Below are 110,461 nucleotides of genomic sequence, written 5' to 3' on the forward strand. Positions count from 1 at the left end.
GATGCCGTCGACAGCATCCGTTCCGAGGCAATGGATGGGCGGATCATTCTCGGCGGAGCAAGCGCGGGCGCCTGCCTGGCCGCCGCGGCCACTCTCCGGCTCATCCGCGAGAACAGGCCCGGTCCGGCCGCTTTGGTCTTGGCCTATGGCACCTTCCATGCCGCCCTGCCTTCCATCCCGGATGAGCTCCGAGCCAGGATCCGCGGACGACACGCGATCGCCCAGTTCAGACCTCAAACGGTCGAGCGCATGAACCGCAACTACACGGGAAGGCGAGAAGCAATGGCCGACGCCACCGCATTCCCTGGTGGTCACGACCTCAGTGGGTTCCCACGGAGCCTTCTCGTGGACGCCGACCGCGATTCGCTCCGCGCTTCCGGCGGCGCCTTCGCCGCCGAGCTCGACCGCTTCAACGTCCCGGTCGACTACGAGATCGTCGCAGAGGCGCCGCACGGCTTTCTCAACCGACCGGAATCCGGCTACTTCGCCACCGGAATGGCAACGATCAGCGGCTGGCTCACCCGCACAGCGCATCTTATTCAGCAACCTGTGACACAGACGACCAGAGGAGCAGTCCAATGAGCGACCACTACAGCATCGAGGAACGCGCGTCGGCGCTCGGCGGCCAGGACTTCACCGGCTCCACCGCCGCGGCAGGTCTTCCCGCAATCGTTTTGAGCGACGGGCCGCACGGTGTGCGCAGGCAGGGCCGGACCGGTGACAACCTCGGCGTCTACGACAGCGAACCGGCGACATGTTTCCCGACCGGATCGGCGATCGCCTCCAGCTGGAACCCGCAGCTCGTCCGTGAAATCGGCGTCGCGCTCGGGCGCGAGGCCCGGGCGCGCGACGTACAGGTGCTTCTGGGCCCCGCGGTCAACCTCAAGCGTTCACCTCTCGGCGGCCGCAACTTCGAGTATTTCTCCGAGGATCCGCTGCTCGCCGGCGTACTGGGCGCAGAGTGGGTGAAAGGCGTCCAGAGCCAAGGCGTCGCAGCCTCTGTGAAGCACTTCGCCGTCAACAATCAAGAGACCGACCGCATGCGCGTCAGCGCCGAAGTGGACGAGCGCACTCTCCGGGAACTCTACTTGGCGGTCTTCGAACGGATCGTGACGGAAGCGACCCCGTGGACGGTGATGAGCTCGTACAACGCCATCAATGGTGTTTACTCCTCCGAGAACCGCTGGTTGCTGACCGACCTGCTGCGCGATGAGTGGGGCTTCGACGGCCTCGTGGTCTCCGACTGGGGCGCGATCAAGGACCGGGTAGTCGCACTCGCCGCCGGGCTCGATCTGGAGATGCCCTCGAGCAACGGCGCGGGAACCAGGGACATCGTCACCGCCGTGAGGGAAGGCCGACTCAGCGAGGACGTCATCGATGTCAGCATCGAGAGGCTCCGGCAGCTGATCGAGCGGACCGCCGAGCGAGGTGCGTCCTTCGATATCGAGACTCATCACCAGCTCGCGCGGCGGGCTGCAGCCGAGTCCGTCGTTCTCCTCCGAAATGAGAACAGCACGCTTCCGCTGAAGCCGGGGACCAAGCTTGCCGTCCTGGGTGCGCTGGCTGTCGAATCGCAGTTCCAGGGCGGTGGGTCCTCCCATGTGAATCCGACACGGGTCGACATCCCGCTTGAGGAACTGCGGACTGTGTTCGGCGACGTCGCATTCGCCACCGGTTACACCTCCGCCGGCACCGACGAGGAACAGCTGCAGGAGGCACGAGACATTGCCCGCGACGCGGACGTCGCGATCGTCTTCGCAGGGCTCTGGGAGAGCGAGCAGTCGGAGGGGTTCGACCGAGTAGATCTGCAACTGCCGGCAGGACAGGTGGAACTCATCCAGGCCGTCGCCGCCGTCGCACCTCGGACCGTCGTGGTGCTCGCCAACGGCGGAGTGGTCAGCCTCGAACCGTGGCACGACTCCGTCGACGCCATCGTCGAGGGCTGGACGCTCGGACAGGCGATCGGCGGGGCGATCACGGACGTGGTCACGGGCGTCACCAACCCGTCGGGGCGCCTTGCGGAGACCATCCCGGTGGCGCTCGCTGACGCGCCGTCGTACTTCAACTTCCCAGGCGAGCAGGAAGTCGTGCGGTATGGCGAGGGTGTCTTCGTCGGCTACCGGGCGCACGTAACCTCCGGGCAGGGCGCGCGCTATCCGTTCGGCCACGGCCTGTCATACACCACATTCGACGTCAGCGATCTGAGCGTCGAAGCGTCCGGGGCCGATGGTGCCGTGGTCCACGTCACAGTCACGAACACCGGCTCCGTCGCCGGTGCCGACGTCGTGCAGGTGTACGTCGCACCGCCCGCATCGCGCGTCCGGCGACCCGTTCGTGAGCTGGGTGCGTTCGCCAAGGTGACTCTGGAGCCCGGAGAGTCGACGAGAATCGACCTCGAACTGGATCGGACGACGTTCCGATTCTGGGACGCCGGAGGCCACCGCTGGTGGGTGGAACCCGGCAGCTACGGGGTCGAGATCGGCCGCTCCGCGACGGACATCGTCGCGCGCGTCGAGGTCGAGCTGGAAGGCGACACGGAAGCACCTCCGGAGCTGACTCGCACCTCGACGGTGAAGGAGTTCTTCGCCCACCCGGTTGTCGGGCCCGCGCTCATGGAGGGGATGCTCGCCAACGCCACCCCCGAGCAGCGCGAGGCGGCCGAAGCGGGAGCGGACATGCTGCGGATGGTCGATTCCATGCCGATGGACCAGTTCGCACGGTTCCCCGGCGTCGGTCTGCCCGACGAGACCCTCGACATGCTGATCGCTCTGAGCCGACAGCCCGCTGAGGTCTAGTCGGCGTGCGGGGAAGTCACGAATCGGAGGCGCGGTTTCCGAGGCTCACGAGGACCCGCGTCCTCCTCACCGGGGCAACCGGCAACTGGGGGCGCGCCGCGCTCCGCGAGTTCCGTGAGCGTGGTGACCGGATGCGCGTCGTCGCGTTCGCGCTGGACACCGAGCTGGACCGGGCCATCCTCGACGAGTTCGCCGACATGGAGAACCTCGAAGTCTTCTGGGGCGATCTGCTGAACCTCGCAGACGTGCAGCGCGCCATCCGCGATGTCGACCTGATCCTCCACGTCGGCGCCGTCGTCTCACCGCTCGCCGACCAGCATCCCGAACTCGCGCAGCGCGTGAACATCGGCAGCATGCAGAACATCATCCGCGCGATGGCGGCTCTGCCCGACCCGGGGTCGGTCGGGGTCGTGGGCATCGGCTCGGTGGCCGAGACCGGCGACCGCACGCCGCCGACCCACTGGGGCCGGGTCGGCGACCCGATCCGTGTGTCGCAGTTCGACGAGTACGGGCAGACGAAGGTCGTCGCCGAGAAGCTGCTGATCGAGTCAGGGCTGCCCAAGTGGGCATGGTTGCGCCAGACCGGCATCTTCCACCCGGGGATGCTCGCCCTCCGTGACCCGATCATGACCCACTCCACCCTGGGCGGCGTCATGGAGTGGACGACCGCCGAGGACTCGGCACGACTGCTCGTTGGCATCGCCGAACGCGACCTGCCCGAGGAGTTCTGGGGCGGCATCTACAACATCGGCGGCGGGGAGGAGTGGCGGCTGACGAACTGGCGACTGCAGACCGCGATCAGCGGTGCCCTCGGCGTCGCCGACGTGCGTGGCTGGTACAACCGCAACTGGTTCGCCACCCGCAACTTCCACGGCCACTGGTACACCGACAGCGACTGGCTCAATGATCTCGTTCCGTTCCGGCGGGACACGTTCAATCAGGCTCTTGAGCGAGCTGTCGCGACGCTCCCGGACTCCGTGCGGTCGGCCGGTCGCGTGCCAGGGTGGATGGTGAAGAACCTCGTCATGCGCCCGCTCACCCGAAAGCCCCGCGGGACGATGCACGCGATCGCCCACCACGATGAGGCCGCCATCCGAGCGCACTTCGGTTCGCTCGAGGAGTGGCGGGCGATCGGCGTGGATGACGTTTGTTGTGCCGGAGCCTTCACGCACTCCGTCGTACCTCGACCACGGGTTCGATGAGGACACGGCGGCCAGCGACTGGGATCGCGACGACTACGTGCGCGCGCACAGTTCCGCGGCGGCGAACTCGTGTCGCCTTCCGTGCAGCAGGGACAGCCGCGCGAGCCCTGATCTGGAGCTGCGCCTTCGGGCACATCTTCGCCGCCAGCCCGTTCCTCATCCTCGCCGGCGGCCACTGGTGCCCGGACTGCACGCGCGACAGCGCCGGTTACGAGCGCCAGGCTGAGCGCAACCCGTTCTTCGCCCAGCTCTACTCCGCCTCAACGCGATCCGCTCGGTTCGCGCAGCCGTCCTAATGAACCTCGCGGGAGCCGTCGTCCTCCGCATCCGGCCCCATCCGCTGACCTTCTAGGGAGCCCTTCATGTCGATCGAATCATCGAGTCCGGGAAACGCTCGAACGCCATCCGAAACTGGGCCCGGCCTGGTTGAGCGCGATAGCGCGCGAGAACGCACTGGGAGCGCCGGGTCGTGGGCTGGTGGCTACCTCGCCGTCGAAGGTAAGCCTTTCCCGGTCATCGGAGCAGAGGTGCATAACTCGAGGTCGAGCAGCATCCCCGCCATTGAGGCCTCGTTCACGACGGTGCAGGAACTCGGCGCTAACACCGTCCTCGCACCGGTGGCGTGGGACCTGCTCGAGCCGTCTGAGGGCACGTTCGACTTCACGCTTCTCGACCGGATGATCGGCGCGGCGCGCGAGCGGGGCCTTCGACTCATCCCGCTTTGGTTTGGATCGTGGAAGAACGCTGTCTCGACCTATGTGCCCGCGTGGGTCAAGACCGACGTGGCGCGGTTCCCGAGAAGTGAGCTGTCAGACGGGTCGAGGGTCGAGCAGGTCACGCCGTTCGGGATGGCAGCGCGCGACGCCGACGCGCGCGCGTTCGCGGCGTTGCTGCGCCATATCCGCGAGGTGGACGCCGATAGGACCGTGATCGCCGTCCAGGTGGAGAACGAGATCGGCCTGTTGGGCGACTGCCGGGATCGCAGCGCGGGCGCGGAGCGCGCATTCGCAGCGCCGGTCCCCGCTACGGTCATCGAGGCGATCGCCGGGGACGAGAGCGCCCCAATCCATGCCGAATGGCTAGGCGCGGGCGCTCGCCGAGAGGGTACCTGGGCGGAGCTCTTCCCCCCTGGCGACCGCGTGGACGAGGCCTTCATGGCCGCAGCCTTCGCTACATATACCGAGGTCGTCGCCGCCGCCGGGGCGGCAGAATACGACGTCCCCCTGTTCGTGAACGCCTGGCTCGACGCCGACAGCGTGCTCGATGGCACGGTGGCGCTGGCGGGCGGGAAGCGACCCGGACAGTACCCGAGCGGCGGGCCAGTCATGCCTGTCGCCGCGATCTGGGAGGCCTTGGCACCGTCCTTGCACTTCCTCGCCGTCGACGCGTACGTGAAGGATGCCGAGCCCGTCTTCGCCGCGTACCGCTCCCGCCGAGACCGCCTGTTCGTGCCGGAACTGCGGGCCGATGCTGAGGGCATGGCCCAGATGTTCGCCGCCGTCGGTGGGCACCGCGCCGTGGGGGTATCGTTCTTCGGCGTTGACGCCTGGCGAAGACGGCCGGCCTGAGTCACGCAGCCGCCCGGCGGGTCCTGGTCGAGGCCGGGGTGCTGGAAGCGCGGGGCAAGCAGGAGGCCAAACAGCGGTTCCTTCAGCTCGTCGGTGAGGGCTGGTCCTCGGCTCGCGCCGCGCGCGAGGTGGGGATCCACCCGCGTACCGCGCAGGACTGGCATCGGGGCGTCCGTAAGTCCAACGGGACGCGGGCCTACCCCGACGGGACGGTCGTGGACTCGAGTTCGGGGACCCGATACAAGACCTCCATGATCAAAGAGGCCGAAGCTGCTGCGATCAGCAGCCGGTACCTGTCACTGCAGGACCGGCTGGCGATCGCCGACGGGTTGATCAACAAGCAGTCCGTCACCGAGATCGCCGCGCGGCTGGGCAAGCACAAGTCGACGGTCTCCCGCGAGGTCAGCGGCCGCTCGGTCGAGGGCGTCTACCTGCCGTATCAAGCCCACCAGGCCGCCGCCGCCAGACGAACCTGGCCGAAGCCGTCCAAGCTGGTAGAACACACCGCGTTACGGGAGCAGGTCGAACACGGTCTGGAACGGAAGTTGTCTCCCGAGCAGATCTCCCGCAGGCTCGTCAAGGACTTCCCCGACGACGAGAGCATGCGCGTGAGTCACGAGACGATCTACCAAGCGCTCTACTTCCAGGCCCGCGGCGGGCTCAAACGCGAGGTCCAGAGCGCGCTGCGAACCGGCCGGACCCGCCGCAAGCCCCACCGGCAGCCCGGCCAGCGGCAGCACCGATTCGTGCAGGAGATGGTGATGATCTCCGACCGGCCCGCCGAGGTCGAGGACCGGGCCGTGCCCGGCGCCCGGGGAGATCCAGTCAGCCGAAACTTGCGGGAATTTCACCTTCTCGCAAGTTGCCAAGATTCGTCGCGACGCAACAGATCTTAATTATTGAATTTGAATTTCTAGAAAATCGAAAATGCTAGAGTCTGAGCGTGACGACTGAGATGGGCGGACGTAATGTGCGGGGCTCGCATCCGAAGCGGAGAGGATGACCGCGTGAAGTCCGGTCTCCCTAGAAGCCGCGCACGCCAAGTGGAACCGGGCATGCCGTTGGCGTGGCGCAGCGCCACGAGCGCTGACGACGGAGGCGGTGATAGCGCATGATGTGCCGATGATGAGGATCGAGACACCGTGGGGTCCCTGGGAGGCCGCGCCGCTTGGCGAGGTAGTCACGCTGATGCGCGGGCTGGCGACGCCGTGGTGGGTGGCCGGCGGCTACGCCATCGAGCTGGCCGTGGGTCATGCGTACCGCGAGCACGGGGACGTCGATATCGCGCTGCTGCGCCGGGACCAACTCGCGGTGCGGCGGCTGCTGGACGGCTGGGACGTACACGCCGCGGTCGTGCCCCAGACGCTGCGGCCATGGGCGCTTGGCGAGGTGTTGCCCGAACAGGCGCACGACATCTGGGTACGCGAGCATCCGGACGGCCCCTGGCGGTTCCAGCTCATGCTGGACGAGGCCGACGACGAGGAATGGATCTTCCGGCGTGATCCTCGGATCCGCCGCCCGCCGGCCGGGTTGACCGTCGAGCAGGATGGTTTCCGGAGGATCGTCCCGGAGGTGCAATTGCTCTACAAGTCCAAGGGACTGCGGCCGAAGGACGAGGCCGACTTCGAGGCGGTCCTGCCGCTGTTGGGCGAGGGGGAGCGGCGCTGGCTGGCGGAGGCGCTGGAGATCGAGCACACCACGCATCCCTGGCGCGAGCGCCTTGCGTCAGACGCACCAGACGCGCCCGATGGGCCCGATGGGCCTGATGACGTGCGGCGTCGTGAAATCGCGTGATTCTGCGCGTAAGGCCGCAGCCGACGTCTCGTTCCGCGAAATCCGCCACTTCACATGAGAAGGCAAGACCAGTGACCATCCCGGATACACAGGGCGAGCGGCAGGGCAGCGCTCGACAGATCAGCACAGAAGCCACAGTGGTTACGCCGTGTTTGCACTGTGGTGCCCCGATCGAGCAGCGGCGGGGGAGGGGGCGGCCCAAGGCGTACTGCCCTGAGGGCGACTGCCAGGCCGCCGCCAAGCGTGAGCGGGAGATGCGGCGCGCGACCCCCGGGCTGGAGGGGGCGCTGGCGCGGGCCGAGCAACTGTACGACCGGATGGAGAACGGGCTGGCCGCCGCCATCGAGCCACTGGCCAGGGCGCTGGCCCAGGAACTGAGTCCGGCCGGGGTCGAGGCGAAGCTGAGCGCCGTACAGGCTGAGGCGCACACGCGGGTCGCCATCGCGCGTACCGAGCGGGAGCAGGCATTCGAGCAGGTACGGCTGTCGCGAGAGGCCGCCGAGCACGCGCGCAGGGAGGCCGGCGTGATGCGGCTGCGCGTGGAGGAGGCCGAGGCCGAGCGGGATACGGCGCAGGCTGACGGTGAGCGGGCTCGCGAGCAGGCACTGGCCGCGCTGCGGGAGGCGGCCAGCACCGAGCGGCAGGCTCTGCAGTCGGCCGAGGAGGCCGGGCGCCGGGCCGATCTGGCCGAGCGGCAGGCCGATGAGGCGGTACGGCGGGCGGAGCTGACCGAGCGGGCCAGGGATCAGGCGCTCCAGGAGCTGGCGGAGCGGGTCGAGGCCGCCGATGGGCGGGCCGCTGAAGCGCAAGCGCAGGCCGTACGGGCTGAGACAGCGGCAGAGGCTCGGGTGGTACGCGCCGAGAAGGAGGCGCAGGCGCAGGTCGTACAGGTGCGGAAAGAAGCCGAAGCCCGCGCCGTACGGGCGGAAAAGGACGGGCAGGCGCGAGCCGAACAGGCCCGGAAGGAGGCGGCGGCGGCGCGGGCGGAGAGTGATCGCGCACGTGAGGAGGCGGCGGAAGCCAGGCGGGCCAGGCAGCTGGCCGAGCGGGACTTGGCCGCGGCCGAGGCCAGGGCGGAGGCGGCCGGACAGGAGCGGGAACGGGCCGTCGCCCGAGCGGAGAGCGCCGAACGTGCCGCGGCCGAGGCGCAACGAGACCGCGCCGTCGCCCTGAACGACGCGGCGAAGGCTCGGGAACTGGCCGCCGCGGAGATCGCCCAGGCGCGCGAGACGGCGCAGGGTGCGGTGGAGGAGCGGGATCGGTTGCGAGGGGAGCTACGGCTGGAGCGGGCTCGGCTGGAGGACGCCCGTGTTCAGCTGGAGGCGGCTCGGGCGGAGGCCACCCAGCTGCGGGAGCGGGCGGTCGCGGCGGAGCTGCGCGCGGGCTGAGGTCTGGCCGGCGCCCCGGGGCTGCGCCATCCGATCAGGCACGGGCCCTTCTCCACTGCCGGAACTCGACCTGATCGCCGAGAACGGCGCCGGCCCGAACGCGATCCTACGGCGTGCCGGGAAGCCGGACCGTGACCAAGAGACCGCCGTTGGGGCTGGGGGCGAGGTCGAGGGTCCCGTCGTGGGCGCGGACGATGGTGTGCACGATGGCCAGGCCGAGGCCGACGCCGGCGTGCTCGTCGGTGCGTACGCGTTCTGTTCCGCGCTGGAACGGTTCGATGAGGGTCGGTATGAGTTCCGGTGGGAGCGGGCGACCCGTGTTCTCGACCCGCAGCACGCTCGTGTCGCCGTGCGCCTCGGTGTGGACTGTCACGGCGCCGTCGGCGGGGAGGTTGTGGACGATGGCGTTCTGGACAAGGTTCGTCACCATCCGCGACAGGAGCTCGGCGGAGCCGCTGGTCTGGGCGGCCTCGCCGGTGACATCCAGCGTGATCCGGCGCTGTTCGGCGAGGGGGAGCAGCGTTTCGGCGGCTTCTTCGGCGATGAGGGAGAGGTCGACGCTCACGCGGGTGAAATTTCCGCGGCCGCCGCGGCTGAGCAGCAGGAGGGCCTCGGTGAGGTCGATCGCCCGCGTGTTGGCGGCGTGCAGGCGTTCGATGAGTTCGTTCCGGTCCTGAGTGGGGTCCTTGCGGGCGACGTCGAGCATCGTCCGCGAGATCGCCAGCGGGGTACGCAGTTCGTGGGAGGCGTTCGCGGCGAACCTCTGCTGCTCGGCGACGTGAGACTCGAGTTGTTCGAGCATCGAGTCGAACGCGTCGGAGTGTTCACGGAATTCGTCCTGGCGGCCCTTCATGCGAATCCGGTGGGACAGCGACCCGTTCGCGGCCATCCGTACCGCATCGGTGATCTGTGTGAGTGGTGCGAGCATGCGGCCGGCGAGAATCCACCCTCCCACGAGCCCGAACACCAGCAGGAACACCAGCGCTTGGGCCGCCCGCGGAGCGAAGGCCCGCAGGAGGTCGTCGCGGGTGGGATTTCGAAGGAGTGGTATGTGGGATCCGAGTGGGTTGGGGGCGAGACTTCCACGTGGTGGGTCGGGTACGTAGCGCAGGAGGAACACCCACACAGTGGCGAGCAGCAGGATACCCGCGAGCATGAGGAATCCGGCGTAGCTGAGGGTGAGTTTGAGGCGGACACTCAAGCCAGGCGCCCTATTCACGGCCTCCTCCCTCGCGTGCGGTGTCGGGTGCTGTGTCGATGCGGTAGCCGGCCCCGGCAACCGTCGCGATGATCCCGGGTTCGCCGAGCCGTTTGCGCAGTGCCGACACAGTGATGCGCACGGCGTTGGTGAACGGGTCGGCGTTCTCGTCCCATGCCCGCGCCAAGAGTTCTTCGGCGCTGACGACACCCCCTTCGGCGGCGACGAGAACCTCGAGTACGGCGAACTGCTTCCGGGTGAGCGCGACGTAGCGGCCGTCGCGGTAGACCTCGCGGCGGAACGGATCCACACGCAGACCCGCGATCTCCCGCACGGGTGGCCTGCTGTGGGCGCGCCTGCGGTCGAGCGCCCTGATACGGAGCACCAGCTCTTGGAGCTCGAAGGGCTTCGTGAGGTAGTCGTCGGCGCCGAGTTCGAACCCTGAGGCCTTGTCGTCGATCCGGTCGGCGGCGGTGAGCATGAGGATGGGCATGCCGCTGCCGGAGGCGACGATGCGGGTGGCGATCTCGTCGCCGGAGGGGCCCGGGATGTCGCGGTCAAGGACCGCGATGTCGTAGGCGTTGATGCCCAGCATTTCCAGCGCGGTGTCGCCGTCGCCGGCGATGTCGGCGGCGATCGCCTCCAGTCGCAGACCGTCACGGACGGCTTCTGCCAGATGGGGTTCGTCCTCGACGATCAGTACGCGCATGCCTGAAGACTATGACCACACTGGGCTCAGCCTGCCGGTGCCGGCACGGGGCGAGACTGGTCCGACGGCACCTCCGCCGTGGTGCGCCACCAGGGGCGCGCCGCCAGCGCGGCCAGGGCGGCGCCGGCGGCGTTGACCAGTACGTCATCCACCGAGGACACCCGGTCCAGCCGCAGAACGTACTGTGCGGTTTCGACCAGGACCGAGCAGCTCGCCCCGAGCGCCAGGATTCGTGGCACGGACGCCAGCGCCGCGAAACGCATCGGAGCGAAGAACCCCAGCGCCGCGAAGATCAGCAGGTTGGCGCCGATCCCGAAAAATCCCATCGTGAGCAGGTCTCGCAGCGGGACCAGGCTCACCCGGCCGGGGACGATGCCGGCCCCCGGACCCGGCATCATGGTCATCCATACGAACGGCACCGTCCCGTAGACCAGGCCCACCTCGGCCAGCGACATCCGCCACGCCGAGGGGAGGCCGGCGGCACACCGGCGGCGCGCCAGAGCCCACACCACCAGCGCGGCCAACGGCAGCGCGACCAGCGTCATGAGCACCACACCGTTCTCGGTGTCGAAGCAGCCGTGCCACCGCCCGGCCATGCACCGCGGAGCGGACATCATGAGCGGCCGCCGCACCACGAACGCGGCGCACGCCAGGCCGAGGATCGCCAGACTCAGGAGCACGATCCTGCGCCTACGGCGGGACTGTGCTGACAGGGAGTTCATGCGTTCATCGAAGCCGGAGGGCCGTTGCGGTGGCGTATGCGGTTTTCCATACATCCGCGATACACGCCTGGCCGGCTCGATCCAGCTGGGGCGCCCTGTCGATGTCGACCCCCGCATCTTCGATCGCGCGCAGCTGCCGGGCGGAGATGCGCGTCTCGATGGTGACCGGCGGCGATGACGCCGCCGCGCGGCAGGGTGACAGGCGTCGGCGGCTACGGTGCGGGATGAGAGCGGGCGACGGCCAGGGTGGGCGCGGTGACGTACTCGGCGAGCGCCGTGGCCGGCGCGGCCGGATGACGGACGGTGAAGGGCCAGGGCAGGCCAACGTGCCGGCCGAGGCCAAGGAACTGAAGGCCGAGTTGGCCGGGATGCTGCCGTTCGCGCCGATCGCCTCGCTGCTGATCGAGCTGGATGTGCGCACGCATTTCCTGGACTGCTTCACTCACGCCGGAGGCCGCAAGCAGGCCCGCTCGGCCGATCTCAAGCGCAACATCCTCAGCGTCTTGATCGCCAACGCGACGAATTTGGGGTTGGCCAGGATGGCGGAGGCCTGCGGCATCCCGTACGACGTGCTGCGCTGGACGCAGGAGTGGTACGTGCGGGAGGAGACACTGCGCGAGGCCAACACCTGCATCGTCAACCACCACCACGGGCTGGATCTGTCGAAGGTGTTCGGCGGCGGCACCATGTCCAGCTCAGATGGCCAGCGCTTCCCAGTGCGCGGCAAGAGCACGACCGCCCGGGACATGACCATCCACGGCGGCCAGGTGCTGTCTTCCTACACGCACGTGTCCGACCAGCACTCCACGTTCGGCACGAAAATCATCGTGCCGAACGCCCGCGAGGCGCACTTTGTGCTGGACGACTTCCTGGGCAACGCCACCGACCTACCGCTGTTCGAACACGCGACCGATACCCACGGCGTCACCTTAATCAACTTTGCCCTGTTCGACCTGGTGGGCAAGCTGCTCTCCCCGCGCATCCGCGACCTCGGCAAGATCACCCTGATCCGGGACGAGACGCCCACGGACACGGTCAAGCGCTACCCGCACGCTGGCCCCCTGCTGAGCGCCCGCTGGAACGAAGACCTCATCACCGAGTGCTGGCCCGACCTGCTGCGCATGGCCGGGTCGCTGAAATACGGCCAGGCCCACCGCCTCGCTGGTGGTGGGCAAATGGTCGGCCGCCTCCCGGCAGAACACCCTGGCCGCGGCGTTGAAGGAATGGGGCATGCTGCGCCGTACGCTGCACGCGGCGAAGTATCTGTCTGACCCGGCCTACCGCCGCAAGATCGCCCGCCAGCTGAACAAGGGCGAGAGCCTGCACGCGCTGCGGCGGGACCTGCACTACGCCCAGCAGGGCGCCATCACCAAGCCAGCCTTGGCCGATCAGACGGACCAGGCGTGGTGTTTGACCGTTTTGACCAACTCTGTCATCGCGTGGACAACCGAGTACTACTCCCTGGCCGTACGGCAGCTTCGGGCGGCTGGCCGGGACATTCCCGACGAACTGCTGGCCCACATCTCCCCGGCACACAGCGAGAACGTCAACTTCTTCGGCGTGATCACCGTGGACGTGGAGGCGGAGCTGGCCAAGCTGGACGGTGGCGGCTGGCGGCCGTTGCGGCTGACGGCGGACGCGAGTCTGATGTGATCGCTCAGGGGCTGATGTAGGTCATCAGGGTCAGGAGCTGGAGCACGCCGCAGGCGAAGGCCATGTTCTCGTCGTGCAACGCCACGGTGCGGCCGGTTCGGGCGAGGCCTGGTATGAGGGCGGCGATATCTGCCGAGCGCACCTGATGCAGGTCGACCTCGATGTCGAGCGAGCGCGGAACCGATATGGGTGGCGAAGACGGCCACTGACCGGGCCGCGGGCGCGCGGGCAACTTCTTGACCCTGTGGACCGTTAGGGCAAAGCAGACGTGCGGTAGGTCACCCGATATACGGGATGTGATGTCGGGAGGAAGACGATGGTGGCACCTCCGCCGGGGTCGGTGTTCTACATCGCCAGCCGGATCCAGCCGAACACTTCTGTGCAGCCCTATATGCTCGCGATCGAGGGGGACGCCACGGCGCCCGGAGCGCCCATCATCCTCTACCCGCAGGAGACAAGCCAGAGCCAACTGTGGACGATGACCGCCGACGGGCACATCATCAGCCAATTGAACGCGTGCGCGATCACGTGGGACGAGACCCAGAGCCTGCTCGTGACCCAGCAGGAGGGCGACCCCTCTTACCCGTGTCAGCTCTGGACCATCACCGACGACGGATACATCGAGAACCAGTCAGTGAACGGCGAGGTGCTCTCCGCGCCCGATCGCTACGGGTGGGGGAGAGGGACACTCGCTCTGGCCTCGCCCTCAGGCGCCGATCCGTGGGGGCAGCAGCACTGGACGCTCCTGGCATCGACGGCTCCGCCGGTCACGATCATGAAGCCCAGGTGGGTCTATTTCCAGAGCGCGCTCCAGGACGCCGACGGCAACACCTGCGTGCTCAACGTTAAGGGGGGCTCGACCACTCCCGGCGCCCAGGTGATCGTATGGCCGCTGGGCACCGGCGTCGGGAACAATGAGCTGTGGCAGGTTACGCAGGACGGGCGCATTCTGAGCCGGCAGGGCGGCGGTCTCATCCTGGCGCTGGGCTCGCCCTTCGACGGCGGCGGCAACTACACGGACGTGGACGCGTACCCGGACGGTATGACGGGATACTGGGACCTTTACACGCCGAACGAGATCCGCAACGCCTCATCCGCGAACTGCCTGGTCCCCTCCGGCATGACCGGGGGCCCGGGAGTCCTGACCGACGGAGACCCCGTCCTGGCGGCGCCGGGCACCTCCAGCGCGGCCTACACGTGGTACGCCGTCCCTTCCGCGCCTTTGGACGCGGTCCTGACGCAGCCCCTGGTACCGTTCCTGGAATTCACCGGCGAGGAGGCCCAGGCGTACACCGCTATCTGCCAAGGGCTCGGCGTCACCTCGCTGCGCGCTGAGTACTGCAACCTCGACCGCACCCTTTCCGACTACGGCTACCAGATCGCGACATGGACGCAGCCGCCCGAAGGCATCTCGCAGGATTCCTGGGACGCGGTTCGGCACCAGCTCACCACCGAGATCCAGTACGCCGACGCCACCCGCGACCTGTTCGCCAACTACCAGGAATTCCAGCTCGCCCTGTTCACCAACAACGACCAGCTCACCCAGGAGCTCATCTCCGACGCGGGGATCAGCGAGGGGACGAACGAGCCGATCGTCGGCGGAGTTATCCTTGCGGTCTTCGAGGGCCTGCTCTACACCGGGCTGAGCGCCGCCGGGGATGGGTTCGCGGTCGCGGCGAACCTGATGGAGATGGGCGTCAGCGTCGCCCTGGCCGCCTCGTCCGACGGTTCCGGCAGCATCTCGCCCGACCCGTTCCAGGTGACAGTCTCCGAACTCTGGAACGAGCTGAACAAGAACTACACCGCCGTGCTGAGCTCCATGGGCGACATGGAGCTCGCGATCCTGCAGGACTGGGGAAAGATGCAGAGCGTCTTCCAGTTGACGGAGAAGCCGAGCGGGGGCGACTCGCTGTACTGGGGCCCGACCACGACAGCGGACGCGGTCAAGGCCGCGACCCCGGGTTACAAAGCCTCCGTCATGCAGATGCTGCTGCCGTCGAAGTACCAGATCTACACGTCGTCGAACGGTTACCACCCGAGCGACATCCCCGGCTACGCACAGTGGTACGACTCGCAAGGGGTCCTGTACTGGATCGCGGCCATCGGCAATCCGCAGGAGTATCCGGGCTCCCAGGCCATGCAGCAGGACGTCTGGGACAACGGCGTGCGGCAGTCGGACTTCTTCCTGTCGGCCGCGGGCTGGGCCTTTCCCATGACCACGGACCAGGTGGACTGGTTCGGCTCCTACGGCTACAGCCGGTTCACCTTCACTAATCAGACGCCCGACGACGTGCAGGTGCAGGGGAATTGCGTGAGCGTCCAAAGACCCCCGTATACCTTCACCGTCGGCCCATACCAGAGCAGCTGGGTGGACATGGCCCCCGGCGTCTACCGGGTCACGGCCGGCGACCTGGAGAACACGCTCCTGCGCGGGGACTTCCAGCTGTCCGTGCAATGCACCAGCGTTTACTACCCCCCGAAGATCTGGATCAGCGAACAGTCCTCGACGTCCGGCTGCGCTCTCACGCCAGCGCTCTGCAACCAAGGGCTCGGCTGGTACCAGGGAGTGCACGCCGGGGCGTACGCTGGCGGGTCGGCCCAGATCGGCCTGGTCAAGACCTGATCCCGCGCGGGGGTACGGCTATCGCCATGCTGCTCGGCCGCACCGACATCGACCTCCGAGGTTGCCTGGCCGCCGCCGTGAGGATACCCCAGGGGTTGATACCTAGGAACAGCCGCTGGCGGCGAGGATGATCTTGGGTGAGATGTGGAAAGGATCTTCGCCGCGGCGAGGCAGGTTACTCAGCGTGTTGCTTGGTCGCGGCGCCGACGGGCAGCGCGGATCTCAGCAGCTGCGTCGTCTCGGTGGAGGCGTGGCCCAGGCGGCGGCGAACGGCCTCGATGGACACCCCGGCGTTGATGAGCTCGGTGGCGTGGGCATGCCGGAGTTGGTGGATGTCGATCTCGACACGTGCGATGGTGCAGTAGGTCTGCCAGCGGTGGTGGGCGGCGTCGTAGGACAGCGGCCCGGCGGCGCCGTTGATGGAGGCGCGGAACAGCGGTCCGGCGGCGTAGCCGGCGCGGGTCAGGTAGAGCTTGAGCAGGCTGACGTAGCCGCGGTCGTCGAGCAGCACAGTACGCACGCTGCCGCCCTTGCCGCAGATGCGCACGTGTTCGTCGTCCAGGCGCAGGTCGAGGTCCTCGACATGCAGGCCGCACACCTCCGAGGCGCGGGCTCCGCACACGTAAGCGGTCTCGAACAGCACCCGATCGCGCAGCCGGTCCAGCGGCAGATCCTTACGCGGCCGCCGCGAGCAGATCACGGCCAGGACCTTGGCGACATCGGCAGCCGCCGCCGGGCGCGGCAGATTTTTTGGCACCTTGACGGTGTCGATCCGGTCCATCGGGTTGGCGGCCAGGAGGTCGTGGCGGACCGCCCACTTGCAAAAGGAAGCGATGGCGGCGCGCTTACGCTTTCGGCTGGCCGGCGCCAGATCGGCGAGCTCGGCCAGGTAGGCGCGGATCGGCGTCGCGGTCAGCTCGCCGATCTCCTCGCCGTGGTGGGCGGCGAAGGCGATCAGGTCGCCGCGGTAGGCGCGCCGGGTGTGGGCGGAGGCGCCGGCGTTGGCCAGGTCGGTAAGGAAGTCGTTCAGGTGTGCCGCGAGCGGGTGGGCGCGGCCGAGCTGCTCGACGATGACCGGATCCACCGGGGTCGCCCTCCCTGATCCGCCAGGTTGCCAGATAACCGGGAAACGAAGCGTGCGCGCTGGACGACGACCGCCCAGCTCGCGCTACGCCCGTGATCACTATCTTGCCAGATAACAACAGTTATCTGAGAACCCGTCGCGCCCTGGCCCCTCACGCCGCCCACCGCCTGGGCGATTGCTCCGCCGGCGCAATCGGCTCCCACCCCTGGATACGCGCAGAGGACCTCCCCTGGCTGGGTGATGTCATCGCGTCTGCGGCCAGCTTCGTATGAACTGACGCAGCCGTGTGATGTCGCGCTGTTCGGTGTCGACGGAGCGCTGCCATGCCTGGCGAGCAGCGGGGTCGAACTGGGCGTGCACCATGAGGTGTTCCTTTCCTACGTGCCGGCCCGCACCACGGCGGGCACAGTGGACTCGAACGGTCGGGTGACCAGACCGCCGGACGGCGGCCTGGAGAAGAGGGGCAGGGCGGCTCAGGCCGCGAGGGCGGCGGATGAGCCCGTGCCGGGGTCGAGTTGGTCGACCGCGCCGGTGGCAATGTCGTAGACCCAGCCACGCAGCGTGAGCGTCTTCGCCGCCAGGCCCCGGCCGACGCAAGGATGCGTCGCCAGGTTCGCGAGCTGGGCGATCACGTTGCTCCGTACCAGAACGCTCACCTTGTCCTCCCCGGCCCCGGGCTCGGCACTGGCTGCGCGCGCCGCACGGGCCAGGGAGGCGTCCGCGTGTCGCAGCCAGTGGGCGACGGCCGGCAGGGCGGTGAGGTCGTGGTCGTCGGCCAAAGCGGTCATCGCGCCGCAGGCGGAATGACCGCAGACGACGATGTCGGGACACGCCCAGGACGGCGACGGCGTACTCGATGCTGGCCGCCACTCCGTCGGCGCCGGGGTGGTAGGCGGGGACGAGGTTGCCGGCGGTTCGGATCACGAAAAGGTCCCCGGCTCGCTCCCTGTGATCAGCTCGGGGACGACGCGAGCGTCCGAGCAGCCGATGAACAGCGTGTGCGGCGTGTGGTTCGTGGCCAAGTGGGCGAACAGGTCTACCTTGGCCGGGAGAACATCCCGCTGAAAACGCGCAACGCCCGCGGCGAGGTCTCGCATGGGCCACTCCCTTCGGTGGTGCGTCCTCAGAAGCCGAGATCGCTGAGGCCGGGGTGGTCGTCGGGACGGCGGCCCAGCGGCCAGAAGTACTTGCGCTCGGATTCGGCGATGGGGAGGGTGTTGATGGAGGCGTGGCGGGTGTGCATCAGGCCGTGCTCGTCGTATTCCCAGTTCTCGTTACCGTAGGAGCGGTACCAGTTCCCGGCGTCGTCGCGGTGCTCGTAGGCGAAGCGCACGGCGATGCGGTTGCCGTCGTAGGCCCACAGCTCCTTGATCAGCCGGTAGTCGAGCTCGGTGTTCCACTTGCGGGTCAGCAACGCGACGATCTCGTCTCGGCCCGTGGCGAACTCCGAGCGGTTGCGCCAGCGGGAGTCCACCGTGTAGCCCAGCGACACCTTCTGTGGGTCGCGGGTGTTCCACGCGTCCTCGGCCAATCGGGCCTTTTGGATGGCGGTCTCCCGGGTGAACGGCGGCACCGGCGGGCGGGTCATGTCAGCCATGTCGACTCAACTCCTTCGAACTCTGGGGACTCACCGCAGGTACGGTGAGCCCTGGAAACATCGGAGAACGTTCGTTCTCTCGACTACCTGCTAGAGTAGAGAACGTTGGTTCTCCGCGCAAGGGGGCACAGATGGTGGATCGGGAAGCGGCACGGGAACGGGTGCTCGACGCAGCCCAGGAGCTGTTCTACAGCCGGGGCATCCAGGCGGTCGGGATGGATGCGGTACGAAACGCCTCCGGGGTGTCTCTCAAGCGCCTCTACCAGCTGTTCCCCTCCAAGGAAGCGCTCGTGCTGGAATTCCTGCAGCAGCGGGATTCACGGTGGCAGCGGGCTCTCGCCAACTACGTCGAGGCGCAGCCGACGCCCGAGGAGCGGATCGCCGCGGTGTTCGACTGGCTGCACAAGTGGTTCTGTGAGCCGGATTACCGCGGATGCGCCTTCATCAACTCCTTCGGCGAGCTGGGCGCGGTCTCGCCCGAGATCGCCGAGCAGGCCCAGCACCACAAGAGGGCCTTCCACGACTACCTCGCCCGGCTCGTGACGGCATCTGGGCGGCCCGCCAAACTGGCCGATCAGCTCGCGCTCCTCGCCGAAGGAGCGATCACCACCGCAGCAATCTTCGGCACACCCGAAATCGCACACCAGGCACGAGACGCTGCGTGCCTCCTGATACACGCGCATCCCGGCCCTGATCTCCCAGAACTGCGGCGATGACAAGTAGCTGAGGGTGGCGCTCAAGCCGCCCGGGTTGGCGGCAGTGGCGATAGGGGAGCCCGGCAAGGGGTTTGTTTCATAGGTGACTACCTATGAAACGACCCGGCCCGCGGACTCGGCTGCTGTCAGCGCTTGGCGGCGATGCGGTCGATTGCCGAGGCGAGCGGTGCAAAGACCTGATCGATCAGCGCATCCAGGCTCTGGGCCCCGTCGCCATCCGCCCAGCTGCGCAGCGCGGTCTGGAACGCGGTGAGCGTGAGCCCGGCGGCAAGGGACGGATACAGGCCGGCTTCGGCGTCCGTTCTGGCGCGTTGGGCGAGGATGCCGGCCATCTCCTGCTGCCAGTGGGACTGCCGCTCCAAGAGCCGGGCCAGCAGGGCCGGAGTGCCGAGGATCAGCTGGGCGATGCGCAGCGCCTTGGCGGGATCGTCCCCGCCGATGTGGGTGAACACCCTCAGGGCCTGGCGCAGTGCAGCAGCGGGCGGCTCGCTGGCGGGGCGGGCACGCAGCTCCGCGCACAGCTGAGTACCGGCTTCGGCGAGCTTGTGGACCACTACGTCTTCCTTGGACTGGAAGTAGCGCGAGAACGTACGCCGCGACATGCCCACCGCCGCGACGATCTGGTCGACGGTCGTCTCCTCGAACCCCTGCGAGGCCAGTAGCGCGAAGGCGGCCTCGGCCAGCTCGTCGCGCACCAGTCGGCGCTTGCGCGTCGTATGAATGTGAGCGCTCAAGCATGGACTGCCGAGAGCATTCCGGATCAGACGGGCCGGACCTTCGTGGTCACCGGCGCCAACAGCGGCCTCGGCCTGGCCACCACCCGGCAGCTCGCCCGGCGCGGCGCTCACGTGGTGATGGCCGTGCGCAACCTGGACCGGGGCCGGGCAGCCGCCGCAGGGATCACGGCCGCCCAGCCGGATGCCGACCTTGAGGTGCGCTGCCTGGACCTGGCCGACCTGGACTCGGTCGCGGCCTTCGCCTCCGCCGCCCACGCCGACGGCCTCCGTATCGACGTCCTGGTCAACAACGCCGGGGTGATGGCACCGCCCCGCAGTCTCAGCCCGCAGGGTCATGAGTCGCAGTTCGCCGCCAATCACCTGGGCCACTTCGCCCTGACCGGACTGCTGCTGGACCTGCTCCAGCGCGGCCGGGATCCCTGCGTGGTCACCGTCACCTCCATCGTGCACCACGGCGGATTCATCCACTTCGACGACCTGTCCGGCGCGAAGAAGTACGCGCGCGTGGAGTTCTACGACCAGTCGAAGTTCGCCAACGTCCTGTTCGGTCTCGAACTCGACCGGCGCCTGCGCTCGGCCGGCAGCCGTGTCACCAGCGTGCTCGCGCATCCCGGCGTCTCGGCCACCGGCCTGCAGACCAGCGGCCCGACCGGTTGGATGAAGCTGGCCGGCGCCCTGGTCCACCGGTTCTTCGCCCAGGACGTCGAACAGGGTGTGCTACCCCAGCTGTATGCGGCGACCGCGGCCGGCGTCGAGGGCGGGCAGCTGTACGGCCCCGACGGCTGGCGGGAATTGCGCGGCCGCCCCACCGTCGTGCGCCCCGACCCCAACGCCGAGGACCCGACCACCGCGGGCCGGTTGTGGGAAGTGTCCGAAGACCTGACCGGCGTCTCCTACGCCTTCCCCGCCTCGGCATGAGCGGCACCCGGCGCCGACCGGTCAGGAGCCCGGAGCCTCGGCGGCGCGCTCGCGATTGGCCCGGATCTCGTCGTGGTGGTCGGCGGCCCAGCCGATCAGCGAGGTGACGATCTGGTGTAGGTCGCGGCCGAGCGGGGCGAGGGTGTACTCGACGCGCGGGGGGACCTCGGCGTAGGCGGTGCGGATGATCAGGCCGTCCTGCTGGAGCTGGCGAAGGGTGAGGCTGAGCATGCGCTGGGAGATGCCGGGGACCTGGCGTTGCAGGTCGGTGTAGCGCAGCGGTCCGGACTCCAGGACCGCGATGATCAGCAGGCTCCACTTGTCGCCGACGCGGTCGAGGGTCTGGCGGATGAAGTCCATGTGCTCGGCAGGGATGGCCGCGCACGGTCCGACCGCCGCTGCTGCCGTCACCTCTGCTCCGTCGGCTGTCTCCATGACGCACATTCCTCTCCGGCACGCACACCGGTGTGCCTTTTGTATCGCTTTCCATGCTGGTCCATCATGGCGTTACGCACAAGTTGTAAGAAATGGAGGTGCGTGATGAAGGTGGCTATTTGGGCCGAGGTGACCTGCCCCTGGTGCGGCCTGGGGAACCACCGGGTGGCCAAGGCCATCGAGCGGTTTGAGCACGCGGACGAGGTGGAACTGGTCCACCACTCGTTCCCGCTCAGCAGCGGCTTCCCCGAGGGGGACACCTTCTCCGTCCGCGAGGCCCTGCTCCGCCGGCACGGTATGGGCGGCAGCCAGGCCGAGACCTCGACCCGGCGGATCGAGAGGCTCGCCGAGAGCGAGGGGCTGACCCCGTACCAGGTGCTGGACAACCAGGTCGGCAACACCGATCTGGCGCACGAGTTCCTCGCCCATGCCAGCGCCCAGGGCAAGAACCGCGAGGCCTGGGACGCGATCTTTACCACCTACTTCGGCAGGGCCGAACCGGTCTTCTCCCTGGACGACCTCCTGGGGCTCTCCGACGAGCTCGGCCTGGACCGCGAGCAGACCCGCCAGGCCCTCACCGAGCGCCGCTACCGCCGGCAGGTCCGCGACGACGCGGCCCGCGCCCAGCGCTTGGGGGCGACCGGCGCGCCGTTCATCGTCGTCGACGACCGCTACGGCGTGCCCGGCGCCCAGGACAGCGACAGCCTCCTTGAGCTGCTGCGCAAGGTGTGGGACGACAGCCACCCCCTCACCCTCGCCGACCACGCCGGCGATGCCCCAGTCTGCGGACCGGACGGCTGTGCCGTCCCCGAGCGCGCCTGATCCCGGCTGCCCTCAGGCAGCCGCGGACATCCGCCGTCCGCGACGGCTCAGCACCACGACACCCACCATCCGACGCTGGAAAGGCTCAGAACCCTCATGTCGCACGACGAGGCGCGCCGCCTGGGCTCTGCCCTGACCGGTCGGCTGGCTGCCTGATCCACCCCTGAACTGCGCGAAAGGCATTTGATCACCATGAGTGACCTCCTCGTCTTCGGCGGCAGCGGCCGCACCGGCGCTCACGTGCTGGCGTACGCGGCTCAGCGCGGCCACCGCGTCCGCGCCCTCGTCCGCAACCCCGACAAGGTGCAGGCACCGGCCGGCGTCGAGCTGATCCAGGGCAGCCCCGCGAACATCGACGACATCCGCCGGGCTGCCGAAGGCACCGAGGCGGTGATCAGCGTGCTGAACAACGGCCGCGCCTCCGACAACCCTTGGGCCAAGCCGGTCAGCCCGCCGATGTTCATGACCGCCGCCGCCCGCCACACTCTCACCGTCATGGCCGAGCAGGGCATCCGCCGCATCGTTCTGACGTCCACGCAGGGCGCGGGCGACGACTGGGCCCGGCTCAACCCGCTGGTCAAGGCATTCATCAAGCTGTCGAACATCAAGGCAGGCTTCGCGGACCACACCGGCGTCGACCAGGTCATCCGCGCCTCGTCCGGCATCGACTGGACCCTGGCCCGCGCCGTAACCCTGACCGACAAGCCCGCCGGTGGCCCGGTGCGGGCCGCCGAGGCGGGCACCGAAAAGCCCGGCGCACGGATCAACCGCGCCGACCTCGCCCAGTTCCTCGTCCAGACGATCGAGGACGACACATGGACCCGCAAAGTGCCCCTGGTCTGGAACACCCGCGGCTGACCTGTCCCGCCAGGCCGCGGGTGGTCCCCTCATCAGCAGGAACCCTCCGCCTCACGTCCAGGCCACTGCTCACCGCCGCCCCGCGCTGGCCCAGCTGCGCACCGAACACCCGGGCCTGTCCTGCCACACTCTCGGCGGCCACTTCCGCGACTCCGAGCCGTTCTGGACCGCCGCCGGCCAGGGCGTGCCCGGCCGCTACACCCAGCGCGAGATCTGTCCTCACCTCACCGGGTGAACCACACCATCAGGACCAGCCGCGCCCGAAACGCCGGGCCGCCACGACAATTCCACGACAGCCAGGCCCGCCCGACGCCGGCCGTTGAAACGGACCCCTGTTTTTCGAGAAAAACGTCCCGTGACCGAGGACCACGGCTCCACCGAGCGCTTCACCGTCTCCATCGCCGTCCTGGTCCTGCTGCTGCAGCAAAGCCGCCGGCAGCAGGCCGGCCTGGTACTGGCGCAGGTGCCGGCCCCGCTGGAACGCATCCTGTCGATCACCAGCCTGCGCACCACATTCCAGATAGCACCGTCACTCGAACAGGCCATCCAGACCGTGACCGTGACACGGGCCGTGACACCCGCCTCGGGGCCCTCGCCCAAGCCGCTGGAAGCAGGCGGCTGACCACCCCGTTCCTGGCCGTCACGACCAGGATTGCTCCGGCCGCAACGGCAGGGGCTCACTCGCGCGGGAGAACCCCGCTGAACGCCGGATTCCGTTCCAAGTAGCCAGCCACCCGGACCCACCGCCTCGGCACCCAGCCAACTGGCGTCGTGGCCTGCTTCCTCACCGCGATGAGCTTGCGGTAGGCCGCCGCCGTGTTCGGGATGACCTCGGCGACGGCGAGGCGGGTAGAGGCACTGCCGCAGTGTCACTCCGCCCTCGTAAGCGGTGCTGGCCAGACGGGCCTGCTCGACGACCTCAACCCACTTGATACGGCCCGGGTACATGTACCGGCTATTCCCGAAACGAGGCTTTCCCTTGCCGGGCCATCAGAGGGACCCGCGCATCAGTGCAGGTCAGCGATATCCGACCAAAATTTCCCCAGGACTACAGACACCCCGTGCTGGCCCAGCGGCGACGACGCGGCATCCGAGGAGTTCAGCGCTCTGGCTCCGCAGGCCGTCACCGTGCCGGTCAAACGCGGTCTCGGCCGGCACGCGGCCGACGGCGTGCACCCCGACGAAGCGCACGATCTCCTGCAGCGCGGTGCTGGCCAGGGGATGCGGTTGCGCGCCACCAGAGCGCCGACCTCGGCGCCGCAGCCGCTCGTTGGGCGCGTTGCCCGTCAAGGACAGCATGTACATGCCAGTCAGCTTCTGGTGCGGGAACCCGGAGGCAGAGCTGGGGCCATCGGGGCGAGGCCCAGGTCGGCGAGCAGCGCCGCGCCGCGCTCGGCATGCCGGCCGCCGGCGAGCACCATGGTCCGTGCGGACTGGTAGCGGCAGCCGGCCGTGTCAAACGCGTCCGCTGTGGCCAGCAACGCCTTTTGATCGCCGTTGAGCAGGGCTTCGGCTCGCTCCACGATGGCGGCGGAGACTGGGTTGCCGGCCACAATGGTCCGGGCCTCGGCCGCACGGTCGCGAGCGTCGGGGGTTCCGGCCAGCACGGCGGCCTCGGCACGCAGCGCGACATACCAGTGGTGCCAGATCCAGGTGACCCACTTCCACACCTGCCTGGGCTCGGGGGCCAGCCGCTCCAGCGCCTCCGCCGCCTGACCGCGGTGCAGCAGAAGTATCGCGTCGAAGACCGCCCCGTAGCCGTAAGCACGCTCCGGTGGGGTGTCGAGCCGATCCAGGATCTCCTGCCATTCGCGCCGGGCGTCCTGATCACCGCGGAGGCCGTGGATCATCGCCACCCCGGCCACCGCCGGGCGAAGGAGCGACCAGGCGGAGCTGCCTGCCCGCCGCCACGAGTCGAGGAACCGGACGCCGCCGGTGAGCACCTCGTCAACGTTGCCCGCCAGCGCGTCGACCATCAGCAGCCGGCAGGTGGCGCGGTCACCGGCCTCCGCCAGCGATGGGTGGTCGGCCAGTTGGCGCGCCCATCGGCGGGCGCCTGGCACCTCCCCGGTGCCGAGATCAGCCTCGGCGACGATGCCGAGCGCGTCGATCAGCTCGTGGGTACCGGCCGGCGTGATCGGCAGGGAGGACAGGATCGTGATCCGGCGCCGGGCCGTAGTCGCGGTGGCGAACGTGTCGCCGGCCCAGCTCTGAGCGCCGGTGAGCGCGTCGAGCGCGGCCGACTCGGCGAGTGGGTCGCCGGTCCGGCGGGCGAGCTCGACCGCGCGTTCGGCGCGCGCGATCGTCTCCGGTACGGCATTGCCGGGCGGCCCTTGGGCGGCGCCGAACGCGTCGGCGACCACCGCGGCCTCGGCCAATGCGACCGCGGCCCGCGCGGCCGGATCGTCGCCGGCCGACTCTCGCGCCTCGGCGATCAGCGCGAGCGCCTCCTCCCGGGGCGGGAGCCGCAAGAACGTGGGCGAGAACCGGAATGCGATGGTGGCGGCGCTCGCCAGGTCCGCGGCGGCGCCGGCGGTGTCACCGCCGGCGCGGGCGGCGTCCGCGGCCGCGCGGCGCAGACGGTACATGTCATCACCGATCGTCCGGCAGCCTGCCACGGCTGAGGCCTGCCGCAGCAACGACGCGGTGGCGGTGGGGTCGGTCGCGAGCGCGGCCGCCTGCTCATAGTGCCGCTGGGACTCTCCGACGAGGTTGCGGGTGAAGGTCAGTTCCGCCAGGTGCCGGGCGAGCTGGTACGCGTCCGCGCGCTGCTCCGGCAGGTCGGCCGCCCACGCCAGGGCCGCGCGGAGGTCGTCGGCCACCAGGTCGAACCGGGCCCGCCAGTCCGCTCGTACCGTCTCCAGCCCGGCGGCTCTGGTCAGGCACCAGCGAAGGTGCCGCGATCGAGCGTCGACCAGCTCGCCGGCCTCGGCGAGCCGTTCCATGCCGTACTGGCGGATGGTCTCCAGCGCGCGGTACTCGGTCCCGCCGGGGGACGCCGTCACCGTCAGCAGGCTCTGTTCGGTCAGCCGGGCCAGCCCGTCGGCGACGAGGCCCTCCTCGGACCCGGTCACCTCGGCCGCGGCGGCCGCGGTGAACGGCGCCACGAACACCGACACCCGGCGCAGCAGCGCCCGGTCGGCCGGCTCCAGCAGGGCATGGCTCCAGTCGAGCGCGGCGCGTACCGAACGGTGCCGTTCGTCGGCGCGGGAGCCACCGGTGAGCATCCGGAGCGGGTGGGACAGAGCGGCGGCGATACCGTCCAGCCCGAGCGCGGGATACCGGGCGGCGGCCAGTTCGATCGCCAGCGCCATGCCGTCCAGCCGCTCGCAGATCGAGACGACCTGGTCGAGCGGCGGCGGGTCGAGCGGCCGGCCGGCCGCCGCCGCCCGTTCCATGAACAGCGCGACCGCGTCCGACCCGCCATCGACGGTCAGCGACAGCGGCGGAACCGGATACACCCGTTCGAACGGCACCATCAGCCGCGTCCGGCTGGTCGCCAGCACCGTCAAGCGCGGGCAGGCCACCAGCAGCCGCTCCAGGAACAGCGCGACCCCGTCCGCCACATGCTCGCAGTTGTCCAGGACCAGCAGCGCATGGCGGTCGGCCAGCGCGGCGACCACGGACGCGCTCATGTCGCGGCCGGGCGGCTCACCGAGGCCGAGCGCCCCGGCGACCGCGGTCGCGATCATGCCCGGATCGGTGACCGGGACCAGGTCGACGAACCACACCCCGTCGCCGTAATCGCCGGCCGCCTGCGTGGCCACCGCCAGCGCGAGCCGGGTCTTGCCCACTCCGCCGGGGCCGAGCGCGGTCACCTGGCGGTGTGTCCTGATCTGCTCGCTCAGCACGGCCCGCTCACTCACCCGGCCGATGAACGAGGTCAGCGGGTCCGGCAGCACCGGTGCCGGTTGAGCCGGGCCCGTGCCGGCCGGCTGGGGGGCGCGCTGGGCGAGCGCCCGCCGATCCGGCACCTCCAGCTTGCGCAGCAGCGAGGAGACATGGCTCTCCACCGTACGTACCGAGATGCACAGCCGTGCCGCGATCTCGGCGTTGCTGAGATGGGCTCCGACCAGTTCCAGCACCTCGGCTTCCCGAGGCGAGGTCTCCACTTCTGTCGCCACTGTGCAAGTTTGCCGCATCCCTTCCGTGCTCCCTTCCGTGATGGCCGCCGTACGCGATCCGTGCCGTCGATCCGTGTGCGGTTCCGTGGTCACCACGGATGTGGACCGGCCAGGCCGGAGGAGAGGCTGTGCACACGCACACAGCGGGTCGATATGACCCACGACTACAGGAGCGACCATGACCGGCTCTTCCACGCAAGGCATCAAGACCGTGCTGCACCCCGTGTCCGACCTGGCGAAGGCCAAGGCGGTGTACGCGGCCCTGCTCGGTATCGCGCCACAGAGCGACTCCTCCTACTACGTCGGCTTCGAGGCCGAGGGCCAGCACATCGGGCTGGTGCCGGGCGGTGGACCCCAGGGCATGACCTCGCCGGTGGCCTACTGGCACGTGCCGGACCTCGAGGCGAAGCTGGCCCAGGTGACCGCCGCGGGGGCCGTCGTGAGGGAGCCCCTGCACGACGTCGGCGGCGGCCGTCTGGTGGCCACCGTCACCGACCTCGACGGCAACGTCCTCGGACTGCTTGAGGACCGATGAACGCCGACGTCGACATTGAGCAGCAGCCCAAGGGGCGCGGAATGAGGTTCACGCTCAACGGCGCACTCTGGTCACTTCGAGCGCTGTTCGGCTTCTTCTTCGCCGGCAGCGGTTTCGGCAAAGTGCTGCTGTACGACGGAGCTCTGTACGCGGCGGCGCCCCTGAGGCCCATCGCACCCGCGATCCTCACCACCTCACGCGCACTCAGGTCGTTCGCGGTCCTGGGCGCAGTGGTCCTGCTGACATTCGTTCCGACGTGGTACACGATGACCAACGTCCAATTCTGATCCCTCCGTTGTGTCGTCCTTGCCGGGTACGCGAACGCGCCGCTGTATCGCGGGCGTATCAAAAATCGCATACGCCACCGCAACAGTGATTCGTCTTCAGTGGACGTCGACCACAGCGCATCACTGTCAGCGCCAGGTTCGTCGACCGGGAAGGATTGTGATCATGGACTGCGATTCGGTAGGTGGCATCGACCGGCGGCGGCTTGTCAAATGGGGCGGGCTCGCCGCCGCCGGCTTGGTGGCGGCCGGCGCGCCGTTGGTAGGCGCCCAGCCCAGCCACGCCGACCCGTCCGGGGACGATCGGATCCCACCGGATACCCGGCCCGGCGGGGCCTACGACCGGTACGTGGCGAAGCTGGCCGCCGAGGGCAAGTTCTCCGGCGTGGTGCTGCTGGCGTACCAGGGCCGGACGGTGCTGTCGCGCAGCTACGGCATGGCCGACAAGGAGAAGGGGATTCGCAATCACGAGGACGTGGCGTTCAACCTCTCTTCGGGGAGCCAGCCTTTCTTATCGGTGGCCGTCTTGCAGTTGGTGCAGCAGGGCAGGGTGGCTCTGTCGGACCCGGTGGGCGAACACCTGACGGGCTTTCCCAAGGAGATCGCCGAGAAGGTGACCATCCACCACCTGCTCACCAGCACCTCCGGGCTGGACGCCCCGATGCCGGACTGGCAACGCGTCTTCCACAGCCGGGAGGAGGTGCACGAGTACAAGGAGCAGTGGGCCCGGCAGGCGACGCTGGTGGGGGTCCCCGGCGCGGGGTCCAACGGCCACCTTCCCGGCGGCGGCGTCGGCCTGGCCATGGCGGCGCTGATCGTGGAGGCGGTGTCCGGCATGACGTTCTGGGATTACGTGCATCAGCATGTCTTCGGGCGCTCCGGCATGAGCGGCTCGGCGTTCTACACCAGGGAGCAGTGGCTCACCGACAAGCACATCGCGCACCCGTACATGCTGCAAGCCGACGGCAGCCTGGTGGACGCCGTCCGCAACCTGGACAAGGGCAGCCTGGACCCGAACACACAAGGCAGGAATCCGGGCCGCGCCTTCATCGGTTACGCCTCGGGCGACGGCTTCGCCACCGCGCCGGACCTGGTCCGGTTCGCCGAAGCGCTGCGCGACGGCACAGTGCTGGAGCGGCCCTACGCCGACTTGTTCGCCGGGGCCAAGCTCCCCGGCCCGGAGCCCACCTCGTACGGGGCGTACACGATGCCGATCAGCATCATCAACGGCCAGTGGGTGATCGGGCGCGGCGGCGGGGCCGGTGGCATCGGCGCCAACTGGAGCATCTACCGGGACACCGGCTGGGTCGGCGTCATCCTCACCAACTGCGATGGCGTGCCGCTGCTGGACATCTGCCTGCGGGAGGCTGCGGCCGTCACCGGCGCGCCGGTCAACCCACCAGGCGGCGGCTGACGCGCGGCCACGGCCGGGCCGACACGCGAAGGACCGCATCGCGCCATCGTGCCGGTCGATCCGCCGTCGCCGTCGGGTCGCGCGGGAGGTCGATGGTGATGTCGAGGCCGCCGCCGCTGCGGGCGGTGACCGCGATGCGTCCCTGGTGGGCGAGGGTGATCGCGCGGACGATCGTCAGTCCCAGCCCCAGGCCGTGGGTGCGGACGCGGGTGCCTTGCCCGTGCACGAACGGTTCCAGCAGCGTCTCGGCCTCTTCGGGCGGGATCTGCCGGCCGGAGCCGGGGCCGCACCGTTATGCCGGCGGCCGCCGCTCGCGCTTGGACGGCGTCGAGGGCGGCGGCCGCGATGGCGGTCAGGTCGGCCGGTTGCCGCGCCGCCAGGCCGGCTTGGCTGCGGGCCAGCAGCAGCAGCCCGTTCAGGACGCGTCGCATGTGCTCGACGGCGTCGCGTACGTCGCCGGCCATCGCGAGCAGCTCGGCGCGGCTGGGGTGTCCGTCGAGGGTGACATCGATCGCGGCGCGGGCGGTGGTCAGCGGGGTACGCAGCTCGTGGGCGGCGTTGGCGGTGAACAGCCGCTGGCTGTCCAGGATCCGGTCGCGCTCGGCGATGCCGCGCTGGATGCGGTCCAGCATGTCGTTGACCGTGCCCGCCAGCGCCGACAGCTCGTCGGCCGGGGTGGTGACCGGGACCCGCTCGGTGAGGTCCTTGACCTCCGGTGGGTCGGAGCCGGTCGGGTCCAGGTAGGTGAAGAGCGCGCGGCGCCGCATCAGCAGGTAGGTCAGCCCGGTCAGCGCGGCGCCGGCGGTCAGTACGAGGGCGGTCTGCAGCAGCGCGAGCCTGGCCCGCGCGGTCTGCAAGGGCAGCGGAACTCCGAGCTGACCACCTATGCGGGCGCCCAGCCTGAGCTTCACGCCGGCGGCGGGGCGAGTTTGGCGGCCACGGCGTCCAGGACCCACTCCAGGCCGGTCGCGAAGGACGTCTCGGCGTCCACCTCCGTGCCGTCGCGCACGGCCTTGGCCAGCGTCGGGAAGCGGCCCGTGGCCAGCATCCTGCGCACATGCGGGCCGGAGGCGCGCTGCCAGTCGCGCTTGGACAGGCCCGTGGCGCGCTCGGCCCGCACGTCCGCGATCTCGCGCCTGATCGCGCCGGTGAAGTAGGCGCTGACGGTCTCCACAGCGCGCCTGACGGTGTCGACGTCGGCGAGGCCGTCGAGGGCGGCCAGCGTGGCCTCCGTCACGGCGAGGGCGTTCGGGCCCAGGGCCGGACGGCCGCCGAGCAGGTCGGCCAGCCATTCGTGACGGCGGGTTGCCTGCCTGGTGCGGTGGGCTCGGACGCGCAGCGCCTCCCGCCAGTCAGCGGGCTGCTCCTCGGGGAGGATCTCGGCGTGCACCTCGTCCACCATGAGGTCGAACAGCTCCTCCTTGGTGGAGATGTATCCGTACAGCCGCATCGGGCCGGCATCCAGCCGGGCGGCGACCTTACGCAACGACACCGCCTCCAGCCCGCCCTCGTCGGCCAGCGCGATGGCGGCGGCGACGATTCGCTCCCGGTCGAGCGGCACGGGTCGTGTCGGCGGCTCCGGCCGGTCCCACACAGTCATGGGTACATCGTACTGTTGCGATACGCTGTATCCATCAAATACAGTGTATCGACATGAGCCATCGTATCGCCGTGATTGGGGGAGGCCCCGCCGGCCTTACCTTCGCCCGCGTCCTGCACCGCCACGATCACCCCGCCACCGTCTTCGAACGCGATCCCGCCCCCGACGCCCGTCCTCCGGGCGGCACGCTGGACCTGCACGAAGGGCTGGGCCAGCGTGCACTGGACAAGGCGGGGCTGCTGGGGGAGTACCAGGCGCTGTCCCGTCCCGAGGGGCAGGCCATGCGCATCCTGGACACGGACGGGACCGTCCTGCGCGACTGGCGACCCGGTCCGGATGAGCGGGCCAATCCCGAGATCGACCGCGGGCAACTCCGTGACCTGCTGCTCGGCCCCATGGAGGTTCAGTGGGGGCGGGGCGTGACGGAGGTGGTGCCGGGGACCCGGGATGGCGTGCTGGTCCATTTCGCGGACGGGCGACAGGAGAGGTTCGACCTCGTGGTCGGCGCGGACGGCGCCTGGTCCCGGGTCCGCCCGGCGCTCTCGCCGGTGACGCCGCACTACACCGGCGTCAGCTCGGTCGAGACCTCCCTGGACGACGTCGACACCCGCCACCCCGACCTCGCCCGGTTGATCGGCGACGGTTCGGTGGCCGTGTACGGCGTGAACCGCTCCCTCGTCGCCCAGCGCAACAGCGGCGGCCACGTCAAGGTCTACACCAAGTTCCGCGCGCCGCTGGACTGGCACGCGGGCCTGGACCCGGCCGACGTCGAGGCCATGCGATCGAGCCTGCTGACTCTGTTCGACGGCTGGGCCGCTCCCGTCCTCGACCTCCTCCGCCACGGCACCGCTTTCGTCCACCGCCCCTTCTACGTCCTGCCCGTCTCCCACACCTGGGACCACGTCCCCGGGGTGACACTGCTGGGCGACGCCGCCCACCTGATGCCCCCCTTGGGGGTCGGCGCGAACCTCGCGATGCTGGAAGGCGCCGAACTCGCCGAGTCCATCGCCGCCGCCCCCGGCGACCTGGACGAGGTCGTCCGCGCCTTCGAGGAACAGATGTGGGCACGGGCCGGCAAGTGGGCGAAGATCACGACGGCCGGTCTGGAACGCCTCGTGAGCCCGGACCCCGCCGAAGCCCTCGCCCTCTTCGACCAAGTCCAGCCATCCTGACGGAGGATGCCTGTCAGCCGGGGCGGCGCAGGGTGCGGCGTACGGCCAGACCGCCGAGGGCCGCCGACGCGAGCGTCAGGATCGCCGCCTCGGTCCACTGGAAGCGCCAGAACCTGGACGACGGATGGTAGTAGACCGCGTACCGGTAACCCTTGCCGAACAGGCACGCCTGCCACGCCCTGGCGTTCTTGTCGCTCTGCCCCACATCCACCCGCCGCGGGCAGCCGCTGCCGACCGGCTCGGCGACCTCTCTCCCGGACGGCTCCACCCAGGCGGCGCTCACCAGCCGGGCGTCGGGATCGTCCAGCAGCACCGTGCCGGACAACTCGGTACGCGCCGGCTCGGCGTAGAAGTCGCTCAGTTTGAACAGCGTGACCATCGTGACCACCACCACGGCCACGACCAGTGCCATCGCGGGCAGCGTACGCCGGAACAGGGTGCCGGCGGCGGTGCCGAGCGCGAAGGCGTACAGCCACCACGCCGCCGGCTCCACCCCGACCATGTTGAACACGCCGATGTTGCCGAACGTGGAGTCGACCCCCGCCCTGAACACCGGCCGCCACAGGCTGACCATGAGCGACAGCAGCAGCCCACCCGCCACCACCGCCCCGCCCAGGATCGACAGCTTGACCGCCAGCCACCGCCACACGGGCACGGACTGGGTCCAGGCCAGGCGGTGGGTGCCGCGCTCGTACTCACGGCCCAGCAGCGGCGCGCCCCAGAACGCCCCGATCAGTGCCGGCGCCACCAGCGGCATCCAGCCGAACACCGAGTAGGCCGCGTCGTAACGCTGCCCGAGGGCCACCGCCAGGTCTCCGCACGCCACAGCGGGCCCCGGGCAGCCGGGCGGGGCGTGCTCGGCCACGTACCGGCTCGCCTCCAGCGCCGAGCCCAGCAGCAGTATTCCCAGCAGCGCCAGGAAGCCCGCCGTCACGAGGAGCTGTGCCCGGTGCTGGCGCCACGTCACCCAGATCACGCGCCCACCCCCGTCAGGCCCGGTAGCGCCGCCGACTCGGGGCTGCGCAGGTAGCCCATGACGAGCTCTTCCAGCCCCGGGCGCCGCGCCTGCCAGCGCGGATCGAGCGGGGGCGCGCCCCTGATCAACATGCTGACCTGCCTGCCGGTACGGCTCGCGCCCACCACCCGCGTCCCCGCCGCCGACGCCTCCTCCGGCCCGGTGAGCACGAGATGCCCGTCGAGCAGGTCCTCGATGTCACCGCTGACCTGCAGCCGGCCTCCGTTCAGCACGATCAGCCAGTCGCACGTCTCCTCCAGGTCGGAGACGACGTGCGAGGACAGCAGTACGGTCAGCTCCCGCTCGGCCACCTCCGCCATGATCGAGCGCATCACCTCGTGGCGGGCCAAGGGGTCGAGATTGGCCAGCGGTTCGTCCAGCACCAGCAGGTCAGGTCGGCAGGCCAGCGCCAGCGTGACCGCCACCTGCGCCTGCTGCCCGCCCGACAGGCCGCTCACCTTCCGCTCCAGCGGGATGCCCAGCCCGGCGAGCCGGTCGGCAGCGGCGGCGGCGTCCCAGCGGGTGTTCATGCGGCGGCCGAAGGTGAGCATCTCGGCGACGGTGAAGTTGTCGTACAGCGGCTTGTCCTGCGCCACGAACGCCGCCTCGCCGGCCACGCGGACGCTTCCCCGCGCGGGTCGCAGCAGGCCGACGGCCGCGTGCATGAGCGTGGTCTTGCCCGCGCCGTTGGGCCCGACGAGCGCCGCCACACGTCCCGTGGGCACGGACAGCGAACAGTCGCGCAACGCCCACGTACGGCGATAGCGGACTCCCAGGCCGGTGGCCTCCAGTCCGGGACTCATGCCACGCCCTCCTTGGCGACGTCGGCCAGGACCACATTGAACAGCGCCCGCAGGTCTTCCTGATCAAGCCCGGCCCCGCGGGCCTCGCGCACCCACGCCTCCAGGCCGCGCCGCAGCCGCGTGTGCTCGGCGAGCGTCGCACCCGCGATGCCCTGCCGGACGAACGTCCCCATCCCCGGGCGTCCCTCGACCAGCCCTTCGCGCTCCAGTTCCCGGTACGCCTTGAGCACGGTGTTGGGGTTGATGGCCAAGGTCTCGACCACCTCGCGAGCGGTCGGCAACTGGTCGCCGGGCCGCAGCGTACCGAGCCGGAGCGCCTGTTTGACCTGGTGAACGAGCTGCAGGTACGTCGAAACCCCCGAGCCGCGGTCCAGGTTGAACTCGATCAACCGAAAGCACCCTTTCACTATTCGAATAGTGAAAGGGTGTTGGATTCGACCGTCTGTTGTCAACCTGGGGGCGATATCTTCCGATGGTGCTGCCCACATGCAGCTAGGGGGGTCGATCGATGAGAGCGGGCTATCCGAAGGGGCGACGGCGGCGTGCTGAGATCGTCGAGGCCGCGTTCGCCAAGTTCGCCTCGGTCGGGTACCGCAACGCGAGCATGGTGCGGATCGCCGCGGACTGCGGGGTGTCACGGATGGGCCTGGCGCATCACTTTCCGACGAAGGAAGCGCTCCTGGCCGCTGTGCTGGAAGAACGGGATCGAGTCAACGGCGAGTTGTGCTTCGCCGGATTCGACGCGACGGCGGATGGCCTGAACTATTTCTCCCGGCTCGCGCGATTGGTGGACTACAACGCGACAGTCCCAGAGCTTGTGAGCCTGTACGCTGTGCTGCCGGTCGAGGCCGCTGATCCGGCGCATCCGGCGCACGCGTACTTCGTCGACCGATATACGCACATCCGCCGGGATATTCGCGATGCGCTCGAGGGACTCCACTCCCGAGGACTCGTGCGGCCGGGGACGAGCATCGCGGGCGCCGAATCGGATCTCATCGCGTTGATCGACGGCCTGCAGGTGCAGTGGCTCCTCGACCCGGCCAGCGTGGACATGGGTGCCCGCTTCCGGCGGCGGCTCAGCGAGATGCTCCTGGTCGAAGTGCCCTGATGACCGGCTGCGCGGCGGCTCAAGCCGTCACCGTCTTGGGCCGGCCGAACCTCCACAGCAGGCCGGCGGCGGCCACGACCGAGATCACTTCACCGATCGGCAGGCTGATCCAGATTCCGGTGGGCCCGCGCGTCCCGAGCGCCAGGACGAGCGGCGCCTTGATGATCACGAGCGTGCCGATCGAGATCAGGTACGACGGCGTGGCTCGGCCGAGGGACTGGAAGTAGGCGGAGATCAGCGGCGGGACGCCGGCGAAGACGAATCCGATCGCGATGACGCGCAGCGCGTCGACCGTGACGGACGTGGTGTGTGGATCACTGATGAACAGCCCTACGAGCGGCCGCGCGAGCAGGGCGATGAGCGTCGCGGTCGTCGCCCCGTAGCTGACGGTGGCGCGCATGGCCAGCGTGAGAGTCCGGTTGACGCGGCCGGTCAGCCGGCGGCCGGCGTTGTAGCCGACGATCGGCTGGATCCCTTGGGTGATGCCGATCTGCGGCGTGAACACGAAGGTCTGCAGCCGCGCGCACACCGCGTAGGCGGCCAGAGCGACCGCGCCGCTCGCGGCGAGAGTCGTGTTGATCAGGGCTGCCAGCAACGTGGCACCGAAGCCGGCGAGGAAGGAGGGGGCGCCCACCGCGAGCACGGCCCCGATCGTCGCCGGGTGCGGGCGCAGGTCGGCCGGCCGGATCCGGTACGGCCGAGCGCGCTGGAGGAAGAAGAACCAGAGCACCATGCCGGCCGACACGGCCTGGCCACCGACCGTGCCGAGAGCCGCGCCGGCGACACCCAGGCCGCAGACGAAGATCAGCAGCGGATCGAGGGCGATCTGCACCAGCACGGTTCGTCACGAAGCCGAATGCAATACACCACGTTGAACCAGCCGTGTGTGATCTCCTCGGCGAAGTCGTCGCCGTCGGGCACCCGGGCGGTCCCATAGGCCCGCTCGATCATCGCCCGAAGCATCTTCAGCGGCTGCCGGTTCTTCGTGATGCTCTGCATCGGGACTCCCATCCGGCCGCCCTTGCCGTGCCGCGGCTCGATTGCCCGCCGAGGGATGCTACAAGAAACCGGCAGGGGTGACGGGATTAGCCTGTACGTCCTGCACGGGCACAGCCGGTCGAGAACTCGCGATGGCTTCGGCGGACGTGCCAGGCCTCAGGATTGAGCGCAGGTCGCGGGGCAGAATTTGACCTCGGGGTAGCGCGATGACGGCTTGTCCAGGAGGGGCTGCCGCTTGGACTTCAGGTGCTGGTCGAGGAAGGCCGCCACGTATGTGCGGGTGAGCTCGGCGGCGCGCGCCGCAGGCGGAACGCCGTAGGCGGGCTTGACGCCGAGGGCGCCCGCCAGCAGCGAGGCGTCGGTGAAGGTCGAGTGTTCCGCGCCGGTCACCACGAGCCAGCGCTTCCACCCGGTCAGCAGCTTCCAGTCGCGGTCCCAGGAGGTGTCGCGGCCACCGGGGACGTGCTGCGCCGAGCCCAGGAACATGAACGGCCGGGTGAACCCGCTCTTGGGGATCCGGGCGTAGGTGGTGCCGTCCATGTCGATTCCGGCCCGCACGCGGGGGTCCTTGAGCATGGCGGCCATGGCGCCGGCCCCGCCGATCGACTGGCCGACCATGGCGATTCTGGAGCGGTCGATCACGCTGGAGCCGTCCCATTTCGCGGGCAACTGGTCGAGTACGAAGGAGACGTCGGCCGCCCGGCCCGCGACCACTCCCGTGCCGAAGCCCGGGTCGGTGTCGCTGTCACAGGCGAGGCATTCGGCGACCCGCCCGTCGGCCAGGGTCGTGGCGTAGCTTTCGTAGGTGTGGTCGATGCCGGCCACGACGTACCCTCGGCTGGCCAGGTCCTCGGCCAGCGACGTGAGCGTGCTCATCGGGTTGGTGAAACCGGGGGACAGCACCACCAGCGGCAGCTTTTCCCCTGCGAGTTTCGCGTCTTTGATGGCGTTCGTGCGGGTCTTGCTCAGCGTGTCGTCCGGGACGCCCCCGACCCCATAGCGCCTTATGGCGAGCTCCGATTCCTTCGGTGTCATGTACGGCGCACGCTTCCCGTCCCGCTGCTTGGCCGGATACCACAGGGTGACCTTGAGCTCCCTGGCGTCGACGTCGAGGTTCCACGGATCGGGGCGGGAGGTGTCCTTCAGATACAGGGCGGTGGTGCCGACCGGGTGGGCGCCGGTGGGGGCGGGCAGGGTGGCGGGGCCGGTCGGTGTGGCCGAGGGGGCGGCGGAACGGGGTGGGACGGGTGCCGTGCAGGCGGACGTGGCCAGGACGGTCAGTGCCGCGGCGACTGCCAAAAGGTGTCTCATCGCGAGGTCCGTTCAGGTGTGCAGCAAGGTCAGGGCCTTGGCCAGGGCGGGGTCACGCCCGGCGGCCGCGTCCTCGGGGCTCAGGGGCACGTAGTGATCGGGCGGTACGCCGATCCGGTCGATCACCTCGCGATCAGGCCCCAGGTGGTGCCTGGCGGGGAAGCCCAGCAGGGTGTTGTTGCCGAGCAGGTGTGACTGCGCCGGGCCGGAGATGACTCCGGCGGTTCTGGTGCCGACCAGCCGGCCAAGGCGATGGTCCTTGACCGCGGAGCTGAAATGCTCACACGCCGAGGCGCAGCCGCGGTCGGTGAGCACCACCAGCGGCAGGTTGACCAGCTCGACGGTGTCGTCGGTCCGCGAGGTCTCGCACTTGCCGTCCACGGTGCACTGGTAGGCGGTGACCTTGCCGTGGCCGAACGCGCTCACCAGCCGGGTCGCCTCGGTGGGGCTGCCGCCGCCGTTGCCGCGCACGTCCAGTACGACGCCGGTGAGGGTGCGGCCGGTGCGCAGCCTGGAGATCGCTTTGAGTACCCGGTCCGCGGAGTCGGGGGCGAACCCGCGCAGCCGTACGTAGGCGATGCTGTCGTCCAGCAGTTTGGACTGCACCACTTGCAGGGCGGCCAGGTCCCGTTGGTAGAGGCCGGGCTTGAGCGTCATGCTCCAGCGGCGGCCGGTGCTCTGGCGCAGGAGCCGCAGCCGGACCGGGCGCGCTTCGGGGTATTGCGGGTAGAGGGCGGCGATCGCGGGGCTGGGCTTGCCGTCGATGAAGGGCGCCGATCCGTTGATCGATTCGATGATGTCGCCAGGGCGCAGTCCGGCGGCCTGCGCCGCGCCGCCCTGCACGGTGGTGACGAACAGCGGGGGCAGGGCGACGCCGGGGTTGCCGTCCACCTGCGGGCCTTCGATGTTCGCGAAAAGGCCCAGGCCGTAGCCGTCGCCGTCGTAGTAGTCGGGCGGCCGCTTGACGCCGTGTGTCCAGCGGGCGTGGTTGTCGCCGAGGGCGGCCACGATGGCCTCGAGGGTGACGATCGCCAGCTTGTCGCGGAGGTCGGGGACCCGGTCGGTGACCTTGCGGTAGGCGGTCTCGAAGGCGGTCCAGTCGGCTTTGCGGTCGCCGGTCAGCGCGGGCATGGTGGCCTCGGGCAGGTCGCGGCCGTTGCGGTTGAGCTCTTGGGTCAGTGCGACGAATCCGGCGGCCAGCAGCGCGCGGGCGTCGAGGGTGGGGCCGCTGTAGTAATTGCCGAGGATGCAGAAGTAGGCCTGCTCGATGATGTCGACCGTGGTGGCCGTCTCCGCCCCGGGGGGTCCCTGGGGCGCCGCGCAGACCGTACTGGCCGCCGTGCTCGCCTGGCTGCGCGGTGGCGCCGGCGCCGTGCAGGCCGCCGCCAGCAGGAGGGCGAGCCCGGCGGTCGCGATCTTGACGGCGGTCATGACAGGCGCCTGCGGATCCACCAGAAGGAGAGCCAGGTGAGGCCGAGGGTGAGCAGAGCGTAGATCCCGGTCTCGATCCACTGGAAGGGCCAGAAGCGGTCGAGGGGCTGGTAGGTCGCCTGCTGCCGGTAGCCGAGCCGGTTGATCTCCGTCGGGCAGGCGCCCATTGTCGACGACGACGGTGCGCAGGGTCCCGACGTCGTCGAGATCTTGACGATGCCTATTCCGGGCTCTGGGCCGGCAGTCGGACGTCCGGAGGGATCGACGAGACCGCTGGACAGGACCCAGGCGCCCGCGTGGCCGGGAATAGCCGCATTCAGGCGAAGCTCCACTTGTCCGCCTTGATCCCGGTTTATTCCGATGCCGTCCACGTTCGTCTCGCTGAGCTCGAAGGTCCCCGTGACCGGGGGCATCAGGTGGGGCCGAACCAGCAGCGGCATAGCGAGCTGGATCGCGGCGAAGACGGCCAGCGTCAGGGCCATCGCGGGCAGTGTGCGGCGCACCAGCATGCCCACGGTCACGCCCAGGACGAAGGCGAACGCGGCGTACCCCATCGGGGCGATGCCGCGCGCGCCGAACACCAGGGGAGCCATCAAAGCCAGGTCGCCCGGGGCCGACTTGTCCAGGGGATCGGACCACCAGGTCACCGCGAGGCCGCACAGGCCGGCGGCGGCCATGGCGACCAGGCCGGTCAACGCGAGCTTGACCGCCAGCCAGCGGCCGCGAGTGACAGTCTGGTTCCACACCAGCAGGTGCGTGCCGGTCTCCAGCTCGCGGGTGATCAACGGTGCTCCCCAGAAGAGCCCGACGACAGCGGGCAGGAGCAGCACGACGAGGCTGACGGCCATGAAGGGCATGTCGTGCGCGCCGAAGAACCGGTCGTAGAAGCGGCCGCAGGTGTCGTCCTGAATGCAAGCGGCGATACCGGTGGAGTAGTCGGAGGCCAGGTCCGGGCCGGTCAGAGCCAGGGCGGTGGCGAGGATGACGAGCAGCGCGGCCAACATCGCGGCCGAGCCGCGCAGCTGGCGCCAGGTCAGCCAGATCATCGCTGCACCTCCAGGGCGACGTGCCGGTTCTCGGCGGTGCGCTTCTCCATGTAGGCCAGGACGAGGTCCTCAAGGCTGAGCTGGCTGACCGTCCAGGCGGGGTCGTGGATCGGGGCGTCGGTACGGATGATGAACGTGCTCTGCCGGTCGGTGTGGCGCGCGGAGATGACTTGCTGGTCGGCGGGGAGCCGGTCGGGATCGCGGCGTGGGCCGACGAGCCGGTGATGGGTGGCCAGCAGCTCGTCGACCTCCCCGGCGACCTGGACGCGGGAGTCGACGAGCACGATCAGGAAGTCGCAGACCCGTTCCAGGTCGGAGACCAGGTGGGAGGAGAGCAGCACGCTGAACTTGTGCTCGACCGTGGCCTCCATCAGGCTCTGCAGGAACTCGCGGCGGGCCAGCGGGTCGAGCGAGGCGACCGGCTCGTCCAGGATCAGCAGTTCAGGTCGCTTGGCCAGGCCCAGGGTGAGGGCGAGCTGAGCGCGCTGCCCGCCGGACAGCTTGCCGGCCCGATGGCCGGGATCGAGACCGAGTCGCGCGATACGCTCCCGCGCCATGGTGGCGTCCCAGCGAGGGTTGAGCCGTGTCCCTAACCGCAGGTGATCGGCGACGGTCAGTGCCGCGTAGACAGGGGTGTCCTGGGCGACGAAGCCGACTCTGGCCAGCTGCGCGGGCGTGGCCGCGGGCCGGCCGCCGAGCACGGTGATGCCGCCCGCCGTCGGCTCCAGCTGGCCGCCGGCCAGCTTCAGCAGCGTGGTCTTACCGGCCCCGTTGGGCCCCACCAGTCCGACGACGTGGCCCGCCGGGATGTCGATGGTGCACTCGCGCAGCGCCCAGCGCTTGCCGTATCTCTTGCCCAGTCCCTGAGCCTGCAGGACAGCGTTCACGCTATGTCCTCCTGAGCGGTGGTCCGAAAGGTGGTCATGAAGAGGGCCTCGATGCTTTCCTCGTCGAGGCCGGCCCGGCGGGCCTTGGCCAGCCAGCGCCGCAGTTCCATCCGCAGCGGGCCGTGCGCGGCCAGGGAGGTGTCGGTGAGCGTCGCCGTCACGAACGTCCCCACCCCTGGCCGGGCGGCCACCAGGCCCTCGTGCTCGAGCTCCCGGTAGGCCTTCAGGACGGTGTTGGCGTTGATCGCCAGGTGCGCCACCACCTCCTTGACGGTCGGTAGTTGGTCGCCCTCGCGCAACAGTCCGAGCCGTAGCGCATGCCGTACCTGCTGGACCAACTGCAGGTACGGCGAAACACCCGACCTGCCGTCCAGATGGAACTCGATCACTGGCTTCTCCATTTATCTAGCCTGCTAGTACTTTAGACTCCTACATGTTAAAGGATCATAAGGATCGCCGTCTCGGTACGCGGTGTGAGAACGGCCGATGTCGTACCACTTCGCGATGACATCCCCCGGACCGGTCCGACCGGGGTCAGCGGAGTTGGCGGAAGAAGCCGCGGATGTCGTCGATCAGCAGGTCGGGGGCGTCGTGTGCGGCGAAGTGGCTGCCGGTGTCGTAGACGTTCCAGGACACGATGTTCTTGTGGTCGCGTTCGGCGAAGGGGCGGATCGACTGGAAGTCCCAGGCGAAGTTGGCCAGCCCGAGCGGCACGGTGGTGGGTTCGGCCGGCTTGTCCACCGCGTGGAAGTCCTCGTAGTAGAGGCGTGCCGATGACGCGGCGGTGTTGGTGAGCCAGTAGATCATCGTGTTGGTCAGCACGTAGTCCGGGTCGAGGTTGGGGCCGAGCAACTGCGCGTTCCAGCCCAGTTGCCCGACCGGCGAGTCGGCCAGCGCGTGTGCCAGGGTCTGCGGCGCGGTGGACTGCAGCTTGTCGTAGGCGCCGCCGTTCTCCAGCCACCACCGCAGGAACTGGACCTTCTTCTGGTCCTCCTCCGACAGGTCGGCCAGCTCGGCCGGGTCGCCGGAGGGGAAGGAGAAGACCTGGGTGACGTGCACGCCGATGACGTGCTCGGGGTCGTTCCGGCCCACTTCGGGGGAGATGAGCGAGCCGCCGTCGTTGCCGTGCGCGCCGTAGCGCTCGTAGCCGAGCCGGCGCATCAGCTCGGCCCACGCCTTCGCGATCCGGTACCGGTTCCAGCCCCGCTCGGTGGTGGGGCCGGAGAAGCCGAAACCGGGCACCGAGGGGATCACCAGGTGGAAGGCGTCGGCCGGGTCGCCGCCGTGGGCTCGGGGGTCGCTTAGCGGGCCGATGACATCGAGGTACTCCACGATGGTGGTCGGCCAGCCGTGCGTGAGCAGCAATGGCGTGGCGTCCGGCTCGGGTGAGCGGACGTGCAGGAAGTGCACGTTCTGCCCGTCGATGGTGGTGGTGAACTGCGGGTACGCGTTGAGCTTCGCCTCCCACGCGCGCCAGTCGTAGCCGTCGCGCCAGCGCTGGACAAGGCCTCGCAGGTACTGCAGTGAGACGCCGTAGTCGCTGCCGGCGTCGGGCAGCTCGTCGGCCCAGCGGACCCTGGCCAGGCGCTCGGTCAGATCGTCCAGGTCGGCCTGCGGGATGTCGATGCGGAAATCGCGGATCTCGTTCATGTCATCGACTCTGCCGGGCCATTAGGAAGACATCGCTCCTAATTGTCGGGGATCCTTGAGGAATGTTGGAAACCTCGGCCCGCCTCCTGCGGCTGCTCTCCCTCCTGCAAACCCCACGCGACTGGACCGGAACCGAACTCGCCGAACGCCTCGGGGTGAGCGGGCGGACCGTGCGGACCGACGTGGAGCGCCTGCGCGGCCTCGGCTATCCAGTGCTGGCCACGCGCGGCGCCACCGGCGGCTACCGGCTCGGCGCCGGCGCCGCGCTGCCGCCGCTGCTGCTCGACGACGAGGAAGCGGTCGCCGTCACGGTCGGCCTGCGGACCGCGACGAGTGGCGCCATCGCGGGGATCGAGGAGGCGTCCTTGCGGGCGCTGGCCAAGCTGGAGCAGGTGCTGCCGTCACGGCTGCGGCGCCGGGTCAACACCCTGCAGACCTACACCGTGCCGGTGCCCCGGGACGACCCCGGTCCCAGCGTCGACCCGTCGATCCTGACCACGTTGAGCGCGGTCTGCCGCGATCGGGAACGGCTCCGGTTCGACTACCACGACCATGCCGGTGCGGCCACTGAGCGCACTGTCGAGCCGTACCGGCTGGTCAACTGGGGACGCCGCTGGTACCTGCTGGCCTGGGACGTCGAACGGGACGACTGGCGCACCTTCCGCGTCGACCGGATCCGGCCCCGCACCCCGACCGGCCCCCGCTTCACCCCGCGCGACCTGCCCGACGACGACATCGCCGCATACGTATCACGCCGGGTGTCCGCCGCCGCCTGGCGTTACCGGGCGCAGGTCACCGTGCACGCGCCGGCCGAGGTCATCGCCGATCGGATCAGCCCGGCGGTCGGAACAGTGGAACGCGTCGACGAACGCACCTGCGTCCTGCACACCGGCGCCGACACGATCGAGACCCTCGGCGTCTACCTGGGCCTGCTCGACGCGGACTTCGACGTCACCGGGCCACCGGAACTCCGCACGCACCTGCGCCGTCTCGCCGACCGGTACGCACGAGCGACTGGCTGACAGCTTTGCCGTGTCCGCTCAACCTCCGGGAAACTTCGTCTCCTCGGCCGCGCCCGTCCAGTAGACGGCCAAGGCCCGGGCCTCGGCCTCGTCCTCGGGTCCGCCAAAGGTCGCATAGTGATCGCCGAGCTCGGCGTAAGCAGCTGCCGCCAACTCCGGGAACCGGGCACCGGCCGTTTCCGCGATGCACCGCACGTCCTCGGGCAAATGCATGGCCATCGTCATCCGCATCAGGCGCTCACCGATGGCGGCGGCGACCTCCTGCGGGTAGGCGTTCTCGCTTTCGAGCACGTACCGCCACATCGTCGACCCGAGTTCGGCCGTCACACGCAATTCCAGCAGGGCGGCCACCATGTCGTCGTGACCCTCGCGGGCATGGACGAACACCAGGTCGGCGGCGATCAGCGCCATGCGGGTGCGGTCGAGGTCGCCGCCGGCCCACGTCGCGTCCGCGGTCTCGAAGTCGCCGTCGAGCAGGGCCACGGCGAAGTCGATCACCTCGTCTCCGCCGTCGTACGCCCGCCTTAATTCGTTCAGCGCCCCGGGGCGGTCGCCCTCACGCATGAGCCGATGCGCGCGCTCGGCCGGGGACACCATTCCCGCGCGCTTTCGGGCCTCGCCCATGAACTCCGGCGTTCCGAACTTCTGCCCGATCAGGTACGCGGCCCGCGCGTCCGCGTACCGGCCCTCCCCGGAGAGCCGGACGCAGAGCTCCAAGGCGGCCCTCGCCTCGTGGGCGATCTGGTCGTCGAAGCGCAGGGCGTCGAGATCGGTGTCGAGATCGTCAAGGGCCAGCAGCGCCCGTACCCTGGCCTCGGGGTCGTCGACGGTGGTCGCGCGCCGGAACGCGTGCGCCGCCCCTTCCCTGTCGCCCTGGTCCTTGAGGATCAGGCCGAGACGTACCAACTGACCGCCCGCCACCGTCCGGCCCCATGACGCGAAGCCGGTGCCCATTCCCTGCCCCTCGCGGAGCGGCTCCAGCCAGCGCTTGTCGGTGACAACTACGTCGTAGTCGGCTTGGATGAGCAGGTCCTCGTGTTCCCATCGTTCGTGCCACCGGTGGAGGCGCCGATCGAGTTCCGTGTAGTGGGTTTCGTACAGGCTGGCGAGCTCATCGCCAGGAGGGAGGTTCCGGGCACTGACTCTCTCCACGCTCTCAATGAAGCGGCCTGCGTTCGCTTCGACCCAGTCCAGGTCGAGGGTGTCTTCAAGCGCGACGCGGCCGTTGAGCGGGCCGCGCCGTCGTCCCGCCTCCCCGTCAGCGGCCTGCCACAACACGCCGAAGAAGAAGATCCGCCCCTGAGGAAGAAGATCGCTGTGAGACTGGGACGGATCGTAGTCGGCCAGGAACACGCGGAGCCGCACGCGGCACTCGTCGAGCTTCAGGACGCGGACGCCGTGGGTGTAGATGATCATTCGGCCCTCAATCGTCGATCATGAGCACGGTCGGCGGTCATGAACTATAGGGCGGACAGCGACCATTCCCACCACGCGGTCGCGCCTGCTTCGCCCAGGTGAGCCGGCGCCGGGCTCCTAGGGTGCGGTGCGGTAGAACTCGGCCGCGGTGACGGTGGCGGGGATGCCGAGTTCGGCGGCGACCGCGGTGATCGCGGTGGCGCCGACGTCGAGGTCGACTTGGCCGTCAGGGTTGAAATACGGTGCGATGAACGTCTCGTAGTGGGCCCGGACTTCGTCCGCGGTGTGTCGGCCGATGAACGTCCGCATGTGCCGCAGCGTGATGTCGGGTTCGGTGCGGATCGTCTCCAGGGCGCGCCGGTGGGCTCGTACGACCGCCTGGACCGCGGGGTCGTCAGGCTGGACGTAGGTGGGATCGACGGCCACGCCCACGGTGGGGATCTGGAAGTGGTCGCCGATCCAGGCCAGCACCTGCCAGCCGTTCTCGGCGGCTACCGCCTCCGGCGCCATGGTGGTGCCGACCAAGGCGGCGTCGATCGTTCCGTCACGCAGCCGGCGCAGGTCCATGCCGTAGTCGCCGGGCGGGCGGACAATGGTCTGGATGTCGCGGTCCGGGTCGAGGCCGGCCTGGCGCAGGACGATCCGGGCGAAGCAGCCAGGTGCGGTGTGGGGGGCGTGTATCGCCAGCCGCCGGCCGGCCAGGTCGGCCAGACAGGTCAGGCCGGAGCGGGCGAGGAACCAGAACAGCGGGCGGTGGGTGTTGACGTTGAGTGCGACCCAGGGGATGCCATCGGCCAGCCGGGTCAGCAGTGCCCGGCCGAGCCCGATGGTGGCGCCGTGGCGCACCCGCTCGTTGTCCCAGGCGCAGCCGTCACGCAGCGCGACGTGGACGCCCTCGTCGGCATAGTAGTCCTGCTGGTCGGCGATGTAGGCGGCCAGTTCCTCGTGCAGACCCCGCCCGACGAAGGTGAGATCGATCGTGTCCATGGACGTCTTTCCTTGATCGTGTCACCGCGCGTGCCGTGACGGTGTACCGGATGCCGGCCGGACCGAGGGGGTCACTACATGGACATCCCGCCGTCGACCGCGGCCGTCGTGCCGGTCATGAAGCCGTTGTCCTCGCCGGCGTAGAAGGCGACCACTTGGGCGACGTCGCTTGTCTGTGCCAGGCGGCCCAGGGGAGTGGCGGCCAATTGCTGCCTCTTCTGCTCCTCGTCGAGCGCCTTGGCCGCGATGCGGGTGTCCTCCACCGGGCCGGGCTCGACGACGTTGACCGTAATGCCCCGCGGGCCCAGCTCCTGGGCGAGGTAGCGGGCGAACTGCACCAGCGCGGCCTTGGCCGTGCCCAGTGCGATCATGTTCTTCCGGGGCCGGTGGCTGAGGCCGGTACCGATGTAGACGATGCGTCCCCAGCCCTGTTCGGTCATGGAGGGCAGGACGGCTTTGGTGATCACGTACGCCGCGCGCATCTCGTCGTCGAGCTTGCCGCCCAGCTCTTCCCACGTCATGTCCTGGAACGGCTTGATCGCGTACGGGGTGAGAGCGTTGTGCACGAGCACGTCGATGCCGCCCCATGCCGCCCGTACCCGCTCGGTCAGGCTCTCGACCGCCGCCGCCTCGCGTACGTCGGCCTGCACGGCCATGGCCTGGCCGCCCGCGGCCTCGATGCCGGCCACGATCTCCTCGGCTGCCGCGCCGCTGCGAAGGTAGTTGACCACCACGCGCATCCCTCGCTCGGCCAGAAGGCGCGCGGTGGCCGCGCCGATTCCGCTGCTGGACCCTGTCACCAATGCCACCCTGCTGGTCACCCCAGTCACGGGCCCACCTCCTGCTCAATCGCGGGCGTCGGCATGACCGCCCGGAGTCGTACATCGTCGATGGCGGGGGTCTGTCAAAAGGGGATCGCTCCGAAGAGGTGGATGCGCGCGAGCTATCCGCGGTCGCCTAACGACTCGACTTCGCGGTGCTCCCCCATGAGCTCCGCATACCCGGTCACATGGGGTTCTATCGCTTCGGTCGGTTGCCGGTCATGGCGTCATCCGACCCGCTGCAGGGCGCGCTCGCGGCGTGCCGTCATGGTTGAGCCGGACTCGCCGCGTGCCATCCGGCGCAGCACCACCGGCGCCAGGAGCAGGCCGAGCACCGCCCAGGCACCGAGTACGCCGACGGTCTCCAGGTGTCGCCAGGATTGGCCGATCTCGATGGCCGCCGCCGAGTCCGGCAGCAGGGCTGACCGCATGCCCAGGCCCATCCAGTAGATGGGGAAGGTCTGGGCGATCCATTGCAGCCATTCGGGCAGCGCGGTGATCGGGTAGAAGATGCCGGAGATGCCGATCACGGCCAGGAACGGTAGCTGGATGAGCCCTTGGGCGCGTGCGCTGGTGAACACCGAGCCCAGGACCGCGCCGAGCGGCAGGGTCGCGACCAGGCCGAGCACCAGCGTCCAGGCCAGGGTGGGCCAGGAACCGAGGCCGATCCGCAGGCCCTCGACGAGGAGCATGGCGGGCACCAGGAAGATGACCAGATCGGCTAAGAGACCGCCGGCGACCGAGATCACCTTGCCGATGAGATAGGCGGGCATCCCGTGCGGGGTCGCCTTGGCACGCAGCAGAGTGCCGTCCTCGCGGTCGGCGGTGAGCTGCTGGCTCATGCTGAGCATGCCGGTCGCGGCGTTCATGCCCAGGATGCTCGGCAGCGCCAGCACTCCTAGCAGGAGCCCGCTGGATCCGAAGGGCAGGTCCCGGATGAAGAACATGGTGGCCACCATCAGTCCGGGCCAGAGGAAGTGGGAGAACAGATCGGCGCCATTGGTGAACGACTGCCGCAGCTCGATGCGGCCACGGGTCCAGCCGGTGCGCAGTACGGTCGTGGCCGGGCTCATCGGGTGGCCTCCTGGGGAGATTCGGCCTGGCGGACCAGGGAGAGGTAGGTCTGTTCCAGCGAGGCACGGTGGACTTCGAGCTCGTGGATGTCGTCGCCGTATCGGGCGAACAGCTCGCGGGCGAGCTTGGTCGAGTCGGTGCTCCGCTCCGTGAAACGCTGCCCGCCGCGCAGCCAGCGCACCTCGTCCTCACCGGTGATCCGCTGGGCGAGTTCGCCGGCCGTGCCGTCGGCGATGATCCGCCCGCCGTTGAGTACGAGGATGCGGTCGGCCAGCTTCTCGGCCTCGTCCAGATCGTGGGTGGTGAGCAGGACTGTGGTCTCGCCGGTGCCGACGACGCGTCGTACCAGATCGTGGAACTCGCGTCTGGCCTGCGGGTCGAACGAGGCGGTGGGCTCGTCGAGGAACAGCAGCTCCGGACGGCCCACCAGGCCGATCGCCACGTCCAGCCTGCGCCGTTGTCCGCCGGACAGCGTCCTGAGCTTCTTGCCGGCGTGCTCGGTCAGGCCGACCGCCTCGATCAGCTCGTCGGGGTGCCAGGGCCGCTGTATCCGCGGGGTGGTGTACGGGGCGTAGTAGGTGCCGAGGTGGGTTAGGAACTCGCGTACGCGCCATTTGCCGTGATCGCGCCAGGACTGCAGCACAACCCCGAGCCGGGCCCGCCACCGCTCGTCGCCGTCCGCGGGGTCGGTGCCGAGCACCTTGACCTGGCCCTGTGAGCGGGTGCGGAAGCCCTCCAGGATCTCGATCGTGGTGGTCTTGCCGGCGCCGTTCGGGCCCAGCAGGGCCAGCACCTCGCCGTGGCGGGCGTGGAAGGTGACGTCGTGCAGGACGTCGACCGAGCCGTAGCGCATGCGCAGCCCGCCGACGTCGAGCACGACCTTGTCGCTCGTCGTCATGAGATGACCTTTCTTCGTGCATTGAGCGCCTCGGCCTCGCCGCACATGCCGGTGTGAGGCGTTGCGAGGGCATGCCTGATCACGGCCTGAGCCGAGCGGCCCGCTTCGCTGCGCGGGCGGCCGCGGCCCAGGCCGGGGCATAGGGAAAGGGAATGAGAATCAGGTGGCGTCAAGGAACGCCTGGCCGCAACCGTTCAGTTGGCGAAGCGGTGGGCCGGTCTACCAGCTGTTTCCGGCTCTACCAGCTGTTTCCGGCGAGCGCCTCCCGAGCGCGCGCCATCAGATCCACCCGGTCCAGACCGGCCAGGGCGAGCGCGCGGGGGACCGTGCCGATCCCGGTGTCCAGGACGCCGAGCAGCAGATGCGCCGGCCGCAGGTCCTTCTTGCCGGTGGCGGCGGTGAAGCCGCGTTCGATCGCGAGCCGCGCCGAAGCGCCGAGCTTCGGCGGCTCGGGGGCGGCGGCGGGCTTGGGGAGGTCGAAGGCGGCGACGCTCACGCCGACCGCACTCAGGCTGTGCTCGAACTCCCTGTCGAGCGCGTCCCGGATCGCCTGCCGCCCGAGCCCGGCAGCGGCCAGGACGCGGTGGGCGGCGGTGCCTTCGTCGGCCGCGATCGCCAGCAGAAGATGGTGGGCCTCGATCGCCGAGGACCCATCCTCTTGTGCCTCCGCCGCTCCCCGCTCCATGATCGCGTTGATGTAGTGATCCATCGCACTCACTGTCGTCTCCTCAGCGCGACTCCGGCGGCGATGAGCCGCTTGACGTGCTTCTTGTGCACCGCCTGGCGGGTGACGCCGAGGGCCTCGGCGACATCCGGCCAGCTCCAGCCCGCGCGCATGGCCTGCTCCACGGCGGCGTCCTCCAGCCGATCGGCCAAGAGCCGCAGCGCCACGACGGCCGCCAGCGAGTCGGCGGGATCCTTGGGAACGGGTACGTCTTCGACCGGCATATAAGCAACCGTAGTTGACTAGCCGTAGATAGTCAACATCGGTTGCTTAGAGTCTCAGGCCGCGGGCAGCTCGTGGAACCTCGCGATCATCGGGTTCGTTGACCGGGGGTGGGGAGCAACAGCAGCAAGAGACGCCCGCGGAAACGGGATCGCCGACGCGACAGCAGAGCTCCGTACCCAGCCAACGCACCGCGCCGCCCCCAGGCCCCCGACAATCTCTGGTTGACCTGGGGGCTGCCCGCGGCCGGCGTGGTCATCACCTTCGAGCTCCTGTACTACACCGTCTTCGCCGACAAACTGGGCGGTACGAGCGTTCTCGGGGTTCTGGGGGCCGCCGCCTGCGCGTTCGCCGCCCAGTTCGCCAGTGGCTTGTCCGGGTACGTCAGGAACCGGCGAACCGAAGAATTCCCCTTCGCGGTCGTGGGCACCGTCATGGGGGCCGGGGCGGCGGTCGCCGTACTCATCCAGGTCGTCTTCATGAGCTGAGGACGGTCCGGGCTCTCGGCTCGGCGGTTGTCCCCGGGCCTTCTGGCGGTGGGCGCGCTATGCCGGGATGAGGCCGAGTTGCCGCAGCTGTGAGTAGAGGTCGACGACTCCCCAGATGTCGGTGATCTGGCCGTCGGCGAAGCGGATGATGAAGATCTCGTGGTAGGTGACGGATTTGCCGGTCGGGGGCATGCTCCGGTATTCACCGGAATTGGTCCCGGTGACCGTCTGCCGAGCGACGATCTTGTCTTCCTCGGCGATCAGGTCCTCGAGCGTTATACGGATGTCGGGATACGCGCGCAGGAGGACCTCCCAGATGCGCTTTTGCGCCTGCACCGCGTTCACGGCGGTCCGCTCCGCCGTGTGGAAGCGCCCGTCCGGGTGAATGAGCTCGTCGATCGCCTTTGAGATGACCTCCAGATCGCCGCTGTTGATGGCCTCGTGGAAGCGGTGGTACGTCTCCTTGTTGCGTGCTTCCTGAGCTGTGGACACGTCGCCTTCTCCTTGGATCGAGATCATGCGGTCATGGACGCCTGGCGATGAAACCGGCGCCTCGATACCTACCGACGAGATAGCCCCTCGGAGTGTGACGCCGATGCCGGCCGGCTGTGATGATCCGCTTCCCCGATCCTGGCGCCACCCTTCACCGCCGACGGGGCGGCTCGCGACACCGCCCCGCGCCGGCGGCGCCCAGCATCACCATGTCGTACGCCATCCAGGCCAGGCCCGCCCTCGGCTGGCGCGAGATCATCATGGCCGGGCTGTCGGTCTGGGCGCTCTACGTCATCGTCACCCAGATGCTGACAGGGTAGGACGCCAGGAACAGCGGTCGTCGCTACGCCTCGGCGTTCATGGCGGCCAGCGGATGATCCCGCGCAACGACCTGCTCACCTCGGTGGCCGTGCTGGGGGGTGTGGCCGTCGCTGCCGCATGATGCCCGCTCACTTGTCGACGGCCCATACCGCGGCGGCGATCGGCTCGAGCTCCGTGACCAGCTCGTCGAGCTCGTCCGCACTGAGCACGTCGTACGCCGGCGCTGCCAGCTCGTCGGTGAGGGCATCGATCCGCTCCCTGGTCTCCCGGCCGGCGTCGGTGAACCCGCCGGCGGCGTCCACGAGGCCGCGGCCACGCAGCCTATCGACGACGGCGGCCAGCTGTGCCTTGGGCAGGTGGTGGATCCGGCCGAACTCCTCCGCCCTCATCCCGAGGGAAAGAGCCATGAGGACGTGGGCCTCGGTGCCGCCGATGCCGTGGGCGAGAAGGGCGGCGTTGTGGCCGTCCCCGCGATGCTCCCGCAACAGCGTCGCCGCGTGCCATAGCCTGGCCACTGGCTCCTCGGGCACGTCGAGCGCCTGGAGCCCGGCGTACAGCGCTCGACCCTCGGCCGGCGCGCTGACCGCTGCCCGGGTGGCGAGGTCGGCGACCCGCACCAGACCAGGGGAGTCGGCGAGCTCCCCGATCATCTGCCGCAGCGCGGCGGCGCTACCCCGCTCGCGCACGGCGATCGCCTCCTCCGGGCTGACCTTCCCCCACACCCATGGGATGTGGCGCGCCACCTCGCCATCGGCGAAGTTGTAGAAGACCGCGTGCACCACCGCGGCCGGTGCCGGCCCCAGCGGCGCGGCCCGGCCCGCGAAATACCCGTCCCAGTAGTTGCGCATACCGAGGGCCAGGAACGCCTCGTTCACCACCTCGGAGAAGGTGACGGTGGCGATCGGCTCGACGAGCTCGAACATGCGGTGGACCTTGGCCCGTGGGTGCTGCAGCATCGCTCGGCATCTCCCTTGGTCGTGACAGCTGGTCGTGACAGCTGGTCGTGACAGCTGGTCGTGACAGCGCCCTTGTGGGCGACCGCTCACCCTAGCTACGAACAACGCGGCCCAGATCCGACAACTCCGGTCGATAATCCCAGTCGATTCTGCCGGACAGCGTCGGGGTATCGCCCGGACTCGGTTGCCGCGGTCTGGTTGCTGGCTGGGCCAGACTTGGTCCGTGCTCACCACAGCTCATATCGACCATCCGTCTGCGTAAGGAGCCCACGTCCGCAGGTTTGGACGTACGCCGATGAGCCTGGCCCAGCGGAAGCGCCCGCGACACCGTTCCTCGAAACCGCCGACAGCATCCAACGACGGCGAAGGCGACCGAGGCGCGTACCTCGGGTTCGAGGAACATTTCGACCAGCGCGCGGTTAGCCGAACTCAGCACGAGGGCTGGCTCGGAGAAGCATCGACCTCACTCTCGCCTTCCTGCGGCAGAAACGGGATCAGACCGCAGCCTGGCCCGGGTCGCTCCAGTCGACCTCGGGATGCCGGGCGTGATCTGCGCAGGTCCGCCCGGAGCGAGTCGACTCGGCGTTCTATTCCCGCAGCCTGGTCCGCGCCGGCGGCTCGATGCCTATTTCGCGCAGTGCTCGTTCGATGAACGCGCTCTTGGCGTTGGAGTAGGCGTTGCGGTTGTCGTGGTGCTGGTCGGCGAGGTCCAGCTTCAACAGTTCGTATTCCTGTCGCAGTTCTTGGTCGGCTCGCAGGGCGTCTCGGAAGCCGAGCAACGCGCGAGCATTTGGGTGATCATGCTCGATCAGATGCAGATGGTGAGTTCTGGCTTCCGGCCTGGGGCGCAGGAACCACAGCCGATAGTGACGGCAGGGATCGTCCGGCCAGAACAACCAGCCGTCCGCCTCGAGCACGCACACCGCATCCTGCGCCTCTGCCAGCGAGCGGACCGGCGCCAGCATGTCGATGACCGGCTTGGCCCCAAGCCCCGGAACCGAGGTCGAGCCAACGTGCTCGACCGGAGCGGCCAGCCACTGAGCAAGCACCGCCGACACCTTGCCTTGCTGGTCGGCGAACCTCGCAGGCCATTGCGGGTCGTACTCAACGATCTCCACACGCTGATCAGGCATACGAGAAACCTACAAGCCTCCCGAACCTCCACCACCGAGGCCAGCACACGAAGGCCCACACCCAACCCGCCAACAAGCTCAGCTCGACAAGGTGCAGAGAAGGCTGCTGTGGGCGGTTGACGTCGGCTGGGAACACGCCACCGAGGCCGAGGCCGCAACATCGGTGGGGTGGTTGCGATCGGAGCGCAATCCGCAGCGGCAGCGGCGACGCGAGGCGGGCTACCCTGCCGGGTCGGTCAATCCCAAGACTGGCAAGCCGATGGTGGCGGCTGGCTAGGCGCCGCGCACAACCTTTCGGTGGTGCACAGCTTCTACGCCTTCCACCTGCGCTTCGGCGACAGCTTCCGGAGCAAAGGCCCCATGACTAACCGAGTCCCGCGTTGCCGGTCCTGTCCCAGCACGTCACGACAAGTGGCACCGGCTGGGCGAACTCCTGAACGAGGCTCAGAAAGTCGGCTTGGGCGAAGAATTCACGGCGCTCGGTGCTACCTAGATAATCAATTCCAAGGGATGCCTGCGGAGGGTGTGGGGTGGGCGGCGGCCGAAGCCTCCGCGAGACGGTCAGGCGGCGGGCTGCCGGCCCTGGTTGTCGAGGCGGCAGCGGGCGGTCAGGCATCAGGGTCGACTTCGGGGTGCGTGAACCGCACGGGCTTGCCCAGCGACCGGGCGTAGGCGATTTCGGCTCGGGTGCTGTCTCCGATGTAGTCGCCGACTACGAGCAACTCATCAGCGAGCCGGATCTTCGCCCGGTGCAGATCGTCGAGTCGAACCTTTAGCGCCTCAGCCTCGACAGGATCGGACCGAAGTTCGTGCGGCGACTTCATGTCACAGCCCGGTTTGACGACAATCTTTCCGGCTTTGGTCTCCCGCAGATCGGCCTCGTTCATCTCGGCCATGAAGCGGGTGGAGCCGCAGATCACGACGATACGCGGAAGGCTCAACAGCTTCTTCGCGTCGGCGAGCTTCTCCTCGGGGGTGAGCAGTTGCGGGTATGACACTGGTTCCTCCTGGTGGTGTGGTCCAAGGGGTGCCTGCGGAGACGAGAACGAGGGTGTCCAAGATCGTTTGTGACGAACGACGTGGACACCCTCGCGACAGCACTCTATGCAACGATCGACGACACGCTGAAGGAGCATCCCGACCTGGCGCCGTGGCGCCCGCCGGCCGGCATTACGCCCCGCCTGAGCGATGCCGAACTGGTCACCCTCGCCACGATGCAGGCCATACTCGGCTACACCTCCGAGGCCAAATGGCTCCGCCATGCCCGTGCCCACCTGCGCCACCTCTTCCCCTGCCTGCCCCAGCAACCCGGCTACGACAAGCGGCTGCGCAAGGCCGCCGGTCTGATGCGAAGCGTCAACCGGATCCTGGCCACCACCACCTCGGTGTGGAGCGACGACGTATGGGGCGTGGACTCCACCCCGGTGGAGTACGGCCGCTCCCGCGAGACCGACGTCGGGCGTAGTGCTCCAGGCAGCGGGTGAGAGCCCAACGCGGAGGGTGCTCGGCGAGGATGAGCGGGCTGTCCGGTGGCCCGCATCACCTCCGCCGGGTCGTATGCCGCCTCGCCGGCGTCAGGCGATCTTGGGGGTGGCGCGCATGCCGACGTACACGCAGGCCGTGCCATCGGCCAGGGTGGAGAAGACGACGGGCATGTAGTCCTCGCTGAAGGATGGGCCCGCCCCCGTGGCCGCGAAGACGGTCTGGGTCACCGGGAGGAGTTCCATGTCCAGGGGCGGGGACATGTCCTTCATGTCGTCCACGAACTCGTAACGCATGCGCAGGCCGTCACCGGCGCCTCTGCTGTCCTGGCTGATGGTGATGACGACGCCGGCGCGCCGGTACGTGCCGAGCAGCGGGGTGACGTCCACGGTAGGGGGTTCGGCGGGCGGGCCGAAGGGGGCGGGCATGGTGACGCCGGCGAGTTCGGCGAGCAGGTCGCGGAACAGGTCGGCGTACAGGAGCCGGGCGCTGCCGCCGTTGGTCAGCAGGACCAGGGCGAGGCCGGCGTGCGGGACGACGCGCAGGTAGGCGTACTGGCCGATGGCGGCGCCGTCGTGACCGTAGCCGGGCACGCCGTTCCAGTCGTAGAGGGTCCAGCCGAGCCCCCAGCCGTCGGCGGAGACGGTCCACTTGTCGGGCACGTCGGTCTCGCGGCGCTGCATGGCGGCGACCGCCTCGGCCGACAGCACCGGGCCGCCGCCGGCCAGATGCATGGCGGCCAGGCGGGCCATGTCGCCGGCGGAGGTGATGACGCGGCCGGCGGGGCCGGCCGAGCGCGGCATGAGGTCCCAGGCGGGGGCCGGGTCGGGGTCGGCGCCGGGTTCGCCCAGGTGGCTCATCGCGGTCGGGAAGCGCAGCGCCTCCTCCGGCAGCGTCATCGAGCGCTCCAGGCCGAGCGGGGTGAACAGCAGGTCCTTGAGGGCCTGGTCCCAGGTGCGGCCGGTGAGGACCTCGATGAGGCGGCCCAGCACGATGTAGCCGAGCCCGCCGTAGGAGATCGCGGTGCCGGGCGGGCAGTCCAGCGGCACGTCCCGGGCGGCCTCGACGTAGCGGGCCAGGCAGTCGTCGCCGCGCCCGCCGTCGTAATTGAAGTCGTTGGTGACGCCGCCGGTGTGCGACAGGAGCTGGCGGACGGTGATCGTCCGGGTGGCCACGGGGTCGGGGGTAGCGAACTCGGGCAAGACGTCGGCCACCCGGGTGTCCAGCGTCAGCCGGCCCTCGTCGATCAGCCGCATTACCAGAGTGGCCGTGTAGACCTTGGCGATCGAGCCGGACAGGAACACCGAGTCAGTCGTCACCTCCACGCCGGTGCCCCGGTGCAGCACGCCGCTCGCCAGCTCGTGCACCCGCCCGTTGACCAGCACCGCCAGTGACGCGCCCGGCACGTGGTGCCGCCGGCGCAGCTCGTCGAAGCGCGCCTGCCAGCGGGCCAGGTCAAAGGTCTGCCCCTGCGAGCCGGCACTTCCCCAGTCGCCGCTGGCCGTCCAGCCACCCTGCTCGGTCCACTGCACGTTCGTCGCCATGCTTCCTCCTGTACGCTGTTCCCCGATGCGCACACTGTACGCATAGTGGATCGATGTACGCAACCGCGCACGCTGCTACGGCCGAGACGGTCAGCAGACGTGAGGCACCACCCGGCGGCGGCGCGGCTGTGTAGCAGCGCAGCGGTGCGGCGATCCAGCCGTGCGGCCGTGCAGCTTGGCGGTTACCAGCGAACGTGTAGCGCACGTGCGCGTTCTCGGCGCACGACGCACTTGGGGCGAGCCTTCGATGCTCACAGAAGGGGATCGCTGTACGCATGCTGCGAACGCCGTACGCTACCATGGGCGTCCCGCGACGAGGAGGCCTGTATGCCAGCCGAGAAGCAGCCCATCCCCTCGGTATGGGCTCGCCCGCGTCCCAAGCGGGAGCAGCCGTCGCTTAGTCGCGACCGGATCGTGTCCGAGGCCATCCAACTGCTGGACGCCGAGGGCATCGACGCCCTGAGCATGCGCAGCCTCGGCGTCCGGCTCGGCGCCGGAGCCACATCTCTCTATCGGCACGTGGCCAACAAGGACGAGCTGATCGAGCTGGTCGTGGACGAGATCTACGGCGAGGTACGGGTGCCCGCCGCCGACCCCGCACGCTGGCGGGCGGCCGTCACCGAATCCGCCCACAGCCTGCGCTCGATGGTGCTGCGTCATCCCTGGGTCGCCTCCGTGCTCGGCCAGATCGGGCTCGCCTACCTCGGGCCCAATCTGATGCGGCAGTCGGAGCGCATGCTCGCCCTGTTCAAAGCGGCGGGCTTTGCCGTTGACGAGGCCGATCAGGCCATGAATCTGCTCATCGCCTACGTCATCGGGATGACCACCAGCGAGGCCGCCTACCTGTCGGTGCTCGCCCGCAGCGGCCAGAACGAGCAAGACTGGCTTGAGAGCCTGCGACCGACCACCGAACAGGTCCTGCGGGACTACCCGCTCCTGCGCGACGGGCGCGCCGCGGAGCAGACCAAGGATCCGGAGCAGATCCGCGCGGAGTCCTTCGTCTACGGCGTCGAGCGCATCCTGGATGGCTTGGAGACCAGGCTCGGCCGCACCCCCGCCCGTTGAGACTCGGCTGGAGGGCGACGGGCTGGAAGCAAGGAAACGTCGGCTCGCTGATCAGCGGGAACCCCGTCAACGCCGGATTCCGTTCCAATCTCTCTGACCCCGGACCCCGCCCACATCCACCGCGCCCGCACCGAACACTCACACCGCCACCGACCGGTTCAACGCCTCCTTCATCCCCGCCCCGGACACAACCGCCGCCGCTGTGCGCATCCACTCCAACGGCGACACCTTCTTGCGGCAGGGCCTGTCAGGGACTACGGCCGTTGCTTCGCATCGTCGGCTCCGGCGCCCAGCTCGGTGATGCTGGTGTCGTGGTCGCGGAGCATGCGCATGACGGTGGCCGGGGAGGGGTGCCGGCCCCTCTTGGCGCCCTGGGTGATGACCAGGCGGGAGGCGATCTCGCGGAGGCTGAGGTCTTGGTCGCGCAGATGCAGTGCCATGGAAAGCATGGCCTCATCGGTGACGGTGGCGCCGCCGATGGCCTTGCCGTTCTTGCGGGCGGACTCGTGGCCTTCCAGGGTGCGGTCGCGGATGTATTCGCGTTCCATCCCCGGTAGGGCCGCGAGCACGGTGAACACCACGCCGGACGGATCGTGGCTGCCTTGCAGCTCGCCGGTGAGGAACTCCAGGCCGACGTCGCAGGCGCGCAGCTGTTCGGCGAGCTCGGCCAGCGCCAGGCCGCGGCCGAGCCGCTTGTGCTCGTGGACGACCAAGGTGACCGCGACGCCGGAAGCGCGCATCTCACGGGCCAGGGTGACGACCCGCTCGAGTTCGGGGCGCCGCGTGGCGCGGGTGGAGATCTTCTCGGAGAAGACCCGGGTGACCCCGGCGGCCTCGAGGGAGTCGAGCTGGGTCTGCAGCGACTGGCGCACCGTCGAGGCGCGGGCGTATCCGATCTTGGCGTGTCCGGACGCCTGGCCGCTGTTTCATAGGCGTTTCGCTTATGAAACACCTCTCTGGTTTAGGGTCAGCCACCGAACCTCCTTGCGATGTGTCCTGGACGCGGCGGAGCAAGGGCCATGGCAATGGGAGCGAGCTCCGCGGCAGCGAGGACTCCTCCGGCTACCCGTTGCCGGGATCGCTGTGGTCTCGGTGACCTGGGGCGGTGAAGCGGATCTCGTGTGACGCTTTGGCAGCGAGGAAGTCCAGCAGGCCGCCGCCCTCGACGGTCAACGCGTCGCGATCGGGCGCGGACAGCGGTGCGAACGGGTGCACGGTCAGTGTCGCCGTGCCGTGTGCGGTGGCGAACGTCCAGGTCGCTGCCGTGAAGCCGTCGAGGAGCACCAGGCGAGGGACGGGTCCGTGCGGTTTGAAGTTCTGCTGGCGGAGGCCGTCCGTGATCACCCTGGTGCGGTCGTGGTGTGACAGCAGCAGGTTGTCGAAGTCGTACAGGAACCGGGCGGGCGCACTGGTCTGCGGATCGGGCCGGGGCGCGTCGGGCAGGTCGAACAGTTCCGCGCCGTTCTCGTCGCGGAACGTGGCCAGGCGGGGCCGGAGCCGGTCGAGCACCTCTGCCAGCCGGGTCAGGCCGCACCAGGTCTGCACGTCGCGTACGGTCGCCGGGCCGAACGCGGCCAGGTAACGCAGAACCATCTGGTCGATCGTGTGGTCGGTGCGCAGCGGCGCGTCTGCCCACGACTCGAGAGGAGCGTGGACGGTCCGGCCGCCGGCGCCCCACACCCCGCGGGGTGGGGTCTGCACGATCGGCAGGAGGTTACGCACCGCGTAGGCGAGGCTCGCCGGGTTGCGGTCCGGCCACCGCTGGGCCAGCAGCCGGCCGAGCTCGCCCGGTGTGCGGGGCCGCTCGTCAAGCAGTTCCCGGCCCGCGGCCACCACCAGGCCGGTGTCCAGGTCGCGCATCGCCCGGCCGTGGGTGTGGTTGGCGAACAGGTCGCGGTCCAGCGACGGCTGCACGAGCGGGCGCAGCGCGAGCGCGTCGGCCGTGCTGACGAGGTGGATCGTCGAGCGCATGAGGGCGATCCGCACGGCCTGGCGCTGGGTGAGCAGCGCCGCGATCTCCTCGGGCCGGCACGCGGTGAGCCGGCTCCACAGTCCCATGTACCAGGTGTGCGGGGTCTGCGCCTGCAGGCCCACCAGGTGCTCGATGGCCTGCAGCGGGGTGAGGTCGGCGCGGCGCAGGAGCAGCTGCCGATCGAGGGTGGCGCGGTTGAGGGCGCGGCGGGTCAGGGTCTGCATGGCGGTGCTCCCGAAAGGTCTAACAGGAGGTGCGCGCGGCGCGCACCCCGATCGGCATGGTTCAGCGCAGCCGGCGGAAGAAGCCGTGGATGTCGTCGATCAGCAGGTTGGGCACGTCGTGTGCGGCGAAGTGGCTGCCGGCGTCGGGCAGCTCGTCGGTCCAGCGGGCCCGGGCCAGGCGCTCGGCCCGGTCGGCTTGCGGGATGTCGATACGGAAATCACGGATCTCGGCCGTGTCACTCTCGGTCATGGCGCCGATCGTGCCGGACTATTAGGAAGAAATCGCTCCTAATTGTCGGGGATCCTTGAGGAATGTTGGAAACCTCGGCCCGCCTCCTGCGGCTGCTCTCCCTCCTGCAAACCCCACGCGACTGGACCGGAACCGAACTCGCCGAACGCCTCGGCGTGAGCGGGCGAACCGTGCGCGCCGACGTGGAGCGCCTGCGCACCCTCGGCTACCCGGTGCCGGCCACCCGCAGTTCCGCCAGCGGCTACCGGCTCGGCGCCGGTGCCGTGCTGCCGCCGTTGCTGCTCGACGACGAGGAGGCGGTCGCCGTCCCCAGCGTCGATGCGTCGCTCCTGACCACGTTGAGTGCGGTCTGCCGCGATCGGGAACGGCTCCGGTTCGACTACCACGACCATGCCGGTGCGGCCACCGTGCGCACTGTCGAGCCGTACCGGCTCGTCATCTGGGGACGCCGCTGGTACCTGCTGGCCTGGGACGTCGAACGGGACGACCGGCGTACCTTCCGCGTCGACCGGATCCGACCTCGCACCCCGACCGGCCCCCGCTTCACCCCGCGCGACCTGCCCGACGACGACGTCGCCGCATACGTATCACGCCGGGTGTCCGCCGCCGCCTGGCGTTACCGGGCGCGGGTCACCGTGCACGCGCCGGCCGAGGTGACCGGAGACGTTGATTTGATGGAGTTCAGCCCCGTCCATTACGATACGGGGCGTGACGTATCGAAATAACGTTGAGGGGGCGGCGCGCGGCCGTCCCCGTGATGCAGCTCTGGATCAGCGGATCACTGGTGTCGTACTGGAGGTGCTGGCGGAGTCCGGTTACGAGGGGGTGTCCTTCGAGGAGGTCGCCCGACGGTGCCAGACATCCAAGGCGAGCCTGTATCGACGGTGGGGGTCCAAACGGGAGATGGTGATCGCTGCGGTCAAGGCTGGGCCCGCACAGCGCGGGGCCGGCGAGCCGATCGCCACGGGCAGCCTGCGCGGGGACGTGTTGAGCCTGTGTCGGCGCCTGGACCAGACCATGCGCGCTGCGGACAGTCAGACCGCGATGCTGCTCTTGCAGGCGGGTCTGGAGGACCCGGACCTGTGCGAGGCCATCGAGAACGCCGTCGGCCCGACAGGAGCTCGGTTGCCGCGACAGGTCATCGACGCCGCGATCGCACGCGGCGAGCTGCCCGACGGCGCGGACCCTTTCGCATTCGAGGAGGTGGTCGGTGCCGCCCTCCTGCTGCGACGGGTCAACGACCTCGCAGTCGACGAGGAGTACCTGTCCGCACTCGTCGACACCATCGTCATCCCAGCCCTGAAGGCATCGTCCGGGCGGGCCCCCCTGCCCGCCGGGATCTTCTCCGGCCACCCGGCCCCCACCGCCCATGAGACCGCCGCGCCTGCCGCGAAGGAGAACGCATGACCAGCCGACTGACGATCAACGGCTTCGACTACCAGGCCATCCCCGGCGCCAACGGCGTCAACCTCAACGTCGCCGTCGGCGGGAGCGGGCCGGCCGTGGTCCTCCTGCATGGGTTCCCGCAGACCCACTACATGTGGCGCCACGTCGCGGCGAGGCTCGCCGACGACCACACGGTCATCGTCCCTGACCTGCGCGGATACGGCGACAGCGACAAGCCGGACGGGAGTGACCCCGCCACGTACTCCAAGCGCACGATGGCTCAGGACATCGTGACGGTCGCGTCCACTCTCGGCGTGGACCACTTCGGGCTCGTCGGGCACGACCGCGGTGCACTGGTCGCCGTCCGCGCAGGCTTGGACCACCCCGCCGTCGTGGACTACCTGGGGATCCTCGACGTCCTGCCCACCCTCGACACGTGGGCCGTTCTGCAGGGAGTCGACGCCAAGGTCGCCTGGCATCTGTACCTGATGGCTCAGCCCATCGGGCTTCCCGAGAAGATGATCCGCGCAGTCGCTCCGGAGTTCTTCGGCTCCTTCCTGGACGCATGGGACCCCAGCGGCACGACTTTCACCCATGAGGAGCGCGCCTACTACATCGACAGCTCGGTCGCCGCGATCGACTCCATCGTGGCCGACTACCGGGCCACCGCGAGCATCGATCTGGAGATGGATCGAGCCAACCGTGAACGTGGCGCGCAGCTCGCGATGCCGGTTGGCGTCATCTCACAAGACTGGGGCTCCCAGCTCGGCTTCGACGCCGCATCGCTGTGGCGGGCCTGGGCGCCGGACCTGACCTACCAGCCGACCACGTCCGGGCACTTCATGGCCGAAGAGAACCCCGACGAGATCGCCACCTTCATCACCACCCTCGCGACGCGCCTGAGCGCGCGGAACCACTGATCGCACCCACCTCACCGCACCGAGGGGGCCGCCACCATTGGCGGCCTCCTCGACCTATCGAAGGGACGCCATGCGTTTCTACGGGCGGCCGAACCCGCACTACTTCGGCCAGTCCAAACGGTCCAAGGGAGCGACATGGCTGGCGGTGATGAAGGCCGCCATCGCCTGGTGGTGCGCCCGCGGCTGGCTGGCCGGCAACCCGATCATCGGCATCGAGCGCCGGCCCGCACCACCAAACCGCACCCGGGCACTGACGCGCGAGCAGATCACCGACCTGTTCGAGCTGAAGGCCGGCTTGCGCGAACGCGCGCTCTGGAAGGCCCTGTATGAAACGTGCGCCCGGGCCGAGGAGATCCTCTGCCTCGACATCGAGGACCTGCTGCCGGTCGACAAGCGCGGCCGGGTTACCTCCAAGGGCGGCAGCATCGACTGGGTGCACTGGCAGTCCGGCACCGCCCAACTGCTGCCCCGACTGCTGAAGGGCCGCACCCGCGGCCCGGTGTTCCTCACCGACCGCCGCGCGCCCGCCCGCACCCCGAGCGGCGATGTCTGCCCAGCCACCGGGCGGGCCCGGCTGTCGTACCGGCGCGCCGCCGAACTGTTCGAGACGCTCACCCGACCGCTGGCCCACCCCGGCATCACCGACCCGGCCGAGCTCGAGGCTCGCGGCGGGTGGACATTGCACCAATTGCGTCACTCCGCCTTGACCCATGAAGCGGAGGACGGGACCAACACCCCCACCCTGCTGGTCCGCTCCCGCCACGCCTCCGTCCGCTCCCTGGAACGCTACGCCCGGCCCGGCGTCGACGCCGTCGCCGACCACGTCGCCCGCGATCCACTCCGGCGGGGCAACCGCAGGCGGGCGTGAACCCCGCACCCGGGCTGGTTGTGTAGCGCTGCCCCCGCACCTCCCGACCGAGGGTGGCATCTGCCGGTGACGAGCCTCAGCCCGCGACGATCGCCTCTTCGCCGGAGCGCTCTCACTCGCCCGGGGTGAAATCCGGCAGCGTGTTGGCCCGGCCAGCCAACCCGCGCCTGGGGAAGCGCTCGGCCCACATCGCGGACATCACCGCCATCGTCGTCGCCGGGCTCGGGAGCGTCACTGCGCCTGAAGCCGCAGGTGAGAGTTAGCCATGGACTCCCTACGGCCCGTTTCTGGCGTATTCCGGCCGCCCCCCAGAAAGATCGTCCTGACCACGTTCTGACCCCGGGTTGCCACGTCACTAAACACATGTTTATTATAGTAAATGTGTGTTCATCTCTCTTATCGGATCTGACCGCTCAGGCCAAGATCCGTAATGCCGCCATCGCGCACTTCGCCCGCGACGGCTTCCAGAAGACAAACCTGCGTGCCATCGCGGCCACCGCAGGAGTGAGCGCCGCCCTGATCATTCGCCACTTCGGAAGCAAGGACCATCTGCGCAGCGTCTGCGACGACCATGTCCTGCAGATACTGGTGCGGCGCGCCCGGACCTCCGCCCGCCCGGCCGGCGTGCCGGATCTGTCCCGCGAATATCTGGCGAACCCGGAGGAATACGGCCTCCACGTGCAGTACATGGTGCGCGCGATCGAGGAGGACTCCTCGGCGGCCACCACGTTCGTCAACACGCTGGTGGAGGAGACCGAGGAGTTCTTCCGGGCCGGAATCGCCGATGGCTCGATGCGCCCCTCCTCGGACGTGCGGGCACTGGCCGTGCTCACCGTGCTGATCAGCCTCGCCACGCTGACCATGGCGCCGGCCCTGACGCGGGCGCTCGGTTACGACCGCATGGGCCTCGACGTGCTGCAGCGCGTCGGGCTGCCCATGCTCGAGATCTACACCCACGGCATGTACGTGGACGACACGATGCTCAAGGCCGCCCGGACCGCCTGGGAGGCCGAGCAGGGAGATCATTTCCAGCGCAAGGACACCCATCATGGCTGAGACCGATGCCATCACTATGGCCGGACTGGTCAAGTCGTTCGGCCCGACCCGGGCACTGAACGGCCTCGACCTCGTCGTACGGGTCGGCGAGGTGCACGGATTCCTCGGGCCCAACGGCGCGGGCAAGAGCACCACCATCAGGATCCTGCTGGGCCTGATGCGCCCCGACGCGGGCACCGCCCGGCTGCTCGGCGGCGACCCCTGGACACAGGCCGGCGAACTGCACCGCCGCCTGGCGTACGTGCCCGGCGACGTCACCCTGTGGCCCAACCTGTCCGGCGGCGAGACCATCGACCTGCTCGGCCGGCTGCGCGGCGGCCTCGACCGGCGGCGCCGGGACGAACTGATCGAACGCTTCGACCTCGACCCGCGCAAGAAGGGCCGCACCTACTCCAAAGGCAACCGGCAGAAGGTGGCCCTGGTCGCCGCGCTGTGCTCCGATGCCGAACTCCTCGTCTTCGACGAACCCACCTCCGGCCTGGACCCGCTGATGGAGGAGGTCTTCCGGCAGACGATCCAGGAAGTGCAGCGCGCGGGTGACCGTACGGTGCTGCTGTCCAGCCACATCCTCTCCGAGGTCGAGGCGCTCTGCGACCACGTCACGATCATCCGCGACGGCCGTACCGTGGAGTCCGGCACCATGGCCGAACTGCGCCACCTCACCCGCACCGCCATCGAGGCCGAGCTGGCCGGCTCACCGGACGGGCTGGCAGGCCTGCCGGGGGTGCACGGTCTGCGTGCCGACGGCGGCCGGGTGCGCTTCAGCGTCGACGCCGCCGCGCTGGACGCGGCGTTGCGTCAGCTCACCGCAGCGGGCGTGCGCAGCCTGGTCAGCCGGCCGCCGACGCTGGAGGAGCTGTTCCTGCGGCATTACGACCGCGCGGGCGCGAGCGCCGGTGGCAGGCACGCGGAGGCGGCACGATGAACCCCTTGACAGGCACCGGAAAGCTCGTCCGCCTGGTGTTGCGGCGTGACCGGTGGCTGCTGCCCCTGTGGGTGGTCTTCATCTGCCTGGTCCCCGTGGTGTTCGTCGGCGCGTTCACCGGGGCGTACCCTACGGCCGAGGCTCGTCAGGCCTACTACGAGACCAGCGTCCACACCAGGGCCTTCACCGTCGCCTACGGCGTGCTGAACGGCTCCAGCCTCGGCGAGCTTGTGGCCTGGCGGTCGGGGTTCGTCACGTTCATGGTCGGGCTGCTCGCCCTGCTCACGGTCGTCCGGCACACGCGTACGGAAGAGGAGGCCGGGCGGCGCGAGTTGGTCGGGGCGACCGCGGTGGCGCGGCACGCGAACCTGGCCGCCGCCCTGATCGTCACCTGTGTGGCCAGCCTCGTCCTGGGCGTGGCGTCGGCGTTGGCGTTGATCGGCCAGGACCTGCCGGTGGCGGGTTCCCTGGCGCTCGGGCTCGGGTTAGCGACGGCTGGCTGCGTGTTCGCCGCGATCGGCGCCGTGACCGCGCAGCTCACGACGGGCGCGGGCGGCGCACGCGCCATCGGGATCACCGTGCTCGGCGCCGCGCTCATCCTGCGCGGCATCGGGGACATCGCGGGACAGACCAGTGACGGGCCGGCCTGGGTGTCGTGGCTGACGCCGCTCGGCTGGGCGGAGGCGCTGCGGCCCTACAGCGGCGAGCGTTGGTGGGTCCTCGCGCCCGCAGCCATCGTCGTCATCGCACTCAGTGCGCTGGCCGTAGTGCTGTCGGCGCGGCGCGACCTCGGCAGCGGCATGTTCCAGGCCCGGCTGGGGCCGGCCGCCGCGGGACCGCGCCTGCGCAGCCCGCTGGCGCTGGCCTGGCGGCTGCACCGCGGCCCGCTGATCAGCAGGGTCGTGGGGCTCACGCTGGTCGGGTTGGTGATCGGCGCGATGTCGGCGAGCCTCGGCGCGCTGATGGACAACGGCGGTGCCGCGGCGCGAGAGGCGCTCGCCCGGCTCGGCGGTCCGGGCACGCTCGTCGACCAGTTCCTCGGGCCCTTGATGACCATGCTCGGCCTGGTCAGCGCCTGCTTCGCTATCCAGTCCGCGCTGTTGCTCAGGAATGAAGAGCGCGACGGCCGGGCCGAGCCTCTGCTGGCCACGCCGGCCAACCGGCTGCGCTGGGCGGGCAGCCACTTCGCCTTCGCGCTGCTCGGTCCTGCGCTCGGGGTGGTGGCCTTCGGGGCGGCCGCCGGCCTGGCGCACGGACTCAACACCGGCGACGTCGCCCGTGAGCTGCCCCGTCTCCTGACCGCAGCACTCGTGCAGCTCCCGGTGGTGTGGGTGTTCACCGGGATCGCGTTCGCGCTGTTCGGGCTGCTGCCCCGGCTGGTCGCCGGCACGTTCGCCGTGGCCATGGTGAGCATGCTGTTCGGCTGGGTCGGCGGAGAACTGCAGCTCGACCAATGGGTCATCGACCTGTCGGTCTTCGAGCACGTACCGAAACTTCCCGGCGGGGACATGGCGGCCGCGCCTCTGATCATCATGACCGTCGCCGCGGCAGCCTTCGTCGCGGCCGGCCTGGCCGGATTCACCCGACGCGACATGCCCACCACCTGAGCCTGGAGGACATCATTGGGAGTGACTCTTCCTACCCTGACCCCGTTGCAGGAAACCCTGTGGGTGACGCTGTGCGGCCGAGCACTCGACAGCCGCCTGCCAAGCCCCATGCTCGGAGACCGCATGGCCTACGAGATCATCCAAAAGACCGGCTACGACCACCGCAAACTCCGCTGGAGCGCGGCCTCGGCCATCGACGTCGCCCAGCGCGCCAAGAAACTGGACGAGATCGCGCAGCAGTTCATCGCCCGCCATCCCAACGCGATCGGCATCGACCTGGGGGCCGGCCTCGACACCCGGGCCCTCCGCATCGACCCGCCGCACACGGCTGACTGGTATGACGTCGACTTCCCCGAAGTCGTGGACGCCCGGCACCGGGTCATCCCCGATCGGCCGCACACGCACACGATCGGCGCGGACCTGACCGAGCCCGGCTGGCTGGAGGCGCTCCCCGCCGACCGCCCCGCCGTGATCGTCGCCGACGGCGTGCTGCCCTTCCTCTCCCAGGAAGAGATGATCACTCTGCTGGACCGTCTCACCAGCCACTTTCCCAGCGGGGAGATAGCGTTCAACGTCTACACCCGATTCACCGTCTGGGCCGCGAAACACTACTCTGGCAGCCGGTTCCTAATCCCCCTCTTCAAGTCCCCCGGCTTCGACCGCCTCGACCCCGTACGGTGGAACCCGCGACTGACCCTGATCCGGCACATCCTGCTCACCCGGGAGCCCGAGGTCGACCAGTTCCCGACGGCCCTGCGCCTGTGGACCCGACTGTCGGCGCTCAGCACGACCTTCTCCAGGCTAGGCACCACGGTCGCGCACTACCGTTTCTGACGATTCCGGCCGGCGACTCACGCCGGGTCGGGCAGGTCCATCGCCGCCAGCCGGGCCGGGTCGACCAGGGCCGCGATCCCGCGATCCATCAGCTCCAGACACCGCCGCACGTGCTCCACCACCACGACTGGCACCTCGCGAGCCTTGGCGAAGCGGCCCAGCCGCTGAGAGCACTTGAGCGCGAGCGTCAACGCCAACAGGTGTTCATCGGTGTCGGTCTTCTCCTGCGCCCACGCCCTCTCCTCCTGTGAAGGAGAGAAGAACAGATACAACTCACGCGTCGTCATCAACCGCGGCAACACCCGATAGGCGGTCCGCTCCACCGACGTCACCGCACACGCCTCCCGGCCGGCCCGCTCAACAAACGAGACACACCGTAGCGAGACGAACACGCACACAACAGACGAAGAAGATCACAGCTTCATCAAACCCACCCGCCCAACCCTTCAAGACCATCTCAATGTGGGTTTTGGGCTTTTGTGGGCTGACCCCCTTCTTTCTCCTGGGTTTCTCCTGGGCAAGCTCGGCGACGAACGTGCCGCACGAACACGATGAGACGGCCCGCCCAATCAGCCACATTCACCGCACCGAAACGATCACGAACCGCAATCGCGATCTCTCACTCCGCAACCTGGCGGCTGGGGACATCTTCGGGAGCGGAGGCCCACCGGGTGACACACGACCAGTCCCCACGAACGCAGTGGTTGACCAGGCCTCGGCGGCGGCCCATGCGGCGGCGGAACGTCGAAGGGTGCGATAGGACCGCGCAGAGCACATCCAGGCAGGCCTCTTCATCGCCTACGCGCCGATGGCATCCGTAATCGTGTAGGTCCCATGGCGTACAACGGCGTCATGGACACCTTCGACGTGGTCGTGACGGCTCGTTCCAACGGCGAGTTGAATTCCGAGCAGTTCGACCGGCAAGTGGCGATGATCAGGCCCGTGATGACCTGGGCTCCGGTCACCACGCTCTGGCACTACCGGCTGAGCGGCTCCCACGCCGAGCACCTCAGCAACGTCCTCAACACCCTGTTCGAGGCCGCACGCATGTACGGGACCACGATCACCGTGCGGTTGGTGACGGCAGAGCCGGCGGGTGAGGCTGTGGCATCTGGCTGACCTCGGCACGGTCGCCGGAGCGGCTCTCGAATGGTGGAGAAGTGCCTCCACTCACCACGAGAACCGGCTCAGTTCAGATCTTCGGTGATCGTCCAGCCCCGGCTACCGCCGATCTTGGCGATCTGCCGGCGCAGCACCGCGATCCGCTCACGCGCGTCCGGCCCAGCGATCCCGATCGTGATGCGCCCATCGGTCGCGTGATACCTGGTCCGCCGATCGCCCGCCGCGACCCTGCACGCCGCATTGATTGCGACTCGCAGCCGGGCCACCTTCCGTGGATCACCTTGCCCGCCGAACCCTTCGATGGTCACGGACGAGAACAGCGGCGCAAGACGCAGGCCAGCCTGTCGCTGGACAGCGTCCAGCTCTTCCTGATCGGCGCTCAGATCCTTCAGGATCCGATCCCGGTCGACCGAGCTGATCGGCCTACGGCCGAGCCAGTCCGGCCAGCCATCCCTACCCGCACCGGCTCGAACGAAGGCGCCGCCTTCGCGGCCTCGTTGTCAGCATCAGCGGCCCCGCTATCGCTCAACCGGTCTCCTCATTCCACGCCCGCGCGACAGCTCGTGATCTTCTCCCGATCGTACCGGTCGTTTCCAGGCCGATGACCTACAGATAGGGCAGGCGTGCCGCATCTGGGGCACCCCATCCACCAACGCCCCTTCGCACGCACCCCTGACCTGCGGTGGAGGCTTATCGTTCAATTCCGGCCGGATAGTCCCAAGACCCCGCCCACGCCCTCGATGGTGTAGCCGATGTGGAACAGCCGGCCGATCAGCATCTTGATGCGGCCCAGCGTCCAGCACTGGTTTTCGTCGTATCCCCAGGCCAGCGGGCCGCGCCGAAGCTCGGTCTCGAGTCGCTCCCACTGCTTGGCCGACAGCTTCTCCTTCGACACGGGCCCCTTCGAGCGCAGCGCCTGCGTCCCGCCCTCGCGCCAGGCCTTGCGCCAGCAGGTCCCCGACCGCTCGTGGACCCGTAACCGTGCGGCGACCGTTTTGGTCGTTCTCCGGCCTCGAACCACTCGGCCGCTTGCAGCCGTAGACGCTCGCGCCGTTCCTGCTTGTCAGCGGTCTTTCCGGCTCAATTAGAAGACCGCCGACACTGCTCGGCGGGCGTGTACCCGCCCATTTGCCCGTACCGCATACCACGGTCGTATCGCACCGGGCGCTATCCGTCACGCCGTGAAGACTCTACGCATTCAACCTGTATACCTGGCCGCCGAGCCCATGCATGACCGCTCGTCCCGGCCGAAGTCGTCGCCGAACAAGACGTCCAAGGCCGTGTCGAAGCGGTGCGTGAGCTTGCGAATGCGGTTGCGGGAAGGGCCCCGTTCAGCCACGTCGACGTGAAGGAGCTCGGGAACATCCCCGACGGCGGCGGCCGGCGCTACGTCGGCCGCCGCCAAGGTGACCGCAACCGAGCCGGCACCCCCGGCAAGCCACGCAACCAGTACGGTGGCCCAAAGCTCGGCTGCGCCTACGTCCACACCGTCCTCGACGACTACTCCCGCTTCGCGTACACCGAGGTCCACGAGGACGAAACCGCCATCACGGCTGCAGGCGTGCTGCACCGAGCCGTCGACTGGTTCGCCCAGCGCGGCGTCACCATCGAGCGCGTCCTGTCCGACAACGGCAGCGCCTACCGGTCCCACCTATGGCGGGACACCCGCGAGGCGCTGTCGATCCGGCCGAAGTACACCCGGCCGTACCGGCCCCAGACCAACGGAACGTCGAGCGCCTCCACCGCACCATGGCCGACGGATGGGCCTGCGCCCGCTGCTACGCCTCAGAGGCAGAACGCCGAGACGCGCTCCCGGACTGGCTGCACGACTACAACCACCACCGGCCCCACACCGCGTGCGCCAACCAGCCGCCCTTCTCGCGGTTGGTCAACGTCCCCGATCAGTACACCTAGCCAAGGCGCTCGTCGGCGGACTCCACCGTCCGCTTGAAGACGCTCAGGCCGTGGTCCATTCCGGCGCCCATCGGGAGGGCAAGGTCGTCCGGTCGCACGTCGTGGATCCAGATGAACCGGCTGCCGCCGTCCCCGCGCGGGATGACCTGCATCGAGGCGTTGTCGTGGTCCGGCTGCATGGTGCCGCCGATGACTGAGAAGACGAGCCGGCGCGGCTCCTCGTCGAGCGCGATGAGCCGCTCCCGCAGCACCGTTCCGTCGGCGAACGTGACGACCCTGACGTCCGGTTCGTGTTCGTCGAGCCGGCTGTCGGTGACGAAGCCCGGCGCCATCCGGACGGGCCCGTCTGTGAAGTCACTGATGATCTCCCACACGGCCGCGGGGTCGGCGTCGATGATGATTTCCTTCTGCACGGAGGCCATGTCTGTCTCTTCTGTAGTGGGGATGGGATGCCTATGCGGCTACGACGCAGAACTGGTTGCCCTCGGGGTCGGCCAGCACGATCCAGCCGTCGAAACGCTGGACTTCGGTCGCGCCGAGAGCCCGGATCCGGTCCACCTCGCCTGCCAGGTCATCGGTGAACAGGTCCAGGTGCAGCCGGTTCTTGCCCTCCCGGCTTTCGGGCACGGACTGCAGGGACAGGCCGACGCCGTTCTTGTTCGCGTCCTGCAGGTAGGTGGTGCCTTCGTCCGAGGACGCGACCTGGTACCCCGTAACCGCCCGCCAGAAGGCGGTGCCGCCGGCCAGGTCGTTGGTGTCGATGCAGATGTTGCCGATGCTGATGCTCACCAGCGATCCCTTCGATCTAACTGACGTATCGGTTACGCCAGTTAGATAACCTACCATCGCCGATAGCCGGGTAGGCTACGAGGCGTGATGGATGAGCGTGCTGCCGAGCCCGTGCCGGACAACCTCGAGGCCGGGACGGCGCCGATGCCGCTGCGCGTGATCGAGGAATTCATCAACACCCGCCGCCGCGACGGCGACGACATCGCAACCCCGCAACAGCTGGCGACGTGGTTGCGCGCCCGCGGCCTTGTGCCAGCCGACACGGTGGTGAACGCCGAGCAGCGCAACCGTGCCGAACGCATCCGCGAGGGACTACGCGCGCTGATCGCCGAGAACAACACCGAGCCGGTCTCCAGTCCGCGCCCGGACGGCCTCAATCCCGCCGCCCGCGCCGAACTCGCCGACCTCACCCGCGACTTCCCGCTGATGCTCGACGTGACCGTCTTCCCGCCCCGGCTGATCGCCCGCACCGCGGCACCGGTGGAGGCGGCGCTGGCCAGGCTGCTCGCCGTCGTGGCCGAGACCGTAGCGGAGGGCACGTGGACGCGGCTGAAGGCCTGCCGGGAGCCGAGCTGCCGATGGGCCTACTACGACCACTCCCGCAATCGGCGCCGGACCTGGTGCTCCATGGACATCTGCGGGAACCGCGCCAAAGCCCGCGCCTCTCACCACCGCAAGTCCACCGCGCCCTTGATCGCGAGCCAGCCGACGAACCGATAACCCCCGCGCCGTTGGCCCACCGGCCTCGCACTCCGTCCGGGCAGGTGCGGGGCTTTGTGCCTCTTCGAGGGACCCAGGTCACGGGGTCAGCCCCGGTTGGCGCAGTTGGACGGGCCGAAGCGGTCGCCATCCGCTGGTGTCGAGCTTGGCCGGTGCCGCCTCGACGTCCACGTTGATGACGCCGAAGAAGTTGATGTTGTCGCTGTGGCCGGGCGAGATGTGTGACAGGATCTCGTCGCTCACCTCCCGGCCCTGGGAGCGCAGCTCCAGCACAGCTCTGGAATAATATTCGGCCGTCCACGCGACCACCGAGTTGGTCAGCAGGGTCAGGCACCACGCCTGCTCCGTCTGCTGTTCCGGGTACGGGCGGGTGATGGTGCCCTGCTGGGCGCAGTGCAGGTCGCGGCGCAGTGCGTGCAGGCTTTCCCTCTTGTTCAGTTGTCGCGAGATCTTCCTTCTGAAGGCTGGGTCCGACAGGTATTTGGCCAGATGGACGGTCCTGCGCAGCATGCCCCATTCCTTCAGAGCGGCGGCCAGGGTGTTCTGCCGGGAGGCGGCCGACCACTTGCCGACGATCAGCGAGGCGGTGGCCTGTCCGTATTTCAGCGATCCAGCTATCCGCAGCAGGTCCAGCCAGCAGTCGGCGATGAGGTCCTCATTCCAGCGCGCGCCTAGCAGCGGCCCGGCGCGCGGGTAGCGCTTGGCGATCTCGGTCGGGGTGTCGTCCCGTGCCAGGGTGACCCGGGTCAGGTCCCGCAATCGCGGGGTGAGCGCCTTAGCAAGGCGGCGCTTATGCGTCACCGTCGCGGTTCTACTCATTGCGATGACCGCGCTGATCACGAGCCCCGCCTCAGCGGCCGAACCCGCCGTCGTCAGTCATTCGCGCGTATCGCTCGCCAAGCAGATCCGTCAACTCTGCATTCTGGCCCTCCCCGCCCGCGGAGCCGCTCTCCCTCCAGGGGGCAGACCAAGTACGGGAGAAAGGGACAGTGGGGCTGCTGAACGGCTAGTCAGAGGGGGTGTTCCTCGGATGATGTGGCCCTCTGCTTGGGCTTGATTGCGGTTTGGTGAACAAGGCGTCTGCTGGAGTTGGTCGTCGCTACGGTTTCGGCGTCTGGACGCCGGGATCGAGGCGAGGGACGGCCTTGGATGACGTGGATCGAGCGGACCGCCTATCCGCAGTTCAAGCGGCTGACCTCGGCGCAGGTGCTGCACGTGTTCTTCACGCCGTCGCCGGAAGAGGTGGATTGGGCTGAAAAACGGACCGGCAGCCCGGAGTCGTGCTTCGCGCTGGTGCTGGCGTTGAAGTGCTTCCAGAAGATGGCGCGCTTCCCGTCCCCGGACGAGATCCCCGAGGTGGTGATCGACCACGTTCGGCGCTGCCTGGAGTTGGCCGACGATGTCTGGCCGGACCATGGCTCCTCCGGCAGCGCAAAGGCGCATCGCAAGCTGGTGCGCCAGCGTCAGGGCGTGAAGTACGACGCGGGCCGGGCCCGGGCGATTGCCGCAGTGGCGATCCGGAAGGCGGCCCAAGCCAAGAACAACCCGGCAGACCTGATCAACGTCGCGATCGAGGAATTACTCCGGCTCCGGCTGGAACTACTCGGATACACGACGCTGGAGGACCTGGCCACCAGCATTCGGGCCGAGGTGAACACCACCATCTTCGCCACGATCCTGCAGCGGATGGGCGAGGCCGGCCGGGCCCGGATGGAAGGTCTGCTCGTCGTCGGGCCGGATGGCAAATCGACGTTCAACCGGCTCAAGAAGCCCGCCCAGCGGGCCACCTGGTCGCGATTCCGCGAGCAGGTGAGATGGCTGGACCAGGTGGACGCGCTCGGCGACACCGACGCCTGGCTGGACGGCATCGCGCCGTCGAAGATCGCCGACTTCGCTGGTGAGGCCGACGCCCAGGATGTCGACATTCTGTCGCGCTACGACCCGGTCAAGCAGGTGGCGTTGCTGGCGTGCCTGACGCACACCGCCCGGATGCGGGCCTGAGATGACCTGGCCGAGATGTTGTGCAAGCGGATGGCCTCCCACGTCAAGCGGGCCAAGGCGGAGCTGGAGGAGATCCGCGCTCGCCAGCGCGCGATGAGCGAGCGGCTGATCGGCACCTACCGCCAGGTGTTGGAACGTCTCGACCCCGGCAGCGAGGCCTCGGCCGCCGGAGTCGAGGCGGTGGCGCGGGCCATGGAGGCGGTGACCTCTTGCGCGGCAGGCGCCGGGCAGGTCCAAGCGCTCGGCGAGATGCTGTCGGCGCTCGTAGTGCAGACCCACAGCATGCAGACCGTACGGGCGGCGGTGGAGCAGGCCGGCGGGTTCGCCGCGCAGCTGGCCGACATCGAGGAGGTCGCTGCCTTCCACGGCGACGCCCACGAGCTGCTGGTGTACCGGTTCTTCAAGAAGGACCGGCCGGCGCCGTTCGAACTGGCGGGCAAGCTGCGGCTGAAGGCCACCTCCAGCGACGATTCGGTACTGGCCGCGCTGGCGCACCCCCGCGAGCACTCACCCAAGCGGCGCGACTTCATCCCGCTGCCGCCCCCGGTGGAGGAGGACGTCCCGGAGTCGGGCATCGCGTTCGCCTCGGGCAACTGGCGGCGCGCGGTGACCGACCGCAGACGGCCCGGCATGGTCGCGCGGCGGCACTTCGAGGCCATGGTGTTCTGCTACCTGGCCGAGGAACTGCGCACCGGCGACGTGGCCGTGCTCGGCTCGAACGATTACGCCGACTGGAGCGCTCACCTGCTGCCCTGGGACGAATGCCAGCCGAAACTGGCGGCGTTCTGCGAGAAGGTCGGCCTGCCCGACACCCCCGCCGGTTTCGTCGCCCACCTCAAGGGCGCCCATCTGAGCGCGGCCGCGCATTTGGACGCCGGCTACCTCGACAACGCCGACCTGGTCATCGACGAGGGTGGTGTGCCCACCCTCAAGCGCCGCCGCGGTAAGGGCAGCGATGCGGAGGCCGAGCGGCTGGCGGCCGAGATCGAGCGGCGCATGCCCGAACGCTCGCTGCTGTCGATCGTGGCGCGCACGGCCCACTGGCTCACCTGGTATCGCCACTTCGGCCCGGCCTCCGGCTCCGACCCCAAGATCAAGGACAAGCTGGGGCGGTACTCGCTGGCCGTGTTCACCGGCGGCATCAACATCGGCCCGTACGAGGCGGCCAAGCACATCGCCGGCGTCACCGCCCGCGAGCTGTCCATGGTCCGCAACCGGCACATCACCCTGAAGAAGCTGAACGCCGCGATCGCCGACGTGGTCAACGCCTTCGCCGAGCTGGACGTGATCAAGGCATGGGGGGACGGCAGCACGGTGGCCGCCGACGGCACCCAGGTGGACACCTACATCGACAATCTCCTGGCCGAGACCAGCATCCGGTACGGAGGATTCGGCGGCATCGCCTACCACTACATCTCCGACACCTACGTGGCGCTGTTCTCCCGGTTCATCCCGTGCGGGGTGTGGGAGGCGGTGCACCTGATCGAAGGGTTGCTGGCCAACGACTCCGACATCCAGCCCTCCACCGTGCATGCCGACACCCAGGGCCAGAACTTCCCGGTCTTCACCCTGGACACGTTGTTCGGGTTCGACCTGATGCCGCGTATCCGCAATTTCAAGGACCTGATCTTCTTCCGCGCCTCTGAGAAGATCGCCTATCCGCACATCGACCAGCTGTTCGGGGAGAGCGGCCGCAACGTCATCGACTGGAAGCTGATCGACAAGCACTGGATCGACCTGATGCAGGTGGCGATCTCCATCAGTGAGGGCCGCCTGTCCTCGGCCACGCTGATGCGGCGGCTGCGGTCCAACTCCCGTAAGAACCGCATCTACAAGGCCTTCCGTGAGGTCGGCCGCAGCGTGCGCACAGTGGCGTTGTTGCGGTATCTGGCCGACCCGGCGTTGCGGGCGCGGGTGACCGCGGCGACCAACAAGGTCGAGTCCTACAACGGATTCTCCAAGTGGCTCGGGTTCGGCGGGGTGCTGGCCGACAACGACCCCGAAGAGCAGGAGAAACTGATCAAGTTCAACACCCTGCTGGCCAACCTGGTCGTCTTCCACAACGCGCTGGACATCTCCGACGTCGTGCGGCAGCTTGTCGCCGAAGGCTGGAGCATCACCGCCGACCACCTCGGCCAGATCGCCCCCTACCTGCGGGCCCACATCAGCCGCTTCGGTGCGTACGCGACCGATGAGCTTCGTCACCGGCCCGATCCATTCGATCCGCTGCTGAAGGAGGTCGACTTCAGCGACGTCGAGCTGGCCGCTTGATCATGGAGGCGTTTGGTGCTGGCTGGCCGCCCCGCGATGACAGCCCGGACATGACAGGCACCGCCCGCCTAGCACTTGCCGCGAAGAGTCCAGGCATGTACGTGATAACAGCCTATTCTCCGGTACATGACCCTCCCGGCCATCCCCGCGACCTGCGTCCGAGCATTCGTTCGACGAAGTTGGGGTGCCGGTAAGAAACGTGTCATGAGCCCCAAACGAGCTGCTGGCCCAAGCTCGCGCTTGGCTGACTCTCTTCAGGAAATGACCCTTCCGTGAAGTAATGTGGCTGCATGCCGTCCTCCACCCCCAGCTCGGCGTCCCTGCTCGCCGGGCAGGATCGCGCCGAAATCACTTCACGAAAGGTGGTCGGGCTTCCCGAACGCCTCGATCCGGCCGACGACAGCCTCCCGGTCTGGACGGAGCGCTACCTCGATCTCGCCGTGCGCGGAGTCCGCTCAGCTGAGGTCACCGCCAAGATCTCCCGGCACCTGGAGCGCTTCGGCGCCTGGATCACCGGCGGCCTCGGGCACGACCGGCTCTCGGCCGTCACCCCGCGCGAGATCGCAGCCTGGCGCGACCACCTGGCCGCCGCCGGCAACCGCGGCCGCGACAACATGCCCGCGCCGATGACGCCAGCGACCGTCAACAACCACCTCGCGCACCTGTCAGCGCTGTTCACCTGGATCACCGCGCACGCCCCCGAAGGGTTGCTGCGCCACGGCGACCCGACCAAGAAAGTCCCCCCGCTACCACTGCCCGCCCCGCAGCCGCGAGCGCTGGCCGCCGCCCAGGTGCGCACCGTCAAGAACGTCGTGGACCGGATCGAGACCTTCCACGAGCTCAAGGGCCGCCGTCACCGTGGCGCCGCCACGCCCCGGGTGCACGCCCACGCTCGCCCGCTGCGCGACCGGGCCATCATCTACCTGCTGTTCGGCACCGGGCTGCGCCGCGCGGAGCTGGTCGGCCTGGAGCTGGACCAGCTGGAGCCGGCCGCGCCCGAGCGGCTGCGCCAGGCCAAGAAGGCGCGCCTTGTCGGCGTGCGCGGCAAGGGCCGCACCAGCCGCACCGTGTTCCTGGGCCGCGACGCCCGCCAGGCGCTGGCCGACTACCTCGACCAGGAGCGGCCCGGCGACGCCGCCGCCAGCTCCGGCCCGGCCGCGCTGCTGCTGTCGGCCGCCTCCATCGCCGCCCGCCGCCCCGACGGCCGCCTCTCGGCCCGCTCCATCAACACCATCGTCGGCGAGATCGGCCGCCTGCACGACGCCCAGATGCCCGACCCCGACCGCAAGCTCGGCACCCTGCGCCCGCACGACGCCCGGCACACCTTCGCCTACGGCCTGTCGCAGGCCTCCGGCCACAACCGCGCCGAACTCGAGCGCCGCCTCGGCCACGCCAACGACCGCTACCTGCGCCTGTACACCAACCCACCCGACGACATCGCCGCCGACTACGTCGAAGACCTATGACCGCGAGACCTGAGCACCCCAACGCGACGGGCAGCGTAGCCATCCGCCCAGTCGACGATCCGGGTCGGCGAGTGCTATGACGGCAGGCGCGACGCCGGGAGCGCCTGGACCGCCAGCTGCGTCGATGACGCTGAGTGTGGGCCGAGTATGGAACACCGCTTGGCCTGGCGTCGGTTCGACCAAGCTGTACCGATACCACATCGCCATGGTGGTGGCGCGCTCCGCGCCGGCTGCTGATCCAACTCAACCGCCACCAGATCTCGGCCCGCCGGGGCGCGATCATCTGACGCGGCCACCATCGCCAGCGCCGTTGCGTTGCTTCCTGGACTTCCCGGTGGCGCCTACGACCTCCGTAGCCGATACCCGGGTGCGACGCTCAGGAGTCGCGGCGGGCATTCCTTCGCGGCGCGATGAAGACGGCCCAGGCGGCCACACCCAGGCCCGGACCTAGCGCGACGCCGAGAGCGACGTTGTCGAAAAGACCCCCGACGAGGAGGCCGAAGGCAGCGCCAAATGCGATCCAGATCCCGAGATTTGCCCAGATCCCGAGACCTGCGGGCGGGGGCGTGTTGTTGCTCGTCATTGCATCTCTCCTAAGGACGCGGGCGGACAGGGCTGACAATCTGGCGGCCCATCACGGCGGAGTTGGTGTTCGCGTTGTTCGGTGGTGCGGAGCGGCCGTGTGCCCGCCGCGGCTACGCCGTGGCACGGCGGATGAGCGTGTACCCGCCGACGGCGAACGCGGCGGCGACCAGGACCGGCCAGCCGGCGAGCAGCGCCGTGGGGGACTGGTCGAGCAACCAGCGGCCGATCGCGTGCCATTGCCGGGTCCACGTGATCAGCGCGGCGGCCAGCCCGAGCGCGGTGAAGGCCAGGGTGAGGCTGGCGAGGACGCCGGTGGTGCCCCAGCGCAGGTACAACGTGCCGAGCAGGATCCCGAGGTGGGTTACGACCAGCATGGGTACCGCGTACCCGAGCAGGAGCAGCACCGGGTTGGCGTCATCCATGAACGGCAGGCCGAAGAAGCGCATCCCCATCCCCCAGTAGCCAGTGGCCTGTTCCACGGCGCGCAGCAGGCAGAGCACCAGCGCGTAGACCACCGACTGGACGACCGCGAGCAGCGACCAGGCCAGGTAGAACTCCCGGCGGGTCACGCTCATGCCCACCGCGTACGGGAAGATCTGGGTGACCGAGACGGTGGCCATCCCGATCGCGACGCCGCACAGGCTGACCAGGCCGCCGGTGTTCGTCACGCCGTCGCCCGGGTCGTAGTTCGCCATGAAGCCCAACAGGTTGATGCCGAACGCGACGGCCGTCATGCTCCACGTCCAGCCCACGATGTGCGGCCAGGCCGGCATCTGGAGACGGACTACCTGACGGATGCGGTTCATCGGGCGGCCTCCCGGTCCGCCGGCGCCGTTGTCGTCGGCTCTGCGGTCAGGCGGACCACGAGTTGCTGTAACGACAGCGGCTCCAGCTCGACGTTGAGCGTCTGCGCGAGCGCCTTCGCGTGCGGTCCGAGCCCACCGAGGATGGTCGACCGGACCAGGCCGCTCGACCGCTCGCGGTGCAACTCGGTGCGTCCGGCCGCGAACCCGTCCACGGCCTCCGCCCGTCCGGTGGCCGCCACCGCCCGCCCGCGCAGGTCGTCGGCGTCCTCATCGAGCAGCAGCCGGCCACGGTCGATGAGCAGCACCCGCTCGACCAGATCGCTCACCTCGTCGATGAGGTGGGTGGACAGCACCACGGTGCGGGGATGCCCGGCGTAGTCGGCGAGCAGGCGGTCGTAGAAAAGCTGCCGGGCGGCCGGGTCGAGCCCGAGGTACGGCTCGTCGAAGAACGTCAGGGGCGCCCGCGCGGCCAGCCCGACGGTCACGCCGAGGGCCGACAGCATGCCCCGCGAGAGCCTGCGGACCAGCCGCCCGGCCGGTAGCTGGAAGTCCGCGGCGAGGCCGTGCGCGAACGTGTCGTCCCAGTTCACAAACAGCCGGCGTGCGGTGCGAAAGACGTGGCGCACGGTGTAGACGTGGGGGTAGCGCTGGCCCTCCCGGACGAAACAGACCTTCGACAGGACGGCCGGGTTCTCCACCGGTGGCGCGTCGAAGACCGACACCTTCCCCGACGACGCGAACGCCTGCCCGGTGAGGATCTGCATCAGGGTGGTCTTGCCCGCCCCGTTGCGCCCGAGCAGGCCGTAGATCGTGTGCTCGGCCAGCGCGAAGCTCACGTCGTCGAGCGCCGTGACGTCACCAAAGCGCTTGGTCACCCCGTGTGCGGTTACCACCGCCGTCATCCCAGGTCCCTCCCGACAACCGCACCGAATGAATCGATCATCTTCATCAGCTCGTCGTGGCCGATACCGAGCTTGCGCGCCTCGGCGAGCAGGGGTTCCACGTACTGTTCGGTGAACCGTTCCCGTCGCCGCTCGCGCAGCCTGGCCCGGGCGCCACCGGCGACGAACATGCCGATGCCGCGTCGCTTGTAGAGCGTTCCCTCCGACACGAGTTGGTTGACGCCCTTGGCCGCGGTGGCCGGGTTGATCCGGTGAAAGGCGGCAAGCTCGTTGGTGGACGGGACCTGGGCCTCCTCCACCAGCGACCCGTCGATGATCGAGTTCTCGATCAGCTCGGCGATCTGAAGGAAGATCGGTCGGTCGTCGTCCATCGTTGGCTTAGCCGCCCAACTGGTTAGCTACATGTGTAGCTAACCATGCAACCTTGCGCCGCGGCTGTCAAGCAGACCGGGCATCCCGCGACCTCAGCCGGCAGCGGCGCCGGGACCCGTTTCCCAGGGGCGCGCACGCCCTACCACGATCATGAAGCTAGTCCGGGTTTCCCGCCTCCGGAGCTTGCGCAGCGCCGCCGAGCGAAAGGCGCTTGGCCACATCCAGCCGTACCTCGCCGTAGGGCTGGACATGCTGCCAGAACAGCGGGGTCAGCCCGCGCTGGTCGGCGGGTTTGAGCATGGTGACCCGTTCGGGTCGGCCAGGACATCTTGGAGCATCAGGGTGTTGATGTACACGAGCGCGGCCTGCAGGATGCGCAGGCACAACACGCTCATCTCTAGCTCCTCGCGCCGGTTGGTGGCGATGTCGCCGCCCTTGCCGTAGAAGATGACCGAGTTCGCTCCGTTGGAGGACTCCACCACGTTGAGCCCTTCCTGGATCTCTCGCTGGAGCTCGCGCAGGCGCAGATAGCGGGCGACGAAGATGGTCTTCTGCGCCCGGCCGACCTCCAGCATGGCCTGGTAGGTGGGATGGGAGGCGGACTCGGTGAAGCGGCGCAGGATCGCCTCGGTGGAGGCGGTGCCCTGCTTGATCGCGGTGGCGTATTTGATCATCTGGTCGTAGTTCTGTTCGATCAGGTCCCAGCGGATCGGCCGGGTCATCGCTGGCGTCAGCCGCGGGTACAGGTCGCTTTCGCCGCTCTCGATCCGGTAGAGCTTGACCTTGTTGATCTGCTTGATGCGCGGTAGCAGGTCAAAGCCCAGGAGCCTGGTCACGCCGAACCCGATTTCGGTCTGGCCGTGAGAGTCGACATAGTTTCCCTCGACCTTCATGGTGGTGCCGTGCCGGACCGCGCCCTCGATCATCGCGTGCACCTCCGAGGCCGAGGCACGCAGGGTCTGGGAGTGCACGACCATGGACCCGCGTTCGATGTGCCAGTAGATGAGGATGCCGCGGCCGCCGTACCGCGAGTGCCACTCGGTGAAAATATTCTGATCGTAGGCGCGCACGTGCGTGGAGTCGGAGGCGACGGTGGTAGTCCCCTCGCCCCACAGCGCCACGTCCCGGGCGGTGAAGGTGGCGTTCGCGATGGCGATCGCGATGTCGGTGGCGACCTGCGGGGTCAGATAGCGGCGCCGGACGTAGCGGATATCGTCTTCGCTGTGGGCGTGGCCACCGGAGGCCACGGCCCGGATCCCGGTGTTGGTGCCGTACCCGAAGATCGCGAGCATCAGCCGCTCGGCCAGCACCTCGGGCTTGAGGCTGGAGCCGCCCACCACCGAGGTGACCGCCTTCAGGCAGCCGGTGCGCAACACCGCCTCCTTGAGCATGTCGACCAGCGGGACCGAGCCCCAGCGCCGCCCCACCTCATTCTTGATCCGGCGCAAGTTCCGCGGCTCATCCGCCGGGCCGAGCTTCGTCAGCTTGATCGCGCCGGACTTACGTTCGGAGATCGCCAACCAGTCCAGCTTCGGCAGCGCGGTATCGAGCGACTCCAGCTCGGCGCGCATCTCGGCCTTCAACTCGGCGATGAAGTCCTTCGGGTCCAGCGGCTTGCGCAGCTCGGCGTAGTTCTCCACGCGGCGGGCGGCGAAATCCTTGGGCAGGTCCTCCTCCGGGTCGCGGAAGGAATGAGCGCCGACCACCCAGATCTCCTTGCACCGCAGGGCCTCGCGCAGCGCCTGGAAGGTGACGATCTCGTACACCATCCGCACCACCCACCGACGCCCGCGCTTGTCGTTCTTGAACACCAGGTCCTCCCACTCACCAGCGGTGCCGCGGTGCTCGGGCACCACCTCGCCGCATGGGTAATAGGTGGTGTTGCCCGCCTTGGCGTAGCGGCGGATCAACTTCATTGCCTCGATCACCGGCTGGAAGGCGGTGTTGTTGCTCTTGAACTCCAGGGTGTCCAGCAGCGTGATCAGGCCGCGCCGGTAGTGGTTGGTGTAGGAGGCGCGCAGCGTGGTCTGCACCGTGGTTCGGTAGGCCGGGCCCTTGGTCTTGAACTCGTGCACCAGATCCCGCAGCGTCTGCTCGCCGCCGCTGACAGCCGGGAAGCTGACCTGGCGGACCGAATCGTCGGGCTGGCCGAGCGCGGCGTCAGCGACCTTGAATAGGATGTTCTCCTTCCCGTTCACCCGCTTGAACGCGTTGATCAGCTCCTTGGTCACCTTGCTGTCGGCCCGCGCCTTGATCCGATGCACGGTGGCGATCAGCAGTTCCACCAGCGCGTCGGTGATCTCCCGCTCCCGCTCCTGGACCAGCGCCGCCAGCAGCAGCACCGTCAGCTCGCGCGGATGCGTGCGCATGTGGGAGGGCGCTTCCACCGCCGCCCGGGCCCGCCAAGCGGCCAGCACCTTGGGCACCACGTCGGCGAACAACCCGGGCGGCAGCTCGATCGAGCGCGCCGCCGCCAGCTTGCGGATCTCGGTCATCATCGACTCCAGGCTCACGTTGCCCGGCGCGGACTTGATCAACGTCAGGAGGCCGGAGTCGACGTCGTCATCGTCCCCGGCAGGTGCCTCACCCATAGGTTCCTGACGGTCACCGGCCCCCTCGTTCACCGCGCGGCTCGCATCTTCGATGCCGACCAGCGCGTAGATCCGCTGCGTGGTCTCGGGACTCAACCGGGAGGCGATCCGCACCGACCAGGCGACCTCCGCGTTGTGCAGGGCCGAGGCCACGATCCGGGAGATCCGTCCAGGCGCTGGCGGTTCGATCCGCTCCTCGCGCAGATGCTTGAGCAACTCCTCCCGAACCCGTTCAGGCCGCCGCTCGGCGTGCGCGACCTCCTCGGCCAGCCACACCGCCAGCTTCGTCGCGTCCTCGGTCGTGCAGGTGCGAAAGCCCAGGTGCGTACGGATCTGACTGCGGTGGTACTCGATCGTGGAGCCGGACCACTCATAAAAGCCGAGCTCCGAGGCAGGAACCCGGACCTGCTTGGCCACGTGCTCAACCACGTCTTCCGGCAGCTCTGAACGGCCGCGCGGGAACCTGCCGTGCTGCGTGTAGAACTTCAGCAAGATCGCGAAGCCGAGTCGCGTGGCGTCGCGCTTTCCGGCGATCAGGTCGCGCTCTTCATCCAGGATCGTCCAGTGCTCGACCAACTCGTCGATGTGCATCGGGGGGGTGTTTCATGACCACCCAGCATTGACCAGGCAAGTTACAGCAAGATCAACGCCGTTTGGGGCTCATGACACGTTTCTTACCGGCACCCCAAGTTGCGGGCCCAGACGACCTCGTTCTCCCGCTCGTATTCGAGGAACTCCACTCACGCTGCAGCGGCGGCGATATCCAGACTTTTCATCCGCGCTCTGTTGGTCATCATCTTGGCGAGCAGCCGACCGGCGATCGGCAGCCGGGCGAGGCGGATCATCACGGACCGAAGCAGCAACTCGGCGCGGTTGCCTGGGGTGAAGAAACCGCGCATGCTCACACCGCTGCCGAGGTGGTGGTCGATGAACGGGCGCAGGTGGTCCTCCCAGTCCTGCAGCGCTCGTGGCACGTCGTGCGGGTGGCGTTCCAGCATGGTGCCGAGCAGGTCCGCCCCGGCCAGGCCGGTGGATGCCCCCATGCCGGAGTAAACGGTCAGGCACCACGCGGCGTCGCCGACGAGCACGACTCGGCCGCGGTGCCAGTGGTCGAGGTGCACCTGCTCGGCGGAGTCGAACAGGTGGTCCGGGGCCTTCTCGAACTGGTCGAGCAGCCAACCGAGCGTGGAGCCGGTGGGCTCGGGGCCGTAGGCGGCGCGCAGCGAGTCGATGGCCGGCCGGGTGAACTCGGCGTCCACGTCGTCGGTGCGGTAGGAGAACAGCACCGACGGCGGACGGTCGGCGAACGAGAACACCCACACCGATCGGCCCGCCTCGGCCATGTACAGCCCGTCCTGTAGGCGGTAGCCGGGTACCGGCTCGGGCAGGCTGTACACGGCGATCATGTAGTTCAGCCGACGGATCGGGCTCTGCTCGGGCTCGAACGCAAGCCGGCGCACCGTCGAGCGCAGTCCGTCTGCCCCGACCACCAGGTCGAACCGTTCGACGGTCGTCGTCTCCGTCGTCAGGTCGCGGATCTCGACGTCCACCCCGTCGAGGTACTGGTCCAGCGCGATCGGCACGGTCGAGTACCGGATCTCGACCTCGTCGGGCAGGGCGGTGAAGGCCGCGTCTTCGATGTCGCCCCGCATCACCATTCGAGACCCGCCGAACACATCGGCGTAGCCCACACCGCGGCGGCGCCGGCCCGTGCGGTCGACGTCGTAGCTCACGCCTTCCGGAGCGAAGCGATTCGGCACCGCATCGGCGATGCCCAGCCGCTGCGCGGCGGCGAGCCCGGTCCCGAACAGGGCGATGAAGTATCCGCCGCGGCGCCGCTCGGGGGCCTTCTCCAGCACCACCACGTCCCAGCCCGCGCGATGCAGTCGCAGCGCGGAGGCGATCCCGCTGATCCCGAGGCCGACCACCAGGGCCCGCTGTCGCGATGTCGTGTTCTTGTCCATGGGATTGCGGTCCGACATTGTCGTGTCCTCCATCTGGTTGGGGTGGGTCGGCCCTTCAGGAAGCCGAGGATGTGGAGTCGTCGAGGCGGGCGAGGAAGCCGAGGAGTGTGGCGTTGACCTCGGCGGGACGCTCCTGCTTGCTTGCTGGCATGGCTGAAAACCGTCTGGAAACTGATCGGTTTCCACCTGGGAAACAGATCGGTTCCTCACCAACGAAGGTGAGGCGAGCGGGTGACGGGCTGAGATCTCAGGGCTTCAAGATCATCCTGTGGCCCCCTTTTGCGGTCAGCAGTTGCCGGCCAAAGGGACAAGCTTGCGGAGACGCCACACGTCCGGGCTTACTACCGCGTACGCCGCCGCGGCGCCGAAGTCGTGACCGATGAGATCCGCCTGCTGAGGACTCCGGTGTGACGTCATGTTCTGCTCCGGAGCGCTCAGTGGCTCGGGGCACCCACCAGTTCGCGCAGGCGAGTATTGTTCTGCAGCGCCCATCGCATGGTCCGCGGTGGGCGTCCGAGCAGGGTTTCCAGTTGGTCGGAGAGGACGTTGTACCGCCCGCTGGCGATCAGCCTGGTCTGGATCTTCAGGTGCGCTGCCACGTGCCGGGCCGCAGCCGGATCGCCCAGGGTCTCCTGCAGGACGGTCTCATCAAGGAAGGCCTCGTTCCAGGTCTCCACTTCCTCAGGGATGTAGACGACCTGGCGTCCCAGCACGGCTGCGTAGTCCTCAGCGAACCCGTACATGTCCTTCAGCTCCGGGCCGGTGAGCGCGTAGGACTTCGAGATGTGCGGTGCGGGGTCGGCCAGGATCTTCACGCACACCTCGGCCACGTCGTGCACGGCGATGGGCGCGAGCCGCTGGTTGCCGAAGGGCAGGCGCAGTTCGCCGTTGCTCAGCGGGCCCAGGAGCATCCAGGTCAGATGGGGGTTCTCGGCGAACAGGGTCGCACGCACGTTGACGGTGGGGATGCCGGACCAGTCCAGCACCCGCTCGCAGACCCAGTGCGCCCGCTGCTGCGGTGACCAGTCCGTGACCAGTCCGCCGAGCCAGGAACGCCGCTCTTCCTCCGGTGTGGTCATCTTCTCGAGCGTCATGTACGACTGCTCGTAGTTGGACATGTGCACGAAGGCCTCGATGTCGCCCTGGGCTCGCGCCGCCGCGACCATCAAGGTGAGGGCATCGGCGTAGTACGGCTGCGGGGTCATGCTGAAGTAGATGCGCCTGACACCCTTCAGCGCGGCGGCCACGTCCGCGAGTTTGAGCAGGTCGCCGACGAAGACCTCGGCCCCGGCCTCGCGCAGCGACTGCGCGCGTTCGTCGTCCCGTCGCACGAACGCGCGCACCGGGTGGCCCTGTTCGAGCAGCATGTCGACCATCACCCTGCTCACGCCACCGACTTGGCCGCCGGCGCCGGTGATCAGAATGGGATTGCGCTCCGACATCGTCGTGTCCTTCATCGGGTTGGGGTGGGTCGGCCGTTCATGCTGTGGCCGCTTTCAGGCTCACCTCGGCGATCCCCTGCAGGGCCGCGTCGGTGTCCGCGATGGCCAGCACCTTGTTGATGTCGGCGCCGGCCAGTGCGCCGGCCGCTGCGGAGGCTCCGACCTGGGCGACCGGATCGGTGGCGTTGCCGGCCACCCACACACCCGGCACCTCGGTGATGCCGGCCGCGCCGGAGGCGAAACCGCGGGCCATGTTCGGCAGGTCCTGCACCGGCAGGCCCAGACCTTCCAGGCCCTGGGTGCGGGCCTGCATCCGCGGGCCGACCGCGAGGACGCGGCGGGCCACGACCTGACCATCGGCCAGGCGCACCCCGGCGAGGGCACCGCCGGTGTCGTTGACGACCTCGGTGACCGGGGTGTCGATGACGCGGATGCCACGGGCGGCGAAACGGGCGCGGCTGTCTTCGTCCAGGTCGGTGCCATGGGTGAAGTAGGTCAGGTCCTCGGTCAGCTGACGGAACAGCAATGCGTGGCCGATGGAGGCCGGGCCGGTGGCGAGGACACCGATGGGTTCATCGCGCACCTCCCAGCCGTGGCAGAACGGGCAGTGCACCACGCTGTGCCCCCAGTGCTCGGCGAGCCTGGGCACCTCCGGCAGCACATCCGTGAGGCCGGTGGCCACCAGGATGCGGCGAGCGGTGACGCTGCGGCCGTCGGCCAGGGTGACGGTGAACCGCAGGTCCCCGTCCGCCGACGGAGCGGCAGGCTCGGCCGAGACCACCTCGCCCTGGACGACGCGTCCGCCGTACTGGCGCACCTGCTCGCGGCCCCGTCGAAGGATCTCCGACGGCGGAGTGCCGTCGAAGACGATGAAGCCGTGCACGGCCTCCGCGGGCGCGTTGCGCGGGGAGCCACTGTCGATCACGACGACCGAGCGGCGGGAGCGGGCGAGGATCAGCGCACCGTTCAGCCCCGCGGCGCCCCCGCCGATCACCACCACGTCGACGGTCCCCTCGGCCAGCGCATCGCTCGCGGAGTCCTCGCCGAAGAGCGGCTGGGTCACCTGTGTCATGAGTTCAACCTCCAAGCCGCCTTCGCGGCATCACGGTCCCGCAAGCCCGGACCAAGCCGGTCCGGCGAGCCCAGGACGGTTGTGTACTGAACTGTCAGAAACCTATGCGGTTCTGTACTGACTTGTCAAAGTACGGCAGGTCGGCCATACGATCAGACTGGTCAGGTCCACGAAGGACGCTCGCTGTGGTGGTTGGGCACGGCGGCGATGGCCGTGGCGAGAGTTGAGCCCAGGAAAACGGAAGTCGGGGCCGACGCCGGCAAAACGAGCGGAGAAGAATCGTGACCGGAGTGATTCGCCTGCCAGACAAGGGAGAAGCATGAGCATCATCCCCGTGCCGGACGAGCTGACCCATTACTCGTCCCGTCGGCTGGGCGAGGTCGATGAGGTGGCCTGGCCGGTGTTGAGCCAACACGCCCTGGACCTGTTGCGGTCATCCGGTGAGGAACTGCACCCCGCGCCCGGCGAGTTGCTGTGGGACGCCGGTGATCCCACCGACTTGCACCTCGTGCTGACCGGTGGCGTGCTCCTCGTGGACCGCCGGGAGGACCGGGTCGTCTTCGTGATCGAGGCCGGTGACTTCGTCGGCGAGCTGGGCATGCTGATGGGACAACGCGCCGTCTTCCAGGGCGTGGCCATGGAAGACACCGCGATCCTGCGGGTTCGGGTGGAGGAACTGCGCCGGCTGGTGGAGATCTCGGGGGAGCTGAGCGATGTCCTGCTGTCCGCTTTGGACGCCCGGCGGCGCTTCCTGAGCAGGAAGGGCGAGGGTGGTCTGGTACTGGCCGGAGACGACGACCGCGACCTGCACCGCCTCCAGGACTTCGCTGAACGCAACCAGATTCCCTACCGGACGGTGCTGCGCTCGAACCCGTCGGCGTGGTCGGAGCTGGCGCAGACCTGTGCCTTGCCCGAGACCGGTACGGCCGTTGTCACGGCACAGCGCCGCGTCATGACGGCGCCTACCACGCGTGACCTGGCAACCGCGCTGGGAATCGACCTGTGGGGCATCGCCGACGATTCTCGGTGTGACCTGCTGGTGGTGGGCGCCGGGCCGGCGGGGCTGGCCGCTGCTGTGTACGGGGCGTCGGAGGGACTGGACGTGGTCGTCGTCGAGGACGTCGCCATCGGCGGCCAGGCCGGCAACTCGTCACGGATCGAGAACTACCTCGGCTTCTACCGCGGCGTGTCCGGGGTTGAACTGGCACGGGCGGCGATGCTGCAGGCGGTCAAGTTCGGGACCAGGCTTCTATCACCCCGCTCAGTCACTGGGCTGTCGGAGGTGCCCGGCGGGTTTCGGGTGCGGCTCGACGACGAGCACGACGTCCTCGCCTCAGCGGTGATCATCGCCAGCGGCGTGCGCTACCGGCGCCTGGACCTGCCTGGCCTCGTCGACCTGGAGGGCCGTGGCGTCTACTACGCCGCAAGCCAACTGGAGGCCAACCAGGTCTCCGGGCGGAACGCCGTCGTGGTCGGGGGCGCCAACTCCGCCGGCCAGGCGGCCCTGTTTCTCGCGCGGAACGCCGGCCACGTCCACGTCCTGATCCGCCGCGATGACCTGCGCGACACCATGTCGAACTACCTGGCGCAGCGCCTGACCCACCACGAGCGGATCACCGTGCACCCTCGCTGCGAACTGTCCGCCGTCCATGGCAGCAGTCGGCTCAGCGGGCTGACCTGGCACGACCGCGCCCGCGACCGGGACGTACGACTCGACGCGGCCGCACTGTTCCTGATGATCGGCGCGGACCCCTGCACACCCTGGCTGCACGACATCGGCGTCGACCTCGACGCCAAGGGCTTCGTGCTCACCCACGACAGCTTCGCCACCTCGATACCCGGGCTGTTCGCCGTCGGTGACGTGCGCGCAGACTCCGTCAAGCGGGTGGCATCGGCCGTCGGCGAGGGATCCGTGGTCATCTCCGCAGTCCACGCCTACCTCGCCAGCAGAAGGACGTTCTGACCCGAGCCTTACGGCGAGCCATGGTTGAACAGCTCCGGATGCCGGGTCAGCTCGACCCCGGTCCGGCGGATGTGACCGGAGCGCAATCGCGCTCGGCGTCCACCGAGCCCCAGCGCCGGACCGCATCCAGGAGCAGTCGATGCTCCTCGCGGGGCCTTGCCGGTTTGATGCCGCATTCTTTCGGAGTTGGAAGGGATGCATGTCATGCCGAAGCGGTTGGATCCCGAGCTGGGGCCCGAGCTGTCCGGCTGGTGCTGTAGCACCGTGCCGAGTACCCGACCACATACCGTGGCGGTGCTGGCGGTGTCCAAGAAGGTCGCGGTAGGCAGAAGTCGTTGTGGCGCTGGGTCGCCCAGGCCGAGATTGACGGCGGCGAGGCGCCCGGTGTCACGATCGAGGAGAACGAGGAGAACCGTCGGCTGCGTGCGGACGCGATTCTGAAGGCGGCCACAACTTTCTTCGGGGAGCTCGACCTCTGCAACGGCGGATGGTCGCCGTCATCGACGAGCAGCGTTTACCTGACGGTTCTGACCGAGCGGGTTGAAGGTTGCATCGCTGGTCATCGGGCGGAGATCCGCCCCCTCCCGCCGTCGGCAGCAACGCCGTGTCAGAGTCCGCCGTGCGCCGCCGATCCCGGTGGTCTCGCCGCGAGGGTCGAGTGATCCGCTACTGGGCCCATGCCGCGATCCGTTCCGCGATCGCCTCGGGGGCCTCGATGTGCAGGAAGTGACCGACGTCGGGGACGACCTCCAGCGCGTGCGGGGCGGCGAACCGATGTCGGTCGTCGACCTGCGGGGGGAGGATGCAGCCGTCGTCGGCACCGTGGAGCTGCAGCAGGGGCACCGTGATCGGCTGAGACAGGCGGCGCGTCGCCCCAAGCATGCCGGGTCGCAGCATCGCCCGGTAGTACTTGATGGGCGCGGGCATGCTCGCCCGCAGGTGCTCGTGTAGCTCCGCCTGCAGAGCCGGATCGAGCGAGAGGCCGGGCGACCACTGACGCCAGAGGCGGTCGATGAGGGCGAGATCGCGGGCGGCGACCATCAAGCCGCTTCCCGGCAGTTGAAAGAGCCCCATGTACCAGCTTCGGCGTAGCTGAGCGGGGCGCGGCCGGCTCAGGAACGTGAGTGGGTGGGGGAATGCGAGCGTGACCGCGCGTTCGATCCGCTCCGGCGCGGTGACGCAGGTATGGTATGTGATCGCGGCGCCCCAGTCGTGGCCGATCAACTCCACGGCTCGCCCGGGAGACCAGCGGTCGATCAGCGCGAGCACGTCGCTGGTGAGGGCTGCGAGGTCGAACGGCCCCGCGGTTGGGGACGGCGCATAACCGCGAAGCCAGGGCGCGACGACGTGACGTCCGCGGCGGCCGAGCTCGGCGAGGAAGGGCGTCGCGGTCGGCGGATGGTCCGGGAAGCCGTGCAAGACGAGCGTCGGTTGACCATCGGGATCACCACCCTGCAGCGCGTGAAAGGTGCCGTGTGGCAGGTCGAAGGTGACGCGTTCGAACTCCATGTGTGTCAGCAGCCTTTTCCACGAGCGGTCGGACGACAGATGCTGATGCTGGCTTCGGTGTCTCTGGTTTTGGACATGGGCGTCTGCTCAGGCGCCGGGTGTCCTGCGGGGTCAGCCGGCCAGCCGGTTGAGCTTGCGGATTTGGTTGTCGAAGGCGCGCGAGGGCACGATCCGGCGCAGGAGGCTGACGCGTGCGGCCATCGAGCCGGCGGTGTACCGGAGCTTGGGCTTGGAGTCGGTGGCGGCCGCGACGATCACCTTCGCGACAACGTCCGGGTCGTCGGCGGTGCGCACGGCGGTGGCCAGCACGTCTCGGGCGATCTCCCGCTGCGCGGCGTAGACCGGCAGGGGCGAGTCGGGTGCCAGGCTGCTCGCCTCGAAACTCGTGCTTGTGTAGGCCGGCTCGATCAGCAGCATCCGGACGCCGTGCTCGCGAAGCTCGTGGTCGACGGACTCGGAGTAGCCCTCGACCGCATGCTTGGCGGCGGCGTAGACGGCCATGAAGGGCGCTGGGATCAGACCGAGTACCGAGGAGACGTTGACCACGCGGCCACTGCCCTGGGCGCGCATGCGGGGCAGCACTGCGTTTGTCATCCGCATCAGACCGAAGACGTTGATGTCGAAGACCTCCTTGGCCTGGTTGATCGAGCTCTCCTCGCCGGCGCCGACCGCGCCCACGCCCGCGTTGTTGACCAGGACGTCGATCCGACCGAACCGCTTGATCACCTCCTCGACCAGGGAGCGGACCGACTCGTCGCTGGCCACGTCGAGATCGAGGAACGTCACCCCGGCCAGCGGCCCGGCGTTCGCCGCGTTGCGGCTCGTGCCGACCACCGCGAAGCCGGCGTCCACGAGGGCGAGCGCTGCCGCCCGCCCGATCCCGGAGGAGGCGCCTGTCACAAGGGCCACTGGGGAAGCTGTCTGCATGGTGGTTCCTTCGGTTGCGGGCATGACTTCGTCGTGCCCAGTGCGGGGTCGCCAGGATGATTGTGTACTGAACTGTCAGAAACCTAGGCGGTTCTGTACTGAGTTGTCAAGTACGGCGGGTCGGCATTACCTTCGGCGTATGGCGAGACCACGAAGCTTCGACCGCGACCACGTCCTGCATGCCGCCGAGCGGCAGTTCCGCGCCTCGGGCTACAACGGCACGAGCGTCGACGACATCAGCTCTGCTACCGGCCTGGGCCGCGGCAGCCTCTACGCCGCGTTCGACGGCAAGCACGGCGTGCTGCTGGAGGCGATGACCGGCTACTTCGCCCGGCTGAGCCAGGGGCCGCGGAAGATGCTCGCCGGACCGGACGAGGGTGCCCTGGAACGACTGCACCAGTACTTGCTCCGCGCCGTCCATGGGGTGCCACTCGCCGCCGACGTACTCCCCGCCTCCGACCGGGCGGGGGCGGCCTGCTTCGCCGCCAAGATGGCCTTGGAGGTCGGCGCCTCCGACCCCGAGGTGAAACGCCTGGCCAAGGAGTGCTTCTCCGTGGTCCGGACGGCGGTGGCCGAGTGTGTGCGAGCGGCGCAACGCAACGGTGACATCGACCCCGACGCGGATCCCGACGACCTCGCGTACCTTCTGCTGACCATCATCCGCGGGACCGATGTCGTCGGCGCGTACGGCCACAGCCCCGCCCGCCTGACCTCGATCGCGGAGAGCGCGTTCGCCTTGTTGCCCCGCCCGCACCACCGCTGAGAAGGGCACGGCCGGCCTCGCCGCACAGGCACCTGATCCGGTCGGCCCCCTTCGACGCCGCGGCGGCACCGCCCGTAGGTTTACGCGCCGCCGGGAGGTCGTCTGGGCGATTGGCGAAGAACTGCGCCCGCATCCAGTCGAGTTGCTCCACCGCATGCGCGGTGTCGCCGGGCTTGAACTGCACGGTCAGTCGCGGAACGCCTCGCCGCCAGCAGACGGTGGTACTTCGGCCGCCGCTCCGCCAACTCGGACCGCGTTTGCAGGAAGGAGCAGAACCTGCTGGACATCGACATACAGGTCCACCGCGTCGACCAGCTCGTCCGGGTAAGGCTCACTCATAGCCACGATCTTTATCCCCGCGCGACCAGGGCGGGGCCGACTTCGCGACGAGATCTACGCACGACCACGTGACCTGCGGATCGGCACCTTCGCCGAGTCGATCGCGATCGACGCCGACGACGTCGCGATCAAGCCCTCCTCGCTCTCCTTCGCCGAGGCCGCCGCCGTACCCCTGGTGGCGCTCGCCGCTCAGCAGAGCCTCGTCGACCTCGCCGACGTCCGCCCCGGACAGAAGATGCTGGTGCACGCCGGCGCCGGCGCCGGCGGCCTCGGCTCGACCTCCATCCAACTCGCCAAGCACCTCGGCGCGTACGTCGCCACCACCGCCCACACCCGCGACATCGACAAGGTCCGAGACCTAGGCGCCGACGAAGCCATCGACTACACCACGACCGACTCGCCGACGTCCTCAACGGCTACGACGTCGTCCTCGACTCGCTTGGGCCCGGCCAGCCTGAAGAAGTCGCTGACGGTCCTGAAGCCCGGCGGACTGGCCATTAGCGTGGTCGGCCCACCCGACCCGGCCTTCGCCGCGCAGCTCGGCCAGCCGCTCCTCAAGCCGGTCATGGCCGTGCTGAGCCGCAAGCTCCGCAGCCGGGCGAAGCGACTGGGCGTCCGGTACTCGTTCTTCTTCATGCGCGCCGACGGTGCCCAGCTCAAGGCCATGGCAGCCCTGTATGACGCCGGCACGCTGCGCCCCGTGCTCGACCGCACCTTCGACTTCGACGAAACCTCGACGCCCTCGCCTACGTCGAGCAGGGCAAGGCCAACGGCAAGATCGTGATCACCCATTGACCAAGACGTCGGTGGACCCCCGTTGCCTTTTGACCGTCCCCAGCCGGGACGGCTCGGTGGGCACCAGGTTCCCGAACGTCGTTGCCCCGGTGCGGTGTAAGGCGCGGGTGGCGCTCTGTGCCGGGTCTGGGGGTAACCATCTGCCAGGCGCTGGCGCCGGTGGCCAACGTGCTGGCGAGCCATGCGGCACGCTGGGTGGGGCCGTGTGATCGCCCTGGTCAGCGACATGACTATCCCTTTCTTTCGTACTTGGTCTGCCCCCCTCCAGCACATCCACGACGGCCCCACCCCGATCATCGCCGACGCCCTCGGCTTCCATCTCGTGACCACGGCCAAGCTCGGGACGATCCTCAAGCGCAGTTCGGGCGAGGAGTCCCGCCCTAACCCACCCTCGCCGCCGCCCGGGTGCTGGGTTCCTGAAATGACAATGAGCGGAGGCCTCAAGCCTCCGCTCACGTCCGGGGGATCCGGTGCGACGGGTTTCCCCCCTTGGTTGCGCGTCCGCCGTCTTGTCGTGTTCCAGTCGAGCAAGGGAAAGCCGGTACGCACCGCCCCGCGATCTTGTTGCCTCTGTCGCGCGACAGGTTCGAGTATCAATCATTTAGCGCTTACTCGAAAGTAGCTTTTACAGTCTGTGACAGATATTTACGGTTTTGACTATATTTAATACTTCCTTGGACGGCGATGCACAGGAAGATCATCTAAGGCCTAAAGTGCGGACGGGATGCGACATGTCCACAAATGGAAAATAAATTGTTACGACTTTGCGTCTGGGCGCGAGAAGGGCCACTATTGGTGTTGCGGGGCAAGACATTCCGCAACGGGTCGGCTGTGCGAGGCCGACCCTTCTGCGTACCTTAGACATGTTTGCCCCGAAGTGTTCCAGTCGCACAAGGGAGTGGCTGACGGGCCCTCCCTTGTGTTTTCACACAGGGGAGAGGTAGTGAAGTTTACCTTCAAGGCTGAGATCAGCCCACCGCCCTGGCTCATGGCGGTGATCCACACCGTGGTGGCCGGTGGGGGCGTGGTCTACATGGAGATCGCCCAACAGCCGACCGTCGTCACGACGGCGATCGTGTTCATCATGGGTGTGTCTTACGGTCGCATTCTGACCACGTCGGCCAGGCGCAGGGCAGTCGAGACCAAGAGCGGGCACGCGTGAGTAGCCCCGTACCCCCAACCGCGCATTCCGCCATGACGCCCATCGCAGCATCGGAAAGCCTCGCAACGTTCGAAGGGCTGTTGACGGCCCTCTTGGAGATTCAGACCCAGGGACAGGACTGGCGCCAATACTCATGGCCTCCTGGCACGAGTACCGGCGTGCTGAGGCAGGCGCTCAACTCGGGCCTTCAGCTCCCCGCCTGGCGGATGGTCAACAGCCTTCTGGTCCAGCTGGGAGCGCCGGAATCGAGCCTGCCGGACTTCCACGCCGCCTACGAACGGGCGAAGCTCTACCGTCCATGGTCCGACACCATCCGCATTAGCCAGGACGCGGACCATGCCGGCACCGGCATGTACGTCATCCACAACACCGGCGGCACAGTCAATGTTCAGGCCGAACGTCGATATCCCCGGAGAACGGAGCGCCTTGCTGAACCGGTTATCCAGGATGCGCCCGGCTATGACCTCAAGCCCGATCCGTTCACCGCGAATTCTGTCTCTGAACTGGAAGAACTCGCTCGGGAGTTTTGGCGGTGGGCTGGTACACCCTCTACTCGCCAGCTCGCCGAGCAGTCCCGCGGTGCGTTCTCTCACGCCACTGTAGCGAAGATCATCTACGATAAGCCGGGAAAACCGCCTCTGAAGATGCAGTACTTGCTGGGGCTTATCCGTGGATGCGGGGGCGACGCGCAAGAGCAGCAGCAATGGGCGAGTGCGTGGAGAATTCTTAATCGGACCACGGCCACCAAGCGCGAGACGAGGCCCGCGCTGAAGGTCTGGACAACTCGAGCAGGATGATCTGGGGAGCTTGGAGGACCTAGCCTGGCTGCCTCGTTCTCGGGGCGGCCCCTCACGCGCATGCCTCAAACGACCTTGAAAGAATGAACCCCCGGCCGCACGGGCTGGGGGTTCGGTCATGCCGTCATGTTGATGGCGGTCTGGGAGGTTGCTGGTGACCTCGATAGACCGAACCGCTTACCGGGCGTGCCGCGGTCTCTCCTGCGGTTCGCCGGTGACCCAGTTCCAGCTGGTGATCGTGGTGCGCATCAGGCGGGCGGCGGTCGACAGGTGGCTGTCGGCGCCCCAGTACAGCGTGAGCGCGCGGCGGCAGTCAGGGCTGTCGACGGTGATCGCGGCAAGGGGAGCACGGACCGCGGTGTGCCGGGCGAAGGCAGGGACGAGGCCGATGCCGAGCCCCGCGCCGATCAGGTCGGCGATGGCGCTAAGCTCGTCGACCTCACAGACGATCTTCGGTGTGCGGCCTCTGGCGGCGAAGAGCCGGTCAAGGAGCCGGCGCTGCCAGTGCCCCTTGCGGGCGGCGACGAAGGGCTGGTCGGCGAGTTCGTCGATGCTCACCGAGGTACGGCCCGCAAAGGGATGGTCGAGTGATGTGGCCACCCACACCTCCTCATCGAGCAGCTCAACCGCCTCCAAGCCCTCGGCGTGGATCGGCTGCGAGGCGACACACAGATCGACCTCTTGGGCCCGCAGGTGGCGGGCCATGTCCTCGGCCGCCGCCCAGCGGAGTTCGACCTCCATGGAGGGATGGGCTCGCTTGTAGGCCGCCAGCGGCCGGGTGAGGGTGAGGAACGTCTCCGACGCCAGCCGCACCGTGCCCACGCCCTCGCTGGTGGCCTCGGCGACGGCTCGCCGGCCCGCGTCGAGCTCGCCGAGAGAGCGTTCGACGTAGTCGCGGAAGAGCTTGCCCGTGTTGTTCAGCCGGAGCCGACCGCCGCGGTCGAACAGCGGTGTGCCCAGTTCGCTCTCCAAGCGGGCGATGGTACGGCTCAGCGATGGCTGGGCGACGCGCAGCTCGTCGGCCGCGCGGCTGAGGTGTTCGAGCCGCGCCACCACCAGGAACTGCTTGAGCGTGTTCAGCTCCATCATGCCCCTCAATGCATAACAGCATAGCGATATTGATCTTAGACAAGATAACCCACGGGCCATAGCGTCGAGGCCGGACAACGAAAGGGGGGGATATCCCATGCTCACCATGCCCGCGCATCGGACGACACCGACGGGGTGGACACTGCGGGCCGTCGTCAGCGCGCATGTGGTGGCGGTCGTCGGCCAGCCGGTGTTCGCCGGGGCGTACCTGACCGGTGACTTCGACAGTCTGCGCTGGCACGCGATCGGCGCCGACGTGGTCACCTCCATCGGCTACCTGCAGGTGGTCGTGGCGATCGTGGTGTGGATTCGGCTGCGCCGGGTCTGGCCGTTCCTGGCCACGATGGCGGTGGTGGCGGCCGAGACCGTGCAGTACTTCGCCGGGTTGGACGGCGCGCTGTGGTTGCACATCCCGTTGGGTGTGATGACCGTCGTCGCGCTCGTCGTGCTGTTCATCGCCGTCTGGCTGGGCGGCGGTCACGTACGTGACGACAAAGCGCCGCGGCGGGAGGTCCACCATGCGTGAGGGTGTGACCCGGCGGCGGATTCTGGGCATCGGCGGGGCGCTCGGGCTGATGGCGGCCACCGGGCTGTCCGCCTCGGCCGCGCTGGCCCGCCGCCCGTCGATGACCGGTGCCGAGTTGCGCAGTGCCGTACCGCTGCCACCGCCGTTCCAGGTGCCGCTGCCGATTCCCGCCGTGCTGGCGCCGGTCGGCACCTCGGGCGGAGCCGACCGGTACGAGATCACCCAGCGTGAAGCGAGCGCGGAGATCCTGCCCGGGGTCAGGACAGCACTATGGACGTACGAGGGCACCTTCCCCGGACCGACGATCGAGGCGCGCCGCGGCCGGCCGATCACTGTGACGCACCACAACGAGCTGCCCGTACCGACCGTCGTACACCTGCATGGCGGACGGACCCCGGCGGCCTCCGACGGGTACCCGACCGACCTCGTCCTGCCCAACGGTTGGCCGCAGGCAACCTCGCACATGGGGCACGGACACGATCCGCGGGCGGCAGTGACCGAGCTGACGCGCGACTACACCTTCCCGCTGGATCAGCGCTCCGCGCTGCTGTGGTACCACGACCACCGGATGGACTTCACCGCCCCCGCGATCTGGCGCGGCCTGGCCGGGCTGCAGATCGTCCGCGACGACGCCGAGGACGCCCTCGGTCTGCCCTCGGGGCGGCGCGAGCTGCCCCTCATGATCGCCGACCGGGCGTTCGCCGCCGACGGCGGCCTCGCTTACCCCGCCCTGCCAGGGCGGCCGGGCGTACAGGAGCCGTACCTCGCCGGTGTCCTCGGTGACGTGATCCTGGTCAACGGTGCCCCCTGGCCCGTGCACGAGGTCGACGCGGCCCGCTACCGGCTGCGCGTCCTCAACGCCTCCAACGCCCGTCACTACGAGCTCGAAGCGGTCAGCGACGACGGGCGCCCGCTCGACCTCGTCCAGATCGGCGCCGACCAGGGACTGCTCGCGGCGCCGGTCACCCACCGGCTCCTGCCGATCGCCCCCGCCGAACGCTACGACGTGATCATCGACTTCGCGGGCCTGCCGGTCGGCAGCCGGGTGAGAATCGTCAACCGGCTGGGCTCCGGGCGTACTCGCGACGTGATGGCCTTCCGCGTCGCGCGCAAGGCCGCCGACGACAGCCGCATTCCCGGCACCCTGTCCACGGATCTCCCGGACTGGCGCCGCTCGGAGGCCGTCAGGACGCGCGAGTTCTCCTTCCGCACCGGGCGAATGCACGGCGACCACGGCTGGCTGATCGGCGGGCTGCCGTTCGACCCCGCCCGCTCCGATGTCACCGTCGGTCTCGGCGATGTCGAGGTGTGGCGGCTGGTCGCCGACGTCCATCACCCCGTCCACCTGCACCTGGTCGGCTTCCGGGTGCTCTCGCGCGGCGGCCGGCCGCCGCTGCCGCACGACGCGGGGCTCAAGGACACCGTCTCACTTCGGCCGGGCGAATCGGTGGAGATCATCACCCGTTTCGACGGCTACCGCGGCCGTTACCTCTTTCACTGCCACAACGCCGAACACGAGGACATGGGCATGATGGCCAACCTTGAGGTCAGCTGAGTTCCTATGGAGCCTTCACCGCGCCGTAGTGTCAGTCACGAGGTTCGGCCTTGTGGGCGTGGCGTCGGCTGGACGAGCGTCGAAGACGACTGGTGAGAGCCGGTGCTGGTATGAGCTGACCGAGACGACCCGGGCGTCGCCGGTCTCTCGCAGCGCGGCGGTCTGAGCCCATGAAGGTCAGCTCTTGGCGAGTGCTTCGCGGCGGATCCACCGCAGCAGGGTGGGGTTTTCGACAGTGGTGATGACGCTCACCGTCGTACGGAAATAGCGATCGTCGTCCAGCAGCGCCAGCATGCTCGCGGCCAGGTCCGTACGGGCGGTGAACCTGCCGTCGGCCTGGCCCTCGACGAGGGTGTAGTCGGTGGGCGAGGGCAGGTGGTAGAGCCCGCTCGGGCGCACGATCGTCCAGTCGAGATCGCTGGCGCGGACCAGCGTCTCCATCCGCCGCATGTCGTCATAAAGCGTCTTGCCCAGCACCTGCGTCACGTACGGCAGCACTACTCGGTTGAACAGGAAACCGCCGTCGGAGTACGAGTGCGGGGCGACCCCGCTAGAGCTGACCACGGCGAGGCGACGCACCCGATGCCGCGCCATAGCGGCGACGATATTCGCCACACCCCGCGAATAGGTGCTGATCGGCTCCTTCCCGGCGGGCACCCCGAGCGTCGACAGCACCGCGTCCCGCTTCGCCACGGCGGCGTCGACGGCCGCCGCGTCGAGCACGTCGGCACCGACCACCTCGAGCCGATCATGGCGCAGCGGAAAGGAGTCCGGCTGCCGGGTGACCGCGGTGATCCGATGCCCGGCCGCGAGGGCCTGGCCGGTGAGCAGGCGGCCGGTCGGACCGTTGGCTCCGAAGACTGTGATGAACATGACGGCTGTCCTTCCTTGGTTACGACACCATCAGGTCGGCGCGTATGGTCAGTTCGTGGGCCGGCGGGCCTGGTTCGCCTCGCGAACGACCGCCCAGGCGTCCGCCACCGGACCCAGGTGTCGCAGCTTGTCGGGGTTGAGCACCGCGCGGATCGTCTGGATCTGCCCGTCGAGGGTGTCGAGCGCCAGGATGTTGACGACGTTGCCGTCCCGGTCGCGGAAGATGGCGCCCGGCCGGCCGTTCACCTCGTGCGGCTCCACGACGCCGCCGATCCGGGCGAAGGGCGCGACGATCGCGGCCAGCGTCCGGGCCACGTTCGCGGCGCCGAAGACGCCCTTGCCCCACAGCGGGGCCTTGCCTCCGCTGTCACCGATCATCTGGACGTCGGCGGCGAGCAGTTTCCGCAGGCCGTCGACGTCCCCTTCCCGGAAGGCGTCGAAGAATCGCTCGGCGAGTTCGGCTCGCTCCCGTCGATCGGCCTCGAACCGGGCGCGGCCCGCGTCCATGTGGCGGCGCGCCCGCACGGCGAGCTGGCGGCAGGCCGCCTCCGACCTGCCCACCGCCGAGGCGACCTCCCCGAAGCCGAACCCGAACACCTCCCGCAGCACGAAGACCGCCCGTTCGAGCGGGCTGAGCCGCTCCAGCAGCAACAGGGCCGCCATCGATACGGAGTCGGCCAGCTCCGCCGACCGCTCCGGATCCTCGTACGGATCGGCGAGCAGCGGCTCGGGGAACCACTGCCCGGCGTACTCCTCCCGCCGGACGCGTGCCGAGCGCAGCACGTCGATGGCGATCCGGGACACCGTGGCCGACAGGAACGCCTTCGTCGAGGCGGGTCGCGTCGGGGATGCCTCGTAGCGCAGCCAGGTCTCCTGGACCGCGTCCTCGGCCTCGCTCACGCTGCCCAGAATCCGGTAGGCGATGGAGAACAGCAGCGGCCGTAGCTCCAGGAACTCCTCAGCGCGCGTCATGCCAGCTCCTCCTTGAAGCCCTGCCGCCAGGAGGGGTAGCGCAGCTGCCAGCCCAGCTCCCGTTTGGCCTTGGCGTTGGAGAAGCCGCGCCCCTGGGTCATCATCGCCACCGCCGTACTCCCGGCCAGCGGCCGGGCAAGCCACACTGGAACCCGCATCGGCGGCTTCGCCCCCGCGCATGCCGCCAGGTAGGGCAGCCACTCACGGGCCGGGGCCGGTTCGTCGTCGACGATGTTGAACACGCCCTTCACCTTGCGTTCCACGGCCAGGAGAGTGGCGCTCGCCGCGTCGTCGAGATGCACCCATGAGCTGTAGCCGGCGCCGTTCCCGACGACCGGGTACTGCCGCTTGCGCACGAGCTCGACCTGGTCATCGGTGGCGCCCGGCCCGTAGAACGCGCCGTAGCGCAGGACCGCGCCGCCGGCCTTGACGACCACGTCCTCAAGGTGGCGGATCGCCGCCGCCCCCTTGCCCGTGCTCGTCGGGTCCAGCGGGTCCTCCTCGGTCTTCACCCATCCGCCCTCGCGGATGCCGTTCCAGGAGCCATAGCTCTGCGCGACGAAATGGGACACACCGGTCGCTTCGGCGGCGGCCAGCAGATGGTCCGTCCCCTCGGAGCGCAGCCGGTTGGTGGCGGCGAACCAGCCGTCGAAGTGCTTGATATCCGGCTTGCCGGAGATGGCGGTCATCTGGTGCACGATCACGTCCGGCCGGGCCTGGGCCACCGCCTCACCGACTGACACCGCATCCAGCCCGTCCATCACGACCGCCTCGGCGCCCAACTGCCGCAGCAGGCCCCGCTTGGCCGTGCTCGTCGTCGTCGCCGTCACCTCGTGGCCACGCGCCACCAGCAACGGCACCAGCCGCCGCCCCAACACCCCGGCCCCGCCCGCCACGAACACCCGCATGACCATCACCTTCCGGATCCCAGAGCTTGTCTTCGGAACCCGAGACGAGACAGCCCGCCCATCTGTGACATGCCGCCTAGGACGTTCGCACCCGGCCGGCCCGGGACTCCAGGTAGCGCTGCTCGGCGATACTGGCCGTGGACTTCGCGGCGAGCCGGAAGTGCTCGTACGCCCCCGCCGCGTCTCCCGCCTTCTCCAGCAGATGCGCCCGTACGGACAGCAACCGGTGATGCCCGGCCATCCGCTCGTCACTGTCCAATGTGGCCAGCAGGGCCAGCCCGGCCTGCGGGCCCTCGGTCTCGGCGAGCGCGATGGCCCGGTTGAGGGTGACCATGGGGTTGGGCGCGATCCGTTCCAGGACCAGGTACAGCGCGTGCACCTGCGCCCAGTCGGTCGCCGCGGCCGTGTCCGCGTCGTCGTGCGTGGCGGCGATGGCGGCCTGCAGCTGGTAGGGCCCCAGCGCGGGGCCGGCCAGTGACACCTTGACCAGCTCGGTGCCCTCGTCGATCAGCGCGCGGTCCCACTTCGTACGGTCCTGCTCGTCCAGCGGCACCAGGTCGCCGTTCGCCGTCGTACGCGCCTCACGGCGGGCGTCGGTCAGCAGCATCAGCGCGAGCAGCCCGGTCACCTCGTCGTCCTCGGGCAGCTGCGCGTGCACCATCCTGGCCAGCCGGATCGCCTCGTGCGCGAGGTCGGTGCGGTGCAACTCGCTGCCCGAAGAGGCGGTGTAACCCTCGTTGAAGATCAGGTAGAGCACGTGCAGGACGACCCGCAGCCGCTCCTCGCGCTCCGCGCCCTCCGGCAGGCTGAACGAGCTGCCGGCCGCCTTGATGCGCTGTTTGGCCCGGCTGATCCTGGCCGCCATCGTGGCCTCCGGCACCAGGAACGCGCGGGCGATCTCAGCGGTCGTCAGGCCGCCGACCGCACGCAGCGTCAGGGCGGTCTGAGAGGCCGCGGTCAGCGTCGGATGGCAGCACAGGAACAGCAAGACGAGCGTGTCGTCGGTGTCCGGCACGTCCTCGGGCACCACTTCGGTGGCTGTCGCCGACTCCCGTTCGCGGCGCGCGTGGTCACTGCGCATCTGGTCGATGAGCCGCCGGGACGCGACGGTCATCAGCCAGCCGCGCGGGTTGTCCGGCAGCCCCTCGGCCGGCCACTGCACGGTGGCGGCGAGGACGGCCTCCTGCAGGGCGTCCTCGCACGCCTCGAACTGCCCGTTCCGCCGTACCAACATGCCGAGGACCTGCGGCGTGAGCTCACGCAGCAGGTCCTCGATGGCCGATGTCGTCATGCCTCCAATTGTCCGTCAGCGAACATCACCTGTCGCACCTCTACCCCCAGACCCTCGATCGCGGTGTCGGGGATCTGCGTCGCCAGCTCGATCGCCCGCTCCTTGTTCTCGCAGTCGATCAGGTAGAAGCCGCCCAGATACTCCTTCGCCTCCAGGAAAGGGCCGTCGGTCACGACCGGCTGGCCGTTGCGTACGGACACCACGGCAGCCTGCGATGGGTCGACCAGCGCCTGGGTGGTGATCAGCTCGCCGGACTTCTTCAGCGCCTCGATGAACGCGCCGTGGCCGTCGCCGATCGCCGCCTTCTCCGCGTCGGTCAGCGCGTCCAGCACGGCCGGGTTGATGTGCATGCTGATCAGGAACTTCATTTTGTACTCCTCGTGGTCGCGAGCCCCGGCCGGGGCCCTTCGACCGGTTGGTCGGAGCCGCCGCCGTCGTCTTGACATCCCCCCGCCAAAACTTACCCGCGACTTTTTCGCTGTCGCGCGACCGCGGCGATGTCAAGAAGCTCGCGACCGCTCCGACCACCCGGCGAAACGTCGATCGAACAACAAACGGGAGTTTCGGATATGCGAGTCAACCGGGCGTGGCTGGGACTGATCGTCCTGGTGCTGCCGACCTTGCTCGTCGCGATGGACATGACGGCGCTGCTTCTCGCGCTCCCACAGCTGAGCGCCGGCCTGGGCGCCACCAACGTCCAGCAGCTGTGGATCAGTGACAGCTATGGATTCATGGTGGCCGGCCTGGTCATCACCATGGGTACGCTCGGCGACCGGATCGGCCGCCGCCGGCTGCTGATGATCGGGGGAGCGGCGTTCGCGGTGCTGTCGGTCGCCGCGGCCTTCTCGGTCAGCCCGCTGATGCTGATCATCGCGCGTGCGCTGCTGGGCGTCGCCGGCGCGACCCTGATGCCGTCCACACTCGCCTTGATCACCAACATGTTCCACGATCAACGGCAGCGTGGGCAGGCCATCGCGATCTGGGCGACCTGCCAGTTCACCGGCGGCGCGCTCGGGCCCGTGCTCGCCGGATTCCTGCTCCAGCACTTCTGGTGGGGATCGGTGTTCCTGGTCGCCGTGCCGGCGATGGCGTTGCTGCTGCTGGCCGGGCCGGTCCTGCTGCCGGAGTTCCGCACCGACCGGGCCGGTCGGCTGGACCTGGCCAGCGTGGGTCTGTCGCTCGTGGCTGTGCTGTTGATGGTGTACGGCATCAAGCAGCTGCCGGTCGAGAGCGTACCGGTCGTCCCGGCGGTGGCCCTGGTCGTCGGCGCGGCCATCGGAGTGCTGTTCGTACGCCGGCAGCTGCGGCTGGACACGCCGCTGCTGGACCTGCGGCTGCTGCGCAACCGCCCGTTCACGGCCGTACTCATCGCGCTGGTCTTCGCCGGCATCGCCATGGCCGGTACGGGCCTGCTGGTGACCCAGTACCTGCAGAGCGTGCTGGGCTTCTCGCCGGTCGCGTCAGCGCTGCTGTTCGCGCCCATGGGCCTGGGTACGGCGCTCGGCACCATGGCCGCGCCCACGCTGGCCCGGCGGATGAAGCAGCCGACCGCCATCGCCGGCGGGCTGGTGGTGTCGGCGCTGGGCAGCCTGCTGCTGGTCGGCGTCGGCGGGGCGAGCGCCCTGCCGCTGGTGATGATCGGCATCACCGTGCTGGCTCTGGGCACCGGTCCGCTGTTCGCGCTGGGCACGGGGCTGGTCGTCGGGGCCGTACCGCCGGAGCGCGCCGGATCGGCGGCGTCGATGTCGGAGACCAGCAACTACTTCGGCGGTTCCCTCGGCTTCGCGCTGCTCGGCGTGGTGGCCGCGGTGGTCTACCGCGGCCAGATGGACGGCACGTCCGACTCGCTGGCCGGCGCGGTCGCCGCCAGCCGGCACCTGCCCGCCGGCCAGGGCGCGGAACTGCTGCACGCAGCGCGGGAGGCGTTCACCGCTTGCGTGCACGTCACCGGCGCCATCGCCGCCGTCATCTTCGCCGGGCTGGCCGTACTGATCCTGACCATGCGCCCGGCGACCCGGACCACCCCGGCCGCACTTCCCGATTACGAGACGGCTCGCTCATAGCGGTAGTTCGTCCCACGAAGTTTGTTAGCCTGGGCCGGTGAGTAAAGATGTCGAAGGCCAGATCGGGACGGTGGCCGCGCTCGTACGGTCTACCTTTCTGGTGAATGCCGTGTACGCGGATTCCGCCCGCGAGTACGGTCTCACCCAGCAGCAGGGCCAGTTGTTGTGCGTCTTGATGCCGCAGCCGTACGGCATGAGCGAGCTGGGCGCGATGCTCGGCCTGGCCAAGTCGAGCCTGACCGGCCTGGTGGACCGCAGCGAACGCAACGGCCTGGTCCAACGCCGGCCCGACCCGCAGGACTCCCGCGCGGTGCGAGTGGCGCTCACCCCACGGGGCGCCAAGCTGGTCGACGAGTTCTACGCCGAGACCTGCCGCCGCGTCGAGGAACTGACCTCGGGATTCGCCCCGGCCGAACGCGACACGCTCGCCGCGCTGCTCGGCCGGATCGTGGCGGACAACAAGGTGCCCACCGTCTTCGTGGAACCGGATCGCCCGCGCTGAACCGCTGCGCGAGAGTTGCAGTTCGTACTACGAACTAATATGGTTCGTAGTACGAACTCAACGCGCCGCGCGGCACACCGGGGCGCGCTGACGATCATTCGCAGAGAAAGGCGGCACGTTGTCCGCACATAACGTCGTCTTCGGTTTTGGCGCGCATTCCAGCATCGACGACATCCCCGAGCTGTTGCGCTTGGTCCAGCAGGCCGACCAGGACGGGCTGGACATCTTCACCTTGTCCGACCATCCCTACATAGGCGGGCGCCTGGACGCCTATGCCGCGCTCGGCTTCATCCTCGGTCGTACCCGGCACATCGCCGGCTTCGCCAACGTCACCAACCTGCCGACCCGGCCGCCCGCCATGCTGGCCAGGACGGTGACGTCGCTGTCGGCGCTGTCGGACGGCCGGATCGTGCTCGGCATGGGCGCGGGCGGGCTGTGGGATCGCATCGCCGACATGGGAGTGCCGCGGCTGACGCCCGGCGCGGCCGTGGACGCCTTCGAGGAGGCGATCGTCCTGATCAAGCTGCTGTCGGGCGGCGGCCCGCCGGTCACCTACGAGGGCAACCACTACCAGGTGCACCAGATCGAGCCCGCTCCCGTCGCCGCGCCGCCCGTGTGGACCGGCTCGGTCGGCGCGAAGTCCCTGGCCGCCACCGGCCGGGTGGCCGACGGCTGGATCCCCGGCCACGCGGCCGACTGGCTCAGCGAACGCTACCGAACCTCCCGGCCGATCATCGACGACGCGGCGGCGTCCGTCGGCCGCGATCCGAGCGAGATCCGTACGGTCTTCAACTTCCCCGGACGCATCACCGACCAGCCGCTGCCCGCCACCCGCGACCGCGACGGCCGCTGGCTCGGCGGCTCCGTCGGCCAGTGGGTCGAGGAGCTGACCGGAGCCGTGCTGGAGCACGGCGCGTCGGGCTTCACGCTCTTCTCCGACGGCCATGGCGCCGCTGACCTCACCGTCCTGGCCCGCTGGGCCCAGGAGATCGTCCCGTCCGTCCGCGAGGCGATCGCGAAGTAGCGCGACACCGGCCGCGTGCCGCTCGCCGGGCCGGCGCGGTCGCGGGCCACGGACAGCTCTTCGTCTTCACCGAGCAGCCTTCCTTGGGCCGGCTACCAGAGAGGGTCGCCTCACTCGGCCAGGGCGCGGCGCAGGGCGGCGCCGAGTTCGGCGATCTGCCGCTGCGACACCTCGGCGGACAGGATCGCCTGTGACCCGTGGAAGGTGCCGGGCCACTGGTGCAGCTCGGCCGACACGCCCGCCCGCAGCAGCCGCAGCGCGTACGTGACGCCTTCGTCGCGGTTCGGGCAGAATTCCGCGGTGGCGATGTAGGCGGGCGGCAGTCCGGACAGGTCGTCGGCCCGCGCTGGGGCGGCGTACGGCGTGGCGGGCGTGGAGCCCAGGTAGTGCCGCCAAATCGCGGTGACTTTGTCGCGATTCATCCACGGCGTGTCGGTGAAGTGCCGCGCCGACCAGGTCTCCTGCCGGTCGTCGAGTCCGGGCTGGTTGAGCAGCTGGAAGCGGATCGGCGGCCCTTGCTCGTCACGCGCTCGCAGCGCCACCGCCGTCGCGAGTCCGCCACCGGCGCTGTGGCCGCCGACCGCGATCCGTTCCGGGTCGCCGCCGAGCTCGGCGGCGTTCTTGGCCGTCCAGGTCAGCGCGGCGTAGACGTCGTCCAGGGCGGCCGGGAACCGATTCTCGGGGGCCAGCCGGTAACCCACCGAGACCACCACCGCGCCGGAGACGGCCGCGAGCCGGGCGGCCCAGGGGTGCTCGGTGTTCAGGTCACCCATGACGAATCCGCCGCCGTGCAGCCAGACGATGGCGCCCTGCGGGTGGCGCGGGCGGTAGATCCGTACCGGCACGTCCGGATCGGCGGGCACGATGCGGTCCTCGATCTCCAGGTCACCGGTGTCGGGTGGCGGCAGCGCGGCGGCCAGCGCGGCGAAGTTCTCGCGTTCGGCGACCGGGTCGGTCAGGTCGGCCTTGGGGAACAGCGGGATGAATGCTTCAAGTTCGGGATCCATGTCAGCCATCTTCATGGTTGCGACCTACGGGATCATCCGCCATCCGTCGGACGTTCAGCCTCGATCACGCACCGCTCGGCGCTCTGCTGCCCCAGCTGGAACAGGGCTGCGGAAAACCGCAGGTGTGAACGGGTGAGCGCCTCATTCCGCGAGGTGCGTGGCCCGGCCTAGCCTTCCTGGCCATGATCGGAAAGTTGTTCGACGTCCCACGGCGGCTGCCGGCCGGGCTGGCGGCCCTGCTCACCCTGATGGCGGTGATCATGCTGTCCGCCATGGCCGACAGCACCATGCAACCCCTGCCGGCCAGCGCCCCGAGCGCGCGGTTCAGCGCCGAACGCGCGCTGGCGCACCTGAAGGAGTTCGCCGCTGAGCCGCGGCCCATCGGCAGCCCGGCGAGCGGCCGGGCCAGGGACTACCTGGCCCGGCAACTGCGGGCGGCAGGGCTTCAGGTCGAGATCCAGCGTTCGGTCGGTGCCTGGTCTTCCGCTGGGCTGGCGGCGTTCGGCCAGGTCGACAACATCGTGGGCCGGCTGCCGGGAACGGGCTCGACCGGCACCGTGCTCATCGCCGCGCACTACGACTCCGCGGCCATGGGACCGGGTGCCTCCGACGACGGCGCCGCGGTGGCCGCGATGATCGAGACCGTCCGGGCGCTGCGCACCGGTCCCGGCATGCGTAACGACATCGTGCTGCTCATGTCGGACGGCGAGGAGGACGGCGTGCTCGGCGCCGAGGCCTTCGTCCGCGACCACCCCCTGGGCAAAGCCGGCGGCGTGCTGCTGAACTGGGAGGCCCGCGGCGTCAGCGGCCCCTCGTTGATGTTCGAGACCACCGCCGGCAACTCCCACCTGGTCGAAACCTTCGTCAACGCCGTCCCCGCGCCGCGCGGTCACTCCGCCATGGTGGAGGTCTATCGGCTGCTGCCCAACAACACCGACTTCACCCCGCTGACCAAGGCCGGCTTCACCGGCATGAACTTCGCCTACATCCAGCGTTCCTCGCTGTATCACACCGCGGGCGACTCCATCGCCAACCTCAACCGGGGCAGCCTGCAACATCACGGCACCAACATGCTGGCGCTGACGCGCGCCCTCGGCGACGCGGACCTGCGGACGCTGACCTCCGATCAGGACGTCACCTACTTCCGCGCCCTCGGCACCATGATCACCTACCCGGACCGGCTCGTCTGGCCGCTGGCGGTGCTGGCCCTCCTCGCGGTGGCGGGCCTGGCGGTGCTGGCCCGCATCAGGCGACTGCTGAGCCTGCCCCGGCTGATCGCGGCCGCGGTCTCGGCCGTGGTGCCCTTGGTGCTGTCGGTCGCCCTGGCCCAGGGATTGTGGGAACTGCTGGTGGCCTGGCGGCCCGCCTATGACCTGATGGGTGGGCTGCTGCACCGCCCGCGGCCGTACCAGGCGGCGATCGCGGTCCTGTGCGCGCTGGCGGTTCTCGGCTGGTATCTGGTGCTGCGGCGCAGGCTCGGTCCGGCGGCGCTGACCGTCGGGGCGCTGACCTGGCTCGCCGGGCTGGGCGTGCTGTGCGCTCAGGTCGCTCCCGGCGCGTCCTTCCTGTTCGCCCTGCCGGCACTGCTGGGCGCGCTCGGCTGCCTGGCCGCCGCCTTGTCGCGCGGACCTGCCTGGGCGCGGGCGGCCGCGGCGCTGCTGGGCCCGGTCACGGCCGCGATGCTGCTGCCGTCCCTGGCCGGGGACGTCTTCGACGGGATGGGGCTGGCACTCGGCGGGGTGAGCGCGCTGATACTGGCGCTGTTCGGACTGGCCGTGGTGCAGATCGCGGAACTGTTCCTGCCCGATTCCGCCACCCGCCGCCTGCCGGACCCCGCCACCCAGCTCCCGCCGGACCCCGCCGCCCGGCTCCTGCCCGAGCTCGCCATCCGGCCGAAACGCGCCGTCCTCCTCCCCGTGTCTCTGGCGGCCCTTCTCCTGACGACGGGACTGATCGCCACCGGGCTCGTGGCGGACGACTTCGACGCCAGTCAGCCGCAGCGCACACACCTGGCCTACGTCATGAACGCCGACACCCGCACCGCTCACTGGGTCAGCGCCGACACGGACCCGCCACAGTGGACCAGGCAGTACGTGACCGGCCACGACACCACCACGCTGCCCACCGGGTACGCGCGAGGCACGCTGTGGACCGGTCCCGCACCCGCGATCGCCGCCGACGGCCCGCGAGCCACCGTCCTGGCCCACCGCGAGGGCACGCTCAAACTGCACGTGACAGCGGGGAAGGGCGCGCGCTCGCTGACGCTGAGGCTCGACCAGCCGATCAGCCACACCACCGCGTCGGCCGGCCGGTTCGGGTCGGCGAGCGTCCCCGTGACCGGTACGCGAGCCGGAACCTGGCCCTCAGAGATCCGCTTCCGTGGCATCCCCGCCCAGGGAGTCCAGATCACCCTGCGCGTACCGGAAGCGGACCGGATTCGCCTCACCGTCATCGGCGAGACCGACGGGCTGACCGCGGTGCCGGGCTTCGTCCCCAGGCCACCGCACCTGGTCGCGGCCACCAGAGAGGACGGCGGCCTCATCGCGGTCACCCGCGGTTACACCTTGACCGGCGACGCTTAGACTCACCTGCCGTCCGGCTCGGCGAGGGCGCGTGGTGATCACGGGTCGGCCGTCGCGGGTGCGGACCTGTCCATGTCGAGCAGAACCATCTTGTCGTGATCGGTTGTCCCCGGCTCGGCGTAGAACATGACGAAACGCTGGGCCAGGGTGCCATCCAGCGGCATCGATTCGTAACCGACGCGCGAGCCGAGGAAGATCGTCCAGCCCAGTTCGGCGAGCCGGCGGGCCGCCTCGAAGCCGAGTCCCTTGTTGCCTCCGGTGATCAGCACCGAGGTCTGTCGCGAGTTCGTCATGCCCCATGGACGACACGTTCCGCCCGGCTGTGATGCCGTGTGAAGCACCTCGCATCCGCCCGGCCGTCATACCTGCGGATGAGGTCACGTCCATACCTTCGCTCGATTCCCTTCTGACCGGAGGCGGTCAAAGATCGGGGCATGCGAAGATTCGTCGCCCTGTTATCGGGGCTCACAATCCCGCTCCTCTTGATCACGCCGGCCACGGCCACCGCCGAGCGGACCGAACCGGCCCCTGCCGCGATCTCCTGGACGCCGTGTCCGGAGGTTCCCGAGGTGGACTGCGGGACGATCACCGTTCCCGTCGACTGGAAGCATCCGGAAGGCGGCACCTTCCAGGTCGGGGTCGCCCGCCGCAAGGCCACCGACCCGGCGGCCAGGATCGGTGTGCTCACGCTGGGGGCCGGTGGCCCAGGTGGTTCGGGAGTGAACCTGGTCCTCACGAGCCCGCGCCGCTTCAGCCCCGAGGTGCTGCGCCGCTTCGACATCGTCGGCCTCGACCCGCGCGGCACGAACCGGAGCCACCCCATCCTCTGCTCCACGGACCTGCTGACGCAGGCGCCGGAGCCGCTCATGAAGAGCCAGGCCGACTTCGACCGGATGGTCGCCTACAACAAGC

114 protein-coding genes and 5 pseudogenes (2 of these 119 cut by a window edge) are annotated in these 110,461 nt (G+C 69.1%); 52 read left to right on the forward strand and 67 right to left on the reverse strand.

Going from position 1 to position 110,461, the window contains the following annotated elements; translation table 11 throughout:
* From AB0J16_RS35835 to AB0J16_RS35865, 7 genes are all read left to right on the forward strand, one after another.
* Window positions 1-582, forward strand: partial view of an alpha/beta hydrolase fold domain-containing protein gene (locus tag AB0J16_RS35835; protein ID WP_358547930.1) — the 3' portion only. Its footprint begins 300 nt before the window's first position; the window shows 582 of its 882 coding nt (coding positions 301-882); the start codon falls outside the window, past its left edge; the stop codon is at window positions 580-582.
* Entirely contained in the window at window positions 579-2,795 is a 2,217-nt protein-coding gene (locus AB0J16_RS35840) for a glycoside hydrolase family 3 C-terminal domain-containing protein (protein WP_358547933.1), read from the forward strand. Before AB0J16_RS35835 ends, AB0J16_RS35840 begins: the two co-directional genes overlap by 4 nt.
* A gap of 5 nt (window positions 2,796-2,800) precedes the next feature.
* Window positions 2,801-3,997, forward strand: coding sequence for an NAD(P)-dependent oxidoreductase (locus AB0J16_RS35845; RefSeq protein ID WP_358547936.1), 1,197 nt, complete (start codon window positions 2,801-2,803; stop codon window positions 3,995-3,997).
* 362 nt (window positions 3,998-4,359) lie between these two features.
* Window positions 4,360-5,565: a beta-galactosidase gene (locus tag AB0J16_RS35850; RefSeq protein ID WP_358547939.1), complete on the forward strand. Its 1,206-nt coding sequence runs from the start codon at window positions 4,360-4,362 to the stop codon at window positions 5,563-5,565.
* Window positions 5,566-5,603: 38 nt separating this feature from the next.
* The gene (locus tag AB0J16_RS35855; protein ID WP_358547941.1) at window positions 5,604-6,461 is read left to right on the forward strand and encodes an IS30 family transposase; all 858 of its coding nucleotides are present in this window, start codon (window positions 5,604-5,606) and stop codon (window positions 6,459-6,461) included.
* 226 nt (window positions 6,462-6,687) lie between these two features.
* Window positions 6,688-7,359, forward strand: a complete 672-nt coding sequence (locus AB0J16_RS35860; RefSeq protein WP_358547943.1) for an amino acid transporter — start codon at window positions 6,688-6,690, stop codon at window positions 7,357-7,359.
* A 152-nt stretch (window positions 7,360-7,511) separates the two neighbouring features.
* Window positions 7,512-8,747 (forward strand): hypothetical protein, encoded by a 1,236-nt coding sequence (locus AB0J16_RS35865; RefSeq protein ID WP_358547946.1) that lies wholly within the window; start codon window positions 7,512-7,514, stop codon window positions 8,745-8,747.
* A 106-nt stretch (window positions 8,748-8,853) separates the two neighbouring features.
* Here the strand turns inward: AB0J16_RS35865 and AB0J16_RS35870 are convergent, their stop codons facing one another.
* From AB0J16_RS35870 to AB0J16_RS35880, 3 genes are read right to left on the reverse strand one after another with little or no spacing between them, the layout of a single operon-like run.
* A complete protein-coding gene (locus AB0J16_RS35870; RefSeq protein ID WP_358547949.1) occupies window positions 8,854-9,948 on the reverse strand; it encodes a HAMP domain-containing sensor histidine kinase in 1,095 nt (364 codons plus the stop codon).
* 10 nt (window positions 9,949-9,958) lie between these two features.
* A complete protein-coding gene (locus tag AB0J16_RS35875; protein WP_358547952.1) occupies window positions 9,959-10,654 on the reverse strand; it encodes a response regulator transcription factor in 696 nt (231 codons plus the stop codon).
* Between the two features lie 26 nt (window positions 10,655-10,680).
* Window positions 10,681-11,334: a VanZ family protein gene (locus AB0J16_RS35880; RefSeq protein ID WP_358547955.1), complete on the reverse strand. Its 654-nt coding sequence runs from the start codon at window positions 11,332-11,334 to the stop codon at window positions 10,681-10,683.
* Between the two features lie 143 nt (window positions 11,335-11,477).
* On the opposite strand from AB0J16_RS35880, the gene AB0J16_RS35885 reads away from it, so the two are divergent.
* Together AB0J16_RS35885 and AB0J16_RS35890 are read left to right on the forward strand one after the other, a co-directional pair.
* The gene (locus AB0J16_RS35885) at window positions 11,478-12,647 is read left to right on the forward strand and encodes a Tn3 family transposase (protein WP_358547958.1); all 1,170 of its coding nucleotides are present in this window, start codon (window positions 11,478-11,480) and stop codon (window positions 12,645-12,647) included.
* Window positions 12,544-13,029, forward strand: a complete 486-nt coding sequence (locus tag AB0J16_RS35890; RefSeq protein WP_358547961.1) for a Tn3 family transposase — start codon at window positions 12,544-12,546, stop codon at window positions 13,027-13,029. Before AB0J16_RS35885 ends, AB0J16_RS35890 begins: the two co-directional genes overlap by 104 nt.
* 4 nt (window positions 13,030-13,033) lie before the next feature.
* Here the strand turns inward: AB0J16_RS35890 and AB0J16_RS35895 are convergent, their stop codons facing one another.
* Entirely contained in the window at window positions 13,034-13,261 is a 228-nt protein-coding gene (locus AB0J16_RS35895) for a hypothetical protein (RefSeq protein WP_358547964.1), read from the reverse strand.
* A gap of 84 nt (window positions 13,262-13,345) precedes the next feature.
* On the opposite strand from AB0J16_RS35895, the gene AB0J16_RS35900 reads away from it, so the two are divergent.
* Window positions 13,346-15,652, forward strand: coding sequence for a ricin-type beta-trefoil lectin domain protein (locus AB0J16_RS35900; protein ID WP_358547967.1), 2,307 nt, complete (start codon window positions 13,346-13,348; stop codon window positions 15,650-15,652).
* A gap of 175 nt (window positions 15,653-15,827) precedes the next feature.
* Here AB0J16_RS35900 and AB0J16_RS35905 read toward each other — a convergent pair whose 3' ends face one another.
* The 5 genes and pseudogenes from AB0J16_RS35905 to AB0J16_RS35925 form a co-directional block, all read right to left on the reverse strand.
* On the reverse strand, window positions 15,828-16,736 hold the full coding sequence (locus AB0J16_RS35905) for a tyrosine-type recombinase/integrase (RefSeq protein ID WP_358547969.1): 909 nt from the start codon (window positions 16,734-16,736) through the stop codon (window positions 15,828-15,830).
* Window positions 16,737-17,209: 473 nt separating this feature from the next.
* Window positions 17,210-17,557 (reverse strand): carbonic anhydrase, encoded by a 348-nt coding sequence (locus AB0J16_RS35910; RefSeq protein ID WP_358548405.1) that lies wholly within the window; start codon window positions 17,555-17,557, stop codon window positions 17,210-17,212.
* 55 nt (window positions 17,558-17,612) lie between these two features.
* A pseudogene (locus tag AB0J16_RS35915) lies at window positions 17,613-17,660 on the reverse strand (hypothetical protein); the annotation flags it as partial.
* Complete coding sequence (locus AB0J16_RS35920) at window positions 17,657-17,833, reverse strand: hypothetical protein (RefSeq protein ID WP_358547972.1); 177 nt, start codon at window positions 17,831-17,833, stop codon at window positions 17,657-17,659. The gene AB0J16_RS35920 and the pseudogene AB0J16_RS35915, both read right to left, overlap by 4 nt.
* Window positions 17,834-17,859: 26 nt before the next feature.
* Window positions 17,860-18,324 (reverse strand): nuclear transport factor 2 family protein, encoded by a 465-nt coding sequence (locus AB0J16_RS35925; RefSeq protein WP_358548408.1) that lies wholly within the window; start codon window positions 18,322-18,324, stop codon window positions 17,860-17,862.
* Window positions 18,325-18,464: 140 nt separating this feature from the next.
* Here AB0J16_RS35925 and AB0J16_RS35930 point away from each other — a divergent pair, with 140 nt between their 5' ends.
* Window positions 18,465-19,049, forward strand: a complete 585-nt coding sequence (locus AB0J16_RS35930) for a TetR/AcrR family transcriptional regulator (protein ID WP_358547974.1) — start codon at window positions 18,465-18,467, stop codon at window positions 19,047-19,049.
* Window positions 19,050-19,174: 125 nt separating this feature from the next.
* Here AB0J16_RS35930 and AB0J16_RS35935 read toward each other — a convergent pair whose 3' ends face one another.
* The gene (locus AB0J16_RS35935; protein ID WP_358547977.1) at window positions 19,175-19,744 is read right to left on the reverse strand and encodes a TetR family transcriptional regulator; all 570 of its coding nucleotides are present in this window, start codon (window positions 19,742-19,744) and stop codon (window positions 19,175-19,177) included.
* Between the two features lie 27 nt (window positions 19,745-19,771).
* Here AB0J16_RS35935 and AB0J16_RS35940 point away from each other — a divergent pair, with 27 nt between their 5' ends.
* Window positions 19,772-20,704: an oxidoreductase gene (locus AB0J16_RS35940; RefSeq protein ID WP_358547980.1), complete on the forward strand. Its 933-nt coding sequence runs from the start codon at window positions 19,772-19,774 to the stop codon at window positions 20,702-20,704.
* Between the two features lie 21 nt (window positions 20,705-20,725).
* Here AB0J16_RS35940 and AB0J16_RS35945 read toward each other — a convergent pair whose 3' ends face one another.
* Complete coding sequence (locus AB0J16_RS35945) at window positions 20,726-21,139, reverse strand: helix-turn-helix domain-containing protein (RefSeq protein WP_358547983.1); 414 nt, start codon at window positions 21,137-21,139, stop codon at window positions 20,726-20,728.
* 105 nt (window positions 21,140-21,244) lie between these two features.
* Between AB0J16_RS35945 and AB0J16_RS35950 the strand changes: the two genes are divergently transcribed.
* The 4 genes and pseudogenes from AB0J16_RS35950 to AB0J16_RS35965 form a co-directional block, all read left to right on the forward strand.
* On the forward strand, window positions 21,245-21,961 hold the full coding sequence (locus AB0J16_RS35950; protein ID WP_358547986.1) for a DsbA family oxidoreductase: 717 nt from the start codon (window positions 21,245-21,247) through the stop codon (window positions 21,959-21,961).
* A 192-nt stretch (window positions 21,962-22,153) separates the two neighbouring features.
* Window positions 22,154-22,819, forward strand: a complete 666-nt coding sequence (locus tag AB0J16_RS35955) for an NAD(P)-binding oxidoreductase (RefSeq protein ID WP_358547989.1) — start codon at window positions 22,154-22,156, stop codon at window positions 22,817-22,819.
* 355 nt (window positions 22,820-23,174) lie between these two features.
* On the forward strand, window positions 23,175-23,441 hold the full coding sequence (locus AB0J16_RS35960) for a hypothetical protein (RefSeq protein WP_358547992.1): 267 nt from the start codon (window positions 23,175-23,177) through the stop codon (window positions 23,439-23,441).
* Window positions 23,442-23,644: 203 nt separating this feature from the next.
* Window positions 23,645-24,049: pseudogene (locus AB0J16_RS35965) on the forward strand (M55 family metallopeptidase); the annotation flags it as partial.
* Window positions 24,050-24,129: 80 nt separating this feature from the next.
* On the opposite strand, the gene AB0J16_RS35970 reads toward AB0J16_RS35965, so the two are convergent.
* Window positions 24,130-26,943, reverse strand: coding sequence for a LuxR C-terminal-related transcriptional regulator (locus AB0J16_RS35970; RefSeq protein WP_358547994.1), 2,814 nt, complete (start codon window positions 26,941-26,943; stop codon window positions 24,130-24,132).
* Between the two features lie 178 nt (window positions 26,944-27,121).
* On the opposite strand from AB0J16_RS35970, the gene AB0J16_RS35975 reads away from it, so the two are divergent.
* The 3 genes from AB0J16_RS35975 (at window position 27,122) to AB0J16_RS35985 (ending at window position 29,176) form a co-directional block, all read left to right on the forward strand.
* Window positions 27,122-27,478 carry a VOC family protein gene (locus AB0J16_RS35975; protein ID WP_358547996.1) on the forward strand — a complete coding sequence of 119 codons (357 nt, stop codon included), beginning with the start codon at window positions 27,122-27,124 and terminating at the stop codon, window positions 27,476-27,478.
* Complete coding sequence (locus tag AB0J16_RS35980; RefSeq protein WP_358547999.1) at window positions 27,475-27,765, forward strand: hypothetical protein; 291 nt, start codon at window positions 27,475-27,477, stop codon at window positions 27,763-27,765. The genes AB0J16_RS35975 and AB0J16_RS35980 overlap by 4 nt, the downstream gene beginning before the upstream one ends.
* 163 nt (window positions 27,766-27,928) lie before the next feature.
* A complete protein-coding gene (locus AB0J16_RS35985; RefSeq protein ID WP_358548001.1) occupies window positions 27,929-29,176 on the forward strand; it encodes a serine hydrolase domain-containing protein in 1,248 nt (415 codons plus the stop codon).
* On the opposite strand, the gene AB0J16_RS35990 is transcribed toward AB0J16_RS35985, so the two are convergent.
* From AB0J16_RS35990 to AB0J16_RS36000, 3 genes and pseudogenes are all read right to left on the reverse strand, one after another.
* Complete coding sequence (locus AB0J16_RS35990) at window positions 29,154-29,402, reverse strand: ATP-binding protein (protein WP_358548410.1); 249 nt, start codon at window positions 29,400-29,402, stop codon at window positions 29,154-29,156. The two genes, AB0J16_RS35985 and AB0J16_RS35990, sit on opposite strands and share 23 nt — an antisense overlap.
* Before the next feature lie 166 nt (window positions 29,403-29,568).
* Window positions 29,569-29,943: pseudogene (locus tag AB0J16_RS35995) on the reverse strand (histidine kinase dimerization/phospho-acceptor domain-containing protein); the annotation flags it as partial.
* A 140-nt stretch (window positions 29,944-30,083) separates the two neighbouring features.
* The gene (locus AB0J16_RS36000; RefSeq protein ID WP_358548004.1) at window positions 30,084-30,776 is read right to left on the reverse strand and encodes a TetR/AcrR family transcriptional regulator C-terminal domain-containing protein; all 693 of its coding nucleotides are present in this window, start codon (window positions 30,774-30,776) and stop codon (window positions 30,084-30,086) included.
* A gap of 53 nt (window positions 30,777-30,829) precedes the next feature.
* Here AB0J16_RS36000 and AB0J16_RS36005 point away from each other — a divergent pair, with 53 nt between their 5' ends.
* Window positions 30,830-31,948 (forward strand): NAD(P)/FAD-dependent oxidoreductase, encoded by a 1,119-nt coding sequence (locus AB0J16_RS36005; RefSeq protein ID WP_358548006.1) that lies wholly within the window; start codon window positions 30,830-30,832, stop codon window positions 31,946-31,948.
* A gap of 13 nt (window positions 31,949-31,961) precedes the next feature.
* Here AB0J16_RS36005 and AB0J16_RS36010 read toward each other — a convergent pair whose 3' ends face one another.
* The 3 genes from AB0J16_RS36010 to AB0J16_RS36020 are packed head-to-tail and all read right to left on the reverse strand — an operon-like array spanning window position 31,962 to window position 34,155.
* Window positions 31,962-32,924: a hypothetical protein gene (locus tag AB0J16_RS36010; RefSeq protein WP_358548009.1), complete on the reverse strand. Its 963-nt coding sequence runs from the start codon at window positions 32,922-32,924 to the stop codon at window positions 31,962-31,964.
* Complete coding sequence (locus tag AB0J16_RS36015) at window positions 32,921-33,766, reverse strand: ABC transporter ATP-binding protein (RefSeq protein WP_358548011.1); 846 nt, start codon at window positions 33,764-33,766, stop codon at window positions 32,921-32,923. Before AB0J16_RS36015 ends, AB0J16_RS36010 begins: the two co-directional genes overlap by 4 nt.
* Window positions 33,763-34,155, reverse strand: a complete 393-nt coding sequence (locus AB0J16_RS36020; RefSeq protein ID WP_357955352.1) for a GntR family transcriptional regulator — start codon at window positions 34,153-34,155, stop codon at window positions 33,763-33,765. The genes AB0J16_RS36015 and AB0J16_RS36020 overlap by 4 nt, the downstream gene beginning before the upstream one ends.
* Before the next feature lie 119 nt (window positions 34,156-34,274).
* Between AB0J16_RS36020 and AB0J16_RS36025 the strand changes: the two genes are divergently transcribed.
* The gene (locus AB0J16_RS36025; RefSeq protein ID WP_358548014.1) at window positions 34,275-34,874 is read left to right on the forward strand and encodes a TetR/AcrR family transcriptional regulator; all 600 of its coding nucleotides are present in this window, start codon (window positions 34,275-34,277) and stop codon (window positions 34,872-34,874) included.
* A 19-nt stretch (window positions 34,875-34,893) separates the two neighbouring features.
* Here the strand turns inward: AB0J16_RS36025 and AB0J16_RS36030 are convergent, their stop codons facing one another.
* From AB0J16_RS36030 to AB0J16_RS36065, 8 genes are all read right to left on the reverse strand, one after another.
* Complete coding sequence (locus tag AB0J16_RS36030; RefSeq protein ID WP_358548017.1) at window positions 34,894-35,712, reverse strand: MATE family efflux transporter; 819 nt, start codon at window positions 35,710-35,712, stop codon at window positions 34,894-34,896.
* Window positions 35,679-35,873 (reverse strand): hypothetical protein, encoded by a 195-nt coding sequence (locus tag AB0J16_RS36035; protein ID WP_358548019.1) that lies wholly within the window; start codon window positions 35,871-35,873, stop codon window positions 35,679-35,681. The genes AB0J16_RS36030 and AB0J16_RS36035 overlap by 34 nt, the downstream gene beginning before the upstream one ends.
* A 156-nt stretch (window positions 35,874-36,029) precedes the next feature.
* On the reverse strand, window positions 36,030-37,184 hold the full coding sequence (locus AB0J16_RS36040) for an alpha/beta hydrolase (protein ID WP_358548022.1): 1,155 nt from the start codon (window positions 37,182-37,184) through the stop codon (window positions 36,030-36,032).
* 12 nt (window positions 37,185-37,196) lie between these two features.
* The gene (locus AB0J16_RS36045; RefSeq protein ID WP_358548025.1) at window positions 37,197-38,615 is read right to left on the reverse strand and encodes a S41 family peptidase; all 1,419 of its coding nucleotides are present in this window, start codon (window positions 38,613-38,615) and stop codon (window positions 37,197-37,199) included.
* Window positions 38,612-39,661, reverse strand: a complete 1,050-nt coding sequence (locus tag AB0J16_RS36050; protein WP_358548028.1) for an ABC transporter permease — start codon at window positions 39,659-39,661, stop codon at window positions 38,612-38,614. Before AB0J16_RS36050 ends, AB0J16_RS36045 begins: the two co-directional genes overlap by 4 nt.
* Window positions 39,658-40,548: an ABC transporter ATP-binding protein gene (locus AB0J16_RS36055; RefSeq protein WP_358548030.1), complete on the reverse strand. Its 891-nt coding sequence runs from the start codon at window positions 40,546-40,548 to the stop codon at window positions 39,658-39,660. Before AB0J16_RS36055 ends, AB0J16_RS36050 begins: the two co-directional genes overlap by 4 nt.
* Window positions 40,545-40,949: a GntR family transcriptional regulator gene (locus AB0J16_RS36060; protein ID WP_358548033.1), complete on the reverse strand. Its 405-nt coding sequence runs from the start codon at window positions 40,947-40,949 to the stop codon at window positions 40,545-40,547. The genes AB0J16_RS36055 and AB0J16_RS36060 overlap by 4 nt, the downstream gene beginning before the upstream one ends.
* A gap of 133 nt (window positions 40,950-41,082) precedes the next feature.
* Window positions 41,083-42,198 carry an epoxide hydrolase family protein gene (locus AB0J16_RS36065; protein ID WP_358548036.1) on the reverse strand — a complete coding sequence of 372 codons (1,116 nt, stop codon included), beginning with the start codon at window positions 42,196-42,198 and terminating at the stop codon, window positions 41,083-41,085.
* A 62-nt stretch (window positions 42,199-42,260) separates the two neighbouring features.
* Here AB0J16_RS36065 and AB0J16_RS36070 point away from each other — a divergent pair, with 62 nt between their 5' ends.
* Entirely contained in the window at window positions 42,261-43,220 is a 960-nt protein-coding gene (locus tag AB0J16_RS36070) for a YafY family protein (protein ID WP_358548039.1), read from the forward strand.
* 18 nt (window positions 43,221-43,238) lie between these two features.
* Here AB0J16_RS36070 and AB0J16_RS36075 read toward each other — a convergent pair whose 3' ends face one another.
* The 7 genes from AB0J16_RS36075 to AB0J16_RS36105 all read right to left on the reverse strand — a co-directional run bounded on the left by AB0J16_RS36075 (window position 43,239) and on the right by AB0J16_RS36105 (window position 49,364).
* Window positions 43,239-44,636 carry a hypothetical protein gene (locus AB0J16_RS36075; protein ID WP_358548042.1) on the reverse strand — a complete coding sequence of 466 codons (1,398 nt, stop codon included), beginning with the start codon at window positions 44,634-44,636 and terminating at the stop codon, window positions 43,239-43,241.
* A 117-nt stretch (window positions 44,637-44,753) separates the two neighbouring features.
* Window positions 44,754-45,623 carry an ABC transporter substrate-binding protein gene (locus tag AB0J16_RS36080; protein WP_358548045.1) on the reverse strand — a complete coding sequence of 290 codons (870 nt, stop codon included), beginning with the start codon at window positions 45,621-45,623 and terminating at the stop codon, window positions 44,754-44,756.
* Between the two features lie 74 nt (window positions 45,624-45,697).
* Window positions 45,698-46,453 carry an SDR family oxidoreductase gene (locus tag AB0J16_RS36085; RefSeq protein ID WP_358548048.1) on the reverse strand — a complete coding sequence of 252 codons (756 nt, stop codon included), beginning with the start codon at window positions 46,451-46,453 and terminating at the stop codon, window positions 45,698-45,700.
* A gap of 218 nt (window positions 46,454-46,671) precedes the next feature.
* Window positions 46,672-47,517: an ABC transporter permease gene (locus tag AB0J16_RS36090; RefSeq protein ID WP_358548051.1), complete on the reverse strand. Its 846-nt coding sequence runs from the start codon at window positions 47,515-47,517 to the stop codon at window positions 46,672-46,674.
* Window positions 47,514-48,416 (reverse strand): ABC transporter ATP-binding protein, encoded by a 903-nt coding sequence (locus tag AB0J16_RS36095; RefSeq protein ID WP_358548054.1) that lies wholly within the window; start codon window positions 48,414-48,416, stop codon window positions 47,514-47,516. The genes AB0J16_RS36090 and AB0J16_RS36095 overlap by 4 nt, the downstream gene beginning before the upstream one ends.
* A gap of 238 nt (window positions 48,417-48,654) precedes the next feature.
* Entirely contained in the window at window positions 48,655-49,125 is a 471-nt protein-coding gene (locus tag AB0J16_RS36100) for a Clp protease N-terminal domain-containing protein (RefSeq protein ID WP_358548412.1), read from the reverse strand.
* Between the two features lie 5 nt (window positions 49,126-49,130).
* The gene (locus AB0J16_RS36105) at window positions 49,131-49,364 is read right to left on the reverse strand and encodes a winged helix-turn-helix domain-containing protein (protein ID WP_357955340.1); all 234 of its coding nucleotides are present in this window, start codon (window positions 49,362-49,364) and stop codon (window positions 49,131-49,133) included.
* Window positions 49,365-49,586: 222 nt separating this feature from the next.
* On the opposite strand from AB0J16_RS36105, the gene AB0J16_RS36110 reads away from it, so the two are divergent.
* On the forward strand, window positions 49,587-49,850 hold the full coding sequence (locus tag AB0J16_RS36110) for a hypothetical protein (protein ID WP_358548057.1): 264 nt from the start codon (window positions 49,587-49,589) through the stop codon (window positions 49,848-49,850).
* A gap of 57 nt (window positions 49,851-49,907) precedes the next feature.
* Here the strand turns inward: AB0J16_RS36110 and AB0J16_RS36115 are convergent, their stop codons facing one another.
* From AB0J16_RS36115 to AB0J16_RS36130, 4 genes are all read right to left on the reverse strand, one after another.
* Window positions 49,908-50,342: an ester cyclase gene (locus AB0J16_RS36115; protein ID WP_358548060.1), complete on the reverse strand. Its 435-nt coding sequence runs from the start codon at window positions 50,340-50,342 to the stop codon at window positions 49,908-49,910.
* A gap of 449 nt (window positions 50,343-50,791) precedes the next feature.
* On the reverse strand, window positions 50,792-51,619 hold the full coding sequence (locus tag AB0J16_RS36120; RefSeq protein WP_358548063.1) for a helix-turn-helix domain-containing protein: 828 nt from the start codon (window positions 51,617-51,619) through the stop codon (window positions 50,792-50,794).
* Window positions 51,620-52,206: 587 nt separating this feature from the next.
* Window positions 52,207-52,737, reverse strand: coding sequence for a GrpB family protein (locus AB0J16_RS36125; RefSeq protein ID WP_358548066.1), 531 nt, complete (start codon window positions 52,735-52,737; stop codon window positions 52,207-52,209).
* A gap of 623 nt (window positions 52,738-53,360) precedes the next feature.
* On the reverse strand, window positions 53,361-53,750 hold the full coding sequence (locus tag AB0J16_RS36130; RefSeq protein WP_358548069.1) for a hypothetical protein: 390 nt from the start codon (window positions 53,748-53,750) through the stop codon (window positions 53,361-53,363).
* Between the two features lie 69 nt (window positions 53,751-53,819).
* On the opposite strand from AB0J16_RS36130, the gene AB0J16_RS36135 reads away from it, so the two are divergent.
* Window positions 53,820-54,236: a hypothetical protein gene (locus AB0J16_RS36135; RefSeq protein WP_358548072.1), complete on the forward strand. Its 417-nt coding sequence runs from the start codon at window positions 53,820-53,822 to the stop codon at window positions 54,234-54,236.
* A gap of 90 nt (window positions 54,237-54,326) precedes the next feature.
* Here the strand turns inward: AB0J16_RS36135 and AB0J16_RS36140 are convergent, their stop codons facing one another.
* Window positions 54,327-55,778 (reverse strand): serine hydrolase domain-containing protein, encoded by a 1,452-nt coding sequence (locus AB0J16_RS36140; protein ID WP_358548074.1) that lies wholly within the window; start codon window positions 55,776-55,778, stop codon window positions 54,327-54,329.
* A 414-nt stretch (window positions 55,779-56,192) separates the two neighbouring features.
* On the opposite strand from AB0J16_RS36140, the gene AB0J16_RS36145 reads away from it, so the two are divergent.
* Window positions 56,193-56,843: a TetR/AcrR family transcriptional regulator gene (locus tag AB0J16_RS36145; RefSeq protein ID WP_358548077.1), complete on the forward strand. Its 651-nt coding sequence runs from the start codon at window positions 56,193-56,195 to the stop codon at window positions 56,841-56,843.
* 254 nt (window positions 56,844-57,097) lie between these two features.
* On the opposite strand, the gene AB0J16_RS36150 is transcribed toward AB0J16_RS36145, so the two are convergent.
* The 3 genes from AB0J16_RS36150 to AB0J16_RS36160 all read right to left on the reverse strand — a co-directional run bounded on the left by AB0J16_RS36150 (window position 57,098) and on the right by AB0J16_RS36160 (window position 59,289).
* Complete coding sequence (locus AB0J16_RS36150; protein ID WP_358548415.1) at window positions 57,098-57,739, reverse strand: recombinase family protein; 642 nt, start codon at window positions 57,737-57,739, stop codon at window positions 57,098-57,100.
* Window positions 57,740-57,905: 166 nt separating this feature from the next.
* The gene (locus AB0J16_RS36155; RefSeq protein WP_358548080.1) at window positions 57,906-59,039 is read right to left on the reverse strand and encodes a winged helix DNA-binding domain-containing protein; all 1,134 of its coding nucleotides are present in this window, start codon (window positions 59,037-59,039) and stop codon (window positions 57,906-57,908) included.
* 61 nt (window positions 59,040-59,100) lie between these two features.
* Window positions 59,101-59,289: a hypothetical protein gene (locus AB0J16_RS36160; protein WP_358548082.1), complete on the reverse strand. Its 189-nt coding sequence runs from the start codon at window positions 59,287-59,289 to the stop codon at window positions 59,101-59,103.
* Window positions 59,290-59,351: 62 nt separating this feature from the next.
* Between AB0J16_RS36160 and AB0J16_RS36165 the strand changes: the two are divergent.
* From AB0J16_RS36165 to AB0J16_RS36200, 8 genes and pseudogenes are all read left to right on the forward strand, one after another.
* Window positions 59,352-59,939 (forward strand): annotated as a pseudogene (locus AB0J16_RS36165) (WYL domain-containing protein); the annotation flags it as partial.
* Window positions 59,940-59,997: 58 nt separating this feature from the next.
* Window positions 59,998-60,696 (forward strand): TetR/AcrR family transcriptional regulator, encoded by a 699-nt coding sequence (locus AB0J16_RS36170; RefSeq protein WP_358548085.1) that lies wholly within the window; start codon window positions 59,998-60,000, stop codon window positions 60,694-60,696.
* On the forward strand, window positions 60,693-61,595 hold the full coding sequence (locus AB0J16_RS36175; RefSeq protein WP_358548088.1) for an alpha/beta hydrolase: 903 nt from the start codon (window positions 60,693-60,695) through the stop codon (window positions 61,593-61,595). Before AB0J16_RS36170 ends, AB0J16_RS36175 begins: the two co-directional genes overlap by 4 nt.
* A 70-nt stretch (window positions 61,596-61,665) precedes the next feature.
* Entirely contained in the window at window positions 61,666-62,463 is a 798-nt protein-coding gene (locus tag AB0J16_RS36180) for a tyrosine-type recombinase/integrase (protein WP_358548090.1), read from the forward strand.
* 381 nt (window positions 62,464-62,844) lie between these two features.
* Window positions 62,845-63,519, forward strand: coding sequence for a TetR family transcriptional regulator (locus AB0J16_RS36185; RefSeq protein ID WP_358548092.1), 675 nt, complete (start codon window positions 62,845-62,847; stop codon window positions 63,517-63,519).
* Window positions 63,512-64,444 (forward strand): ABC transporter ATP-binding protein, encoded by a 933-nt coding sequence (locus AB0J16_RS36190; RefSeq protein ID WP_358548095.1) that lies wholly within the window; start codon window positions 63,512-63,514, stop codon window positions 64,442-64,444. Before AB0J16_RS36185 ends, AB0J16_RS36190 begins: the two co-directional genes overlap by 8 nt.
* The gene (locus AB0J16_RS36195) at window positions 64,441-66,051 is read left to right on the forward strand and encodes an ABC transporter permease (protein ID WP_358548097.1); all 1,611 of its coding nucleotides are present in this window, start codon (window positions 64,441-64,443) and stop codon (window positions 66,049-66,051) included. Before AB0J16_RS36190 ends, AB0J16_RS36195 begins: the two co-directional genes overlap by 4 nt.
* Window positions 66,052-66,096: 45 nt before the next feature.
* On the forward strand, window positions 66,097-66,885 hold the full coding sequence (locus tag AB0J16_RS36200) for a class I SAM-dependent methyltransferase (RefSeq protein WP_358548099.1): 789 nt from the start codon (window positions 66,097-66,099) through the stop codon (window positions 66,883-66,885).
* Window positions 66,886-66,902: 17 nt separating this feature from the next.
* Here AB0J16_RS36200 and AB0J16_RS36205 read toward each other — a convergent pair whose 3' ends face one another.
* A complete protein-coding gene (locus AB0J16_RS36205) occupies window positions 66,903-67,217 on the reverse strand; it encodes a DUF4158 domain-containing protein (protein WP_358548101.1) in 315 nt (104 codons plus the stop codon).
* Between the two features lie 502 nt (window positions 67,218-67,719).
* Here AB0J16_RS36205 and AB0J16_RS36210 point away from each other — a divergent pair.
* Window positions 67,720-68,004, forward strand: a complete 285-nt coding sequence (locus tag AB0J16_RS36210; RefSeq protein ID WP_358548104.1) for a hypothetical protein — start codon at window positions 67,720-67,722, stop codon at window positions 68,002-68,004.
* A 68-nt stretch (window positions 68,005-68,072) separates the two neighbouring features.
* Here AB0J16_RS36210 and AB0J16_RS36215 read toward each other — a convergent pair whose 3' ends face one another.
* Window positions 68,073-68,273: a hypothetical protein gene (locus tag AB0J16_RS36215; protein WP_358548107.1), complete on the reverse strand. Its 201-nt coding sequence runs from the start codon at window positions 68,271-68,273 to the stop codon at window positions 68,073-68,075.
* Between the two features lie 431 nt (window positions 68,274-68,704).
* On the reverse strand, window positions 68,705-68,902 hold the full coding sequence (locus AB0J16_RS36220) for a hypothetical protein (protein ID WP_358548109.1): 198 nt from the start codon (window positions 68,900-68,902) through the stop codon (window positions 68,705-68,707).
* Window positions 68,903-69,215: 313 nt separating this feature from the next.
* On the opposite strand from AB0J16_RS36220, the pseudogene AB0J16_RS36225 reads away from it, so the two are divergent.
* Window positions 69,216-69,921 (forward strand): annotated as a pseudogene (locus AB0J16_RS36225) (IS481 family transposase); the annotation flags it as partial.
* On the opposite strand, the gene AB0J16_RS36230 reads toward AB0J16_RS36225, so the two are convergent.
* Window positions 69,918-70,343, reverse strand: a complete 426-nt coding sequence (locus AB0J16_RS36230; protein ID WP_358548112.1) for an SRPBCC family protein — start codon at window positions 70,341-70,343, stop codon at window positions 69,918-69,920. The pseudogene AB0J16_RS36225 and the gene AB0J16_RS36230 sit on opposite strands and share 4 nt — an antisense overlap.
* A gap of 31 nt (window positions 70,344-70,374) precedes the next feature.
* Window positions 70,375-70,710, reverse strand: coding sequence for a VOC family protein (locus AB0J16_RS36235; protein ID WP_358548114.1), 336 nt, complete (start codon window positions 70,708-70,710; stop codon window positions 70,375-70,377).
* An 87-nt stretch (window positions 70,711-70,797) separates the two neighbouring features.
* Between AB0J16_RS36235 and AB0J16_RS36240 the strand changes: the two genes are divergently transcribed.
* Window positions 70,798-71,430, forward strand: a complete 633-nt coding sequence (locus AB0J16_RS36240) for a CGNR zinc finger domain-containing protein (protein ID WP_358548117.1) — start codon at window positions 70,798-70,800, stop codon at window positions 71,428-71,430.
* A 78-nt stretch (window positions 71,431-71,508) separates the two neighbouring features.
* Here AB0J16_RS36240 and AB0J16_RS36245 read toward each other — a convergent pair whose 3' ends face one another.
* Window positions 71,509-72,231, reverse strand: coding sequence for a Tn3 family transposase (locus AB0J16_RS36245; RefSeq protein ID WP_358548119.1), 723 nt, complete (start codon window positions 72,229-72,231; stop codon window positions 71,509-71,511).
* A gap of 348 nt (window positions 72,232-72,579) precedes the next feature.
* On the opposite strand from AB0J16_RS36245, the gene AB0J16_RS36250 reads away from it, so the two are divergent.
* From AB0J16_RS36250 to AB0J16_RS36260, 3 genes are all read left to right on the forward strand, one after another.
* Window positions 72,580-73,431, forward strand: coding sequence for a DUF4158 domain-containing protein (locus tag AB0J16_RS36250; RefSeq protein WP_358548122.1), 852 nt, complete (start codon window positions 72,580-72,582; stop codon window positions 73,429-73,431).
* A gap of 15 nt (window positions 73,432-73,446) precedes the next feature.
* Window positions 73,447-75,702, forward strand: a complete 2,256-nt coding sequence (locus AB0J16_RS36255; protein ID WP_358548124.1) for a transposase — start codon at window positions 73,447-73,449, stop codon at window positions 75,700-75,702.
* 290 nt (window positions 75,703-75,992) lie between these two features.
* Complete coding sequence (locus tag AB0J16_RS36260; protein WP_358548125.1) at window positions 75,993-77,168, forward strand: tyrosine-type recombinase/integrase; 1,176 nt, start codon at window positions 75,993-75,995, stop codon at window positions 77,166-77,168.
* A 376-nt stretch (window positions 77,169-77,544) separates the two neighbouring features.
* On the opposite strand, the gene AB0J16_RS36265 is transcribed toward AB0J16_RS36260, so the two are convergent.
* The 9 genes from AB0J16_RS36265 to AB0J16_RS36305 all read right to left on the reverse strand — a co-directional run bounded on the left by AB0J16_RS36265 (window position 77,545) and on the right by AB0J16_RS36305 (window position 86,902).
* Window positions 77,545-77,751 carry a hypothetical protein gene (locus tag AB0J16_RS36265; protein WP_358548127.1) on the reverse strand — a complete coding sequence of 69 codons (207 nt, stop codon included), beginning with the start codon at window positions 77,749-77,751 and terminating at the stop codon, window positions 77,545-77,547.
* 112 nt (window positions 77,752-77,863) lie between these two features.
* Window positions 77,864-78,559, reverse strand: a complete 696-nt coding sequence (locus AB0J16_RS36270; protein ID WP_358548129.1) for a hypothetical protein — start codon at window positions 78,557-78,559, stop codon at window positions 77,864-77,866.
* Window positions 78,556-79,461, reverse strand: a complete 906-nt coding sequence (locus AB0J16_RS36275; protein ID WP_358548132.1) for an ABC transporter ATP-binding protein — start codon at window positions 79,459-79,461, stop codon at window positions 78,556-78,558. The genes AB0J16_RS36270 and AB0J16_RS36275 overlap by 4 nt, the downstream gene beginning before the upstream one ends.
* Window positions 79,458-79,832, reverse strand: a complete 375-nt coding sequence (locus AB0J16_RS36280) for a GntR family transcriptional regulator (protein ID WP_189140698.1) — start codon at window positions 79,830-79,832, stop codon at window positions 79,458-79,460. Before AB0J16_RS36280 ends, AB0J16_RS36275 begins: the two co-directional genes overlap by 4 nt.
* Window positions 79,833-79,989: 157 nt before the next feature.
* Window positions 79,990-80,133, reverse strand: coding sequence for a hypothetical protein (locus AB0J16_RS36285; RefSeq protein ID WP_358548137.1), 144 nt, complete (start codon window positions 80,131-80,133; stop codon window positions 79,990-79,992).
* The gene (locus AB0J16_RS36290) at window positions 80,103-83,015 is read right to left on the reverse strand and encodes a Tn3 family transposase (protein ID WP_358548140.1); all 2,913 of its coding nucleotides are present in this window, start codon (window positions 83,013-83,015) and stop codon (window positions 80,103-80,105) included. Before AB0J16_RS36290 ends, AB0J16_RS36285 begins: the two co-directional genes overlap by 31 nt.
* A gap of 149 nt (window positions 83,016-83,164) precedes the next feature.
* Window positions 83,165-84,406: an FAD-dependent monooxygenase gene (locus AB0J16_RS36295; protein WP_357618265.1), complete on the reverse strand. Its 1,242-nt coding sequence runs from the start codon at window positions 84,404-84,406 to the stop codon at window positions 83,165-83,167.
* 416 nt (window positions 84,407-84,822) lie between these two features.
* Window positions 84,823-85,830, reverse strand: coding sequence for an NAD(P)H-binding protein (locus AB0J16_RS36300; RefSeq protein WP_358548143.1), 1,008 nt, complete (start codon window positions 85,828-85,830; stop codon window positions 84,823-84,825).
* A 37-nt stretch (window positions 85,831-85,867) separates the two neighbouring features.
* Complete coding sequence (locus tag AB0J16_RS36305; protein WP_358548146.1) at window positions 85,868-86,902, reverse strand: NAD(P)/FAD-dependent oxidoreductase; 1,035 nt, start codon at window positions 86,900-86,902, stop codon at window positions 85,868-85,870.
* 319 nt (window positions 86,903-87,221) lie between these two features.
* Here AB0J16_RS36305 and AB0J16_RS36310 point away from each other — a divergent pair, with 319 nt between their 5' ends.
* Complete coding sequence (locus tag AB0J16_RS36310; protein WP_358548149.1) at window positions 87,222-88,865, forward strand: FAD-dependent oxidoreductase; 1,644 nt, start codon at window positions 87,222-87,224, stop codon at window positions 88,863-88,865.
* 335 nt (window positions 88,866-89,200) lie between these two features.
* Entirely contained in the window at window positions 89,201-89,527 is a 327-nt protein-coding gene (locus AB0J16_RS36315; protein WP_358548152.1) for a hypothetical protein, read from the forward strand.
* A gap of 4 nt (window positions 89,528-89,531) precedes the next feature.
* Here the strand turns inward: AB0J16_RS36315 and AB0J16_RS36320 are convergent, their stop codons facing one another.
* Both AB0J16_RS36320 and AB0J16_RS36325 read right to left on the reverse strand, forming a co-directional pair.
* Window positions 89,532-90,374, reverse strand: coding sequence for an alpha/beta fold hydrolase (locus AB0J16_RS36320; RefSeq protein ID WP_358548155.1), 843 nt, complete (start codon window positions 90,372-90,374; stop codon window positions 89,532-89,534).
* A 111-nt stretch (window positions 90,375-90,485) separates the two neighbouring features.
* Entirely contained in the window at window positions 90,486-91,301 is an 816-nt protein-coding gene (locus AB0J16_RS36325) for an oxidoreductase (RefSeq protein ID WP_358548157.1), read from the reverse strand.
* A 139-nt stretch (window positions 91,302-91,440) separates the two neighbouring features.
* Between AB0J16_RS36325 and AB0J16_RS36330 the strand changes: the two genes are divergently transcribed.
* On the forward strand, window positions 91,441-92,064 hold the full coding sequence (locus AB0J16_RS36330; RefSeq protein WP_358548159.1) for a TetR/AcrR family transcriptional regulator: 624 nt from the start codon (window positions 91,441-91,443) through the stop codon (window positions 92,062-92,064).
* 186 nt (window positions 92,065-92,250) lie between these two features.
* On the opposite strand, the gene AB0J16_RS36335 is transcribed toward AB0J16_RS36330, so the two are convergent.
* Window positions 92,251-92,403 (reverse strand): hypothetical protein, encoded by a 153-nt coding sequence (locus tag AB0J16_RS36335; RefSeq protein ID WP_358548162.1) that lies wholly within the window; start codon window positions 92,401-92,403, stop codon window positions 92,251-92,253.
* A gap of 175 nt (window positions 92,404-92,578) precedes the next feature.
* Here AB0J16_RS36335 and AB0J16_RS36340 point away from each other — a divergent pair, with 175 nt between their 5' ends.
* The 3 genes from AB0J16_RS36340 (at window position 92,579) to AB0J16_RS36350 (ending at window position 95,157) form a co-directional block, all read left to right on the forward strand.
* Entirely contained in the window at window positions 92,579-93,187 is a 609-nt protein-coding gene (locus tag AB0J16_RS36340) for a zinc-binding dehydrogenase (RefSeq protein WP_358548165.1), read from the forward strand.
* A gap of 954 nt (window positions 93,188-94,141) precedes the next feature.
* Complete coding sequence (locus AB0J16_RS36345; RefSeq protein WP_358548168.1) at window positions 94,142-94,360, forward strand: hypothetical protein; 219 nt, start codon at window positions 94,142-94,144, stop codon at window positions 94,358-94,360.
* 32 nt (window positions 94,361-94,392) lie between these two features.
* On the forward strand, window positions 94,393-95,157 hold the full coding sequence (locus AB0J16_RS36350) for a hypothetical protein (RefSeq protein WP_358548171.1): 765 nt from the start codon (window positions 94,393-94,395) through the stop codon (window positions 95,155-95,157).
* Window positions 95,158-95,334: 177 nt separating this feature from the next.
* On the opposite strand, the gene AB0J16_RS36355 is transcribed toward AB0J16_RS36350, so the two are convergent.
* Window positions 95,335-96,246, reverse strand: coding sequence for a LysR substrate-binding domain-containing protein (locus tag AB0J16_RS36355; protein ID WP_358548174.1), 912 nt, complete (start codon window positions 96,244-96,246; stop codon window positions 95,335-95,337).
* A 97-nt stretch (window positions 96,247-96,343) separates the two neighbouring features.
* On the opposite strand from AB0J16_RS36355, the gene AB0J16_RS36360 reads away from it, so the two are divergent.
* Entirely contained in the window at window positions 96,344-96,772 is a 429-nt protein-coding gene (locus AB0J16_RS36360) for a hypothetical protein (RefSeq protein ID WP_358548177.1), read from the forward strand.
* Window positions 96,765-98,327 carry a multicopper oxidase domain-containing protein gene (locus tag AB0J16_RS36365; RefSeq protein WP_358548180.1) on the forward strand — a complete coding sequence of 521 codons (1,563 nt, stop codon included), beginning with the start codon at window positions 96,765-96,767 and terminating at the stop codon, window positions 98,325-98,327. Before AB0J16_RS36360 ends, AB0J16_RS36365 begins: the two co-directional genes overlap by 8 nt.
* A gap of 177 nt (window positions 98,328-98,504) precedes the next feature.
* Here the strand turns inward: AB0J16_RS36365 and AB0J16_RS36370 are convergent, their stop codons facing one another.
* The 5 genes from AB0J16_RS36370 to AB0J16_RS36390 all read right to left on the reverse strand — a co-directional run bounded on the left by AB0J16_RS36370 (window position 98,505) and on the right by AB0J16_RS36390 (window position 102,739).
* Complete coding sequence (locus AB0J16_RS36370) at window positions 98,505-99,200, reverse strand: NAD(P)H-binding protein (protein ID WP_358548183.1); 696 nt, start codon at window positions 99,198-99,200, stop codon at window positions 98,505-98,507.
* A 48-nt stretch (window positions 99,201-99,248) separates the two neighbouring features.
* Window positions 99,249-100,172 (reverse strand): RNA polymerase sigma-70 factor, encoded by a 924-nt coding sequence (locus AB0J16_RS36375; RefSeq protein ID WP_358548185.1) that lies wholly within the window; start codon window positions 100,170-100,172, stop codon window positions 99,249-99,251.
* Complete coding sequence (locus AB0J16_RS36380) at window positions 100,169-101,080, reverse strand: NAD(P)-dependent oxidoreductase (RefSeq protein ID WP_358548188.1); 912 nt, start codon at window positions 101,078-101,080, stop codon at window positions 100,169-100,171. Before AB0J16_RS36380 ends, AB0J16_RS36375 begins: the two co-directional genes overlap by 4 nt.
* Window positions 101,081-101,156: 76 nt before the next feature.
* Window positions 101,157-102,371, reverse strand: a complete 1,215-nt coding sequence (locus AB0J16_RS36385) for a DUF6596 domain-containing protein (RefSeq protein WP_358548191.1) — start codon at window positions 102,369-102,371, stop codon at window positions 101,157-101,159.
* Window positions 102,368-102,739, reverse strand: a complete 372-nt coding sequence (locus tag AB0J16_RS36390) for a YciI family protein (RefSeq protein ID WP_357955210.1) — start codon at window positions 102,737-102,739, stop codon at window positions 102,368-102,370. The genes AB0J16_RS36385 and AB0J16_RS36390 overlap by 4 nt, the downstream gene beginning before the upstream one ends.
* Before the next feature lie 201 nt (window positions 102,740-102,940).
* Between AB0J16_RS36390 and AB0J16_RS36395 the strand changes: the two genes are divergently transcribed.
* The 3 genes from AB0J16_RS36395 (at window position 102,941) to AB0J16_RS36405 (ending at window position 105,960) form a co-directional block, all read left to right on the forward strand.
* Window positions 102,941-104,434, forward strand: coding sequence for an MFS transporter (locus tag AB0J16_RS36395; RefSeq protein WP_358548194.1), 1,494 nt, complete (start codon window positions 102,941-102,943; stop codon window positions 104,432-104,434).
* Between the two features lie 37 nt (window positions 104,435-104,471).
* Window positions 104,472-104,936 carry a MarR family transcriptional regulator gene (locus AB0J16_RS36400; protein ID WP_358548196.1) on the forward strand — a complete coding sequence of 155 codons (465 nt, stop codon included), beginning with the start codon at window positions 104,472-104,474 and terminating at the stop codon, window positions 104,934-104,936.
* A 118-nt stretch (window positions 104,937-105,054) separates the two neighbouring features.
* Window positions 105,055-105,960, forward strand: coding sequence for an LLM class flavin-dependent oxidoreductase (locus tag AB0J16_RS36405; protein ID WP_358548200.1), 906 nt, complete (start codon window positions 105,055-105,057; stop codon window positions 105,958-105,960).
* Window positions 105,961-106,070: 110 nt separating this feature from the next.
* Here the strand turns inward: AB0J16_RS36405 and AB0J16_RS36410 are convergent, their stop codons facing one another.
* Complete coding sequence (locus AB0J16_RS36410) at window positions 106,071-106,967, reverse strand: alpha/beta hydrolase (RefSeq protein ID WP_358548202.1); 897 nt, start codon at window positions 106,965-106,967, stop codon at window positions 106,071-106,073.
* Between the two features lie 182 nt (window positions 106,968-107,149).
* Between AB0J16_RS36410 and AB0J16_RS36415 the strand changes: the two genes are divergently transcribed.
* Window positions 107,150-109,549, forward strand: a complete 2,400-nt coding sequence (locus AB0J16_RS36415) for a M28 family peptidase (protein WP_358548204.1) — start codon at window positions 107,150-107,152, stop codon at window positions 109,547-109,549.
* 38 nt (window positions 109,550-109,587) lie between these two features.
* Here the strand turns inward: AB0J16_RS36415 and AB0J16_RS36420 are convergent, their stop codons facing one another.
* Complete coding sequence (locus tag AB0J16_RS36420; RefSeq protein WP_358548206.1) at window positions 109,588-109,842, reverse strand: hypothetical protein; 255 nt, start codon at window positions 109,840-109,842, stop codon at window positions 109,588-109,590.
* A gap of 141 nt (window positions 109,843-109,983) precedes the next feature.
* Here AB0J16_RS36420 and AB0J16_RS36425 point away from each other — a divergent pair, with 141 nt between their 5' ends.
* A protein-coding gene (locus AB0J16_RS36425) for an alpha/beta hydrolase (RefSeq protein ID WP_358548209.1) crosses the window boundary here: on the forward strand, window positions 109,984-110,461 show its beginning. The gene runs 1,073 nt beyond the window's last position; 478 of the gene's 1,551 nt are visible here — the first part of the coding sequence; its start codon is at window positions 109,984-109,986; its stop codon lies off the right edge, out of view.

The sequence above is a fragment of the Nonomuraea sp. NPDC049750 genome (assembly GCF_040659625.1).
Taxonomy (GTDB): Bacteria; Actinomycetota; Actinomycetes; order Streptosporangiales; family Streptosporangiaceae; genus Nonomuraea.

Excerpts from the sequence above, each read along its gene's own strand:
- AB0J16_RS36365 (WP_358548180.1), top strand. The coding sequence starts at position 96,765 with ATGCGTGAGGGTGTGACCCGGCGGCGGATTCTGGGCATCGGCGGGGCG.
- AB0J16_RS35985 (WP_358548001.1), top strand. The coding sequence starts at position 27,929 with ATGGACTGCGATTCGGTAGGTGGCATCGACCGGCGGCGGCTTGTCAAA.
- AB0J16_RS36265 (WP_358548127.1), bottom strand. The coding sequence starts at position 77,751 with ATGACGAGCAACAACACGCCCCCGCCCGCAGGTCTCGGGATCTGGGCA.
- AB0J16_RS36310 (WP_358548149.1), top strand. The coding sequence starts at position 87,222 with ATGAGCATCATCCCCGTGCCGGACGAGCTGACCCATTACTCGTCCCGT.
- AB0J16_RS36285 (WP_358548137.1), bottom strand. The coding sequence starts at position 80,133 with ATGCTCAAACCCGCCGACCAGCGCGGGCTGACCCCGCTGTTCTGGCAG.
- AB0J16_RS36190 (WP_358548095.1), top strand. The coding sequence starts at position 63,512 with ATGGCTGAGACCGATGCCATCACTATGGCCGGACTGGTCAAGTCGTTC.
- AB0J16_RS36175 (WP_358548088.1), top strand. The coding sequence starts at position 60,693 with ATGACCAGCCGACTGACGATCAACGGCTTCGACTACCAGGCCATCCCC.
- AB0J16_RS36325 (WP_358548157.1), bottom strand. The coding sequence starts at position 91,301 with ATGCAGACAGCTTCCCCAGTGGCCCTTGTGACAGGCGCCTCCTCCGGG.
- AB0J16_RS36275 (WP_358548132.1), bottom strand. The coding sequence starts at position 79,461 with ATGACGGCGGTGGTAACCGCACACGGGGTGACCAAGCGCTTTGGTGAC.
- AB0J16_RS36395 (WP_358548194.1), top strand. The coding sequence starts at position 102,941 with ATGCGAGTCAACCGGGCGTGGCTGGGACTGATCGTCCTGGTGCTGCCG.
- AB0J16_RS36360 (WP_358548177.1), top strand. The coding sequence starts at position 96,344 with ATGCTCACCATGCCCGCGCATCGGACGACACCGACGGGGTGGACACTG.
- AB0J16_RS36305 (WP_358548146.1), bottom strand. The coding sequence starts at position 86,902 with ATGACACAGGTGACCCAGCCGCTCTTCGGCGAGGACTCCGCGAGCGAT.
- AB0J16_RS35875 (WP_358547952.1), bottom strand. The coding sequence starts at position 10,654 with ATGCGCGTACTGATCGTCGAGGACGAACCCCATCTGGCAGAAGCCGTC.
- AB0J16_RS36075 (WP_358548042.1), bottom strand. The coding sequence starts at position 44,636 with ATGATCATCTACACCCACGGCGTCCGCGTCCTGAAGCTCGACGAGTGC.
- AB0J16_RS36295 (WP_357618265.1), bottom strand. The coding sequence starts at position 84,406 with ATGTCGGACCGCAATCCCATGGACAAGAACACGACATCGCGACAGCGG.
- AB0J16_RS36105 (WP_357955340.1), bottom strand. The coding sequence starts at position 49,364 with ATGCCGGTCGAAGACGTACCCGTTCCCAAGGATCCCGCCGACTCGCTG.
- AB0J16_RS36280 (WP_189140698.1), bottom strand. The coding sequence starts at position 79,832 with ATGGACGACGACCGACCGATCTTCCTTCAGATCGCCGAGCTGATCGAG.
- AB0J16_RS36180 (WP_358548090.1), top strand. The coding sequence starts at position 61,666 with ATGCGTTTCTACGGGCGGCCGAACCCGCACTACTTCGGCCAGTCCAAA.
- AB0J16_RS35900 (WP_358547967.1), top strand. The coding sequence starts at position 13,346 with ATGGTGGCACCTCCGCCGGGGTCGGTGTTCTACATCGCCAGCCGGATC.
- AB0J16_RS36140 (WP_358548074.1), bottom strand. The coding sequence starts at position 55,778 with ATGGCGACGAACGTGCAGTGGACCGAGCAGGGTGGCTGGACGGCCAGC.
- AB0J16_RS35950 (WP_358547986.1), top strand. The coding sequence starts at position 21,245 with ATGAAGGTGGCTATTTGGGCCGAGGTGACCTGCCCCTGGTGCGGCCTG.
- AB0J16_RS36025 (WP_358548014.1), top strand. The coding sequence starts at position 34,275 with ATGAGAGCGGGCTATCCGAAGGGGCGACGGCGGCGTGCTGAGATCGTC.
- AB0J16_RS36160 (WP_358548082.1), bottom strand. The coding sequence starts at position 59,289 with ATGACCGAGAGTGACACGGCCGAGATCCGTGATTTCCGTATCGACATC.
- AB0J16_RS36270 (WP_358548129.1), bottom strand. The coding sequence starts at position 78,559 with ATGAACCGCATCCGTCAGGTAGTCCGTCTCCAGATGCCGGCCTGGCCG.
- AB0J16_RS35850 (WP_358547939.1), top strand. The coding sequence starts at position 4,360 with ATGTCGATCGAATCATCGAGTCCGGGAAACGCTCGAACGCCATCCGAA.
- AB0J16_RS36090 (WP_358548051.1), bottom strand. The coding sequence starts at position 47,517 with ATGAGCCCGGCCACGACCGTACTGCGCACCGGCTGGACCCGTGGCCGC.
- AB0J16_RS36255 (WP_358548124.1), top strand. The coding sequence starts at position 73,447 with ATGTTGTGCAAGCGGATGGCCTCCCACGTCAAGCGGGCCAAGGCGGAG.
- AB0J16_RS36000 (WP_358548004.1), bottom strand. The coding sequence starts at position 30,776 with ATGACTGTGTGGGACCGGCCGGAGCCGCCGACACGACCCGTGCCGCTC.
- AB0J16_RS36195 (WP_358548097.1), top strand. The coding sequence starts at position 64,441 with ATGAACCCCTTGACAGGCACCGGAAAGCTCGTCCGCCTGGTGTTGCGG.
- AB0J16_RS36375 (WP_358548185.1), bottom strand. The coding sequence starts at position 100,172 with ATGACGCGCGCTGAGGAGTTCCTGGAGCTACGGCCGCTGCTGTTCTCC.
- AB0J16_RS36005 (WP_358548006.1), top strand. The coding sequence starts at position 30,830 with ATGAGCCATCGTATCGCCGTGATTGGGGGAGGCCCCGCCGGCCTTACC.
- AB0J16_RS35885 (WP_358547958.1), top strand. The coding sequence starts at position 11,478 with ATGTCGACCCCCGCATCTTCGATCGCGCGCAGCTGCCGGGCGGAGATG.
- AB0J16_RS36320 (WP_358548155.1), bottom strand. The coding sequence starts at position 90,374 with ATGGAGTTCGAACGCGTCACCTTCGACCTGCCACACGGCACCTTTCAC.
- AB0J16_RS36355 (WP_358548174.1), bottom strand. The coding sequence starts at position 96,246 with ATGATGGAGCTGAACACGCTCAAGCAGTTCCTGGTGGTGGCGCGGCTC.
- AB0J16_RS35860 (WP_358547943.1), top strand. The coding sequence starts at position 6,688 with ATGATGAGGATCGAGACACCGTGGGGTCCCTGGGAGGCCGCGCCGCTT.
- AB0J16_RS36080 (WP_358548045.1), bottom strand. The coding sequence starts at position 45,623 with ATGGACACGATCGATCTCACCTTCGTCGGGCGGGGTCTGCACGAGGAA.
- AB0J16_RS36100 (WP_358548412.1), bottom strand. The coding sequence starts at position 49,125 with ATGGATCACTACATCAACGCGATCATGGAGCGGGGAGCGGCGGAGGCA.
- AB0J16_RS36070 (WP_358548039.1), top strand. The coding sequence starts at position 42,261 with ATGTTGGAAACCTCGGCCCGCCTCCTGCGGCTGCTCTCCCTCCTGCAA.
- AB0J16_RS36370 (WP_358548183.1), bottom strand. The coding sequence starts at position 99,200 with ATGTTCATCACAGTCTTCGGAGCCAACGGTCCGACCGGCCGCCTGCTC.
- AB0J16_RS36410 (WP_358548202.1), bottom strand. The coding sequence starts at position 106,967 with ATGGATCCCGAACTTGAAGCATTCATCCCGCTGTTCCCCAAGGCCGAC.
- AB0J16_RS35840 (WP_358547933.1), top strand. The coding sequence starts at position 579 with ATGAGCGACCACTACAGCATCGAGGAACGCGCGTCGGCGCTCGGCGGC.
- AB0J16_RS35920 (WP_358547972.1), bottom strand. The coding sequence starts at position 17,833 with ATGCGAGACCTCGCCGCGGGCGTTGCGCGTTTTCAGCGGGATGTTCTC.
- AB0J16_RS35925 (WP_358548408.1), bottom strand. The coding sequence starts at position 18,324 with ATGACCCGCCCGCCGGTGCCGCCGTTCACCCGGGAGACCGCCATCCAA.
- AB0J16_RS36335 (WP_358548162.1), bottom strand. The coding sequence starts at position 92,403 with ATGAGTGAGCCTTACCCGGACGAGCTGGTCGACGCGGTGGACCTGTAT.
- AB0J16_RS36230 (WP_358548112.1), bottom strand. The coding sequence starts at position 70,343 with ATGGCCTCCGTGCAGAAGGAAATCATCATCGACGCCGACCCCGCGGCC.
- AB0J16_RS36240 (WP_358548117.1), top strand. The coding sequence starts at position 70,798 with ATGGATGAGCGTGCTGCCGAGCCCGTGCCGGACAACCTCGAGGCCGGG.
- AB0J16_RS36035 (WP_358548019.1), bottom strand. The coding sequence starts at position 35,873 with ATGCAGAGCATCACGAAGAACCGGCAGCCGCTGAAGATGCTTCGGGCG.
- AB0J16_RS36120 (WP_358548063.1), bottom strand. The coding sequence starts at position 51,619 with ATGCTGCAGCACCCACGGGCCAAGGTCCACCGCATGTTCGAGCTCGTC.
- AB0J16_RS36040 (WP_358548022.1), bottom strand. The coding sequence starts at position 37,184 with ATGAGACACCTTTTGGCAGTCGCCGCGGCACTGACCGTCCTGGCCACG.
- AB0J16_RS36155 (WP_358548080.1), bottom strand. The coding sequence starts at position 59,039 with ATGCAGACCCTGACCCGCCGCGCCCTCAACCGCGCCACCCTCGATCGG.
- AB0J16_RS36065 (WP_358548036.1), bottom strand. The coding sequence starts at position 42,198 with ATGAACGAGATCCGCGATTTCCGCATCGACATCCCGCAGGCCGACCTG.
- AB0J16_RS36300 (WP_358548143.1), bottom strand. The coding sequence starts at position 85,830 with ATGTCGGAGCGCAATCCCATTCTGATCACCGGCGCCGGCGGCCAAGTC.
- AB0J16_RS35945 (WP_358547983.1), bottom strand. The coding sequence starts at position 21,139 with ATGGAGACAGCCGACGGAGCAGAGGTGACGGCAGCAGCGGCGGTCGGA.
- AB0J16_RS36420 (WP_358548206.1), bottom strand. The coding sequence starts at position 109,842 with ATGACGAACTCGCGACAGACCTCGGTGCTGATCACCGGAGGCAACAAG.
- AB0J16_RS36260 (WP_358548125.1), top strand. The coding sequence starts at position 75,993 with ATGCCGTCCTCCACCCCCAGCTCGGCGTCCCTGCTCGCCGGGCAGGAT.
- AB0J16_RS36095 (WP_358548054.1), bottom strand. The coding sequence starts at position 48,416 with ATGACGACGAGCGACAAGGTCGTGCTCGACGTCGGCGGGCTGCGCATG.
- AB0J16_RS36385 (WP_358548191.1), bottom strand. The coding sequence starts at position 102,371 with ATGACGACATCGGCCATCGAGGACCTGCTGCGTGAGCTCACGCCGCAG.
- AB0J16_RS35975 (WP_358547996.1), top strand. The coding sequence starts at position 27,122 with ATGACCGGCTCTTCCACGCAAGGCATCAAGACCGTGCTGCACCCCGTG.
- AB0J16_RS36415 (WP_358548204.1), top strand. The coding sequence starts at position 107,150 with ATGATCGGAAAGTTGTTCGACGTCCCACGGCGGCTGCCGGCCGGGCTG.
- AB0J16_RS35955 (WP_358547989.1), top strand. The coding sequence starts at position 22,154 with ATGAGTGACCTCCTCGTCTTCGGCGGCAGCGGCCGCACCGGCGCTCAC.
- AB0J16_RS36045 (WP_358548025.1), bottom strand. The coding sequence starts at position 38,615 with ATGACCGCCGTCAAGATCGCGACCGCCGGGCTCGCCCTCCTGCTGGCG.
- AB0J16_RS36050 (WP_358548028.1), bottom strand. The coding sequence starts at position 39,661 with ATGATCTGGCTGACCTGGCGCCAGCTGCGCGGCTCGGCCGCGATGTTG.
- AB0J16_RS36210 (WP_358548104.1), top strand. The coding sequence starts at position 67,720 with ATGGCGTACAACGGCGTCATGGACACCTTCGACGTGGTCGTGACGGCT.
- AB0J16_RS36290 (WP_358548140.1), bottom strand. The coding sequence starts at position 83,015 with ATGCACATCGACGAGTTGGTCGAGCACTGGACGATCCTGGATGAAGAG.
- AB0J16_RS35980 (WP_358547999.1), top strand. The coding sequence starts at position 27,475 with ATGAACGCCGACGTCGACATTGAGCAGCAGCCCAAGGGGCGCGGAATG.
- AB0J16_RS36250 (WP_358548122.1), top strand. The coding sequence starts at position 72,580 with ATGACGTGGATCGAGCGGACCGCCTATCCGCAGTTCAAGCGGCTGACC.
- AB0J16_RS35930 (WP_358547974.1), top strand. The coding sequence starts at position 18,465 with ATGGTGGATCGGGAAGCGGCACGGGAACGGGTGCTCGACGCAGCCCAG.
- AB0J16_RS36390 (WP_357955210.1), bottom strand. The coding sequence starts at position 102,739 with ATGAAGTTCCTGATCAGCATGCACATCAACCCGGCCGTGCTGGACGCG.
- AB0J16_RS36330 (WP_358548159.1), top strand. The coding sequence starts at position 91,441 with ATGGCGAGACCACGAAGCTTCGACCGCGACCACGTCCTGCATGCCGCC.
- AB0J16_RS36015 (WP_358548011.1), bottom strand. The coding sequence starts at position 33,766 with ATGAGTCCCGGACTGGAGGCCACCGGCCTGGGAGTCCGCTATCGCCGT.
- AB0J16_RS36380 (WP_358548188.1), bottom strand. The coding sequence starts at position 101,080 with ATGCGGGTGTTCGTGGCGGGCGGGGCCGGGGTGTTGGGGCGGCGGCTG.
- AB0J16_RS36060 (WP_358548033.1), bottom strand. The coding sequence starts at position 40,949 with ATGGAGAAGCCAGTGATCGAGTTCCATCTGGACGGCAGGTCGGGTGTT.
- AB0J16_RS36350 (WP_358548171.1), top strand. The coding sequence starts at position 94,393 with ATGACGCCCATCGCAGCATCGGAAAGCCTCGCAACGTTCGAAGGGCTG.